This is a genomic window from Amycolatopsis sp. NPDC104587, from assembly GCF_055583645.1.
The window spans coordinates 552,359-662,515 of sequence record NZ_JBVJNO010000005.1; the positions used below are offsets into that span (position 1 = coordinate 552,359).

Consider the following 110,157-nt stretch of genomic DNA (forward strand, 5'->3'; position numbering starts at 1 on the left):
ACGGGCAAGGTCAAGCGCATCCGCAACAGCGGCCGCGTCGAGGTCCAGGCGTGCGACCTGCGCGGCAAGAAGACGCACGGCGCCGTCGCGAGCGGGCAGGCGCGGCTGCTGGACCTCGACGAGACCCGGCGGATCCAGCAGGTGATCGGGCGCAAGTACGGCGTTTTCGGGCGGGTGTCGATGTTCTTCTCGAAGCTGCGCGGCCCGGCCGACCGGACGGTCGGGATCGCCGTCAAGCTGGACGGCTGAAGCCGCGGAAGCCGCGGCGCAGGTAGTTCGGCAGCGCGTTCGGGTGATCGAGGGTCGAGGTGTGCAGCCAGACGCGCCGCGCACCCGGCACCGCCCACGCGTCGGCGACGACGAGGGTGAGCGCGTACCCGCCGAGGCCTTTCCCGACGAACTCGGGCAGCAGGCCGAAGGTGGTGATCTCGACGTCCTCGTGGCGCCGCTCGAAGTCCGCGACCCCCGCGACCTCACCGCGGTACTCGATCAGCCGGTAGCAGCGGTCCGGTTCGGCGAACCAGGCTTCCCACGCCTCATCGCTTCGCGAGACGCTCGGCCACTGGTAGGGCGTGCCGATCCGGACGTGCAGCTCCCGGATGTCCGGCCCCGGCCCGGCGGCCCGCAGCGCGACGCCGTCGACGGGCGGCGCCGGGTTGAGCCGGTCGGCCGCGGTCATTTCGAGCTGGGTGACGATCTCCTCCACCGCGGCAACCTACGGGCTGAGGGTGCCGCTGTCAGCCGCTTTTCGGTCGCTTCGGCCCGCCGCGTCGTCACGCCGCCGCGCGCATCGCGGCCGCCATCGCCGCCGAGTCGTGGTCCGGTCCACAGCCCTCGACGATGACCAGGTCACCCGGGATGTGGTCGGCCCGCAACCGCAGGATCGCCTGGTAGGCAGGCGAGTCGTACCACTCGTGCGCGGCGGCGGCGCTCGGGAACTCGATGATCACGAGCGCGCCCGGCCACTCCCCTTCCTTCACCACCACCGGCGCGCCGTGCACGACGAACCGGCCGCCGAAGGGGTCGAGCGTCGCCTGGATGCGTTCGAGGTACTGGAAGACCTCCTCCGCGAGCACGGCGGGCGGGCGCAGGTGGGCGAGTCCGTAGGCAGTCATGACATTCCTTTCGCTGGCTACGAAAGAATCCTGCCGCGGGGATCGCGCAGCGTCGATTACGCCGGAGGTAATGCCGCGGCCGCGCGGAAGTCGCTCGGGGTCACCCCGCGGACCCGCTTGAAGGCCGCGCTGAAGCCGAACGCGTCGGCGTACCCGACGGCGCGGGCGGCGTCGGTGACCGTCGACGAGCCGGCCAGCAGGTCGGCCGCCAGCGTCATGCGCCAGCGCGTCAGGTACGTCAACGGCGGTTCGCCGACCAGCTCGGCGAACCGCTTGGCCAGCGTCGAGCGGGACACCCCGGCGCGCCCGGCCAGCGTCCCGACCGTCCACGGCGCCGCCGGTTCCGCGTGCAGCAGGCGCAGTGCGTGGCCGACCACCGGGTCGTGCTGGGCCGCCCACCACGCCGGCGGCTCGCCGCCGGGCCGGTCGAACCAGTCGCGCAGCGTGCAGACCAGCATCCAGTCCAGCAGCCGGTCGAGCACCACCTGCTGGCCCGGCGTGTCGACGGCGACCTCGGCGGCGAGGTGGTCGAGCACGGCGTCGCCCGTGCCGCCGCCGGGCACGCGCAGCACCACCGGCAACGCCTCCAGCAGCCGACGGCTCAGCTCGCCGCGAACCGGGTACGCGCCGACGATCAGCGTGGTCGGGCCGCCGGTGCTGTCGTGCCAGCCCAGCCGGTGCCGGGTGCCGCCCTCCTCCGGCGTCGCGCAGAACTCGCCGCACGCGACCGGCTCGGCGCGGGTGCCGGGCTCGTCGACGAACGTGAACGTCGACGGCCCGCGCACGATGATCGTGTCACCGGCCCGCAGCGGCTCGGGCGGCTCGCCCTCGGCCACGATCCAGCCCGACCCGCCGAGAACCGTGCACAGGGTCAGCGGCGCGCCGTCGACGAAGTGCAACGCCCAGGGCGGCGAGAGGGCCGAGCTGCCGAACAGCGAGCCGTGAGCCCGCACCCCGCGGATCAGGTCACTGAACGCGTCCACGTTTTCGAGGTTAGACGAACGGACAGGCGATCCGGCTTCTCACCCATGGCATCGTCCGAGCCGGCCCGGTTGAATCGGGGCATGCTCACCCCAGACGACCTCGAGTTCCTCCACCGCCCACTGCATGGCTTCCTCACGGTGGCCGGCGGCGAGCCCCGGCCGGTGTGGTTCGAAGCCACCGACGGCGGCACGATCCAGCTGTTCACGGAACCGGACGCCCTCAAGGTGCGGCGCGTGCGCCGCGACCCGCGCGCTTCGCTCGTCGTCGCCGCGCCGGTGGGCGAGCGCGAGCGCTGGGTGTCGGCGGCGGGCAGCGTCACCCTCGAACCGGACGGCGCCCACGACCTCGCGTCCCGGCTGGCGGCCCGCTACTGGGATCTCGAGGACCCGGCGCGCGCGAAGGACCTCGCCGAAATCCTCGCGACGGACCAGCTCCGGCTGGTCATCCACCCGGAGCGGGTCCGCCGCTACACGTACTAGACCTTCGCGACCGCGGCCAGCGCCTCGGGCAGCGTGAACGCTCCGGCGTACAACGCCTTCCCGACGATCGAGCCCTCGACACCGTCCGAGGCCAGGCCGGCCAGGGCGACCAGGTCGGCCACGCTGGACACCCCGCCGGAGGCGATCACCGGGGAGTCGGTGCGGGCGACGACCTCGCGCAGCAGGTCGAGGTTCGGGCCCTGCAGGGTGCCGTCCTTGCTCACGTCGGTGACGACGAACCGGGACGCGCCGTCGCGGTCCAGGCGCTCCAGGACCTCCCAGAGGTCACCGCCGTCGGAGGTCCAGCCGCGGGCCGAAAGGCGGTGGCCGGCCTCGGTGATCCGCACGTCGAGGCCGATCGCGACGCGGTCGCCGTACTCGCCGATCACCCGCGCCGTCCACTCCGGGTCCTCGAGGGCGGCGGTGCCGAGGTTGACGCGGCGGGCGCCGGTGGCCAGCGCGGCCGTCAGCGACGCGTCGTCGCGGATGCCCCCGGAGAGCTCGACCTGGACGTCGAGCTTGCCGACGACCTCGGCGAGCAGCTCGCGGTTGCTGCCCTTGCCGAACGCGGCGTCGAGGTCGACCAGGTGGATCCACTCGGCGCCGTCGCGCTGCCAGGCGAGCGCCGCGTCGAGCGGGCTGCCGTAGGAGGTCTCGGTGCCGGCCTCGCCCTGGACGAGTCGCACGGCCTGGCCATCGGCCACATCAACAGCGGGAAGCAGCGTGAAAGTCACGTGGTAACTGTAAGGCGGAGACGCCCGTCACCCGGTCAGAGGGTCGCGAGCCAGTTGCGCAGCAGCTGTGCGCCGGCGTCGCCGGACTTCTCCGGGTGGAACTGGGTGGCCCACAGCGGCCCGTTCTCGACCGCGGCGACGAAGTCCTCACCGTGGTTCGCCCAGGTCACCTTCGGCTCCTGACCGGCCAGGCCCGACTCCAGCTCCCACGTGCGGGCGGCGTAGGAGTGCACGAAGTAGAAGCGCTCTTCGGCGTTGAGACCCGCGAAGAGCTGCGAGTCCGCCGGCGCGCGCACGGTGTTCCAGCCCATGTGCGGCAGCACGTCGGCCTTCAGCCGGTCGACGGTGCCGGGCCACTCCGCCGTGCCTTCGGTCTCTTCGCCGTGCTCGACACCGCGGGAGAAGAGGATCTGCATGCCGACGCAGATGCCGAGCACCGGACGGCCGCCGGCGAGGCGCTTGCCGATGATCCGGTCGCCCTTCACCGCCAGCAGCCCCGCCATGCAGGCGGAGTAGGCGCCGACCCCGGGCACGACCAGGCCGTCGGCCTCGACCGCCGCATGCGGGTCGGCGGTGACCTCGACTTCGGCCCCGGCGCGCGCCACGGCGCGTTCGGCGGAGCGGAGGTTGCCGGAACCGTAGTCGAGGATCACCACACGAGACACGCACCCAGCGTAGCCGTCGCCCTCAGCGGCGTTCGAACGAATAGACGTCCGTCACGGTGTTGCACGGCGCGGGCGGCACGACCTCGACGCGCAGCACGCCGGCGTCGTAGTCGACGCCTTCCGGCGTGAAGGTGCCGGTGCAGGTGCTGACCAGCGGGACCTGGCTGATTTCGTGCACCTTGGCGGTGACGTCCCGGCCGTTCAGGGGCCGCGCGAGGTCGACCTGCAGCAGCTGCAGGTTCGTCGGGTAGAGGTCGTTGTTCGGGTCGGACGTCGCGCAGACCAAGCGGGTCGCGCTGACGAAGTCGCAGCCCTGGGCGCTGCGGATGTGGTGGTCGAGGTGGATCCGGGCGGCGACGGGGAGGTCACCCGCGGTCTTCGGGCCGCGCGGGTTGAGGAACGGCGTCGCGGAGACGAAGAAGCGGTCGGTCTCGCCGAGCGGGCCGGAGACCAGCCACTGGCCGTCGGGGGTGGCCGCGACCTGGGCGTTCGCGTTGGCGGCGGGCTCGTCGGCCTGCAGCGGGTGGACGAACTCCGTCGTGGTGCCGTCCGGCTTCGTGACCAGGTACATCTTCTTGGTCGGCGTCGGGGTGACGGTGTCCTGGTAGACGTCGAAGACGTACCCGCGCAGGGAGTCGGGGTCGCCGACGTGGCCCCAGCCCTCGTCCTTGAGCGGCTGCGGGATGGTCGCGCCGTTGCGGTAGACGATCTCGGGCGGCTGCCCGGGCAGCCGGAGCGTGGTGATGCCCTCGCCGCTGACCCGGTTTTCGGCGGTGGTGTGCCCGGCCTGGCGCCAGCGGGCGTCGTGGGCGGACGCGACACCGGTGGCGGTGAGCAGGGCGGCGGTGGTGAGAGCGAGCAGACTGGCCGCGCGCATGTGCGCTCCTCGGAAGTAGAGGCCATGGCGGCGGCGACGCGATTCTGCCATGGGTGGGTGACGGCGCGGAAGAATCTTGAAGAGACACGTTTCGCCGTCCCGGCAGCTGGGTATCCAGTCACTCGATCGTGTGAGGTCAGCCTCCACGACCGGACGCCAGGGAGGCGTACATGGCTGAGGACGACGTACTGTCCCAGATGTTCCACGCCTGGCGCGAAGACATCGAGAGCGTGCCGTTCCCGCAGTTCAGCGAGCTGCTGATCCCGCGCCAGCAGACCCGGCCGCGGCATTCGGCGACGGCGTCTGTCGTTCGCGTGACGAACGCCACGCGGGGAACAGACGCCTGACTGTGGTTTCCTGCGAGGGCCGCACCGACGCGTCCCCTTGGAGCCCTCATGAGCCGCACTCCGGACCCGCACGACTTCCTGGACCTCGACGCGGGGCTCGCCGAGGAGGAACGCGCCATCCGCGACGCCGTGCGCGCGTACGCGAAGGACAACCTGCTGGACGCCGTCGCCGACTGGTACGAGACGGGCGTGCTCCCGGCCGCCGAGCTCGCGAAGGGCTTCGGCTCGCTGGGGCTGCTGGGCATGCACCTGGAGGGCTACGGCTGCGCCGGCACCAGCGCGGTCGCGTACGGCATCGCGTGCCGTGAGCTCGAAGCCGTCGACTCGGGGCTGCGGAGCTTCGTCTCGGTGCAGGGTTCGCTGGCGATGTACGCGATCCACAAGTGGGGCAGCGAAGAGCAGCGCAAGGAGTGGCTGCCACGCATGGCCACCGGCGACGCGCTCGGCTGCTTCGGGCTGACCGAGCCGGACGCGGGCAGCGACCCGGGCTCGATGCGCACGCGCGCGGTGCGCGACGGGTCCGACTGGGTGCTGTCGGGCACGAAGATGTGGATCACCAACGGAACGGTCGCCGAGGTCGCGGTCGTCTGGGCCCAGACCGACGACGGCATCCGCGGGTTCGTCGTCCCGACGTCGACGCCGGGTTTCACGGCGAACGAGGTCAAGCACAAGCTGTCCCTGCGAGCTTCGCTGACGGCGGAACTGGTCCTCGACGGCGTCCGGCTGCCTGCTTCGGCGGCGTTCCCCGAGGTCAGGGGGTTGCGCGGGCCGCTGTCGTGCTTGAACGAGGCTCGCTACGGAATCCTGTTCGGCGTCGTCGGCGCGGCGCGGGCGTGTTACGAATCGGCGTTGGAGTACACGCTGGCGCGCTCGCAGTTCGGCAAGCCGCTGGCCGGGTTCCAGCTGACCCAGCGCAAGCTCGCCGACCTGCTGGTCGAGGTCAACCGCGCCGACCTGGTGGCGCTGCAGATCGGCCGGCTGAAGGACGCGGGCTCGTTGCACCACAACCACGTGAGCTTCGGGAAGCTGGCGAACGTGCGCTCGGCGCTGGAGGTCGCCCGGACCGCGCGGACCATGCTCGGCGCGAACGGGATCTCGCTGGAGTACCCGGTGATGCGGCACATGGCGAACCTCGAGACTGTGTTGACGTACGAAGGCACCGAGGAGATGCACGCGCTGTCGCTCGGCCAGGCGGTGACGGGGCTGGCAGCGTTCCGCTGATCGGTTTTTTGTCGGTGGTGGCCGGTAGCTTGCGGTCCGTGGACTTTTCTTCATTCGAGACGGTGCTGGAGCTGCGCCGCTACACCCTGCACCCAGGGCGGCGCGACGAGCTGATCGAGCTGTTCGAGCGGGAGTTCGTCGAACCGCAGGAGGAGGCGGGAGCGCACCTGTTCGGGCTGTTCCGGTCGCCGGCGTCCCCGGACCAGTTCGTGTGGCTGCGGGGTTTTTCCTCGCTCGCTGCCCGGAAGTCGGCGCTGGAGGCGTTCTACACCGGCCCGGTGTGGCGTCGTCACCGAGACGCGGCGAACGCGACGATGGTGGACTCGGACGACGTGCTGCTGCTCCGTCCGGTCCGGCGTGGTCTTGCTTCGCCGCCGCCGGGTTCCGGTCTGTGTTTGACGGTCGGTGCTGCGGCTCCGTCGGCGTTCGCGGTGTTCGAGACGGAGCCGTCGCCGAACAACTTCCCGCAGCTGCCGGTGCGGGAGGACGGGCCGTTCACGGTGTCGTTCAGCCGGTCGGGTCCGGGGGAAGCCTTGGAGCCGACGACGCGGTCACTGCTCCGGTGAGAGCAGTTCGGTGAGCCCGTCGGGAAAGAGGAGCTTGCTGCCGTCGCGGAAGTCCTCGGCGTCGACCCACCGAGCGGTGGCGGGGTCGTCGAGGATCTTCATTTCGTCTTTGGCGTAGAAGCCGGGATCGGTGAACTCGGCGTCGTAGAGGAAGGCGATCTCGTGGCCGGGCCTGCCGCGCCAGGTGAAGACGTTCTCGAGGACGCCGAGCCGTCCGTGGACTTCGATCCCGGCGTCGAGCTCCTCTCGGAACTCACGTTTGAGAGCTTCCTCGCCCCGCTCACCGAACTCGATGCCCCCACCGAGCGGCCGGTAGAAGGTCCGGCCGTCATCGTGGCCTTCGAAGACGAGCAAGGCGTCTCCCCGCCGAATGATCCCGAGCGCGATCGGCCGGATGCTGGACCCCATGGGGGCAACGCTATCGGCTCGCCGCTCCCGAAGCACGACCCAAACCAGCCACCCACCCCCCGAGACGGCAAGGCCCCCGACGGCCACCCAGGCCCCACCACCGCCCCCGAACCCCCCGGCAACCGCGACCACGACGATGCCCACAGCAGGCACCACCCAGGGCGAGAAGCCCATCCCCACCTCGTCCCACGTTGTCGACTGCACCTGAATGCTGGCCTAACATGGTCGAATCCTGGAGGGCGGGGTGAGGCCGATGCGCAGACTGCGGCTGACCCTCGGTCTGGTGATGCTCGGCACCAACAGGCCCTACGACGGGTTGCCCGGGTACGGCGAAGACGAGGGCGCCGGTCGCTGCCCGTACCACCCCGTCGTCTACCTCGTGGAGGAAGACGACGGACTCTACTGCGAAGAGTGTGACGACTACATCGACGAAGAAGACCGCCTTCCGTCATGACGGCGCCGTCGATCGCCGATGCCGCCCTGGGGGCCGGAGCGCGGATCGGCCGCTACTTCAGCCTCGTCAGCGTGCTCCCAGCGCTGTTCCTGACCGGCTGGACGGTCGTTCTCATCAGCAGCGGCGCCTGGTCGGGAACGCCGAACCCGACGCAGGTCGGCACGAAGCTCAGCGGTATCACTTTCGGTGGCTACGCCTGGATCCTGCTGGCGACCGTGATCGTCGCGCTCTTCCTTCACCCGCTTCAGCTGGGTATGACGCGGGTGCTCGAGGGGTACTGGGGCAGTTCGCGGCTCGCCACGATCCTGCTCCGCCTGCGCATCACCCATTACCGCAAGAAAAGATCACGGCTGAACCGGCGGCGAACCCGGCTCGACCGCCGACGTCGAAGAGTGCTCGCGAAGGCCATCGCCAACAGGTACCTGGCCGATCTGGGAACGGAACGGGAAAAACCGAACCCGTTCGGGCTTCCCGACGCTGAATTGACGAATGCGCTTCTCAAGCTCATTCCCAGCCCGAAGGCGCACGCGGCGAGCGGTGTCCACGCCGCGCTGGCCCTCGTCCCGCACCAGATGCAGCGCTACCCGGTCACGCACCGCATGATGCCGACCCGGCTGGGCAACGCGCTCCGGTCGGCCGAAGACCGGATCGGCACGCAATACGGTCTGGACGCCATCCGCGCCGCGCCGTACATCGCACTCGTCGCTCCGGACAAACACGTGGAGTCCCTGCACGATGCCCGGCAGCAGATGGACACCTCGATCCGGCTGTGTGTCGTCGCTCTGGTCGCCACGCTGGAGACGGTGGCGGCGATGCTGACCGACCACTGGTGGCTGCTCACCGCGCTGGTGCCGTACGTGTTCGCCTGGATCGCCTACCGCGCGGCGGTCGCCGGCGCGGACGAATACATGGGCACGGTGCGCACCGTCGTCGACCTCAACCGGTTCCGGTTGTACGAAGAACTTCACGTGAAGCACCCCGACAGCAGCGACGAAGAACGCGCGACCAACATCGCGCTGATGAAACTGCTCGGCGGCGCGAAGACTTCCTTCCCTTACGAAAAGCCCGCCGCCGGTACCCCCAGCACCGGCGGCACTGCCCCTACTCCTCCAGGAACTCCCTGATCGACAAAGCCAACGACCCGGCATCCAGCCCATGCGCCAGATCGTGGTCCGCAACATCCCCGTAAGTCCGCACCTCCGCATCCCGCCGCACCCCCAGCGACCGCAGCCGGTGCGGCACGTCCGCCAACGCCTCCGCCGCCCAATGCGCCGACGTCCCCGCCAGATAAGGCTCCACCAGCACCACGGAAGCAGCAGAATCCACGGCCGCACGCAAACCCGCCCCGTCGAACGGCCGGATCGTCGACGCGTACAGCACCGTCACATCAAGACCCGCCGTCGCCCGCAGCACCCGATCAAGCATCGGACCCACCGCCACCACGACCCCACGCGAACCGGACCGCAACCGCGTGAAACCCACTCCCAGGTGCGGCGAAGTGTTCTCCTGCGCCGACAGCCGCAGGTAGACGCGGCCGTCGCCGGGGATGGACTCCAGGAGGAGGCGGCGGGCCTCGTCCGGGTGGCCCGGCACGTGGACCGTCCAGCCCGGCAACGAGTCGATCAGCGCCACATCTCCCGGCGACTGGTGCGTGCGCCCCGCCGTCGGCATGTCGTACGACGCGCCGTACGACACCAGGACGCCGCCGACGTCCTGGTGGGAAAAATCCAGCTTGATCTGCTCGAACCCGCGCTCCACCAGGAACGACGGGAACGTGTGCACAATCGGCCGCAGCCCCGCCAGCGCCAGCCCGGCGCCCGCGCTGACCAGCAGCTGCTCGCGGATCCCGACGTTGATCACCCGGTCCGGGTGCCGCCGCGCGGCGCCGGCCAGCTGCGCGGCGGAGATGTCGGCGAGCACGATCGCGACGTCCGGGTCGGCGTCGAGGATCTGCTCGGTGGTGGCCAGGAAGGTGTCCCGCATCGAAAGCATGTCAGCCCTTCGGTTCGACGACGGCGACCACGGCGAGCGGCCGGCCGGGGTGGGCGGTGGTGAAGGCGTCGTAGAGCGCGTCGTGGTCGCGGCCGGACACCGTGCGGGTCTCCCAGCCCTCGACCTCGAAGCGGCGGGCGATGCCGCCCGGCCAGCCGCGCGTCGAGGACTGGTTGTCGACCACCACGGTGGTCAGGTTCTCCAGCCCGAACCGCGCGGCGACGACGATCGCCTCGTGGTTGGAGCCCTCGTCGAGCTCGGCGTCGCCGACCAGGGTCACGACCTTCGACGTCAGCCCGCGGGCGCGCAGGCCCAGCGCCGAGCCGAGCGCGATCGGCAGCCCGTGGCCGAGTGAGCCGCTGGAGATCTCGACGCCGGGGATCCGCCGCCGGTCGGGGTGGTGGCCGAGCCGCGACACCGGGTCGGACCACGTTTCCAGCTCGGCTTCGTCGATGAAGCCCTTCGCGGTCAGCACGGCGTAGTAAGCCATCGGACCGTGCCCTTTGGACAGCAGGAACCGGTCGCGGTCGGGCTCGCGGAAATTTTCGGGCGTGATGTCGAGCACGCGGTCGTAGAGCACCCACAGGACGTCCACAGTGGACTCGGCGGCGGCGAGGTGCTTGTCGTCGCCGGTCATCAGGGAGATCAGGCGGGGCAGCTCCGCGTGGCCCGGTTCGGTCGCAGTGGTCATGCCTCCGACGATGCAACCTCGACTAAACTCGAAGTCAAGGCTAGCCTGAGCTGGTGACGAGGCTCGCTGAACATCTCAGCATCGGACAGGTGGCGGACCGCAGCGGGGTTCCGCACACGGCACTGCGGTTCTACGAGGAGAAAGGCCTGATCAGCTCGGAGCGTTCGGCGGGCAACCAGCGCCGCTATTCGCGCTCGGTGCTGCGGCGGATCGCGTTCATCCGCGCCGCGCAACGGGTCGGGCTCTCCCTGGAGGACATCAGCTCCGCGCTGGCGACGCTACCCGCCGACCACGCCCCGACGAAAGCCGACTGGGCGCGCCTGTCCCGCGATTGGCAGCACGAACTCGACGCGCGCATCGACGCTCTCCAACGCCTTCGTGACCGGCTCACCGGCTGCGTCGGCTGCGGGTGCCTGTCGCTGCGCAGCTGCTCGCTCTACAACAACGACGACGAGCTGGCGCGCTTCGGCCCGGGGGCCGGCAAACTGCGGCCTGCCGTCGAGGGTGGCATCTAAATCGGTTGCCCCGGGCGGGATCCTGGGGAGGAAATGAACGAGAAAGAAATGATCCGCATCTCGAAGCGGCTGGCGCTGCACCTGCGTCACGATCCCGCCGCGATCGGGCTCACCCTCACCCCGGACGGCTGGGCGCCGGTCGACGCGCTGCTGCGCGCGCTGAGGATCACCCGCGAGCAGCTCGACGAAGTCGTCGAGACGAACAACAAGCGCCGCTTCGCCTTCGACGAGACCGGCACGCTGATCCGCGCGAGCCAGGGCCACAGCGTCGCCGTCGAGCTCGGCCTGCCGGACGCGCCGCCGCCGGACGTGCTCTACCACGGCACGGTGGCGAAGTTCCTCGCCCCGATCCTGCGCGAGGGCCTGCGCCCGATGAAGCGCCACGCGGTCCACCTGTCGGCAACGATCGACACGGCGCGTGTTGTCGCGGCCCGGCGCGGAAAGCCGGTGATCCTGCGGGTGGACGCGGCCGACATGGCCGCCGCGGGCCACGCGTTCCAGGTGAGCGCCAACGGAGTCTGGCTGACGGCCACAGTCCCCCCGACCTACCTCCACCCACTCACCTAACCCGCACCCATCCGGACGACACGTCGTGTCGACCCCACAGTCACGCGTGTCGACCGCCTGATCACGCGTGTCGACCCGCCAGTCACACGAGTTCCGCCCCCAGTCACACGGGTTCCGCCTCCAGTCACGCGAGTTCCGCCCCGAATCACACGAGATCCGGCTCGGGTCACGTGTGTCGTCCGGCCGAGGACGCGTGTCGTCCAGTCAGGTAAGCGTGTCGTCCGCCGGGGTCCGCGGAACCCGCGTGACTGGGCCCGGGACTGGCGTGCTCAGAGACGGAACTCGCGTGATTGGGTGCGGAACTCGCGTGCTTGAGCCCGAAACTCGCGTGATTGGGTGCGGGACACGCGTGATTGGGCGGGCATCTCGCGTGATTGAGCGGGCATCTCGCGTGATCGGAAGGGTATCTCGTGATTGAGCGGGCATCACGCGTGATTGGAGGGGCATCGCGCGTGGCTGGGGTCGAGACGGGCGGGAGGGGCGAAGGGGGGTTAGGGGGTTGAGAGGGGGGTTAGGGTTCGGCGGCGGGGGCGGCCCAGGAGGCGGCGGCCCACGTCGAGCAGTTCCGTGCGGAGCTCTTCGTCGCCGAGACGGGCCAGGTCGGGGGAACCGCCGGCCATCGCGATGCCCGTCAGGGTCACCATCGCGTTGACGCGGGCCGCCGCGTCCGGGTCCGGGCCCGCCAGGATGCCGAGCAGCGCCTGGCCGAACCCCTCCATCCCACCGTGCGCGGACTTCTCGATCGCGCGGATCAGCCCCGGGTCGCTCGAAAACAGCGCCACCAGCGCCCGGTGGCGGATCACCAGGTCGATGAACCCCTCCAGCAGCAGGTCCACCTGCGCACCCCGGCGCTTCTGCGCGGCCGCGCGCAGCACCAGCTCGTCCAGGTCGCGGACACCGGGCTCGGCCACCGCCTCGGTGATCTCCGCCTTCGTCTTGAAGTGGTAGTACACCGCCGCCTTCGTGATCCCCAGCGCGTCGGCGATCATCTGCAGCGACGTGCCCTCGACCCCGTGTTCGGTGAACAGCCGCAGCGCGGTGTGCAGCAGTCGGGTCCGGGTGTCCTCGGCCGGGCCGGCGGTCATTCTTCCTCCTCAGCGAGCGGTCGGAGCGTACGTCACTCCCTGTCGATCGGCAAACCGCTTACTTGCCGATCGGCTGGGATAAACCTTGCTGTTCGGCAAGTCACATACTTGCCGATCGGCTTGGACGTCTCCTTGCCGATCGGCTAGCGTGGGTTGCAACCAGATGGAGTGAACCGACCCCTTTCGGGGGAAACGGAGCTGACGCGTGGCGACCTTCCTGTACCGGCTCGGCCGGTTGTCCTTCCGACGGCGAGCGCTGGTCGCCGCCGTCTGGGCGGCCGTCCTCGTGGCGCTCGGGCTGGGCGCCCTCACGCTTTCGGGCCAGCTGTCGAACTCGGTGACGATCCCCGGCACCGAGTCGCAGCGGGCCATCGACCAGCTGACCGAGAAGTTCCCGCAGGCCAACGCCGGGGGCGCGACCGCGCGCGTCGTGATCGAGGCCCCGGCCGGCACCTCGGTGACCGACACGAAGGGCAAGGCAGCCGTCGAGGCCCTGGTCGGGCAGCTGAAGACCGCGCCCAAGGTCGCCGGCGTCGTCGACCCGTTCCAGGCGCAGTCGATCTCCCCCGACAAGCGCGTCGCGCTCGCCCAGGTCAGCTACGGCGCGAAGGCCTTCGAGCTCACCGACGGTGACCGCGAAGCCCTCCTGAACACCGCCAACGCGGCCCGCGACGCCGGGTTCACCGTCGAGTTCGGCGGTGACGCCGTGCAGGGCGTCCCGGCCACCGGCGCCACCGAAGGCCTCGGGGTCGCGGTCGCCGCCATCGTGCTGATCATCACCTTCGGCTCGCTGATCGCGGCCGGGATCCCGCTGCTCACGGCCCTCGTCGGCGTCGGCATCGGGATGGCGGGCATCCTGCTCGCCTCCGGCGTCACCGAGCTGAACTCGAACACGCCGATCCTGGCGCTGATGATCGGCCTGGCCGTCGGCATCGACTACGCGCTGTTCATCGTCTCGCGCTACCGGCACGAGCTCAGCATCGGCCGCGAACCCGAGGAGGCCGCCGGACGCGCCGCGGGCACCGCCGGCTCGGCCGTCGTCTTCGCCGGGCTCACGGTCATCATCGCGCTGGCCGGGCTCACCATCATCGGCATCCCGTTCCTCGGCCAGATGGGCGTCGCGGCCGCGGTCACCGTCGCGATCGCCGTGCTCATCGCGTTGACGCTGCTGCCCGCGATCCTCGGTTTCGCCGGCGCAAAGGTCGCCGGGAACCGCATCCGGCTGCGCCGCAAGCCGGTCGAACCGACGCACGGCGAGCGTTGGGCGCGGTTCGTCGCGCGCCACCGGATCCCGGTGCTGCTCGTCGCGCTGGCCGGGATGGCCGTGGTCGCGCTGCCCGCGCTCGGCATGCAGCTCGGCCTGCCCAACGACAGCACCGCCGCGCCGGAGTCCACGCAGCACAAGGCGTACGAGATCGCGAGCGGCAGCTTCGGCGAGGGCTCGAACGGGCCGCTGCTGGTCGTCGTCGACGTCGGCTCGAGCACGAACCGCCAGGCCGCGCTCGGCCAGGCCGCGGCCGACATCCAGAAGCTGCCCGACGTCGCCGCCGTCACCCCGCCGAAGGTCAACCAGACCGGTGACACGGCGTTGCTCACGGTGATCCCGAAGAGCGGCCCGAGCAGCACCCAGACCGAGGACCTGGTCGCGGCGATCCGCACCGAGTCGGGCACGCTGGAGAACGCGACGGGCGCGAAGCTGGCCGTCACCGGGCAGACCGCGGCGAACATCGACGTCTCCGCGAAGCTCTCGGACGCGATGCTGCCGTACCTCGCGCTGATCGTCGGGCTGGCGTTCGTGCTGCTGATGCTGGTGTTCCGCTCGGTCGTCGTCCCGCTGAAGGCGACGATCGGGTTCCTCGGCTCGGTCGCGGCGACGTTCGGCGCGGTGGTCGCGGTGTTCCAGTGGGGCTGGCTGACCGACCTGCTCGGTGTCGAGTCGACCGGGCCGATCATGAGCATGCTGCCGATCCTGCTGATCGGTGTCCTCTTCGGACTCGCGATGGACTACCAGGTGTTCCTGGTGACGCGGATGCGCGAGGAGCACGTCCACGGCGCGGAGCCGCAGGAGGCGATGGTCACCGGCTTCCGCCACGGCGCGCGGGTGGTCGTCGCGGCGGCGCTGATCATGATCAGCGTGTTCGCCGGGTTCGTGCTGGCGGAGTCGTCGCTGATCCAGTCGATCGGCTTCGCGCTGGCGTTCGGGGTGCTGGTGGACGCGTTCGTGGTCCGCATGACGCTGGTGCCGGCGGTGATGTCCCTGCTCGGCCGCGGCGCCTGGTGGCTGCCGAAGTGGCTCGACCGCATCCTGCCGGACGTCGACGTCGAGGGCGAGAAGCTCACGAAGCAGCTCGACGCCGCTCCGGACGACGACGAGCGCGAACTGGTGGGCGCGAACCGCTAGCCGAAGAAGGCCCCTCCTCACCCGGAGGGGCCTTCTTCGGTTGCCGGCCGGGGGAATTCCGCGAGGATGACGTAGATGACGGGTCACCGCCTCCTCGATCTCCTTCGCGAGCTCCGGGCCACCGGCGCCGGACCGAGATGGCAGCTCGCCGGACGGACGTGGCGGGCCACCGTGGTCGTCGACCCGCAACGCTGGCTGGGGTTGGAGTTCGAGGCGTGGGACCCGGTGTCCGGCCGGCGCACCACGTACGACATCGACACGGACCTCTACGACATCACGCGGGCCGATCAGCGCGAGTTCGCGGCGGAGATCGAGCGCGACATCGTCGAGTTCCTCGACAACCTGCGGAAGGGGCTCGTGCTGCGGGGAAACGGCGGGCGGAAGTTCGTGCTCGTCTTCCCGCTCGACGGGTCCTTCGTCCGGGTCGTCCAGGGCCGCTTCCTGACCAGCGCGTCGACGCACCCCGATCTCGCCACGGCTCGGGCCGGGGGCGACTACGTCCCGCTGGAGTGACCGGCCGGGGCGGGGACGCCGTCGAGGATGATCACCGGGAACACTCGGTCGGTGTTCTGTTCGTAGGGCGATGTGCCGTCGGAAACCGTGCCGTACAGGCGGTCTCGCTCCTCCCCCGTGGTCACGACGGCCTGCGCCTCGTACGTCCGGTCGCCGAGCTCGACCGTCACCGATGGGTGGGCGCGGAGGTTGTGGAACCAAGCCGGGTGCCGGGGCGCGCCCGCCTTGGACGCGACCGCAAAAAAGCGGCCGTCGTCGACCGCGAAGCCCAGCGGCACCGTCGTGCGACGGCCGGTGCGGGCGCCGGTCGTGGTCAGCAGCAGGATCGGGAACGGTGGTGGCTGAGTCTGGTTGTCCACAGCCGGGCCGGGCTGTGGACAACCAGACTCAGGCAGCGGGTTTTGTCAGCCGCCACCGGTAGACTGGACGTGGGACGCCCCCCGGGGAGGGTGGGGGCTGTTCGAGGCGGCCCGCTAGCTGGCAAACCAGAAGATCGCGCCGCCGATGGCCAGGAGGGCCGCGATGCCCAGGACCACCGCCATGAACTTGGCCGTCTTCCACGCCGAGTAGACCCCGCCCACCAGGAAACCACCCAGGGCCAGCAGCAGGACGCCGACGACTTCCTTGCTCACAGAACGCCCTTCGTGGAAGGAATGCCGCCCGCGCGCGGGTCTGGCTCCGTCGCGGCCCGCAACGCCCGGGCCACCGCCTTGTACTCCGCCTCCGCGATGTGGTGCGGGTCGCGGCCGTGGATCACCCGGACGTGCAGCGCGATCTGGGCGTGGAACGCCAGCGAGTCGAACACGTGCCGCGTCAGGACGAACGGGTAGTTGTTACCGATCGTGAACGTGTTGAACTGCTCCGGCTCCCCCACGTGCACGCAGTACGGCCGCCCGGAGACGTCGATTGCCGCGTGGGCCAGGGTTTCGTCCATCGGGATCCACGCGTCGCCGAAACGGCGGATGCCGCTCTTGTCGCCCAGGGCCTGGCGGATCGCCTGGCCGAGCACGATCGCCGTGTCCTCCACCGTGTGGTGCGCGTCGATGTGGACGTCGCCGGTGGCCTCGACCTTGAGGTCCAGCGAGCCGTGCACGCCGAACGCCGTCAGCATGTGGTCGTAGAACGGCACGCCGGTCGAGATGTCGACCTCGCCCGTGCCGTCGAGGTCCAGCTGCACGAAGATCGAGGACTCCTTGGTGGTCCGTTCGACCTTGCCGATGCGGCTCATCGGGCCACTTCCTTACTCGCCTCGAGAAAGGCGTCGTTCTCTTCCGGGGTGCCGATGCTCACGCGCAGATGTCCGGGAACACCCGGGTCGCGGATCAGCACGCCCTTGTCCAAATAGGATTTCCACGCCGTCGAGGGCGACGCGAACCGTCCGAAGAGGACGAAGTTCGAGTCGCTCGGCACCGGGTCGAACCCCAGGCCCGCCAACGCCTCCACGACGCGGTCGCGTTCGGCGGCCAGCTTGTGCACACTGTCCAAAGTGGCGTCCGCATGCCGCAGCGCCGCCCGCGCCGCGGCCTGCGTCAGCCGCGAGAGGTGGTACGGCAGGCGCACCAGCTGCAGCGCGTCGACGACCGCCGGGGCCGCCGCCAGGTAGCCCAGCCGGCCGCCCGCGAAGGCGAACGCCTTGCTCATCGTGCGCGACACGATCAACGAAGCCGGGTAGTCGGCCAGCAGCTCGACCGCGCTCGGCTGCGACGAAAACTCCGCGTACGCCTCGTCGACGACCACGATCCCGGTGGCCGCGTCCAAGATCGCGCGAAGCTCGGAAAGCGGGATCGAGCCGCCGGTCGGGTTGTTCGGGCTGGTGACGAACACGATGTCCGGACGCCGCTGGGAGATGACCGCCGCCGCCGCGGCCGTGTCCAGCGTGAAGTCGTCACGGCGCGGCGCCGGGACCCACTCGGTACGCGTGCCCGACGCGATGATCGGGTGCATCGAGTACGACGGCTCGAAACCGAGCGCGCTGCGCCCGGGACCGCCGAACGCCTGCAGGATCTGCTGCAGCACCTCGTTGGACCCGTTGGCGGCCCAGACGTTCCGCTCGGTCAGCACCACACGCGTCGACACGCTGAGGTAGTCGGCCAGGTCGTGCCGCAGGGCGAGCGCGTCGCGGTCCGGGTAGCGGTGCAGCTCGGCGGCCTCCGCGCGGACCGCCTCCGCGACGTCCGCCACCAGCGAAGGCGGCGGCGGGTACGGGTTTTCGTTGGTGTTGAGCCGGACCGGGACGTCCAGCTGCGGCGCGCCGTAGGGCGACTTGCCGCGCAGGTCGTCCCGCAGCGGCAGCTCGTCCAGGGTGACCTCTTCGCCGATGGTCATCAGACGGAACCTCCGAAACGCGCCGTCACGGCCTCGCCGTGCGCGGGCAGGTCCTCGGCGTCGGCCAGCGCGACCACGCGGCCGGCGACCTCGCGCAGCGCGTCCTCGCTGTAGTCCACGACGTGGATGCCCTTGAGGAAGCTCTGCACGGACAGGCCCGAGGAGTGGCGGGCGAACCCGCCGGTGGGCAGGACGTGGTTGGAGCCGGCGCAGTAGTCGCCCAGCGACACCGGGGCGTACGCGCCGACGAAGATCGCGCCCGCGTTGCGGACCCGGGCGGCGACCTCGCGCGCGTCCGCCGTCTGGATCTCCAGGTGCTCGGCGGCGTAGGCGTCCACCACCCGCAAGCCGTCGTCCACTGTGGACACCAGGATGACGCCGGACTGCTTGCCGCCCAGCGCTTCGGTGACGCGCTCGGTGTGCTTGGTCGCCGAGACGCGCCCGACCAGCTCCTTGTCGACGGCGTCGGCCAGCTCGACGGACGTCGTCACCAGGACGCTCGCGGCGAGCGGGTCGTGCTCGGCCTGGCTGATCAGGTCGGCGGCGACGTGCACCGGGTCGGCCGTCTCGTCGGCGAGGATGGCGATCTCGGTCGGGCCGGCCTCGGAGTCGATGCCGATCAGGCCGCGCAGCAGCCGCTTCGCCGCGGTCAGGTAGATGTTGCCCGGCCCGGTGACGACGTCGACCGGGGTGAGCTCGGTGCCGTCGGTGTCCGTGCCGCCGTACGCCAGCAGCGCGACGGCCTGCGCGCCGCCGACCGCCCACACCTCGTCGACGCCGAGCAGCTCGGCCGCGGCGAGGATCGTCGGGTGCGGCAGCCCGGCGAACCCGGCCTGCGGCGGCGAGCAGACGACCAGCGAGCCGACCCCGGCGAGCTGCGCCGGGACGACGTTCATCACCACGGTCGAGGGGTACACCGCGAGCCCGCCCGGCGCGTACAGCCCGACACGCTCGACCGGCACCCACTTCTCGGTGACCGTGCCGCCGTCGACGACCGTCGTGGTCACGTCGGTGCGGCGCTGCTCCGCGTGCACCTTGCGCGCGCGGGTGATCGACTCCTCCAGCGCGGCGCGCACGGCCGGGTCGAGCTGCGCGAGGGCCTGCGTGAGCCGCTCCCGCGGCACGCGCACGCTCATCGGGCGGACCTTGTCGAACTTCTCCGTGTACTCGAGGACGGCTTCGACACCGCGGTCACGGACCGCCTCGACCACCGGGCGCACGTGATGCAGCGCCGCGTCCACGTCGTATTCGGCACGCGGCAGCGTGGCGCGCAGTTCGGCGGCGGTCGGGACCTGCCCGCGCAGGTCGGTGCGGTTCAACATGCCCCCAGGGTACGAGGTCACGCCGAGCGGGTTTTCAGCGATACTCCCGGGTGACGGCGGATCCCAGCATGCAGGAGGCAGCGGTGGCGCGAATCGCGTTGTGCCAGGTCAACTCGGGTGACGAACCGGAGGCGAACCTGAAGCTGGTTCGCTCCGGGGTCGAGGCGGCCGCGGCCGAGGGCGCGCGGATCGTCGTCTTCCCCGAAGCGACCATGGCCCGCTTCGGCCGTCCGCTGGAGCCGGTCGCGGAGCCCCTCGACGGGCCGTGGGCGTCCGCGGTCGCCGCGGTGGCCGCCGAGCACGACGTCGTGGTCGTCGCCGGGATGTTCACCCCGGCCGACGCCGGGCGTGTGCACAACACGCTGCTGGTCACCGGCGGCGGGCACCACCGCGGCTACGACAAGATCCACCTCTACGACGCGTTCGGCTTCGCCGAGTCCGACACGGTGGCGCCCGGCTCCTCGGCCGTCACGTTCGAGCTGGACGACGTCGTCTACGGCGTCGCGACCTGCTACGACGTCCGGTTCCCGGAGCTGTTCCGCGCACTGGCCGACGACGGCGCCGACGTCGTGCTGCTCCCGACGTCGTGGGGTGCCGGCGAGGGCAAGCGCGAGCAGTGGGAGGTGCTGGTGCGGGCGCGGGCCCTGGACTCCGGCTGCTGGGTGCTGGGCTGCGGCCAGGCCGACCCGGCGGCGACAGGCGTCACGGTGAACCCGAAGGCGCCGACGGGCATCGGCCACTCGCTGGCCGCGGACGGCTTCGGCCGGGTGCACGCCGCCGCGGGCGCGGCCCCGGAGATGCTGCTGGTGGACGTCGACCAGGCTCTCGCTGCCCGAGCCCGCACCGCGACGGGCGCCCTGGCCAACCGCCGACTTTGAACCGCAAAGCCGCACTTTCACGTGAAAGTGATCCGGAGTGCGCACTCCGGGTCACTTTCACGTGAAAGTGCGGCTCGGGCTAGCGGAGCAGGCCTTCGCGGATCGCGACCCGGACGAAGCCCGCCCGGCGCCGCTCGCCCGTCTTGTCGCGGATGCGGTCCAGGTAGGACCGCACCGTGCGGACGCTGATGTTGAGGATCTCCGCGACGTCGACGTCCCGCTCGCCCGCCGCCACCAGCCGGAGCACCTGCTTCTCCCGCTCCGACAACACGATCTTCGGCCCCGCGTGCCGCTCTTCGCTGTCCTGGATGATCATCCCGGCCAGCGTCGGCGAGACGTACGCGTTGTCGTCGGCGATCGTGCGGATCGCGCGCAGCAGCTCGTCGCCGTCGACGTCCTTCGACAGGAACCCCTTCGCGCCCGCCTGCATCGCGCCGAGGACCTCCGGCTGCTCCGCGTGCGCGGACACCACCAGCACCTTGTGCCCCATGTGCCCCACCTCCAGGACCGCGGCCGCGTCCTGGACCCCGCGGAGCTTGAGGTCGAGCACGACCACGCTGCCCGCCGGCTGGTCCTGGACCGCGAACCGGGCCACCGAGTCGGCGACCGCGCCGAGCTCGATGTCCGGGGCCTCGGTCAGCACGCGGGTGAGCGCGTACCGGTAGAGCGGGTGGTCCTCGATCACGCCGACGCGGATCGACCGCGGCTGGCTCATTTGCGGCCGCCGCGCCGGGGACCCGAGCCGCCGATGAGGCCGCGCCGGATGGCCTCCTTGACCAGGCCCGGACGCCGCCGCTCGCCCGTCTTGTCGCGGATGCGGTCGAGGTAGCCGCGCACCGTGCGGACGCCGATGCCGAGGATCAGCGCGATGTCGACGTCGCGCTCCCCCGCCGCCACCAGCCGCAGCACCTGTTCCTCGCGCGGCGAGAGCTCGACCTCGGCCGACGGCGCCGGCCGGTCGGCGTTGTCCTTCATGATCATCCCGGCGACCACCGCCGAGACGTACGCGCCGCCGCCGGCGACCGTCTTGATCGCGATCAGCAGCTCGTCGGCGTCGACGTCCTTCGACAGGAAACCGCGCGCGCCGGCGGCGATCGCGCCGAGCACGACCTCCGGCTCGGCCTGCGCGGACACCACGAGCACGTGGTGGCCGAGCTCGCAGACCTCCAGCACCGCCGCCGCGCCCGCCACCCCGGGCAGGCCCAGGTCGAGCAGGACCACGCTGCCCGGCGGCTGCCGGTGCACGTGGAACCGGGCGACCGAGTCGACCACCGCGCCGAGCTCGACGAAGTCGGCTTCGGCCAGCACGCGCTCCACCGAAACGCGGTACAGCGGGTGGTCTTCGATGACGGCGACCCGGACGCGCCCCTGGCCCAGGTCGTCTTCGGTCGAACGCTCTTCTGTCATGTGCACGACTTTCACCCCGTTCCACCCGACGGAGCCGGCTGCCCGGCCGTGGCCGGGTCCAGCGCGGGGCCCGTCGGCACCAATGCCAGCAAACTACCTGTGACCGGTGACTTGGCCACGCTTCCGTAGCCGAGCGACGCCAACGCCTGGGCGTTCACCACCGGGTACTTCCGGCCTGAGTCGGTCACCAGGTAAGTGGTGGCCGAGCCGGACTCGACGACGACGGCGCCCCCCGACGGGGGCACGAACACCTCGTCCGCCACCCGTGCTTCGGTTCGCGTCGGGACCTGGATTGCCTTGGCGCCGGCGGGAAGCGGGAATTCGGCCGAAACGAGCAACCGGTTGCCCTGGATGCACAAAACCACCGAGTTCCCGGTGATCGGCGCCTTCCCGGGGATGCGGTCGGGGAAGGCCGCCGGGTCGGCGCCGCCCGCGCGAGGAGCTCCGGCCTTCGGCGCGGCGGCGACGTCGGCGGCGCGCACCTCGACCGGCGCCGGCGGACCCGGGTAAGCGGCGGCGTTGGCTTCGGTCGTCACCAGCAGGCTCGCCTCGGTCTGGCCGACCGGCTCGAGGCCGTCGCGGCGGACGACGTAGTACGAAGCCGCGGCGCCGGGCGCGGCCATGGCGTCCACGACGGCGAGCACCTGGCCGACGCGGGAGTCGTGGCCGCCGATCGACGGGCCGCGGTCGCCGGCGCCGTCGACCGGCAGCGCGGTGAGGTCACGCCCGGCCGGGACGGTGTCGATCCAGCGCGCGGACACCGCGATCGTCGGGTAGCTGTCGAACTGCAACGCCGTCGCGGCTTCGTCGGACAGCTTGTACCGGCGGCCGCCGTCGAGCAGGAACCGGTCGCCCTTCGGCAGCCGGACGATCACGCCCTGGTCCCGCGGCAGCTCGACCCCGGACGCGGGCGCGGCGAGCAGCACGGCGGTGCGCGGCTCGGCCGACGCGGGCGCGTCCTGCGTGGTGCGGCTGCAGCTCGTCCACGGCGTGGTGACCAGCGCGGCCGCCACCGGCACCGAGTCGGGCGCGCCCGGGATGCCGATCTGGGCGCCGCGGCCGGCCTTGCCGAGGTTCTCCGACGAGACGGACACGGTCGCGTCGCCGGCGCCGCCGGCCAGCAGCCGTGCGGAGGCGTAGTTGAGGACCGGGTGCAGCACGCCGTCGGCGCCGAGCACGAACCGCGCGCCGGTGCCCTCCTCGACGATCACCTTGCCGCCTTCCAGCCAGTCCTTGCCGCCGGAGGGGTTCAGCAGGCCGATGATGCCGAAGACGGCGGTGACCAGCAGCGCGGCCACGAGCCCCAGCACGGTGCCGAGCACGAGCCGGCGGCTGGGCGAGACGGGGTGGTTGGCGTCGGCGGCGACGAGCGCCGAAACGAGCCTGCGGCGGAGGAACTGGTACGCCTGGATCTGGTCCCGCTGCGTCCACACGCTGCTTAGCCCCCGGCTGTGTGCGTCGTCCCTGCTCGGCCCTCAGAGGCCTCGATGCTAGGCACCCGGTTGGCCGAAGGGGAGGGTAATTTTTACGCCCACGCGACATCTGGGGAGGCAGTAGCGTCGGAGACCCGGGGAAAGGGGAGCCCGTGTCCGTCCAAACCGCCGGCGCCGTCCGCCCGGCCCCGGCCCGGCCCGCGTCGGCGCCGCTGCCCTGGCTGCTGCCGGTCCGGCCGCTGCAGGCCGCGCTGTGGGAGATCGCCGCGATCGCCGTCCTGCTCGTGTGGACGGTCGGCGCCGCCGGCCAGCCGGTGCGGATCGGCGTGAGCGTCGCCGCCGGGCTGCTGGTGCTGCTGACGTCGGTGCGCTTCGCCGGGCGGCACCCGGCCGGCTGGGCGCTGACCTGGACCGCGTACCGGCTCCGGCGCCACGACACACGCCGCGAGAGCCCGGACCCGCTGATGTGCGTGGCCGGGCCGGTGAAGGTGCGCCAGCACGTCGACCGCGCGGGCAACCGCTTCGGCGTCGCGGAGGTCGATGGCGGCTGGAGCGCGCTGGTGCGCCTGACCCCCGGCACGGGCACGCCGACGGCGCTGGTGGACATCCTGCGCGAGGCGTACCGCCGCACGGACGTCCCGCTGGCGTCGGCCCAGCTGCTGACGTGGGCGATCCCGCGCGGCGAGCAGGTGCTGCGGGTCCGCTGGCTGGCCGTCCGCTACCGCCCGGACCAGGCCCCGATAGCGGCCCTCGCCCGCGGCGGCGGCGACCTGGGCGCGCTGCGGAGCACGGCGTCGGCGGCGTTGAGCTTGATGGGCTCGCTGGCCGAGGCGGGGTACCAGAGCACGGTGCTCGAAGCCGGCGAGCTGGCGCAGGAGCTGCGGGTGGCGCTCGGTGTCCAGGGCGCGGCTTCGGGTGCGCCGGACCGGTGGAAGTCGTGGACGTGGGGAGAAGCGGCGCAGATGTGCTTCACGCCGCGGTCGTCGCGGGTGCTGGACGCGTCGGTGGCGGGGGCCGCTTTCACGGCGACGTCTTACACGCTGACGCGGACTCCGGGCGGGCGGGAAAAGGCCGAAGTGACGATCCGGGTGGGGGGCCGGCCGGGGGCCGCGGTGCCGGTGCCGGGTGCGGCGGTTCCGCTGCACGGGCGGCATGGGGCCGCGGTGCGGAAGACGTTGCCGCTGGCGCTGGACTCCTGACGCACTCTTCCCGTTCGCCGATTCCGCCGCCGTCCGGCGTAACGCACGCGAACCGGGCCACGACTGGGGTGGCATGATTGCCGAGATATTGACGGCGACGGTGCCGACGCTGGTCACGCGCCTCACGGACGAATTCTTCGCCAAACGCCGTAACAGCATCGGCGTCCGCGAGCTGCAGGAAAAAGTCGCCCAGGTCGTGGCGGAAAACACCGCGATGAGCGCCGACCTCGAAGAAATCCGGCACGTCGTCCTGGTGCTGGCCCGCTACCTGGCGCTGACCCGCCAGGACGTCTTCGCACTCGGCCGGGACCACCTCGTGCTGACCGAACAATTCCGCGGCGACCGGGAACGCGTCGTCGCCCCCATCTTCACCGATTTCGGCACCCGCGTCGAACAAAGCGTGGAACGACGCCAGAACTTGGCGATCGCGGCATTCCGGCGCCGAGAGCTCGACGGCCCGCCGAATCCCGGCGAGCCACCGGTGCCGACGGAAAACGGGTCGCGCAAACCGGTGTTCACCGGCGACTTCCTGGACAGTTTCGCCGAAGAAGTCCTCGACATGCGGCTCGGCCGGGGAGGACACCGGTGACGGAGAACGTCTTCCTGTTGCCCCGCTTCTTCCAGCACGTCCGGCTGCACCTGTGGGCCAACTACCTGAACCTGCCGATCCAGGCCCCCATCCTCGGTTTCTTCGGCAGGCCCGGCGACGGCAAGTCGGCCCAGCTGGCGGCGGCACTGGAAAGGTGCCACGTGGAGGTGATGCGGCTGAACGCCTCCGATCTCGAGAGCAGCCTGGCCGGGGAGCCGGGGAAGCTGGTCGCCAGGACCTACTCCGCCGCGTCGCACGCCGTCCGCCAGCAGGTGCCCACCGCGCTGCTCGTCGACGACATCGACACGACGGTCGGCGAGTGGGAACGCAACACGGGCACGGTCAACCACCAGCAGATCCTCGCCGAACTCATGCACATCGCCGACAAGCCGGTCGACCCCGCCCGCAGCCGGCCTCACCGCGTCCCGATCTTCGTCACCGGGAACAACCTCCAGCGGCTCTACCCGCCCCTGCGGCGGCACGGCCGGATGACGGCCATCGACTGGCTGCCGACGCCCGGTGAAGTGCGAGACGTCGTGCGCTGGCTGTTCGGCACCATGGTCGACGAGAGCGCGGTCGAAGAACTCCTCGCCGAATTCCCGGCCGAGCCCCTCGCGTACTTCGCCGAAGTCCGCAACGCGCTGCTCCGGGCACATCTCGTCGGTCACCTGGAACAGGCGCCGGCCGATATGCGGACGATCCTCCGGGAGCGGGTGGCCCGCGGCAACGAGGTGACCGGCACGCCCCGCGTCTTCGGCGGGGGCGCGCTGCTGGACACCGCGCGTTCTGTCCACAAGCTACGGTCGGCCGCGCTACAGGACTTCCTGTACGAGCCGGTGGAGGAGATCGCGTGACCGGCACCTACACCCACACCTGGACCCAGACCCGGCTCGAGTCCATCCAGGACCAGTTCCGCTACCTGCTGATGTACGCGGAGATCGACGACTCCTACATCGACGAGGTCGTCGAGGCGATCGGCGAGAAGGCGATCAAGGCTGTCAAGATCTACGCCTGCGACGCGTCCGAGCTCAAGGTGATCGAAGTCGAGCTCCGGGTGGACTGGGCGGATCACCACCGGCTGACCGTGGAGATCCCGGTCATCATGGGCGACCTGCCCGGCTGGAAGGACAAGGAAGCGCCGGAGATGCGGGTGGCCGGGCGCCGGTTCGCGGACACCGCGAAGGCGCGCGACCTCACCATCGGCTGGTCGATCACCCTGGCCACGCGGATCACGAACGACGAGCGCCGGAGGGAGTACTGGAACCGGCGGCTGAGCATCAGCGGCAGTTCACCGGCGTGGAAGAGCGGCGGATTCGCCGAGCGCGGCGATCAGCTGCTCGACCTCGGCGAATCCCACGTCTACCTGCGCAAGAACCGCGACTGAACCCGGGCGTCAGCCGCGGACGGCCTCGTAAACCCCCGCGATCATCCCCACAAAAGGCACCAGCGACAGCAGCACCAAGAACTCCGAGACGTCCAAAAGCCGCGACCAGTACGGCGAACGCAGCCCGCGCGCCACCCGCGTCGCGTACACCAAACACACCGCCGCGGCCAAAACCACCGCGCAGCCGGCCGCGAAGATCGCCGTGCGCTGGCCCGAAGCCACCAGCCACACTCCCGCGGTCACCAGGCCGACGATCCCGAAACCGATGAGCACCAGCCGTTGCGCTCGGCGCGCGTACGAGCGGGACCGCAGGATCCACGCCACACCCAGCAGCGCCGCCAGGCCCGCTTCCCAAGGCCCACCCGTGGAAAGCACCACCGACGCCGCCAGGACGACCAGGCCCAGGCCCACCAGCAACCCCGTCAGGACGCCCTGCGCGTGCGACGTCCGGCCGAACATCTCCGTGCCGAGGGACGGCTGCTCGTCCGCGCGGAACGCCTCCATGTCGTCCGGGACGCGGGGCAGCGGCAAGCGGGCCAGGCGCAGGGCCAGCATCGGGGCCACCGCCGCCAGCGCCGTGGCCAGCACCGCCACCACCGACGCCGCCGCCGCCGGGCGGACGCCCGACAGGAGCACCACGCCCGTGGTCACCGCGCCGAAGCCCGCCGCGACCGTGATCGCAACGAACCACGGGAGCCGGTCGGCCACCGAGACCGCCGCCAGGACGCCGTACACCGTCACCGCCGCGAGCCCCGCCGCCAGCGGGCCCGCCGACAGCGAGAACAGCGGGTGCGGCGGCAGGATCGACATTCCCGCCAGCAGCGCCACGCCCACCCCGGCCAGCGACCCGGCCGCGCCCGCTTCGGCGTCGCCGTACGCGCGGCTCAGCGCGCCGCCGCCCAGGAGCAGCACCAGCGCCAGCAATCCCGTCCCCACCGGGGCCAGCACACTGCCGGACGCCGCCGACTGCACCAGCAGCCCGCCCGCCAGCAGCAGGACCACCGCCGCCACCAGGCCGGAACGCCGTGCCACCGAAGGACTCCAGCCCCCGGACGAATCGGCGACGCTGGCGATCGAGTCGACGACGTCGTCGAACAGCAGCGGACCCCGCGGGCGTTCCCGCGGGGTCAGGTGGAGGACTTCGCCGTCGCGGATCTGGGCCGCGGCGACGCTCAGGCCGAGCGCCAGTGGCGCGCCGCCGAGGCGGGACAGCACCCAGCCCGGATGCTCGGCCGACGCCTGCCCGGCGGCGCCGGCCAGCCGGACCAGCTGCGGCACCAGCTCGGCGAACGTCGACTGCTGGGGCAGCGCGACGTCGACGCGGGCCCGGGGCGTGACCACCGTGACCCGGCGCGTCGTCCCCGTGAGAGACGCGGTGGTCATCAGACGTTCTTCGCGGCCGAGATCACCGGAGCGAACTTCGCGTTCGAGGCTTCGGCAAGCTTCGAGAGCCCGGCGTTCACCGCCTCCAGCACGATCTCCGAGAGGTTGCGGGCGTCGTACTCGCGGATCGCGCGGGGGTCGATGTCGATGGCGGTGAACCGCCCGTCGCCGCGGAGGGTCACGGTGACCTCGTTCTGCCGCGAGTGCGCCTTGATCTCCATCGCCTCGACCGTGCGCTGGATGCGCTGGACCTCTTCGGTCTGCTTGCGCACCTGCGCCAGCAGTTCGTCCATGTCCGGCACCGCGTACGGATCGGTCATCGCGTCTTCCCTTCGTGCTGGCGGACGTGGACGCTGCCCACGAACCGCTGGAAACCGGGTGAGAGCGCCCGCGCGGTCGCGGGCGCGGCCGTGCAGGCGAGCTCGAGCACCAGCCGCTCTTCCGGCGTCGCGCCGGGGACCGTCAGGTGCACCTGGGTCTGGATCAGCTCGTCGCCTTCGCCGGTGCGCAGGTGCAGCAGCTGCATGACCCCGGGAGCGGCCGGGGCGCCGACGTCACGGCGGCTCAGCACGTCGAGCCCGGCCGTCGTGCGCGAAAGGCGTTCGACGGCTTCGGCGGCGATGGCGTCGATCGAGGCGTCGTCCGGCCGCTGCTGCACGCTCACCGTGATGTTCGGGACGAACTCGCCCGGCGAAGCGTCGTGCACGGCGACAAAAACCGCGCCGGAGTCACCCGGGTCGACGGCCGTCCAGCCGTCCGGGATGACGAAGTCGAGGGGAAGGGTCATCAAAGCCCCACGGAGGAAACGGCGTCGTCCCAAGCGGATCCGACGGCGTTCGCCGCGTCGGAAGCCGCGGTCCCGACGTAGTCGACGGCCGCGCCGCCGTACTCGCCGATGGTGTGGCCGAGCTTCGGCAGGTCGATGTCGATCTTCGCGCCGACCCCCGCGCCGAGACCGAGCGCCGCGCCCGCCTTGAAGTTCACCTTCAGGTGCCCGGCGTCGTAGACGGCCTGGGCGTCGAGCTGCGCGCCCACGCCGTACTGCAGCGTGCCGTTCGCGCCGACGCCGATGCCCGCGACGTCCGCCGCGACCTCGCCTTCGACCTTCCCGCCGACGAAGACGTTCGCGTGCGCGCCGACCCCGTGCGCGCCGACCGTGCCGGACGCGCTCGCCTCGCCGCCGGCGAAGACCGTGCCCTTGGCGTGCGCCGACGAGACACCCCAGTCGCCCTTGAGCTCGGCCTCTTCCTTCACCGCGGCCAGCTCGGTGTGCCCGGACGCGCCGACGTCCCAGCCCTTCGACGTGATCTTGCCGTCGTACTCCGGGGTGAGCCCGTCCTGCTCGTGCTTGAACTTGTAGTAGGTGATCTCGGTGTTGTTGCCCAGCTTGTCCTTGACGCTCTCCGGCTTCGGCTGCCCGAACGGCGTGTCCGCCTTCTTCGGCGCGCGCGTGCCTTCGAGGCCGTCCCAGGTGAGCTTCTTCCAGCCCGAGTTCTTGAACCACGACGGCGCGTCGCGCGGCCGCTTGCGCCCGTCGAGCGGGCTGCCGTTGAGCCAGCCCAGCGGGCCGCCGGTCTTCTTGCCCAGCTTGTGCTCCAGCCGCTGGGTGCCCTCGGGCGGGAACAGCTCGGCGAGCGCCTCGGAGAACTCGTCGACGACCTGGCGAGCGGCCTGCACGCTCTGTTCGCCGAGCTGGCGCGCGGCCTGGATGAACGCGCCGACCGAGCCCGAGTTCACCGCGCGGGCCTGCGCGGTCAGCTGCTGGGCGTACTGGTCGAACTGCGCGAGGACGGAGTCGACCGCGGCCTTCGCGGACTGCACCAGCTGGGACGCCGTCGCGAGCCGCTTCGCCTGGTCGTCGAGCTTCGTGGCGGCGTCGGTGAGCTCCTCGCCGAGCTTTTGGGCCGCTGTCGCGAACGCGGTGTAGGCGTCGCCGTCCCAGTCCGCGTGCAGGGTCTTCGCGGAGTCGCCGATTTCGCGGGCCTTGGCCGAGACCGTCGACGCCTGGGTGCCGACGCGCTGCGAGGCCGCGCTCAGGGCGCCGGGGTCACCGGTCACCCGTCTCTGGCATTCGACGAGCACCTGCCGGTACCCGGACAGCACCGAGCTGACCACCCCGGACGCGTCGACGACCCCCGAGCCCCACACGGGTCAGTTCCCGGCCGCGTCGTAGCCGACGTGCTGGCTGAAGTGCTTCCCGTTGTAGTCCAAGGCGATGTCGAGGTCGAAGTCCTGGCCGCCCGGAGCCTCCACAGTGGACTCACCGGTGGTCAGGTTCGTGTGGATGGTGACCTCGTTCGCGCCGCCGCCGACCGGAGCGGGCTGGGTGACCGGCTGCGTGACCGGCGCCGGCTGGGTCGGCACGGTGGCGCCGTGCTGCGCCGGGTCCACGGCGATCCAGCTGTTCGACGGGTCGAGCGGGGTGCCGTTGGCCGTCACCGGCGTGGTCGCGCCGCCGCTGGAACCGCCGCCGGTGGCGAGCGCGGGCGGGGTGTAGTCGGTGAATGAGGGCTGCTGCGGGATCCCCCCGCCGCTCCCGCCCGCCACCGCCTGCTGCCCGGCCGGGCTTGCCACCGACGGCGGGGCCTGGGGCGCCGTGACCGGGGTGTTCCCGATCGACGGCGTCGTCGCGCCCGCGCTGCCGGAGTCGTGGTGGAACAGCTTCTCGATCGCGCCGATCACCTGCGCCAGCTGGGTGACCTGCTGGGCGAGGTCGACCGCGCCGAGGGCCTTGAGCAGCGCGCCGATCGCGGTGATGAACGCCCGCAGTGACGCGCTCGTCGCGGTCGACAAAGCGACCGCCGCGCCGTAGGTCCACGGGTTCGACATCAGCGACGCGACCGTCGGGTTCACCGCGGCCACGACCGAGCGGTAGGCCTGCTGCGCCGTCTTGATCAGCGTGCCGGACACCCCGAGCAGCTCGGCGCCCTTCTGCACGACGGTGATGATCGTCTCGAGCTGCTTCAAGGAGTCGGAGATCTTCTTCAGCGCCGACTCGCTCGCCGCGCCCGACCAGATCTTGCCGAGCTGGTCGGCGGCCTTGGTGAGCTCGGTGTACATGCTCAGGAACTGCTCGGCCTTCTTCACCAGGTCGAGCACGTGCTGCGCGATCTGCTCCGGCTGGCCGGTGACGATCTGCGGCAGGATGGTGATCGGCCCGCCCGAGGACGCGGTCGCGTCCATCGCGCTGGAGTTCGGGAAAGTCAGCATCGGACCTCGCAAGTTCTCAAGGAGCGGACGATCAGACGACGGACGCGGGCCGGTAGACGCTGACCTTCGCCAGCCCGCTGATGCGGGCGTCGAGGAGCCCGTGGTTGTAGAGGCGGCCGCCGTCCCCGGCGACCCCGATGACCGGCTGGCGGTCGGAGAACAGCAGCGGCTCCACGACCACGACGTCACCGCTGTGCACGCCGCCGGGGACGTCGGAGAACGCGCGCGCGGTGCCGGCGTAGACCTCGATCAGCCCGACCCGCGCCTGGTTGCCGGCGTCCCCGGCGAGCCAGTCGTTGAAGTCGGCGACCCCGTGGAAACGGGCGTCGGTGATCGGGTGGTCGCCGAGCCTGCCGAAGCTCGCGTCGCCGAGGTAGCGCAGCACGTTGCCGACCGAGGACGGCTCGCCGTGGGCGCCCGCGCTGTCGTTGATGGCCACGGTGGCCAGCTCGGACGCGTGCGAGCTCCCCCAGATCGACGACGCGGGGGGCGTCGACCCGCTCCCCGTGCCCCCGCCGTACCCGGCGGCGGCGTCCTGGTCGGCCGCCTGGTAGGCGTCGGCACTGGCCTTGACGAGCCCGTTGACCTGCTGCAGCAGCTGCAGCAGCGTGCGGACGGCGGTCACCTGGCTGGAGTGCAGCGCGGCGTTGGCGGCCGCGACCGCCGTGCCGAAGCCGGCGAACGACGTCGGCTGCACGATGAGCCGTTCGAGGTCGGCCACGGCGTTGATGCCGTGGGCGATGATGCCGCCGACGTTGCCCACGGCGGAGCGCATCGCCTCGGGCTCAGCCCGGTACTCGCCGGCCATGGCTCTCCTTCCGCGGGTGGCTGCTCGGCAGAGCGTAAGTTCGCGCCAGGAAGCGGGCGGACGGCAAAAGTACCCACCGCGAGCGGGCGGTGAGTGGCCAAAATACCGGTCAGAGCATCCCCGAGTCCGGAGCATGTCCCGATGAGCCTGTCGCCCGAACGACCGAGCGAGATCGTGCTGCAGTCCCCGCCGATGCTCCCGAAGAGCTCGTCCGGCGGGATGATGCAGCTGATGATGTTCCTGCCGATGATGCTCGGCATGGGCGCGATGTCGTTCGTCTACATCGGACGCGACGGCGGCGTGATGACCTACATCTTCGGCGCGCTGTTCATCTGCGCCATGGGCGGCATGGTCGTGATGTCGCTGGGCCGCGGCGGCATGGCGAAGAAGGCGCAGATCAACGACGAGCGCCGCGACTACCAGCGGTACCTTTCCGGGCTGCGGGCCCAGGTCCGGGACATCGCCGACGGCCAGCGCGCGGCCATGGTCGCCGTCCAGCCCGACCCCGCGGACCTGTGGGCCTACGTCGAAACCGGGAAGCTGTGGGACCGCCGGCGCACCGACGCGCAGTTCGCGCAGGTGCGCGCGGGGTCCGGGCCGCAGCGGCTGGCGACCCCGCTGAAGGCGCCGCAGACCGTGCCCCTGGAGGACCTGGACCCGGTGTCCTCCACCAGCCTCAAGCACTTCATCCGCACCTACTCGACGGTCGACGGCCTGCCGGTGGCGTTGTCGCTGCGCTCGTTCGCCGCGGTCACCGTGGCCGGCCGGCGCCCGGCCGTGCTCGGCCTGGTGCGGGCGCTGGTGTGCCAGCTCGTCACGTTCCACTCCCCCGGCGACCTGCGTGTCGCGCTGTGCGTGCCGCCCGACCGGCAGCACGACTGGGAGTGGGCGAAGTGGCTGCCGCACGCGACCGCGGCCGGCGCCACGGACGCCGTCGGCTCGCGGCGGCTGGCGGCCGACTCGGCGGCGGGGCTGGCCGAGCTGCTCGGCCCGGACCTCGGCGAACGCCCCGCGTTCAGCCGCCGCGCCGCGGCCGAGCTGGACCTCCCGCACCTGGTGGTCGTCGTCGACGGCGGCAACGCGCACGGCGAACCGCGGCTGATCGGCGAGGACGGGCGGCTCGGCGTCACGGTGATCGAGATCGGGCAGGAGCACCCGCGGACGTACTCGACCGAGCGGCTGCTGAGCCTGCAGACGTCGGCCGACTCCCTCGGGATGGTCGTCGGCGACGCCAGTGAGCAGCGCCTCGGGTTCCTCGGCCGCCCGGACGTGCTCGACCGCGGCGCCGCCGAAGCGCTGGCCCGGATGCTGACGCCGTTGCACACGCCGGCCGCGATCGTCGGCGAGAAGCCGATGTCGGCGACCTTCGGCCTGTCCGGGCTGCTCGGCATCGGCGACCCGCGCGACACCGACACGACCGTGACGTGGGCGCCGCGCGCGGCCCGCGACCGGCTGCGGATCCCGCTCGGCATCAACCCGGAGGGCCGGCCGGTGGAGCTGGACCTCAAGGAGTCGGCCGAAGGCGGGATGGGCCCGCACGGCCTGGTCATCGGCGCGACCGGGTCCGGCAAGTCCGAGCTGCTGCGGACGCTGGTGACCGCGCTGGCCGTGATGCACTCGTCGGAGACGCTGAACCTGGCGCTGATCGACTTCAAGGGCGGCGCGACCTTCGCCGGCATGACGGACCTGCCGCACACCTGCGCCGTGATCACGAACCTGTCCGACGACCTCGCGCTCGTCGACCGCATGGCGGACGCGCTCAACGGCGAGCTGCTGCGGCGGCAGGAGCTGCTGCACGCGGCCGGGAACTACGCGTCGGTGCGGGACTACGAGAAGGCGCGCGCGGACGGCGTCGCGCTCGAGCCGCTGCCCTCGCTGCTGGTGATCATCGACGAGTTCAGCGAGCTGCTGTCGGCGCGGCCGGAGTTCATCGACCTGTTCGTCGCGATCGGCCGGCTGGGACGCTCGCTCGGCATCCACCTCCTCCTGGCGTCGCAACGGCTCGAGGAAGGACGGCTGCGCGGGCTGGACTCCCACCTGTCGTACCGGATCGGCCTACGGACGTTCTCCGCGTCGGAAAGCCGGACCGTGCTGGGGGTCGCCGACGCCTACCACCTGCCGCCGGTGCCGGGGTCGGCGTACCTGAAGTCCGACACCGACACGCTGATCCGCCTCAAGGCCGCCTACGTCTCGGGTGAGCTGCCGCCGCGCAGCACGGTCGTGCGCGAGGACGGGCAGGAGCTCGGTGTGCTGCCGTTCTCCCTGGCCCCGGTGGAGATCCCGGTGACGACCGAGATCTCGGACGCCCCTGTCGCGCCCGACGGCACCGGCGAGACGATCATCCACGCGATGCTGTCCCGGCTGGAGGGCCGCGGGCCGTCCGCGCACCAGATCTGGCTGCCGCCGCTGAACGAGCCGCCGACCCTGGACCAGCTCCTGCCGCCGCTGGGCGAGGACGCCGCACGCGGCCTGTGCCCGCTCGGCTGGGGCGGCAACGGCAAGCTGACCGTGCCGGTCGCCCTGGTGGACAAGCCGTTCGAGCAGCGCCGCGACATGCTGTGGGCCGACTTCTCCGGCGCGGGCGGGCACGCGCTGATCGTCGGCGCCCCGCAGACCGGCAAGTCGACGCTGATGAAGGACATCGCGGGCATGCTCGCGCTGACCCACACCCCGGCCGAGGTGCAGTTCTTCGTGCTGGACATGGGTGGTGGCGCGCTGGCGCCGATCGCCGGCCTGCCGCACACGTCCGGCTACGCGACCCGCCGTGACGCGCAGCGCTGCCGCCGGGTCGTCGCCGAGCTGACGACGTTGCTCGAACAGCGTGAGGAGTTCTTCTCCGCCAACGGGATCGAGTCGGTGACGACGTTCCGCCAGCGCCGCGCGGAGTTCACCGAGAGCACCGACGGCCGCGAGTTCGGCGACGTCTTCCTGTTCGTGGACAACTGGACCACGATCCGGCAGGAGTACGAGCAGCTGGAGGAGCAGATCACCGGGCTGGCCGCGCGCGGGCTCGGGTTCGGCATCCACGTGATCGTCTCGCTCAACCAGTGGATCGGCGTCCGCGCGCAGCTGCGTGACGCCATCGGCACGCGCTTCGAGCTGCGGCTCGGCGACCCGATGGACTCCTCCATCGACCGCAAGGTCGCGGTGAACGTCCCGGCCGACCGGCCCGGGCGCGGCATCACCGCGGAGAAGCTCCACTTCCTGGCGGCGCTGCCGCGCATCGACGGTGACCAGCGCCCCGAGACGATCGGCGCCGGCGGTGTCGACCTGACGCGCCGGATCTCCGACGCGTGGAAGGGCCCGCGCGCGCCGAAGGTGCGGCTGCTGCCGCCGGAGGTCCCGCTGGACACGCTGCCCGCGGCCCCGTCCCGGCAGGTCACCCTGGGCATCGCGGAGTCGACGTTGCGCCCGGTGTGCCTGGACTTCGCGGCGGACCCGCACTTCGTGGCCTTCGGCGACGTCGAGTCGGGGAAGTCTTCGCTGCTGCGGGCGATCGCTCGCGGCATCACCTCGGCGTACACGCCGGAGGAGGCGGCGATCATCGTCGCGGACTACCGCCGCGGCCTGCTCGGCGCGGTCTCCGAAGACCACCTGCTGGGCTACGCGGGCGCGGAAGGCAAGCTGACCGACCTGATCACCGAGTGCGCCACGGCGATGCGCAACCGCCTGCCGGGCCCGTCGGTGACGCCGGAGCAGCTGCGCAACCGCTCGTGGTGGCGCGGCCCGGAGCTGTTCGTGCTGGTGGACGACTACGAGCTGGTGGCCACGGTCGGGCGCAACCCGCTGCAGCCGCTGCTGGAGTTCCTGCCGCAGGCGCGTGACATCGGCCTGCACGTGATCATCGTCCGCGGTTCCGGCGGCGCGGGGCGCGCGCTGTTCGAGCCGGTGCTGCAGCGGCTGCGGGAGCTGGGTTCGCCGGGGTTGATCATGTCGGGCACGAAGGACGAGGGGGCGTTGCTGGCGGACGTCAAGCCGTCCCCGCAGCCGCCGGGCCGCGGAACGCTGGTGTCGCGGCGGCACGGGACCGGGCTGGTCCAGGTGGCGTGGACCAAACCGGCGGAGTCCTGAGGGGTCAGCCCCGCACGAGGTCCCTCAGCCTGGCGACGAACCCCTGCGCGGCGGCGCTGTCCGGGAACGCGGCCGCCACGGTCGGCAGCAGCGGGCCGAGGATCAGGTCGAGCACTTCCTGCCGCCGATCGGGCGCGAGGGCGCCGAGGTCGAACGTGCGGAAGCCGTGCACCGAAACGGCACGCAGCTCCTCGGCCAGCTCCCGGTCGGTGACCGCGGCCGCGAGGTAGTCGACGACCCAGTAGTAGACGCCGCTGGAGGCGGACCACAGCCGTCCGTCCGGCAGCACGAGGTTCCCGGACACGGCTCAGCGCACGGGCGCGGTCAGCTCGGCCGCGAAGTGGTAGTAGCAGACCGCGCGGTGCTTGCCCTCGGCCCACCACTGCGATGTCGGCGTCACGACCTGGACGCGGACCTCGGGGACCGGCCGGGCGTCGGCCTGGCAGCGGGCCAGCGTGCGCTGGTAGACCTCGACGATGTCGGGCATCGGGCCGTCGCCGAGCGGGAGCACCTCGAACGCCTCCGCGGTGTGCCGCTCGGTGCAGGAGGCCCGCAGCACGTCGACGCCGCCCGAAGCCGCCGGGGACCAGAAGCAGTCGCCGGCCGCGAGGTCGCTGCCGTGGGCCATGCCCTCGGGCAGCCGCTCACCGGACGCCTGCGCGGCGCGTTGCTGCCACCACGTCGTCCCGGTCGAGATCTGGTAGGTGAGCACACCCATCCACCCGGCGAAGGCGACCAGCCCGCAGATCACCAGGGCGCGCCCGCGCTGCCGGTGCTTGCGGATCCGCACGAGCGCGACGACACCGAAGACCGGCGCGAGCAGCCCGCCGAGCAGCCCCGACACGAGCGTCGCGACGGCGTAACGGCTGATCGGCTGACGGCGCAGCTCGGTGCGCATCAGCTCGTCGAAGAGCACAGGGTCGTGCTCGGGTGCGGCCATGGTTCCCCCGGGATGAAGTCAGCGGGCAGCGTATACCCGCCGCGGTGCTTCGGGCTCAAGCGCGAGCCTGAACGTCGACATCGTGGCCGAGCTCACTGTCGTAGTACGTGACTCGCCAGCCGGGGCCGACTTGCGCGTGCACCTCTTCCGCCAGGTGGCGGCCCCGGGCCACGAAGTCCCGCTCCTCTGCTTCGGACGGAAAACCGGAGGCTGCCGGGTCGTCACGGTTCAAGGTCGCGGTGTACTCGTCCGCCCAGCGGTTCAGCTCTCCCACCAGGGCCGGGCTCAGCCCCAGCTCGGGATCCGCGGGATCGAGGTTCTCCATTCTCGGCGGAGCGAACGCCCACAACGCCCAGCAGTCGTAGTCCGCCAGCACCCTGAGTGTCTTCTCCACTGTCACCACCCCATCCTCGCCGAAGGCTTCGCGGAGGTGCCGCATGTCCGCGAGGTCGTGCGGCCGCGGTTCATACCCCTGATGGAAGAAGACCTGCTGCGCCACGGACACGCACGGCACCTCAGCGCCGTCGATCCGCCCGGTGACAAAACAGTCCGCGGGATAGGGGAAAGTCGCGCCGTTGGCGTCGGCTTTCTGCGTGGCGGAACCGTCGTGCTCAAAGACGAGCGGGTGCAGGTCCAGCTCGGTGCCGCCGTCGGAGAGGACGAACCGGACCGGGCGCAGGTCGAGGGTTTCGCGGTAGCCCAGCGCGCCGAGCCGTGCCAGCACGTCGGGCTCTTCCTCGAGGCGGTGCAGCAGGTCAGGTCGCGGTGTTCGCGCGTCTGACGGCCCAGCAGGGCGTCGACACCCCAGCCGCCGGCCAGCCACACCCGGGCCGGGGCCAGTGCCGCGAGCACCCGCCGGACCGTGCGGGCGTCCATCACTTCCCGGCGCGCAGGTCCGTGATCACCTTGGCGACCCGGCGCTGCCGCGTCTCCTCGGTCTTCGCCTGGCCGATCGGCAGCACGAACCGCTGTTTCCCGCTGTAGGACAGGCTTTCGAACCGGGCCTGGGCGGCCGGGTCGGCGGCCAGCGCGACCGCCAGGTCCGGCGGGATCTCCAGCTCGCGCGGCGCGGTGTCGAGGACGATCGCCACGTCGACGTCGTCACCCGCGGAGACCCCGGCCTTCTCGCGGTTCTCCGCGCTCAAGGGGACGAGGTACTGCCCGCCGCGGCTCGCGACCGTCGTGCGGTAGCTGTGGCCGCCGAGCGTCACCGTGACGGCGGGCTTCTTGCCGGCCCCGAGCGCCTCGACGACGTCGTCGGGCACCGGCAGGCCGGTCGCCGTCTTGCCGCCGAGCAGGACCGTCGTGCGGAACTCCATGGGGCGAGTATGCCCCGTGCCGGCCTCCCGGGCGGTGAGGCCGGCACGGGACGCGCGTCAGACGCCCGCGGTCGTGCGGATCCAGCTGCGGCTCGACGCGACACTCGCGTAGTTCTGCGTGCCCTGCGGGTTCGAACCGGAGTTGCTGCCGGTCGAGCAGACGCCGACCTGGACGCCGCCCGAGAGCTGCGGGCCGCCCGAGTCGCCGTGCCACGCCGAGCCGTTGACACCCTGGCTGGCGATGGCCGTGCCGCCGAACGCGTCCGTGCTGGTGCCGGTGACGCGGACGTCGGCGGTCTTGAGGGTGCTCGACGGCGGGCTGGTGCCCTGCGTGCGGCCCCAGCCGTAGATCTGGTTGGTGGACCCGGCCGGCGGGTTGCCGGTGCCGAGCTTCATGTAGGTCGTGTTCACCGCCGTGGTCAGGTGCAGCAGCGCGATGTCGCCGTTGGGCGAGGCCTTCTGCTGGTCGACGGCGGCGTTCGTACCCTGCTGGAGGGCCACGTTGCCGACCTTGACGTGCATGCCCGGCGAGTTCAGGCAGTGCTGGGCGGTGAGCACCCACTGCGGGGCGATGATCGTCCCGGAGCACTCGAACCCGCCGTAGGTGGTGACGTTGTTCCAGTAGATCTGGGCGCCCCACGGAGCGGAGGAGACGGTGCTCCCGCCGATGATGTCCTCCTGGGCGTCCGCAACCCCCACCGAGACCATGCTCAGTACCGCGGCGGCGGCGCCGACCGCGGTGACAGCCCTCGACATTCGCATGAAAATGCCCTTCGGCCAGGTGATCCGGATGTCCGTCCCGAATTCGGGCGACGAGCCCAAAGTAGGTTCGTGAGAGGTTTGTCGGAACCTACCGAAGTCGGTAACTTGCCGACCGTCACCGGCGGTACCTCTAGTCCGGCAGGGACGCCCGCAGCGCCGCCTTGTCCGGCTTCCCCGACGGCGCGACCGGAACCGACGCCACCACGGCGAACCGCGCGGGCACCGCGGCCTCCCCCAGCTCGGCCGCCACGCCCTTGCGGACCTCGTCGAGGTCCGGCGAGCGCCCCGGCGCCGGGACGACGAACGCGACCGCGGCCTCGCCGGTCCGCGCGTCCGGCACCGCCACGACGTAGGCCTGGTCGACGTCCGGGTGCGCCGCGATCGCCCGCTCGATCGGGCCGGTGTAGTGGATGATCGCGTTGACGATCACCACGTCCCGCGCCCGTCCGGACAGGTGCAGGTACCCCGCGTCGTCGAGGTGCCCGAGATCCTGGGTGCGCACCCAGCCGCCGTCGAGCACCTCGGCCGTCGTCACCTCGTCGCGCCAGTAGCCCGCGAAGGCCGACGGCGTCCGCACCCAGATCTCGCCTTCGGCCCCCGCCGGCAGCGGCGAGCCCGAATCGTCGCGAACCTCGATCTCGACCGTGTCGCAGGCCTTCCCGACGGAACCGGGCCCCTCGGCCGCGCCGGAGATCGTCAGCATCCCGGTCTCGGTCTGGCCGTAGGCGTGGTGCATCGCCGGCCCGACCAGCTCGGCCGCCTCGGCCAGCTTGTGCGGCGGCACCGGCGAGCCGGCCACGATCAGCGTCCGCAGGTCGCTCAGGTCGACGTCCTCGGCGCGCAGCACGTCCAGGACCTGGTGCAGCCGCGGGACGGTCATCAGCGCCGCGCTCACCCGCAGCCGCGGCAGCACCCACGGGAAGTCCGGCAGCTCTTCGGGGATCACCGCGGTGCCGCCGGCGAACAGGCACAGGGCCAGCTGTTCGAGCATCACCGCGCTGGTGAGCGTGCCGAACAGCAGGAACCGGCCGAACCCCGCGCCGAGCCGCTCGTGCGCCGAGCCGGGCACCGGGGCCTGCCAGACGCGGCCTTCGGTCAGGGCGCGGTAGCTGAAGGCGACGCCCTTGGGGACGCCGGTGCTGCCGCTGGTGAACACGACCGTCGCGGTGTCGTCCGGCCGCCCGCACGGCTCCGGTTCTTCGTACGCCGCGAGCAGCTCCGGCCCGATCCGCAGGATCACCGCCCCGGCGACGGTGCCGAGCAGCTCCGGCGACTCGGAAGCCTCGTCGACGACCAGCGCCCGGACGTCCCCGACGACGTGCCGCAGCTGCGGCACCGGCAGGCCCGGCCGCACCCCGACGACCCGGCAGCCGAGCACCTGCGCGGCGATGATCGCGGCGAACCCCTCGGCGGTGACGGCGGTGGCGATCCCGACGCCGTCCCCCGGCGACAGCCCGGCCGCCCGCAGGCCCGCGGTGAACCGGCCGACCAGCTCCCGCAGCTCGCGGCGCGACGTGACGCGCGAGCCGTGTTCGAACGCGGGAGCGTCGGGGGCGCGCCCCAGCTCGTCCAGCAGAGCCTGCGGGTGGACCATCTCGACCGCCTTTCGCCCGGGGCTCCCGGTCTACCGGGCGGATCTCAGAATTTCGGCAGAGGTGTGTCGGCCGGGGTGCGATCATCAACCGGCAGCGACCCGGCGGCGCGACCTGGCCGGTGCGTGAACAGCGGCTTTCCGTTGTCCGCCAGGGCATGCCCCGGGCCGGAACCGCGACCGCGGACACTGCCGCGCGCCCCCGTCCGGCGGCCTGGTGTCCTCTGTGGGTATAAAAGCCGTCACCGCGACCGGCAGTTGTGCCGTTTGACCACACCGTCCTTCTTTCTAGCGTGACTTTCACACCGCGCGGACCACCGCGCCAGGGGAACTCGCTTGAGGAAGGGAGGTGGCCCGTCGATGTCCAGTCCGGGATTCCAGGCAGATTCCGCTGCCATGACGCGCGCCGTCCAGGGTTTCGAGGAAACCGCGACGAACGCCAAGTCCACGATGGCCAGCTTGGAGTCCGAGCTGACCGAGGCGCTCCGCAACTACAAGGGTGACCAGGCCGTCGCGTTCTGGGACCTGCAGCGCCGGCTCCAGGAGAAGATGACGGTCGCGGTGAAGGAGCTCGACACCATGTCGCAGCTCGTCCACACCAGCCACCAGAACTACGGCCGCGGCGACGCCGACGTCCACCAGAGCTTCCAGGGGGTCGGCAACACCCTCGAGGGCTCGGGCGTGATCCCCCGCCTCAACCCCTGACCCGAGAGGACGCCCACCATGGCCGACGTCGTCGAAATCAACTTCGCCGCGCTGCAGCACAGCTCGGCTTCCCTGGCCGCCAAGGCCAAGGCGCTCACCTCGCAGCTGGAGCAGCTGCACCAGAACCTCCAGCCCATCACCGCGACCTGGTACGCCTCCGGCAGCTCCGCCGGTGACGCCGCTCGCCAGTCGGAGACCCGGCTGCGCCAGGCCACCGCGGACATCGTCGCCATCATCGCGCAGTTCGGCGGCAAGGTCGGCGAGGCCCACGACCTCCAGCAGAGCCTGGAGAACCGCAACCAGGGGCTGTTCGCGGGCTGATCCGCGCCCAGACGTCGGTCGGCCGGTGCGGGAAACCCCCCGCTCGCACCGGCCGACCGGCTTGCCTTCTTCACGTGCGACGAGAGAGCCGGGACCCGATGCACGACCAGTCGTACTACGTCCACCTGGAATCGCTGAAGGACTTCGTGCGGGAGCTGGAGACCCAGATCCACGCGATGGCCAAACCGAACGACTTCCTGCTCACGCTCGGCGAAGAGCCGCTGCTGTTCGGCGAGTTCGGCGAGGCCGGGTCGCTGGCCGACGCCCACCGCGCCGCCGTCGCGGAGATGCAGGGCCTGCTCGACCAGGTCCGCAGCGCGATCGGGTTCGCCCAGGACGTCACCACCACGGTCGCCGACGGATACCAGAACGCCGACCAGACGGTGGCCGGGGACCTGCACAGCTCGGGTGCGGTCACCGGGCTGCTCGACCCCGTGCTCGGCCTGCTGGGCCTCGGTGACTCGAACGGGAGCCGCAAGGGATGACGAACACCGCGCACACCAACTTCGCCGCGTACAGCCACCAGCAGCTCTACGCGATGCTGCAGGCGGGCGACCCGAACAGCGCGCGGCACGCCGCCGACAAGTGGAAGTCCGCCGCGCTGCACCTGCACGAGCAGGCCCACAACCTCAACTCCGAGCTCACCGAGTTCAAGGGCGAGTGGACCGGCGGCGCGGCCGACCAGTACCAGCACATGATCGTCGACCTGGCGAACGGCATCTCCAAGGTGGCGCAGACCGCCGAGGCGATGAACGTGATGCTCGACGACGCCGCCGACGCACTGGTCAAGGCCAAGAAGGAGATGCCGCCGCCGGTTTCGGTGCCGGACGTCTCCCCCGCCGACGTCGCGCTCGCGGTGAACCCGCCGCTGCTGCCGCCGGACGCCTCGCCCGCCGTCGTCCAGGCCGCCGCGCAGCAGCGGCAGCAGGCCATCTCGAACGTCGAGGCGCAGCAGTCCGCGGCCAACGCCGCCGGGTCCGCGCACGGCAAGGCGATCGTCGTGATGACCCAGCTGGCCGGCGACTACACCACCGCCGAGGACTCGATCCCGGCGTCCCCCAACGCCGTGCAGACGCCGACCGGCCCGCCCGCCGGCGGTGGCGCCGGCACCGTGGGCTCGCCCGGCCTGGTCGGCAACGGCGTCACCGATCCCGGCGTCGTCGTCACCCCGGCCGACGGGCACCCGCTGCCCGGCGGCGGTACGACGCAGCAGCCGGGGACGACCGTGCCGACGTCCAACCCGCTCTTCGGCGACATGTTCACCGCCGGGCTCGCCGCGGCCTCGGCCGCCGCGTTCGGGCGGTTCGGCTCGATCATGCCGAAGGTGCCGTCGTGGGCCAGCGGCAAGGATCCCAAGGACGGCAAGGAAGAAGCCCCCGGCACGAAGCTCGGTGGCGGCGCGGGTGTCGAAGGCGGCGCCGGCGGCGGCATCCCGATCGGCGGGGGTGACGCGCCGTCGATCGGCGGCGGCGTTCCCGGCGGGACCGGGATCGGCGGGGGCGGCGACGGCCCCGCGGCGCACTCCGGCCTGGCCGGCGACGGCGGCGCGGGCAACGCGCTGTCCGGGCTCGCCGGCGGCGCGGCGGGGGCCGTGGGCGCGGCGGCCGCCAAGGGCGCGATGCCGATGATGCCCATGATGCCGATGGGCATGGGCGGCGGCGGGGACATGGGGTCCGGGCGCCGGATCCCGGCCTGGCTGGTGGAGACGGAGAACGTCTGGGGCCAGTCGGCCCCGGTCGCGCCGCCGGTGATCGGCGAAGAGCCGGAAGCGTACTGAGCAACTTCTGACCATGGAGGCGGGCCGTGACGGCTGCTGGATACCGCGTCGCCCCGGCCCGCCTCGACACCGTGGCGGGCGAGTTCGGCACGAGAGCGGACGCACTCGCTTCGGCGCAGTCGGCGGTGGCGGGTGAGAAGGTGCCGGCGGCCGCGTTCGGCAAGGTCGACGCGTCGGCCGCCGCCGCGAAGACGTTCGAGAAGACCATGACGGAGCTGGGATCGAAGCTCTCTTCCGAGGTCTCCCGGCTGCGGACGCTCCAAAGTGGACTGACGTCGTCCGCCGCCGGGTACCGCCGGGCCGATGCCCAGGTGGCGGCGATGTACCGCTCGCTGCTCCCCGAGGATCCGTTGCCGCCGGCCGGAAACCCCGCGGGGATCGGCGGCGCGGCCGACACCGGCGCGTGGGGCCAGGCGATCGCGGCCAACCGCACGAAGGTCTCCGACGCGCTGACGGCCGAGCGTTCCCGGCTGGCTTCGTTGACCGACGCCGACGAGATCAAACGCTCCCAGGCGCGGATTTCGCTGTACGAAGACATTCTCGCGAACAACCGGCAGATCCTGAAGTTCGACCCGGCGGGCAACGGCCGGATCGCCGAGCTCGTCGGGCACGTCGAACCGGGGACGCGCAACGTCGGCCTGTTCGTCCCCGGCGTCAACACGCAGATGTCCAACTTCGACTCCTACGCCGGCCTCGGGCGCAGCCTGGTGGCCGCGGACCCGACCGGGCGCACCGCGATGGTCGTCTGGGCCGACGGGGTGTTCCCGCAGAACCCGGTGGTGCAGGGGCCGTCCGCGAGCTACGCGGAGGCGATGGCGCCCGACCTCAAGCACTTCACCGACGACCTGCGCGGCGAGATCGGGAGCCACGCCGGCTCCGACGTCACGCTGACCGCGATCGGGCACAGCTACGGCGGCGCGACGGTCGGGCTGGCCGAGACGCAGGGCCTCGACGTCGACCGAGTCCTGCACGTCGAGTCGGCGGGCATGGGCCACGGCGTGTGGTCGCCGGCGGACCTGCCGGCGAGCCAGGCGGGCGTCCAGCGGTTCTCGATGACGGCGCCGCTCGACCCGATCGAGATCGCGCAGGGCAACGCGTGGGGTCTCGAGTGGACCGGCATCGGCCACGGCGCGGACCCGGACACCTTCCCCGGCGTCACCGAGCTGGAGACGGGCCGCTCCGCGTCCGGGGACCAGCTGTGGGGGCTCTCGTCGCACAGTGACGTGCTCAAGCCGGGTTCGGAGTCCTGGACGAACATGTACCGCGTCATCACCTCCGGGCCGACCACGCCCAACGGCTCCTTCCAGCCGGATGGCATCCTGGAGCACGGCGTCGAGTTCCTCAACGACGGAGGCGTGCTGCGGTGACTTCTTCGGACCTGGACCGCTTGGCGGCCGAGCTGACGGACGTGATCAACAGCGTCGCGGCGGTGTTCGGCCCTTCGGCGGACCCCACGGTGAACGGCGAGCTGGACTGCGACCCCACTCAGCCCGGCAACCTGCTCTGCTGGCAGTACGGCGTCCGGCTCGACCACCCCGGCGAGCCGGAACGCCGTCTCACCGAGGTCGTCCTCCCGACGTTGGAGCAGCGCGGCTGGCAGGCCCACGACCGCAGCACCCCACGTGAGCTGATCGCCCGGTTCAGCCGGGAAGGCGCGGACTTCACGGTGCACGTCGCCCGGGCGAGCCACGCGGTGGCGATCATCGGCTCCACCCGCCCCGTCCCCGCCTGACCCCTCCCTCCCGCGAGATACCCCTCCAGTCACGCGTGATGCCCCTCCAATCACGCGAGATCGCTCCCCAATCACGCGAGTTCCGCGCCCAATCACGCGAGTTCCGCCTCCAGTCACGCGAATCCCGCGTCTGATCACGCGTGTCGTCCGGTCCGGTACTCCGAACTCGCGTGATCAGAGACGTAACTCGCGTGATTGGGCGCGTATCTCGCGTGATTGAGCGCGTATCTCGCGTGATTGGAGGGGCATCACTCGTGATTGAAGGGACGACACGGGGTCAGGGGGTGAAGCGGGAGGGGCGCCAGTTGCGGCGGCGGGCTCGGCGGACCGCGGCGACCGTCAGGCCGGCGGCGGCCGCGAGAGCCACGCCGGCCAGCGCGATCGTGCCCGCCGCGATGTCTGACGGCGCGGGGGCCGGGGCTGCGGCCGGGACCACCGCGGGTCCCGCCGCCGGCGCGACGACCGAGCCCGGCGGGGCCGCGTCGGCCGGCAGGGTCGAGGACACCGCCGCGTAGGCGTCCAGGACTCCCCAGCCCAGACGCGGGTCGTGGCCGCCCGAAGCCGGGCGGTGCGCGGTGAGCGTGAGGCGCGTGAGGACCTGGTCGCCGGTGAGGTCCGGGTGGTACGCGCGGACCAGCGCCGCGACGCCGGCGACGTACGCCGCCGCCAGTCCCGGGTCGGTCACCGGGAAGCGGTGCGCGACCGCGCCGCCCGCGCCCGCCGACGTGCTGACCAGCTCCGCGCCCGGCGCGGCGATCCCGACGTGGTCCCCGGCTTCGGTCTGCACCGGCTCGCCCGCGGGGTTCACCGACCCGACGGCCAGCACTCCGGGCGTCGCCGTCGGGTACGTCCGAGCGCCCTGCTGCGTCGCCGACGCCGCCGAGACGACCACCGCGCCTGCCGACCGCGCCCGCGCGACCGCCCCGGACAGCGCCGGGTTGTCGAACGCCGCGGGCACCGCCACGAGGATGACGCCCGCCCGCCGGTCGAGCGCCGTGTCGATCGCGCCGGCCAGCGCGCCCGGGTCTCCGCCGTCCTTCGCCGAGCTGTCGGTGTACCGGATCGGCAGGAGACGCGCGCCCGGCGCGACACCGGCGAACGTCGTCGACGGATCCGGTTGCGCCGCGACGATCCCGGCCGCGATCGTGCCGCGGCCGTCGCAGTCGGAGGATTCCGTGCCGGCGCCGCCTTCGAGCTGCCCGGGCGCGAACTGGCCGTTGAGCCCGTCGACGCCGGTGCCGATGACGGCGACCAGCTGGCCGTCACCCCGGGTCAGCGGCCAGAGCCGCGCCGGGTCGACCAGGCGCTGCCCCCAGGGGACCGCGCCGGTGTAGGTGCCGGACGGGTTCGCGCACTGCGCTTCGGGCGCCGCGTCGGCCACTGCGGGCAAAGCGGCGAGCACGAGGCCCGCGACCGCCAGCGCTGCCGGAAACCGCACCCGATCCCTCCCGAAAGACGGTGGCGGGAAAGAACTTCCCACCACCGCCAGTCTAGCTCGGAAAGCCCGTTCAGCGAAGGTCCATGCCCAGATCCAACGCCGGCGAAGAATGCGTCAACCCGCCCACCGACAGATAGTCCACACCGGACTCCGCGTAGGCCCTACCACGGTCGAGGGTGAGCCCACCAGAGGATTCCAGCCGCGTCTTCGGGGAGACGTCGTCGCGGCGCGCCACCGCCTGCCGGCACTGCTCGGGCGTGAAGTTGTCCAGCAGCACCTCGTCGGCGGCCGCGGCCAGCGCCTCCTCCAGCTGGGAAAGCGTGTCGACCTCCACCTCGCACGGCAGCTCCGGCGCGTGCGCCCGGGCCGCGGCCAGCGCGGCCGTCACCGACCCCGCCGCGACGACGTGGTTGTCCTTGATCAGCACCGCGTCACCCAGCCCCAGCCGGTGGTTCACCCCGCCGCCGCAGCGGACGGCGTACTTCTGCAGCAGCCGCAGCCCCGGCAACGTCTTGCGGGAGTCCCGGATCGCGCAGCCGGTTCCGTCCACTTCGGACACCCAGGCGGCGGTCGCGGTGGCGACGCCGGAGAGGTGGCACAGCAGGTTCAGCGCCGTGCGCTCGGCGGTGAGCAGGCCGCGGACCGGCCCGCGCAGCACCAGCGCGGGCTCGCCCGCCACCAGCCGCTCGCCGTCCTCGCGCCCGGCCAGCACCTCGACGGAAGAGCCGAGGACCATGTCGAACACGGCCAGCGCGACCGGCAGCCCGGCCACCACCCCGTCGACGCGCGGGGTCAGCTCGGCCACCGCGGACGCGGAAGCGGGCACCGTCGACGCGGTGGTCGCGTCCGGCCCGTACCGCAGGTCTTCGCCCAGCGCCGTGGTGACCACGCGCCGCACGTCTTCGACGTCGAGACCGGACGCCGCGACCAGGCGCAGGACCGGTTCGGAGATCGGGAACGTCATGCCACGCCCTCCAAGGGGATCGGGTCGGCCAGCACCGGCTGGCCGGACGGGCTGAGCCGGATGAGCTGGCTGCGCCGCCAGGTCTCCGACGGCGCCGGGAAGTCGGTGCGCACGTGGCAGCCGCGCGACTCGGTGCGCCGGACGGCCGCGGCGAGCAACGCCTGCGCCACCACGGTCAGCGCCGCGTCCTCCACCGCCGCGTGCGTCCACAAGGGACTGTCCTGGACGGACAGGTCGAGCACGGAACCGGCGGCCGCCAAGCCATCGGCGTCCCGGCCGATCGCCGCGTACCGGCTCATCACCCGCTGCAGCGAGTCGCGGTCGGCGGCCGGCGCGCTCGTCCACGAAGGCAGCCGCCCCCGCGACGGGTCCGCCAGCAGCCCGGCGGCGAGGTCCGCCGCGACAGCCTCGGCGACGCGCTGCCCGACGACCAGGCCTTCGAGCAAACTGTTGGACGCCAGCCGGTTCGCGCCGTGCAGGCCGGTCCGCGCGACCTCGCCGGCCGCGTAGAGCCCGGGCACCGACGAGCGTCCGTCCACAGTGGTCACCACGCCGCCGCACGAGAAGTGCGCCGCCGGGGTCACCGGGATCGGGTCGCGGGCCGGGTCCAGCCCCAGCACCCCGCAGGCCGCGAAGACCGTCGGGAACCGCTGGGCGAACCCGGCGATCGACGTCGCGTCGAGGAAGACGTGGTCGTCGACACCACCCGGCGCCGTCCCCATCCGGCGGGTGATCGCCGCGGAGACGACGTCGCGCGGCGCGAGGTCGCCGAGCGGGTGCACCCCCGCCATGACCGAAGCGCCGGCGCCGTCGACGAGGGTCGCCCCCTCGCCGCGCACCGCCTCGGTGACCAGCGGGCAGCGGCCGCGCGCGCCCGGGGTGTAGAGCACGGTCGGGTGGAACTGGACGAACTCGACGTCCGCCACCGTCGCCCCGGCCCGCAGCGCGAGCGCGAGCCCGTCGCCGGTGGCGATCTCCGGGTTCGACGTCGCCTGGTAGAGCTGCCCGATCCCGCCGCTGGCCAGCAGCACGGCCGAAGCGCGGACGACGCCGAGAACGCCGCCCGGGTCGAGCACGGTGACCCCCGCGACCCGCCCGCCCGGGGTGCGCAGCGCGTCGACGGCGATGTGGTGCTCCAGCACCGGCACCCGCGCCTGCCCGGCCTGCGCGACCAGGGCGCGTTCGACCTCGGCGCCGGTGGCGTCGCCGCCCGCGTGGATGACGCGGAACGCGCTGTGCCCGCCCTCGCGGGCCCGGGCCAGCAGGCCGTCTCCGGCCGAGTCGAACCGCGCGCCGTCCGCGCGGAGCTGGGCGATCGCGGCCGGGCCGCCCTCGAGGATCGACCGGGCGGCCGCCTCGTCGACCAGCCCGGCGCCCGCGGTGAAGGTGTCCTCCGCGTGCTTGGCGACCGAGTCGTCGAGGTCGTGCTGGTCTTCCAGGACCACGGCGACGCCGCCCTGGGCCCAGCGGGTGTTGCCGTCCGCGACCGTCGCCTTGGTGACCACCAGGACGTGCAGCCCGAGGGCCTGCGCGCGCAGTGCCGCCGTCAGCCCGGCGACGCCACTGCCGACCACGACCAGGTCCGCACGGGCTTCCCAAACCGGGGTTTTCGCCCGTAAGTCATTAACCGAGGTGGTCATTCTCCGCCGCCCGGCTGCCCGATTTCGATCATCCGCTGCACCGACGCCTTCGCGCGGGCGGCGGTTTCGAGGTCGACGTGGACCTCGTCGAGGCCCTCGCGCAGGCACCGCAGCAGCGCCGCCGGCGTGATCATCTTCATGTACCGGCAGGACGCGCGGTCGTTCACCGCGCGGAAGTCGATGCCCGGCGCGGCCTTGCGCAGCTGGTGGATCATGCCGATCTCGGTGGCCACCAGGACGGTCTTGGCCTTCGTGTCGCGGGCCTCGTGGACCATGTCTCCGGTCGAGAGGATCTTGACCCGCTCCGGCGCCACGGCACCCTCGCCGGCCAGGTAGAGCGCCGACGTCGCGCACCCGCACTCGGGGTGGATGAACAGGTCCGCGTCCGGGTTCGAAGCCGCGCGTTCGGCGAGCTCGGCGCCGTTGATCCCGGCGTGGACGTGGCACTCCCCGGCCCAGATGTGCATGTTCTCCCGGCCGGTGACGCGCTTGACGTGCGCGCCCAGGAACTGGTCCGGCAGGAAGAGAACCTCCTGGTCAGCAGGAATGGAGGCGACGACGTCGACCGCGTTGGACGAGGTGCAGCAGATGTCGGTCTCGGCCTTCACCTCGGCCGTGGTGTTGACGTAGGAGACGACGACGGCGCCCGGGTGCTCGGCCTTCCAGGCCCGCAGCTCGGCGCCGGTGATCGAGTCGGCGAGCGAGCAGCCGGCCCGCGCGTCCGGGATCAGGACGGTCTTCTCCGGGGCCAGGATCTTCGCAGTCTCGGCCATGAAGTGCACACCGCAGAAGACGATGGTGGACGCGTCACTGCTCGCCGCGATGCGGCTGAGCGCGAGCGAGTCGCCGGTGTGGTCGGCGATGTCCTGGATCTCCGGGACCTGGTAGTTGTGCGCGAGCAGGACCGCGTCGCGCTCCTTCGCCAGGCGCCGCACCTCCTCCGCCCAGGCCGCGTTCGCCTCGACCCCGCCGAACGGGGTGAGACCTTCCGGAACCAACGTGGTGGTCATGTGGCCCTCCTGGACCGTTCGCGGGTTTTCGCCTTATAATCGAAAACCGTGCGAAGTCATCTTAACACCCAGACCCCCTTGGCCCACGAGGTTTTGGGAGCGGTCCTTCAAGTGCACTCGGACACACTCCGGGTGCTCCTGTGGCGCCGCGCGCTCGACCCGCACCTCGGCCGCTGGTCGCTGCCGGGCGGCCGGCTGCGGCCCGACGAGGACGTCGAGACGTCGATCCGCCGCCAGCTCGCCGAGAAGGTCGACGTCGGGCGGCTCAAGCACGTCGAGCAGCTCGCGGTCTTCAGCGACCCGCACCGCGTCCCCGGCCCGCGGGTGGTCGCGACGGCGTTCCTCGCCCTGGTCCCCTCCGACGTCGACCCGGAGGTGCCCGAGGACACCGAATGGCACGACGTCGCGAAGCTGCCTCGCACGGCGTTCGACCACGAGGCGATCGTGCTGCGAGCGCGCGACCGGCTGCGCGCGAAGCTCTCCTACACCAACGTCGGGTTCGCCCTGGCCCCCGACGAGTTCACGATTTCCGCGTTGCGCGGGCTTTATTCGGCGGCACTGGGCTACCGCGTCTCGGCGACCAACCTGCAGCGGGTGCTTTCCCGGCGCGGGCTGCTGGTTCCCACTGGTCACACGGCCGCGCCGGGCCGCGCGGGCGGGCGTCCGGCGGCCCTGTTCTCCTTCGCCGGCAAGGGCATGCAGATCACCGATCCGTTCGCGGTGTTCAAGCCGCCGAACCGGTGACCATCCTGCGCCGAACCGGTTCTCCCCTTACGGTTGACCCGTGACCGAGCCGGAACCGGAAAGCAGCGCGACGACGACGATCCTGCCGTTGTTCCCGTTGCAGACGGTGCTGCTCCCGGGCACCCGGCTCCCGCTGCACATCTTCGAACCGCGGTACCGGCAGCTGACGGCGGACCTCGTCAGCGGCACGGTGCCGGGCCGCGAGTTCGGCGTGGTCGCGCTGCGGTCGTCCCTCACGCGGGAGGTCCGTGGTCTGGACCAGCTGTACGACATCGGCTGCAGCACGATCCTGCGCGAGGCCCAACGCCTGCCGGACGGCCGTTTCGACGTCGTGACGCAGGCCCAGCGCCGCTTCCGGCTGACCGACCTCGACTGCGTCTCGGCGCCGTACCTGATCGCGTCGGTGGAGTGGGTCGACGACGACCCGGTGGCCCCGGCCGGCGACATGGCCGAGCGCCTGGCGACGGTCGCGCGCGGAGCGCACGAGCGCTACTGCGAAACGGCGTGGCGCAGCGACGACTGGACCGCCCCGGCGGCCGACACCGAGCTGGCGGAGCTGGCCTACCAGCTGGCCGCGGACTGCCTGCTGCCCCTGGAGGACCGCCAGCGCCTGCTCGAGGAGCGCCACCCGTTACGCCGGCTGCGCATCGCCTGCCGCCTGCTGACGCGCGAGGCGGGGTTCCTGAACACGCTCGGCGCGGTGCCGCTGCCGCCGAGCGAGCTCACGGACATGAGCCGCCCGGCCAGCCTGAACTGACCCCGCGGTCAGGCGCCCTCCCCCGAGCCGAACTTGTTCCACACCTTGCCCGCCGCGCCGGAAACCGCCTCGCCGACGTCGCTGAACACCTTCGTCAGCGGGTCGGCCGAGCTGTTCCACGAGTCCTTGTACGACTTGGCCGCCGACTTCAGGTCGTCCTTCCAGTCCGACGACGGGGTGTCGTCGTCGCGGCGCGGGTAGTCGCCCGCGAGGATCGCGCGGTACTCCTCCGACGCCGCCCAGCGCTGCAGCTGCGCCGCGCGGACCACCGCGAACGGGTGGGTCTCGGTCTCGACGAACTTGAGCTTGAGGAAGCTGTCGCGGATGTCCTCGACCGACTCGTACTCGGTCGCCTGCTGCAGGAACGACGGGATGTCGATGCGGGACGGGTCGACGCCGCCGGCGATCTGGATCTGCGCGCGCAGGGCCGCCGTCGGGTCCTGGCCGCAGAGCAGCCCGGCGCGGTCGCACGACAGCTCGGCCTTGCGGTACCACTCGCGCAGCGCCGCGATGACCGCGCGGATGCCGAGCGCGCTCACCGGCGTCCACGACATCGACAGCTGCAGGCCGATCAGGCGCACCATGATCGTGCGGTAGACCGTGTGCCCGGACAGCACGTGCCCCATCTCGTGCCCGATCGCGAACCGCAGCGACTCGTGGCTCATCAGCTCGACGAGCCCGGTGCTGACCCGGATGAACGGCTCGTCCATGCCGACCGCCGACGCCTGGATCCGCGGGTCCTGGTAGACGAACAGGTTCGGCACGGCGGGCAGGTCGAGCGTCTCGGCGCACTCGTGGCGCAGCCGGTCGAGCTCCGGGTACTGCTTCGGCCCGACGCGGATCGACGACGCGAGCGCCATCAGCCGCTCGCCCCGCTCGTTGTAGAAGCCCGAGACGGCCTTGACGACCTGGGCGAACCCGGGCACCGCCCGCAGCGTGGCGAGCGCGCCGCGGTCCACCGGGTGCTCGTAGGCGCGCGGGCTGATGCCCGGGAAACGGACGGCGTTGTGCCGCGAAGCCTCGATGTCTTCAGTCACTGAACCCCCTGTGTCGAGGGCACCCAGAGTAGGGGAAAACGCTCAGCCGAGGCGGCGGCCCAGGTCGTCACGCCCGTTCCAGGTGGTCAGCATGGTGTAGGTGACCGACACGCCGAGCGGTCCCGTGAGCAGCACCCACCACGACTCCAGCCGCGGCGCCAGCTCGATCACCGAGCCGAGCGCGGGCGCGCTGTCGATGGCGTAGTGGGCGTTCGCCCAGCCGACGCCGAGCAGCATGGCCAGCGCGCTCGCGAGCGCGACCCCGAGCACCGCGCCGAGGAACACGACCGGCCCGCGGCGCTCGCGCAGCAGCCACACGACCACCCCGACCACGATCCCGACGCCCAGCGTCAGGAAGCCGAAGACGGCGAGGTCGTCGAAACGGTGCCAGCTCTCCAGCTCCAGGGGGCCCTGGGTGCCGTCGGTGGCGATGATCCGGACGCGCTCGGGCGGCGCGATCCGCGACCAGACGAACGCGAGGGGGAAGCTGAGCAGGCTCAGCACGCCGAACACGCTCACGGCGGGCAGGATGTCGCCCTTGACGACGACCCGGGGCCACCGCTCCCGGACCAGCACGGGCACCGACCACGGGCCGGCCACGGCCGACGGCCGGTGCGCGGGCCCCGACGACTCACTCACCCGGACTCCCTCCTGCGCCGCGCTCCTGCGACACGGTGCGACCGAGGGTAACCGGTCGGTGCGTGACGAGCGTCAGCCGCTCGCCGTGTCGCCGTGCCTGCTGCACTTGGCCGTCCACCCGAGCGGGCTCACCTGGACGACGAGCCGCCGCGCGCAGAACGTGCAGTACCGCGGTGGCTCCAGCGCCGTCCTCGGGTTGTGGCACGCCGGGTGGTCCGCCCCGCCGGCCGACTGCTGTCCACAGTGGACACAGAACGCGGGTGCGTCAGAGGCTGTCACTGAGGGCCTTGATGGGCATCTTGAGCTCGTCGAGCATCTCGAGGTCCGCCGAAGCCGGGCGGCCCAGGTTGGTCAGGTAGTTGCCGACGATGATCGCGTTGATCCCGCCGAGCATGCCCTGCTCCGCGCCGAGGTCACCGAGGGTCAGCTCCCGGCCGCCGGCGAAGCGCAGCATCGTGCGCGGCATCGCGAGCCGGAACGCGGCGACCGTGCGCAGCGCGTCCTTGCCCTCGACGATTTCGTAGTGCTCGTACGGCGTGCCCGGCTGCGGGATGAGGAAGTTCATCGGCACCTCGTGCGGGCTCAGCTCGGCCAGCTGCACGGCGAACTCCGCACGCTGCTCGACCGTCTCCCCCATGCCGATGATGCCGCCGCAGCAGACCTCCATGCCCGCGTCGGCGACCATCCGCAGCGTGTCCCAGCGCTCTTCCCACGTGTGGGTGGTGACGACCGCCGGGAAGTGCGAACGCGCCGTCTCGAGGTTGTGGTTGTAGCGGTGCACGCCCATCTCGACGAGCTCGTCGACCTGCTCCTGGGTGAGCATGCCGAGCGAGCAGGCGATCTGGATGTCGTTGCCGTCCTCGCGGATGGCCTTCACGCCCTCGCGGACCTGCGAAAGCAGCCGCTGGTCCGGCCCGCGGACGGCGGCGACGATGCAGAACTCCGTCGCTCCGGTCTCGGCGGTCTGCCGGGCGGCCTTGACCAGGTTCGGGATGTCGAGCCACGCCGAGCGCACCGGCGTCGGGAAGCGGCCGGACTGCGAGCAGAAGTGGCAGTCCTCCGGGCACCCGCCGGTCTTGAGGCTGATGATGCCCTCGACCTCGACCTCGGGGCCGCACCAGCGCATCCGCACCTCGTGGGCGAGCGCGAGCAGGTCGGGCAGCCGGTCGTCGGGCAGCCGCAGCACCTCGAGGACCCCGGCTTCGCCCAGGCCGACGCCGTTTTCGAGGACCTGCTCGCGCGCGTAGGCGAGGACATCGGTGTCCGGGACTGCGGTCACGGCGGTCTCCTTGATCGTGGGGGCAGCGTCCCTCATCGTGCACGAAGGCGCAGCGAGGGGACAGCGACGCAGGTCACTTCTCGGCGGAAGCGCACCCTGCGAACAGTTCGGGGTCGAACTCGCCGCCGAACCACGGCGAGAGCCCGGCCCGCGCGGCGGCCAGGAAGTCCGCCGGGGAGGCGGCGCCGAGGCCCGCGGGCAGCACGCCCAGCAGCGGCGCCCCGGCCGCGACCGGCAGGTCTTCGAGGTTGGACAGCGCGGCGAGGTCCGGCTCGGCCGGCCAGGAGCCGATGATCACCCCGGCGACGGTCAGGCCGCGCTTGGTGGCGACCTCGGCGGTGAGGGCGGTGGCGTTGAGCGTCCCGAGCCCGGCCTCGGCCACGACGATCACCAGCGACCCGAGCGACCAGGCGACGTCGGCGAGGCTGGAGCCGGTCTCGTCGAAGCGCACGAGCAGGCCACCGGCGCCTTCGATGAGGGTGAGGTCGTGCGCGGTGTCGAGCTCGGACGCGGCTTGCGCGATCTCCCCGGGGTGCAGGGAGGGAAGCCCGCTCCGCCGCGCGGCGGCCTCCGGCGACAGCGGGTCGGGGTAGCGCCGCAGCTCGCGGGTGGTGACGTCGCCGCCGGCGAGGCGGAGGACGTCCTGCAGGTCACCGGCCTCATCGGGGCGAACGCCGGTCTGGGCGGGTTTCAGCACGGCGACCCGCTGCCCCCCGGCCACCGCGAGCGCCGCGATGGCCGCCGTGGTGATCGTCTTGCCGACCCCGGTCCCGGTCCCCGTCATCACCAGCATGGTCACGGACCATGAACATAGTGACTGGGTGCACGGCTCCGCACCGCGGGCACCGGGTGACCAGGTCGGCGGCGGATTCGAGCCGACCGGCGGTAGTGGATGGTTGACGACGGGACCGCGTGGGGCGCCGGAACGCCCGCGGTCCTCGCCGCCGGTTCGGCGCAGCGGCCACCCGGCGGCACTAGGCGCGCCGGGGCCGACCGGCGGGACCATGAACCGGCACCACCACCGCAGGCCCGACCCACCCACGCCGGACAACAGCGCACGGGCCGACCGGCGGGACCGCGCCGCCACCGCTTCGGCCCGGCCGCGAGGCCCGCCGCGGCCACGCTGGACAACAGCGCACGGGCCGACCGGCGGGGACCGCGAACCGCACGCCCGTCACCACCGCGGACCGGGCCCAACCACGCCGGGCAGCAGCGCCCAGGCCGACCGGCGAGACCGCGCGGGCCACCAAAGCACCCGCGCGGCCCCCGACGTCAAGCCCCCGGAGCCACCGCCGCGGCCCCAGCGGGCCGGAAGGTGCGCTCCGCCGCGTCGAACAGGTACACCTGCGCCGTCCCGACCGCGAAGTACATTCCGGTCAGCTGCAACCTTCCTTCCCCCTCGGCCGCCGCCACCGAGGGGTAGTCGCGCAGGTGCTCCAGCTGCTGGAGCACGTTGTGCAGCGCAAGACGGTCGCCTTCGCGATCCGGGACCTTCCCGTCCAGCGTGGCCGAGCCGAGGCGGTGGGCGCTCGGCTCCGCGTGGCGCAGCCACACCGACAGCGGGCCCGGGGGCGGCCCGTCGGCGAGCGCCGCCATCGCGCCGCAGCCGGAGTGGCCGCACACCACGATCTCCTCCACCCCGAGGACCCCGACCGCGTACTCCACCGACGCGTTCATCGACGGGTCCGCCTGGCCGGCCGGCACCAGGTTGCCGATGTTGCGGATCGTGAACAGGTCACCCGGCCCGCTCGTGGTGATCAGGTTCGGCACGATGCGGGAGTCGCCGCAGGTGATGAACAGCGTGCGCGGGCGCTGGCCGTCGGCGAGGCCGGACAGCGTGTCGCGCAGCAGGGGCGCCGCGCGACGGTGGAACTCCGTCGCGCCGCGGCGGGTCTGCTGGGCGGGAATCCCTTCCACCGCCTGCCATTCCGACCACGGCGCGAGCCAGCGCGGCACGGCCCGGCTCGCCGCCAGCCGGGACCGCGTCGGGCGGCCCGCCTTGCCTTCGCCGAACCACGGGTGGCCGACCTCGTCGACGTCCACCGTGCCGCCGGCGCGTTCGTGCGCCTGCTGCCACGTCGTGAGGCTTTCGAACGCGGCGTGGTCGAGGTAGTCGACGACCAGCTCCAGCCGCACCGGCACCCCCGCGGGGATGGCGCCGAGGACCTTCGACAGCCGTGGCACCGACAGGAACGTCAGGACGCCTTCGACGACAACGCGCCAGTTGCCGCCTTCGGTCTCGACGTGGATGCCCGACCACAACGTGCGGCGCAACATCAGCACCAGCGCCAGCCCGATGCCCGCGAGCACGCCGGTGAGCAGGTCGAACACCACGACACCGGCGAGCGTGAGCAGGTAGACGGGCAGGTCGCCGTGGGCGAGCACCTGCTTCATGTGCCCGGGGTTGACCAGCTTCGCGCCGACGTGCACCAGCAGCCCGGCCAGCGCGGCCAGCGGGATATCCTGGATCACCCCGGCGAGCAGGACGACGAACACCAGCACCCAGACGCCGTGCAGCACCGCTGAAAGCCGGGTCTGGGCCCCGGCCGCGACGTTCGTGGAGCTGCGGACGATGACGCCGGTGACCGGCAGCCCGCCCAGGGCGCCGGAGACCATGTTGGCCGCGCCCTGGCCGACCAGCTCGCGGTCGAGGTTGGCGCGCGGGCCGGTGTGCATCTTGTCGACGGCGACCGCCGAGAGCAGGCTTTCGACGCTGGCGATCAGGGCGATGGTGACGACGGCGAGCGCGAACCCGCCCCAGCCGCCGTCGGGCAGCTGCGGGACCAGGTGGACGTTCAGCAGGTCACCGGGCAGTTCCACGCGCGGCAGCGTCATCCCGAACACCAGCGACACGACCGTGGCCAGCGCGATCGCGGCCAGCGGGCCCGGCACCTTGCGGACCGCCGCCGGCAGCCTCGGCCAGACCAGCAGGATCACGATGGTGAGCAGGCCGATGACGGTGGCGGAGTCGTGGTGGGCGACGATCTGGCCGGGCAGCTCGGCGACGTTCTCCACCGCCGAGCTCTGGGCCTTGCCGCCGAGGATGACGTGCAGCTGGCCGAGCACGATCGTGACGCCGATGCCGGCGAGCATGCCGTGCACGATCGCCGGCGAGATGGCCAGCGCGGCGCGCGCGATGCGGCTCAGGCCGAGCAGGATCTGGCAGGCGCCGGCGGCGACGGTGATCGCGCAGGTGACGACCCAGCCGAACGTCTGGATGGTTTCGGCCATGACGACGGTCAGGCCGGCGGCGGGCCCGCTCACCTGGAGCGCGGAGCCGCCGAGCGCGCCGGCGACGACACCGCCGACGACGGCGGCCACCAGGCCGGCGGCGACCGGCGCGCCCGAGGCGAGGGCGATGCCGAGGGACAGGGGGACAGCTACGAGGAAGACGACCAGTGAGGCCGGCAGGTCGTGGCGGAGCACGGCGAGGGGTCTCATGATCACCATGCAACCGGAAATCGTGTGAAATGTCCGCTATGCACCACCCGATCGAGTGAACAACTGGCCATATTTAGCACTAATGCCACAAATCGGACGGGTTGTTAACGTCCCGTTCACAAGATCAAGTACCTGTCACGCGATAGTTGAATCCCGTACCACCAAAGGGGTTCACTCACCGAGGCAAGCGCCCCAATGTGGCCTTGGGTGCGTTGAACGCACCCAATGTGGCCTTCGGTGCGTCTGACGCACCGAAGGCCACATTGGGGCGCTCCGGTCAGTGCTCCAGCGCGCCGGCCGGGACGAACCCGCGGCCCGCATCGTCCAAAAGGGACACTTGCGCGGCGCCGACGTCGAAGTACATCCCGGTGAGCCGGAGGCCGCCGCGCGCCAGGGCCGCGGCGACCACCGGGTAGCCGCGCAGGGTTTCCAGCTGCTGCACCACGTTCTGCAGCGCGAGCTGGTCGGCCTCCGCGGCCGGCCGGTCACCGCCGAGCAGCAACGGCGCTTCGCGGGCCCGGCGCCGCACCGTCGCCTCACCGTGCCGCAGCCAGCTGCCGAGCTGCTCCAGCCCGTCCGGCGCCCGGCCGAGCAGCGCCTTCATCGCACCGCAGCCGGAATGCCCGCACACCACGATCTCGGCGACCCCGAGCACCCCGACGGCGTACTCGATCGCCGCGCCGACCGACGAGTCGTCGCCGTCGGCCGGCGGCACGAGGTTGCCGATGTTCCGCACCGTGAACAGGTCCCCCGGCCCGCTGGTGGTGATCAGGTTGGGCACGATCCGCGCGTCGCCGCAGGTGATGAACAGCGTGTGCGGCTGCTGCCCGTGCGCCAGCCCGCTCCACGTGTCCCGCAGCAGCGGCGCGGTGCGGCGCTGGAACTCCGAAGCGCCGCGGCACAGCAGCGAGCTAGCCGTGCGCTGGGCGGGCAGCACCACGTGCTCGGCCTGCCACTGCGACCACGGCGCGAGCCACCGCGGCACCACCCGCGCGGCCACGCTGCGGCGGACGGTCGGCGCGCTCGAGCCGCCGCGCTCGTACCAGGGGGTGCCCGATCTCGTCGACCGTCACCGGCCCGGCGTGTGCCTGCTGCCAGCCGCGCAGGCAGTCGAACGCGGCGTGGTCGAGGTAGTCGACGAGCAGCTCGAGCCGGACGTCGGCGTGCGGGGGCACGTCGGCGAGCACACGGGTCAGCCGCGGCACGGACAGGAACGTCAGCGCGCCTTCGATGACGACGCGGTGGCGGTCGCCGTCTCGTTCGATGTGAATCCCGGAGAAGATCATCCGCCGCAGCATCAGCGCGAGCGCCAGCAGGATCCCCGCGGCGACACCGGTGAGCAGGTTGACGGCGACCGCGCCGGCCAGCGTGACGACGTACACGGGCAGGTCACCGTGGCGGCGGACCTCCTTGAGCCCGTGGAGGTTCACGAGCTTCGCCCCGACGTACACCAGCAACGCGGCCAGCGCGGCGAGCGGGATCAGCCGCAGCACGCCGGTGAGCAGCAGGCACGCGACGAGGATCCAGACGCAGTGCAGGATCGCCGACATCCGGGTGCGCGCGCCCGCCTCGTAGTTGGTCATGCTGCGCACGATGACGCCGGTGACCGGGAACCCGCCGAGCGCGCCGGCGGCGACGTTCGCCGCGCCCTGGCCGATCAGCTCGCGGTCGAGGTCGGTGCGCGGGCCGCCGCGGAGCTTGTCCACCGAGACCGCCGAAAGCAGGCTCTCCAGGCCGGCGATCAGCGCGATGGTGAGCGCGGCGGCGGCGAACCCGGCCCAGCCGCCGTCCGGCAGCCGCGGGACGACGTGCAGGGCCGGCAGCCCGGCGGGGAGGTCGACCCGCGGCAGGGTCAGGCCGGCCGCGACGGCCAGGCCGGTGCCGAGCGCGACCGCGGCCAGCGGCGCGGGCACCCGGCGGACGACACGCGGAAGCCGTGGCCACACCAGCAGCACCGCGAGGGTCACGACGCCGACGAGCACCGCCTGGTCGTGGTGCGCGGCGATCTGCCGGGGCAGTGCGAGGACGTTGGCCAGCGCGGAGCCCTGCGCCGACCCGCCGAGCACGACGTGGAGCTGGCCGAGCACCAGCGTCACGCCGATGCCCGCGAGCAGGCCGTGCACGATCGCGGGGGACACCGCGAGCGCGGCGCGGGCGAGGCGGGTGAGCCCGAAGAGGATCTGGAGCAGGCCGGCGGCGACCGTGATCGCGCAGGTGACCGGCCAGCCGTGGGTGGCGATCGTGTCGGCCAGCACCACGGTGAGGGCGGCGGACGGCCCGCTGACCTGCAGCGGCGATCCGCCGAAGAGACTCGCGACCAGCCCGCCGACGACGGCGGAGATCAGGCCCGAGAGCAACGGCGCCCCGGCGGCGAAGGCCACGCCGAGGGACAGGGGGACGGCGACGAGGAAGACGACCACGGAGGCCGGGAGGTCGTGCTTGAGGTTCTCCAGGAGGTTCGAGGGCTTCGGCGGTCCGGTGTCGTGTTCACCACGAACGATCTCGATCATGGGGGCAGGATCGCCGAAACGCCGCAAAAAGTCCGCTACGCAAGCATTTCTCGCGTTTGCCGCGGTACGGATCGGTGGGGACCGGCGGGCATTTCAGGTGAAAGCCGCGCGACGCGGCTCCGCCTATCGCGTGGTGTGGATCTTGCTCCGGCACGGACAGCGACGATGAGGGACCTTCGGGTCTCGCTGTGCCCGTGGTCACACCCGATGTGCTGAATTCACGCCTTTTCCGCCACGGCAAGCATCGCGCGGGTGATCACCACGAGGTCGTCGTCGGTCGCGACGTACGGCGGCATCGTGTAGACGAGGTCGCGGAACGGGCGCAGCCACGCGCCGTGCTCCGTGACGACCTCCGTCGCCACCGCCATGTCCACCGGGTGGTCGAGCTGCAGGACGCCGATCCCGCCGAGCACCCGGACGTCGGCCACCGGACCCAGGTCGCGCGCCGGCGCGAGGCCGTCCAGCAGGGCCTTCTCGATGCGCGTGACGTCGTGTTGCCAGCTGCCGTCGGCGAGCAGGCCCAGCGACGCGTTGGCGATCGCCGAGGCGAGCGGGTTGCCCATGAACGTCGGGCCGTGCGCGAGCACCGGCAGCTCCCCGCGGGAGATCCCGGCCGCGACCTCCGGGGTGCACAGCGTCGCGGCCATGCTCAGGTAGCCGCCGGTGAGGGCCTTGCCGAGGCAGAGCACGTCCGGCGTGACGCCCGCGTGCTCCGCGGCGAACAGCGCGCCGGTGCGGCCGAACCCGGTGGCGATCTCGTCGAAGATCAGCAGCACGCCGTGCGCCTCGGTCAGCTCCCGCAGCGCGCGCAGGTACGCCGGGTGGTGGAAGCGCATGCCGCCGGCGCCCTGCACGACCGGCTCGACGATCACCGCGGCCAGCTCCCCGGCGTGCCGGGCGATCGCCTCGGCGAGAGTGTCCACATAGGACGGATCCGGCGGCGTGTCGAAGCCGGCCGGCGGCATCGGCACGAAAACCTGCTCCGGCAGCACACCGCGCCACAGCGAGTGCATGCCGCCCTCGGGGTCGCACACGCTCATCGGCGTGAACGTGTCGCCGTGGTAACCGCCGCGCCAGGTCAGCAGCCGACGCTTCTCCGGCAGCCCGCGGGAACGCTGGTACTGCAGGCACATCTTCGCGGCGACCTCGACCGACACCGAGCCGGAGTCGCAGAGGAACACGTGCTCCAGCCCGTCCGGGGTCAGGTCGACGAGCGTCTTCGCCAGCGTGATCGCCGGTTCGTGGGTCAGGCCACCGAACATGACGTGGCTCATCCGGCCGGCCTGGGCGGTGAGCGCGGCGTCGAGGACCGGGTGCCGGTACCCGTGGATCGCCGACCACCACGACGACATCCCGTCGACCAGCTCCCGGCCGTCGGCGAGCTTCAGCCGCACCCCGCTCGCCTCGGTCACCAGCAGCGAAGGCACCTTCGCCGGCATCGGCGCGTAGGGGTGCCACACGTGCTGGGCGTCGAGCGCGAGGAGGTCGGCGGAGTCCATCCGCCGACCCTAACCCGCTCAGACCGGCTGTCTCGTGAACACCCAGCCGTTCTGGTTCATGGCCTCCGAAGCCACGTACACCTTCCGGTCCCCCACCAGCACCCACGGGCCGGCCACCGACAGCCGGTAGCGGCCGGTGGGCCCGGCGATCGTGAGGGTCCCGCCGGCGCCGGTCGTCGCGGTGAGCGCCCGGCCGGTGTCGATGTCGGTGGCCGTCACGGGCTCCCCGGCCAGGCCTTCGCCGGTCTCGGTGACGATCCGGCCGGAGCTGGTGCCGTCCAGGCCGGGGATCTTCGCGGTGTCCCGCGCGGTGGGCGTGCCGTCGAGGTAGGCCTCGTCGCGGGTGAAGTCGCAGATCTGCTCGAGGACGCCCCCGGCCACGTAGGCGGTCTCGCCGGCGTTCGTGACCGCGTACTCGACGGTGACCCGGTCCCCGGCAGGAACTGCCCGCCTTCGACGACGGCGGTGCCCCGGAAGTCGTAGCCGGCCGCCGTCGCCGGGACCGCGATGCCCACGACCGCCAGGAGCACAGCGGCCAGGACCGGTCAACGGAGCCTCCCGGCCGCTACCGGGTGAGGCACGTCACAGCCGGACGGGCAGCGCCTCCAGTCCGTGCACCAGCGAGCTCTTCCGGTAGACCAGCTCGTCCGGTTTCGCGTCCAGCGCCAGGCCCGGGAACCGGGCCAGCAGCCCGCCCAGCGCGATCTCCGCCTCCAGCCGGGCCAGCGGCGCGCCGACGCAGTAGTGGATGCCGTGCCCGAAGGCCAGGTGCCCGCCCGCCGCGCGCGTGATGTCCAGGCGATCCGGCTCCGGGTAGCGCTCGGCGTCCCGGTTCGCGCCCAGCAGCGAGACGAGCACGAACTCGCCTTCCGGGATCGTCAGGCCGCCGACCTCGACCGGCTCGGCCGTGAACCGCAGCGTGGCCAGGTGGATCGGGCCGTCGAAGCGGAGGAGCTCCTCGACGGCGTTGGGCAGCAGCGCCGGCTCGGCGCGCAGCCGGGCCAGCTGCTCCGGCTCGCGCAGCAGCGCGAGCACGCCGTTGGCGATCAGGTTGACCGTGGTCTCGTGGCCGGCGACCAGCAGCAGGAACGCCATCGAGACCAGCTCCGGCTCGGACAGCGAGTCACCGTCGTCGGTCGCGTGCACCAGGTCCGACAGCAGGTCGCCGGCCGGCTCGGCGCGCTTCTGCGCGATGAGGTCCGTGAGGTAGGCGAACATGCTCTGCGCCGCGTGCTGCGCGTCCTGTGGCGTGGACGAGCTCAGAAGCGTCTTCGACCAGGCCGAGAAGTCGTTCCGGTCCTCCGCGCGCACGCCCAGCAGTTCGCAGATCACCGTGATCGGCAACGGCGCGGCGAACGAGGGCAGCAGGTCGGCCCGCTCCCGCCCGGCCAGCCCGTCGAGCAGCTGCGCGGTGATCTCTTCGACCCGCGGCCGCAGCCGGGCGACGGTGCGCGCCGTGAACGCCTTGTTCACCAGCTTGCGCAGCCGCGTGTGGTCCGGCGGGTCGGAGTTGAGCATGTGGGCGCTGAGGTCCGACGCCAGCCCGCCCTGCTCCAGCTCGCCGGGCGGCAGCTTGGCCAAGAACAGCTCGCGGGCCCGCGCGCTGTTCTTCTGCAGCCGGGGATCCGCGAGCAGGGCCCGCGCCTGCGCGAAGTCCGTGACGATGAAGCAGTCCAGGCCGCGGGGCATCCGGGCCCGGCGCACCGGGCCGCCCGCGCGCAGCAGCTCCGCGAACAAGTGCGCGTCCTGTGCGAAGTCCTCCGCGATTTCGAAGCTCGTCATCCCGCCCCCATGAAGTCCGCCTCAGCGCTCGGCGAGTGCCGCCACCACGCGCTCGGTCACGTCCTGCCAGTATGCCCGTTGTTCCTCGCGCTCTTCCGCGTCCGCAAGCCATTCCTGGTGGAAGACGAGCTTGGTCTTGACGCCCGACGCGCTCAGCCGCACCTGCACGGTCGAGTCGTGGTCCCAGTCGCTCGGCCGCCAGGTGAGCCGCACCCGGTCACCCTCGACGAAGCTGCGGATCTCGCCGACCGTGCCGTTCGCCGTCTCGTACTCCGCGCCCTTCTCCCGCGGCAGCTCGACCCCGGGACCGAGCCAGATCGCGACCCCCTCGCGGCTGACCAGGAAGTCCCAGACGTCCGCGCCCGGGTACGGCACGGTGCGTGAAACGCCTATCTCCCAACCGACATCGGCCGTCTTCCCCACTGAAGAAGTCATGCCGCCATCCTCCCACCGGGGTACGACGGAAACCGTCCCCGGTCCGGGTGCAGGATCGGGAACCGTGCGCTACCGCCCGATCTCCCCCGCCGTCCTGGCCGAAGAACTGACCGAACGCGTCGACGCGCTCACCGGGCGGCGCCGGATCGCGGTCGCCGTCGACGGCGCGGCGGGTGCGACGGAAACCACAGAGCTCGCGAACGCCCTGGTCGACCCGCTGCGCCTGCGCGGCCACGCGACCCTGCGGGTCTCCGCCGGCGACTTCCTGCGCCCCGCGTCCCTGCGTTTCGAGCACGGCCGCACCAACCCCGACGCCCGCTACACCGACTGGCTCGACCTCGGCGCCCTCCGCCGCGAAGTGCTCGAACCGCTGGCCGACGGCGGTTCCGGCGAGGTCCTGCCCTCGCTGTGGGACGCCGGGCGCGACCGCGCGACCCGGGCCGAGCGCGTGCCGGTCCCCGAAGGCGGCGTCGTGCTCCTCGACGGTGAGCTGCTGCTGGGCGCCGGCCTGGCCTTCGACCTGGCCGTGCACCTGTGGCTCTCCCCCGCCGCCCTGCGCCGCCGCGTGCCGGACGCCTGGGCGCTCCCGGCGTACGAGCGCTACGAGGAGGAGGTGGACCCGAGCTCGCTCGCCGACGTCGTCGTCCGCGTCGACGATCCGCGGCACCCGGCGCTGTACACGCCTTAGCGGACGACGGCCACCGGGTCGCCGTCCAGCAGCCCGGACAGCCGCCCGGCCATGACGTCCCACCGCCAGTTCGCGGTCACCCACTCCCGGCCCGCCGCGCCCATCCGGCGCGCGCGCACCGGGTCCGCGAGCAGGCTCGCGACGGTTTCGCCGAGCTGGCCGACGTCCCGGCCCTCGACCACGTGCCCGGTGACCTCGTCGAGCACCGCCTCGGGCGCGCCGCCGGAGTTGCCCGCCACCACCGGCAGGCCGGTCGCCGAGGCCTCCAGGTAGACGATGCCGAGCCCCTCGACGTCGAGGCCCTTGCCACGGGTGCGGGCCGGCATCGCGAAGACGTCCCCCGCGGCGTAGTGCGCCGGCAGCTCGGCCCACGGGACCGATCCGGTGAGCACGACGTCGCGCTCCAGGCCCAGCTCGGTGACCAGCCCGGCGAGCGTCTTGCGGTACGGGCCGCCGCCGACGATGAGCAGCGCCGCGTCCGGGACCCGGCGGCGGATGGCCGGCAGCGCCCGGATCAGCTGGTCCTGACCCTTGCGCGGGACCAGCCGGGACACGCACACGACGGTCGGGCGGTCCCCGAGGCCGTGGCGGGCGCGGATCTCCGCGCGGCCGGCGGGGTCCGGTTTGTACATCTCGGGGTCCACTCCGGACGGCAGCAGCTCCAGGCCCGCCATCGGGCCGAACGCGGCGGCGAACCGGCCGCGGGTGTAGCGGCTGACGTAGGTGACCACGTCCACGGTGTCGCCGATGCGCCGCAAGGCCTGGCGCGAGCCCGGGAGCATCGACCAGCCGACTTCGTGGCCGTGCGTGGACGCCACGACGCGGCGCGCGCCCGCCTGGCGCAAGGAGTGCCCCAGCAGCGCCAGCGGCGCGGCAGCGCCGAACCAGACGGCTTCGCAGTCCCGCGCGCGCATGATCTGCTTCGCCCGGCGAAGCACGTCCGGCGTCGGCAGCATCAGCGACGTCGGGTGCCGGACGACCTCGAACGGCGCCTCGGCGTCGAACTCCTCGTGCGACCCCGTCCGCGACTCCCACGACGGCGCGTAGACGACCAGGTCGTCCGCCGGCAGCCGGGTGGCGAGGGAGTTCAGGTAGTTCTGGATCCCCCCGGGCCGCGGCGGGAAGTCGTTGGTCACGAGGAGGGTCTTGAGCACGCCCCAGAGGCTAGCTGCCCCCACCAACGCCGCAGGGGCGGCACCGCGTGTGCGGTGCCGCCCCTGCGAAACGCTGCGAGGGTCACGAAGTCGGGCGACGTGCTCCCGCGTACTGGCTCTGCAGCGGCGAAATCTTCACGACGTCACCGGTGTCGGGCGCGTGCACCATCTTGCCGTTGCCGACGTACATGCCGACGTGCGAAACGGGCGAGTAGTAGAACACGAGGTCGCCCGGCTGCAGCTGGTCCCGCGGCACCGCGGCGCCGAAGGTGGACTGCTCGCGGCTCGACCGCGGCAGGGTGAGCCCGGCCTGCTTGTAGGCCCACAGCATCAGGCCCGAGCAGTCGAACGAGCTGGGCCCGGTGTCGCCCCAGCCGTACGGGCTGCCGAGCTTGCTCAGCGCCGCGTCGAGGGCCTTCTGGGCGGCCGCGGTGGGAGCCGCGAGCCCGGGAGGAGCCGAGCCGGTGTCGCGCTGCGACGCCTTGTCGAGGGCGCTCAGGCTCTTGTTGGCCGCCTTGAGCTGGTCGATCTGGTCGTTGAGCGTCTTCTGCTTGGCCTTGATGTCTTCGGTCAGCTTCGCCGCCGCGTCACGGGCGTCGGTCGCCCGCTTCGCCGCGTCGGTGGCCTTGTTCGTGGCATCGGTGGCCTGGCGGACGGCGCCGGTGAGGTTGCCCATCGCGCCGTTCTTCTCGGTCGCGATGACCTCGAGCGCCGAAGAGCGGTCCAGGAAGTCCTGCGTGGACGTGCCGGCCAGCAGGGCCGAGAGCTTGTTCAGCTGGACGCCGCTGGTGAACGACGCGCCGGCGAACTTGTCGACCTCGGTCTGGTACTTCTTCTGGTTCTCACTCGCCTGGGTGGCCAGGCCCTTCGCCGCGTTGACGTCGTTGGTGGCCTTGTCGAGCTCACCCTGCTTGGCCTTCAGGTCGTCCTGGGCCTTGAGCAGGTCTTCGTTGAGCTTCTCGGCCTGCGCCGCGAGGTCGCGGTACTGGGCAAGGGCGTCCGAGCCGGTGGGCGGGGCCTGGAGGACGGGGACTGGGGCGGCGGTGGCCGTCGGCTGGGCGAGGGTGACGAGGGTGATCACCGAAGCCGCCGCGAGGGCACCTGACACCACGCGCCTGACTGGATGCGACTGCACGGTCGCGCGGGTCTCCTTTGCGTCTCGGCCGCCGTCGGGGACCGGGGCTCGAAGAGGTCGGGGGTTCCTCTTCGCCGCTTGTCCCGCCGACCGCACGCGTTCTCCCGCAACAGGTGAAGCGCGCGATGGGTGGTTCCGGTTCCCAGCTTCCCGACAAAGCTGAGTCCGGCGGCGATCTCGCGTCGCCGCCTGGTTCGACGGCCGGGGGCCACGAGATCTCGGACAGGTTACGAAAAGACCGCCACCGCGTCCACCACCCCCCGGCCAAAAACTCTGCGTAGCGCCCCGAAACACCATCGGACCAGCGAGGGAGAAATGCTGTGACGGGCGTTACACGCTGGGGTTTCTCCGGAGGCCGTTTCGACTACCTACCGTTCACCCGATCCGATCGACCATTCGGCGCGCCGACACGAAACGGGCGTGTCAGGCGGTCCAGCCGACCGGTCCCTCGACCAGGCGCAGCCGCGGCACCATCCCCGCCTCGGCCAGCGCGTCCACGGCGCGGCGCTCGTCGGCGTCCCACACGACGGCGGGCGGCGCGCCGAGCAGCACGCTCACGACGCAGTCGTGGCAGGAGATGCCGCGCACGACGCAGCGGTCGCAGTCGACCACGACGTTCTCGATGTCGGAAACCGAAATGTGCGAGACGTCCACTTCGGACAGCTCGGGGGTGTCGGCCATGTGGTCCTCCTCACGTCGGAACTGCGTCGGGGAGGACGGTAGGCGCCACCACCGACAGTTTCCGGCGGTCAGACCCGGCTGAGGCGGTTGACCAGCACCGCGGACGGCGTCGGGTGGGCCCCGCCGCCGCGGACCGAGTCCGCCACGGCACGGTCCGAAGTGGCCACCACCATGGGCCGGCCGGCGGGCTCGGCCGCGACGAGGTTGCGGATCACGTCGTCGGCGAGGACCCCGCGGTCGGAGAACAGCACCCGCACGCCGCGGGGCACCGAAGCCGGGACCGAAAGCACACCCGCGCCGTCGAAGACCACCGTCACCTCGGCCGAGGTGCGGGCGGCCAGCGCGGACAGCTGGTGGATCAGCCGGTCGCGCTGGTCGGCCAGCGCGAGCTCGGGGTAGCCGGTCTTCGTGACGTTGTAGCCGTCGACGATCAGGTGCACGTTGGGCAGCGCGAGGTAACGGTCCAGGGTGGACACGTCGGCGATCTTGCCGCCCTGGCCGGTGCCGGCGCTGGCGCCGCGGACCATGTCCGCCGGCCGGGCTCCACGGGCGCCGAGCGCGAGCTCGCGGCGAAGGCCGGTGACCGCGCCGTCGATCGTGTCGACCAGCAGGGCGAGGCGGACTTCGTCGGCTTCGCGGGCTTCGCGGGCGGACTGCCGGGCGATCTCGGCGTCGGCGACGGCGCGTTCGGCGCGGGCGCGTTCGTTCGCGACACGCTGGCGTTCGCGGCCGAGCTGCGCGGTGAGGGCCGCGATTTCCTCGACGTGGGCGGCGCTGCCGCGGTCGGCCTCGGTGGCGGCCGCCTGGGCCGCGTCCTTGGCCTGGCGGAGCTGGACGCCCTGTTCGCGGAGTCGCTTCAAAAGTTTATCGACTTCACCTTCGCGCTCGCCCCGCGCGCTCTCGGCGACCTGCTTGGCCTCGGTGAGCTCGGCGCGGACCTGGGCGAGCTCGGCTTCGAGGCGCTGGGTGCGGGCGAGCGCGGCGTCACGCTCGGCGCGCAGCGCGTTCTCCTCGGCGTTCTTCGCGACCAGCCGGACGCGCCCGGCGGCGCCGGACTCCCCGAGCAGGACTGCGGCGGCCGCGGCGGCGACGGAGTCACCGGCGTTCGGGTCGAGGGCGTCCGTGCGGTGCTCGCGCAGCCACTCGATCACGGCGGTCCGGAACTGCGAAGACTCGCCGAGCGAGGTGAGCAGGGCGCCGCCGCCGAGCTTGGCCCGCTTGGCCGGGGCGAACTTGGCGACCGGCCGCAGCTGGCGCGGGACGTCGGTGGCGGGCAGCTTCGCGACGGCGGCCGCGGCCAGCTCGGCGATGCGGTCGCGGACGGGTTCGGGCAGGGCCGGCCAGGTGGCGGGCTCGGGGTGCCCGCCCTCGCCGTCGAGGACCGGGCCCTCGGCCGGCTCCGGGCGCGGCGCGACACCCGAGGGACCCACGGGGTCCCCGGGCGGCTCCGGCACGAGCGGCTGCGGGTGCATTGGTCCAGGGTAGGCCCCGCCCCCGCATCCCGCCCCGCGCGCCACTCGTAGCGCGTGCCCGGCCCGAAACTGTCGGTGGTCGCCTCTACTGTCTCGCACATGCGTTCGGTCCAGGCACAGCTCGCGTTCGACGAGCTCGGAACTCCCTTGCGGGACACCACTTTCGTCGTGTTCGACCTGGAGACGACCGGGGCCCCGCCCGGGCCGAGCGGCATCACGGAGATCGGCGCGGTGAAGGTCCGCGGCGGTGAGGTGCTGGGCGAGTTCGCGACCCTGGTGAACCCGGGGATGCCGATCCCGCCGCAGATCGTGTCGCTGACGGGCATCACCCAGCTGATGGTCTACGACGCGCCGCCGATCGAGGAGGTGCTGCCGGCGTTCCTCGAGTTCATCGGCGGTGCGGTGCTGGTGGCGCACAACTCGGGGTTCGACACGTCCCACATGCGGGCGGCGTGCGAAGGACACGGTTACGCCTGGCCGAAGGCGACGGTGGTGTGCACGGTCCGGCTGGCCCGGCGGGTCGTCCCGCGCGACGAGGTGGGCCGCTACAACCTGACGGCGCTGGCGATGCTGTTCGGCGCGCGGACCCGCCCGACCCACCGGGCCCTCGACGACGCGCGCGCGACCGTCGACGTGCTCCACGGCCTGTTGGAGCGCGTCGGCAACCTCGGGGTGCATTCGCTCGAGGAGCTGATGAGCTACCTGCCGGAGGTGACGGTCGCCCAGCGGGCGAAGCGGCACCTGGCGGCGGACCTGCCGTCGGCCCCGGGCGTCTACCTGTTCAAGGGGCCGAAGGAGGAGGTCCTGTACGTCGGCACGGCGAAGGACCTCCGGCGGCGCGTGCGCACGTACTTCACCGGCTCGGAGGGGCGCAGCCGGATCCGGGAGATGGTCGCGCTGGCCGAGCGCGTCGACCACGTGGAGTGCGCACATTCGCTGGAGGCGGAGGTCCGCGAGCTGCGGCTGATCGCGGCGCACCGGCCCGCGTACAACCGCCGGTCGAAGAACCGGCACCAGGGCTGGTGGATCGGGCTGACGGAGGAGGCGTTCCCCCGCCTGTCGGTGGTCCGGCTGCCGCGGCCGGGGGTGCTGGGCCCGTTCCGCAACCAGGCCGACGCCCGCGCGACCGCCGACACGCTGGCGGGCGCGTCGGGGCTGCGGACGTGCACCCAGCGGATCTCCCCCCGCACGGCGAACGGGACCCCGTGCGTACTGGCGGAGCTGGGGCGCTGTGGAGCGCCGTGCGCGGGGCGGCAGAGCGTGGAGGCGTACGTCCCGGCGGTGGAGTCGGTGTCAGGGCTCATCGCGGGCTCGGACGGCCGTCCGCTGCACACGGCGGCCGCGCTGGTGGAGCGTCTGGCGGAGGGCCGCCACTTCGAGCAGGCGGCCCGGCACCGGGACGAGCTGGCGGGGTTGATCCGCGCGTTGGGGAGGGCGCACCGGCAGGGGTCGCTGGCATCGATCGGCGAGCTGATCGCGGCGAGCCCGGACGGCGGGGGTGGCTGGGAGCTGGCGGTGATCCGGTACGGGCGGCTGGCTTCGGCGGGGGTGGCGCGTCGCGGGGTGCCGCCGATGCCGGTGGTGGAGGCGTTGGTGGCTTCGGCGGAGACGGTGCTGCCGGAGCCGGGGCCGCTGCACGGGGCGCCCCCGGAGGAGGTGGGGGTGCTGCTGCGCTGGCTGGCTCGGCCGGGGGTGCGGCTGGTGCGCACCACACGGCCGTGGGCGGAGCCGACCGCGGTGGCCGGGTGGCGGGGGTGGCTGGACCTGGTGGCCCAGGCGCATTCCCTGGAACACGTGAGTTGAGAAGGCGATGGTGCCGCGCGCTCATTGGGGCATGCCGAGGTCGGCCGGCGCGGAGGTGCGCGGATCCGGGCGCGCTCGCCGAAGCACACGAGGGGCGGCCCGCGCGATCGACACCGCGGGTGGCGGAGTTCCCCAGCCGATCCCCGGAACGCGGGATGCGAGAAGTTCAATCCGGCCGAGGCGCGGTCACCGCGGGAGAGTCCGCCGATGCGCGCGGGCCATTCGCGACGCGGGGGCGACAACAGGCCCTCGGGCGGCCCTCCTCCCGCAAGCGTCGAACTCCCGCTCACGAAGCGGTCACCGCGGGTGGCGAGCGCGGGGCCGCGACCGGCGAACCTCAGCTCACCGAGCGGTCCAAGGCATCCAGCAACCAGGTATGCGTAACCCCCATCGGAGCCGCCTCCCCGGTGACCTCACCCGCCAAACTCCAATACCGCCGCAACCGCGGCGTCCGATCCGCCGCGGTCCGGCGGTTCAGCGCCCGCCGGAACTCCACCGAGTCCCCCGCCCCCAGCGAAGCCGCGTGAGCCGCCACAAAGCGGTCCAAAGCCACCCCCGGTGACGGCCTCACCCCCGCCGCCACCAGGGGGAACGCCAGCTCGCACGCCGCTGCGACCTCCGCATGGAGCTCGGCCAGGTCCGGGATCCGGTCGCCGTCCACCAGGGTGCTGGCCCGCAGGCCCGTCGCCAGCCCGTCGTCCGCCGCCGACAACACCAGCTCCGCGTACGCCACCACCTGCGCCGTTGTCGGCCGCTCGGGCGGCAGGGGCGCGCTGATGTCCAGGAACATCCGGACCGTCTCGGCCGGGACGCCGCCGGCCGCCATCGGGTGCCACAGGCGGACGAGCGTCTCGTGCGCGGAAAACCCGTCCTCCACCGCCGACAACAGCTCGAGCCGGGCCGCGCGGTCGGCCGGCGCCGCCTCTTCGACCGCGCGAAGCACCGAGCGTCGCCAGGCCAGCGTCGCCACTTCGCGGTCCAACGCCGCCCGCTCGAGGGCCACCGCGTCGGCCAAGGACCGGGCGCCCGTGAGGACCTCCGTGATCGAGCGGAGGCCCAACCCCAGGCCACGCAGACGCCGGACCAACGTGAGCCGGTCGATCGCCGTGGGCTCGAAGCGGCGGTGGCCGCCCACGCTGCGGGCCGGCTCCAGCAACCCCTCGTCGCAGTAGAACCGGATCGTGCGGACGGGCACGCCCGTGCGCCGCGCCAGGTCGCCGATGCCGAGTGTGTCTCCGGTCACCTTCGGTCGAACCTCCAGCCGGGTGGAGTTCCTACGGTACGGCCATGAACAGCGCACGACTCGCCGAGGCACTGCTCGGCCGCACCGCCGCGTTCGCGGACACCGTCACCGGCGCCGACCCGGACGCCCGCGTCCCCACCTGCCCGGACTGGCCGCTGCGGGTGCTCGTCGGCCACATCGGCCAGGCCCACCGCTGGGCCGCGAGCATCGTCCGCTCCGGCCCGTCGCCCGTCCCCGACCCGTTCGACGCCGACCCCGGCACCCCGGACGCCTGGGCCGGCTGGCTCCGCCACGGCGCCGGCGACCTCGCCGAAGCGGCCCTGACCGCCGGGGACACCCCGGTCTGGACGTTCTTCGGCGAGCAGCCGGCGAGGTTCTGGCTGCGCCGGATGCTCCACGACACCACGATCCACCACGCCGACGCGGCGCTCACCACCGGAACCGCCGTCGAAGTGGCCCCGGACCTGGCGGCCGACGCGATCAGCGAGTGGCTGGAGGTGCTGTCCGACCCGGTCACCGCCGGCCTCCGGCCGGGCTTCACCGAGCTGCACGGCGACGGCCAGACCCTCCAGCTCGCCCCGGAGCACGGCACCGGCTGGCTGATCACCCGCGAACCCGGCGGGGTCCGGTGGACGCACGAGACGAGCCCCGCCGACGTCACCGTGACCGGGCCCGTCCAGGACCTGCTGCTGGTCCTCACCCGCCGGCTACCGGCGGAGCGCGTCACGATCACCGGTGACCGCGCCCTGGCTGACCACTGGCTGGCGAACACCGCCGCCTAGGATCGCCTGCGACACCCGCAGACGAGTCTTGGAGGACCCAGGTGATCACCGCGATCGTGTTGATCCAGGTAGAGGCGGAGTCGATCCCGGACGCGGCGCAGGCGATCGCCGACATCGACGGGGTCGGCGAGGTCTACTCGTGCGCCGGGGACGTCGACCTCATCGCCACGGTGAAGGTGTCCGCGCACGAGGACCTCGCCGACCTGATCCCCGGCCGGATCGGGAAGGTGCCGGGGGTGCTCGACACCGTCACGCACATCGCGTTCCGGTCGTACTCGAGCGCCGACACCGAGCAGGCCTTCGCGATCGGCGCCGAAGACTGACCGAGGCCCTCAGGTGCCCCCAGACGGCCGGGACACGCCGATGGGGCCGCCGGGGCCGACGCCAGGTCGTCGCACGCGCAGCGGCCGAACCGGACCACGACGAAGGCCACCCCCGGAGACTTCCGGAGGTGGCCTTCGTCGTGTGCGGGAACTAGTGGTCCGAGCCCTTGGCGGTCTCGACGCTCTCGATCTCGCCGTGCTGCCCGTTGCCGTTCGAGTGGCCGTTGCCGTGCCCGTTGCCGTGGGCCCGCTGCAGCGCGGCGGTCTCCTCGGCCGGGTCCGGCGACCAGAACGTGCCCGGGACGGCCTGACCGGCCGAGCCCAGCTTGTTCATCTTCTTCGGCACGGACGCGCCCTGGTACTCGAGCGGGATCGCGTGGCCGTGGCTGTCGACGCCGGCGAGCGGCTGGTGGATCTCGATGAACTCACCGTGCGGCAGCCGCTTGATGATGCCCGTCTCGACGCCGTGCTCCAGCACCTCGCGGTCGGCCCGCTGCAGGCCCAGGCAGAGCCGGTAGGTGAGGTAGTAGGCGATCGGCGGCACGAGCAGGACGCCGATGCGGCCCGCCCACGTCGTCGCGTTCAGCGAGATGTCGAACTGGTCGGCGATGATGTCGTTGAAGCCCGACAGTTCGATGACCATGAAGAAGCCCAGCGCCATCGCGCCCAGCGCCGTGCGGACCGGGACGTCCCGGGGCCGCTGGAGCAGGTTGTGGTGCGCGGTGTCCTTGGACAGCTTCCGCTCGAGGAACGGGTAGGTCAGGAACAGGCCGAACAGGATCGGCATGCCGACCGCGCCGGGGAAGAACACCGCCGGGATCGTGTAGTTCCCGAGGTAGACCTCCCACGCCGGCCAGATCCGGAGCATCCCGTCCGCCCAGGCCATGTACCAGTCGGGCTGGGAGCCCGCCGAAACCTGCGCCGGGTTGTACGGGCCGAAGTTCCACACCGGGTTGATCTGGAACAGGCCCGACATCAGCGCCAGCACGCCGATCACCAGGGTGAAGAACGCCCCGCCCTTGAGCGCGAAGTACGGCATGATCCGCACGCCGACGACGTTGGTCTCCTTGCGGCGCACCCCCGGGAACTGGGTGTGCTTCTGGTACCACACCAGCGCCAGGTGCGCCCCGACCAGCGCGAGCATGATGCCCGGCAGCAGCAGGATGTGCAGGGTGTACAACCGCGGGATGATCTGGTCGCCCGGGAACTCCCCACCGAACAGCGCCCAGTGGATCCAGGTGCCGGCCACCGGCACCGACAGCACGATGCCCGACAGCGTCGCCCGGATACCGGTGCCCGAGAGCAGGTCGTCCGGCAGCGAATAACCGAAGAAGCCCTCGAAGCAGCCGAGGATCAGCAGCAGGCCACCGATCACCCAGTTGGCCTCACGCGGGCGCCGGAACGCGCCGGTGAAGAAGATGCGCAGCATGTGCACGGCCATCGAAGCGACGAAGATCAGCGCCGCCCAGTGGTGCAGCTGACGCATGAACAGGCCGCCGCGGACGTCGAAGGAGATGTCCAGCGTCGTGCGGAACGCCTGGGACATCTCCAGGCCCTGCATGTTCTTGAAGCTGCCGTGGTAGACGACCTCCTGCATGGAGGGGTCGAAGAACAGCGTCAGGTACACCCCGGTGAGCAGCAGGATGATGAAGCTGTAGAGCGCGATCTCGCCGAGCAGGAACGACCAGTGCGTCGGGAAGACCTTGTTCATCTGGTGCCGCAGGCCCTTGGCCGCGTGGTAGCGCTGGTCCGCGTCGTTCGCGGCGGTGCCCAGCGCCTTCTCGACCGGGCTCGACCCCTTGGTCGGCGTGGTGAGTGAACTCATGACTTACGCTCCCAAAAGGCCGGACCGATGGCCTCGTTGAAATCGCCTCGCGCGATCAAGTATCCCTCTTCGTCAACCGTGATCGGTAGTTGCGCCAGCGGACGGGTCGCCGGGCCGAAGATCGGCTTGGCGTAGTGGAGCGCGTCGAACTGCGACTGGTGGCACGGGCAGAGGATGCGGTTGGTCCGCTGCTCGTACAGGGAGGTCGGGCAACCGACGTGGCTGCAGATCTTCGTGTACGCGTAGTAGTCGCCGAAGTTGTAGTCCTCCTGGCCGGACCGCTTGACGACCTTGGCGGCGTCGGTCGGGCGGAGGCGGATCAGCATGACCGGGTTGTCGACCCTGGTCAGCGCCGCGGCGAGCAGCTCCGGCTTGTCCTTCTCGGAGTCGCGGTACGGGAACACCGTCTCCATCGCGCCGGCGTCGAGGTCCTCGGCCTTGACCAGGCTGACCTTCTCGCCCTCTTCCAGCGGCTTGCCGGTGTTGCGGCGCAGGTAGACCTTCTCGCCCGGGAAGTTCGGCTGCCAGCCCGTGTGCCAGAGCGAATCGCGGCCCTCGGTGTCCTTCCACGGGTTCTTGATGAAGGACGCCAGCGGCAAAGCGGCGGCCGCGAGGCCCAGCGTGCCGGCCCCGGCGATCGCCGAGCGCTTGATCAGCGACCGGCGGGCGATGGTGCTGCGGTTGCCGGCGTCGGCCAGGTGCGCGATGAACGTCTGGCGGTCGACCTCGGCCGACCCCTTGCCTTCGCCGTCACCGCGCTGCTGCACGGCGACCTCTGCGGGCACGAACTTCTTCGTGTACAGGATCACGCCGATGCCCAGGCCGAGGATGGCCAGGCCGAGCGTGATGCCGAGCATCGGGGTGTAGAGGCTGTACCAGAAGTGGCCGCTCTCGTTGTCCGGCGCCTCGTACTGCCACGGCCACCAGATGAGCGAGACGACGAAGCCGAGCCCGGCCAGCGCGGACAGGCCGAACCAGAACGCCACCAGGCGCTCGGCGCGCTTCTCCGCGCGGGTGCCCTCCACGGGCCACGGCGTCGGGTACTCGACGATCTCGACACCGTCGAGCGCGCCGCCCAGCTTGACCAGCTGGTCCCGGTCCATCTCAGCCAGCTCCGCCTCGGACGGCGGCTTAGGCCCCTCGGCACTCATGCCTTCGATCCAATCCACAACGTCACGCCGATCAGCGCGGCGATCCCGACGATAAAGGCGATGACGCCCTCCGAAGCGGGGCCGACCCCGCCGAGGCCGTTACCACCCGGGTCATTGTTGCCGTCGGACACCGACTTCACGTAGGCGACGATGTCCTTCTTCTCCTCCGGCGACAGCTGCCGGTCGGAGAACTTCGGCATGTTCTGGGGGCCGGTGAGCATGGCCGTGTAGATCTGCTCTTCGCTGGCCGGGTCCAGGTTCGGCGCGTACTTGCCCGCCGACAGCGCGCCGCCGCGGCCGGTGAAGTTGTGGCACGACGCGCAGTTGAGGCGGAACAGCTCGCCACCGCGGGCCGGGTCGGACCCGCGCAGGGCCTCACCCTTCTCCGCGGGACGCTGCACGCCGCCGCCGTGCGCCTGGATGTAGGCGCCGACCGCGTCGATCTGGGCCTCGGTCAGCTTCGGCGGCTTCCGCTCGACCTGCGCCTCCTGGCGCGCGGCGGGCATGCGGCCCGAAGAGGTCTGGAAGTACACCGCGGCGTCGCCGATGCCGATCAGGCTCGGGCCGCGGTCCTGCACGCCTTCGAGGTTCGCGCCGTGGCACGCGATGCAGGTGTTGTTGTAGGTCTGCTCGCCGAGGCGCAGCTGCGCCGGCGTGCCCTGGGCCTGCGCGGTCTGCGGCTCGGGGGCGAACACGGCGTACAGGGCGCCGGCGCCCACCAGCGCGATACCGAGCGCGAGCAGGCCGGCGAACCGCCTCCGCAGCTTCGACCGCGCGCGGTAGCGGCGCTCCGAGGACTTGGTGCTGGTGGTCATCTTGCGGCAACCCTTGCTGTCAGTTCAGGCCGATGGTGAAGGTGGTGGCGGCTGGGCGGACCTACGGAAGGAGGTAGATCACACCGAAGAGGCCGACCCACACGATGTCGACGAAGTGCCAGTAGTAGGACACGACGATCGCCGACGTGGCCTGGGCGGGCGTGAACTTGCTCAGTTTCGTGCGGATGAGCAGGTACACGAAGGCGATGAGCCCGCCGATGACGTGCAGGCCGTGGAACCCGGTGGCGAGGTAGAAGACCGTGCCGAACGGGCCGGACGGGATCGTCAACCCCTCTTCGACCAGGTTGTGGTACTCGTTGGCCTGGCCGCCGACGAAGATGGCGCCCATGATCAACGTGATGATGTACCAGCGGCGCAGGCCGTAGACGTCGCCGCGTTCGGCGGCGAACACCCCGAACTGGCAGGTCAGCGAGGACAGCACGAGGATCACCGTGAACGGGATCGCGTACGCCACGTTGAGGTGGAACTCTTCGCCGTGCAGACGCGGCGGCCAAGTCTCGCCGACGGCGTTCTGCGCTTTGACGGTGAAGAACATCGCGAACAGTCCGGCGAAGAACATCAGCTCGCTGGACAGCCACACGATGGTGCCGACACTGACCATGTTCGGCCGGTTCAGCGAGTGGACCCGCTGACTGATGGTGGGAGCTGCCGTTGTCACGCGTCGCATTATGTCCTCCCGCACCGCCGTCCCGCCGGGTGGGTCCACGGCAAGTCGCGTGCGGAGCCGATCACACTCCCCGAAACCGGCACCGCGGAAAGGTGAGAGCTACTCATGGGTTTACTCGACCGGCTGCGTGACCTGGTCAAGAAGGGCGAAACCGCCGGTCTGACGCCTGGAACGCCCGGGTTGAAGATCGTCGCCGAAGCCTTTGACCCGGTGGTCGCGGACTCCGCGGTGCTCGCCGGTTCACCTGACTGGGTCAGCTCGGCGCCGGCCGTCCTGCGGCACCACCTGCTGCTCCCGCCGGGCCGGCTGGCCGAGGCGGTGTCGATCCTCGCCCAGGACGGCTACGAGCTGCGAGAAGAGTCACCCGACGGGGAGCTGACGCGGGTGCTCGCGGTGCGCGTCCAGGTGCTCGACGCGCTCCACTGCGCCCAGGAACGGTCCCGGATGGCCGGCCTCGCGCAGCGGCTGGGCGGCGACGCGCTCGGCTGGGACGCGCTCCAACCGGAGCCGACCGCGTGATGTCGGTCTCGGCCGATACGATCGAGCCGGCAAGCTGGTGACGAAGACGGAGGCGCGCTCAATGGCCGAGCAGTCGATGCGGGTTCTGGTGTTCAGCCACAAGGCGGAGGTCCGCGAGGCGATCGTGAACGCGGTCGGCCGGCGGCCCGCCGCCGATCTCGGCCGAGTGACCTACATCGAGGCGGCCGGGATCGCCGACGTGCTGTCCGAGGTGGACGCGGGCAACGTCGACCTCGCGATCTTCGACGGCGAAGCGCAGCCGACCGGCGGGATCGGCCTCTGCCGGCAGCTGAAGGCCGAGATCGCCGAATGTCCCCCGATCGTGGTTTCCGTGCGGCGGAAGGACGACCGGTGGCTGGCCACCTGGTCGCAGGCGGACGCCGTGCTGGTGCACCCGCTCGACCCGCTGACCGCCGCGGAGACCGTCGCCGACGTGCTGCGACGGGTCCCCGTCGTGAACGGCTGAGCCCGGTGGCCACCCCGGTCCCCCGCACCTGGCCGCCGCTGCTCAAGCAGCTCATCGCCCGCGTCGACCTGTCCGAGGACGACACGGCGTGGGCGATGGACCAGATCATGGGTGGCGCGGCGAGCCCGGCCCGGATCGCCGGGTTCGCGGTCGCGCTGCGCGCCAAGGGCGAGACGCCCGCGGAGATCGCCGGCATGGCCGCGACGATGCTGGCGCACGCGCGCCGCGTCGAACTGGACCGCCCGGCCGTCGACATCGTCGGCACCGGCGGCGACGGCTCGAACTCGGTCAACATCTCGACCATGGCGACGATCGTCACGGCCGCGGCGGGCGCGCCGGTGGCCAAGCACGGCAACCGCAGCGCGTCGTCGAAGTCCGGCGCGGCCGACGTGCTGGAGACGCTCGGGGTGCAGATCTCGCTGCCGCCGGAAGACGTCCAGCGCAGCCTCACCGAGGTCGGCGTCGGGTTCTTCCTGGCCTCGGCGTTCCACCCGGCACTGCGCCACGCCGGCCCGGTGCGCAGCGAGCTCGGCGTGCCGACGACGTTCAACCTGCTCGGCCCGCTGACCAACCCGGCCCAGCCGGGAAGCGCGCTGATCGGCTGCGCGTACCCGGACAAGACCCGCGTGCTGGCCGAGGTGTTCGCCCGGCGCGGCACGACGGCCCTGGTCGTGCGCGGCGACGACGGCCTCGACGAGATCACCACGACCACCACGACGTCGGTCTGGCAGGTCTCGGGCGGCACGGTCACCGAGCGCACCTTCGACCCCGCCGACGTGGGCGTCCCCCGGGCGACGGCCGACGACCTGCGCGGCGGCGACGCGGTGGCGAACGCCGAGGTCGTCCGCGCGCTGGTGGCCGGCAAGGCGGGCCCGGTCCGCGACGCCGTGCTGATCAACGCGGCGGCGGCGCTGGCGGCGTTCACGGGCTTCTCGGGGTCCCTGGAGGACGATCTGCGCGCGGGCCTCACCCGGGCCGCGGAGGCGATCGACTCGGGCGCCGCGGCGGCGCTGCTGGACCGCTGGATCGCCTTCCGCTGATCAACCCTGGCGAACCGGCGCCGGCTCGGCCACGGGTGCCGGCCGCCGCTGGGGCGCCAGGGCGGCGGCCAGCACCGCGAGCATGCCCAGCGCCTCCGGCCAGGTGGGGCGGTGGCCGTAGAACGCGATGTCCACGAGCACCGCGACCACCGGGTAGACGTAGGACAGCAAGGCCACGGTCGTGGTGGGCAGCTTGCCGATGCTGGCGTAGATGAGCACGTACATCAGGGCCGTGTGCACGGTGCCGAGCAGGACCAGCCACAGCAGCCCCGACGTCGTCGACGGCAGCGGCGTCACCAGCAGCACCGGCGCGAGCAGGACCGCGCCGACCGTCGTCTGGACGGCCGCGAGCAGGTGCGGGCGGATGTGCTTCAGCTGCTTCGCGACGAAGGACGCTCCGGCGTAGAGCAGCGCCGCGCCGAGGGCCAGGCCGATCCCGGCGAGCTGCACGGGCTTGCCGTCCTCGCCGTGCGCCGACAGCGAGATCAAGGCGACCCCGCCGAACGCGATCCCGGCCCGGACCAGGTGGCTCTTGGCGAACTTCTCGCCGAGGAACGCGGCCGCCAGGCCGACCAGGATCAGCGGCTGCGTGTGGTAGACGACCGTGCTGACCGAGATCGATGAGAGCGCGTAGGACGCGAACAGCAGCACCCAGTTGCCGACGAGGAACAGCCCGCCCAGCACCGCCAGCCCGAGGTCGCGGCGCGACGGCCGCCAGGCCTGCAGCCAGCCGCGGGAGAGGCACCAGAGCACCAGCAGCGTCCCGCCGACGAAGCAGCGCGCGAACGCGACGGCCGGGGCGGCCGCGCCGCTCTCGAGGACAACCGCGCCGATCGTGCCGGACATCGCCATCGCCGCCGACCACTGCAGCAGCGGGCGGGTTTCGGAGTTCATCATGCCGACCAGGTTCGTCCGGCCCGCCGATGTCGACCAGTGTCAGAGATGACAATGACCGCAAAACTTGTGACATGCTGGCGGCCATGGACGTCAACCGGGTCGCGGTGGTGCTCGCCGACCGCGTTTCGCCGTTCGAGCTGGGGGTCGCGTGCGAGGTGTTCGGCACCGACCGCGCCGCCGACGGCATCGAGGGCTGGGACTTCGGCGTCTGCTCACCGGACGGCTCCGCGGTGAGCAGCTGGTCGGGGTTCGGGCTGTCCGGGCTGCGGAGCCTCGACTTCGCGGCTTCGGCCGACCTGCTGATCGTGCCGACGTGCGCGCCCAGGACGGCGCCCCCGCCCGAGCCGGTGCTGGACGTCCTGCGGGACGCGGCGGGCCGCGGGGCGTGGGTCGCGGGGTTCTGCGCGGGGGTGTTCACCCTCGGCTACGCCGGGCTGCTCGACGGCCGGCGCTGCACGGTCCACTGGGTCTACGAGGCGGAGTTCCGCGCCCGCTTCCCGGCCGCTTCGGTCGATCCGCAGGCGTTGTACGCCGACGACGGCGGCATCCTGACCAGCGCGGGCACGGTGGCGGCGGTCGACCTGTGCCTGCACCTCGTGCGCCGGCTGCGCGGGGTCGCGGCGGCCACGACGCTCGCCCGGCGGATGGTCGCGGCCCCGCACCGGGCCGGCGGTCAGGCCCAGTTCGTCCAGGCCCCGGTCCCGGCCACGGCGGCGGCCGACGACGCGATCGTGGCGGAGGCCCTGGAGTGGGTCGAACGACGGCTGGACCAGCCGTTCACGGTGGCGGAGCTGGCCCGCCGCAGCGGGCTGGGCGAGCGGACGTTCCTCCGCCGGTTCTCGGCGGCGACGGGCACGACCCCGCACCGCTGGCTGACCGAGCGACGGCTGGACCGCGCCCAGTCGCTGCTGGAGGAGGGCAGGCTGTCGGTGGAGGACATCGCGACGGCGTGCGGGTACGCGTCGGCGGCGGCGCTGCGGCACCAGTTCACCCGGCTTCGCGGAACGAGCCCGTCGTCCTACCGGACGGCGTTCCGGGGCTGAACGCGGAACCGGCCGCCACGCGTGCGCGCGGCGGCCGGTCCGGTCTGCGGATCAGTCCTGGTGCGACGGTCCGGTGTGGTACTCGAACACCAGGCCGCCGATCGTGATCAGCAGCGCGACCAGCGCGATGACCAGCAGCCAGATGTGGAAGAACGCCAGCGCCAGGGCAGCGAGCGCGGCGGTGGCCGCCATGCTGACCGGCCAGTAGCTGCCCGGGCTGAAGAAGCCGACCTCACCGGCGCCGTCGCTGATCTCGGCGTCCTCGTGGTCTTCCGGGCGCGGTTCGATGCGCCGGGAGACGAACTGCATGTAGCTGCCGGCGAGGAACGCCAGACCGCCGGTCAGGATCAGCGCGACGATGCCGACCGGCTCCGGCCTGCCGCCGAAGTCCTTGTCCCACACGGCCCACACCCAGTACACGCCCGCCATGAGCACGGCGAAGACCGCCACGATGAAGAAGATGCGCGCTTCGACCTTCATGGGTCTTTCCTACTCCCTGTCATGCTCTTCGGGGGGTCCGGGTGGCGGAGCCCCCGGCTCGGGGCGCAGCTCCGATTGTCACAGTTGCGTGTCAGTTGGACGCGGTCCGCGCCGTGCGGTCGGTGTTGAACGGCTGGGTGGTGACCGCGTGCGGGGTGCACAGCTCGCCGCAGTTCATCTTCGTGAGGGCTTCGGACGCGGTGAACGTCTGGCCGGTGGCCGGGTTCACCTGCTTGCGCAGCGCGATGTACGCGTCGTACTTGTCCGGGGACAGCGCGCGGACCTCGAAGTTCATCACCGAGTGGTAGGTGCCGCACAGTTCCGCGCACCGGCCGACGAAGGAGCCCTCGCGGTCGATCTTGTTCTGGAAGGAACTGTTCTGGTTGTTCTTGTCCGGGTTCGGGAAGACGTCCCGCTTGAAGTGGAACTCGGGCACCCAGAAGGAGTGGATGACGTCGGTCGAGAGCAGGTCGTACTGGATCGTCTTGCCGACCGGCAGCACCAGCAGCGGGATCTCGCCGGACGAGCCGACCGTGCTGACCTGGCCGCTGCCGTCGGGCTTCGCGGCGCTGGGGTCCTCGTACTTGAACTCCCAGTTCCACTGGAACGCCACGACCTGGACCTTGACGTCCGGGTTCGCGACCTTCGCCAGGACCTTGTTCTCCGTCATCGAGGTGAAGACGAACAGGACGCAGACCATGATCGTCGGGACGACGACCGTGAAGATCTCCAGCGGGATGTTGTACTGGAACTGCCGGGGCAGCTCCTCCGGCTCGCCGTCGGCCGTCTTCTTCTTGCGGTGGAACGTCGCGGTCCAGAAGATCAGCGCCCAGACGATGACGCCGACGACCAGCGCCGCGACCACGGTCCAGGTCCACAGGTTGCGCATGTCGTTCGCCTGCTCGGTGACACCGACCGGCCAGCCGAACCGCAGGATCTCGTCGCCGGAGCAGCCCGTCGCGGTCAACGCGACCAGCACGGCCAGTGCGGCTACGCGCAGAGTCCGCTTCCCCAGGGTGCGCTCGGGTTTTCCCACTGCGCCTCGCCCTTTCACCCAGAGCCTCCTACGACAGATCTTTGTGACAGGCCGGAGCCTAGCCGAGTTGGCGGAGTCCGCTGACCAAGGGGTAACCGTCGACGCGCGTGGTCCTCGCCACGGCCCGCCCGGCATACTGGGCGCTCCCCAGCCCCGCGAAGACCCGTGAAGGTGTGTGAGTACCCGTGTGCGGCCTGCTTGGACTGATCTGCGCGACCGAGACCGGTGCGGCGAACGCGCGTGACGCCGTCGGCGCGGCCATGCGCTGCCAGCGCCACCGCGGCCCCGACGAGCAGGACACCTGGGCCGACGCCGAGGTCGTCTACGGCTTCAACCGGCTCGCCTTCATCGACGTCGAGCACGCGCACCAGCCGCTGGTGTGGGGCCCGCCGGAGGCGCCGGGCCGGTACACGATGAACTTCAACGGCGAGATCTACAACTACCTGGAGCTGCGCGCCGAGCTCGCGGAGAAGCACGGCGCGAAGTTCGAGACCGAGGGTGACGGCGAAGCGATCGTCGCCGGCTTCCACTACCTGGGCGCCGACTGGGTCAAGCGGCTGCGCGGCATGTTCGCCTTCATGATCTGGGACTCCCAGGAGAAGCGGGTTTTCGGCGCCCGCGACCCGTTCGGGATCAAGCCGCTGTTCTACTCGGCCGGCCCCGGCGGGGTGGCGTTCTCCAGCGAGAAGAAGAGCCTGCTGGAGCTGTCGGACACCCTCGGCGTCGCGCAGGAGCTGGACCGCAAGGCCCTGCAGCACTACCTGGTCCTGCAGTACGTGCCCGAGCCGGAGTCGCTGCACACCGCGATCCGCCGCGTCGAGTCCGGGACGTCGTTCGAGGTCGTCCCGGCCGGTGAGGTGAAGTTCACCCGCTACTTCCACCCGGAGTTCGCGACGAAGCCGGTCAACGGGCCGGCCGAGGCCGAGGCGCTGTACGAGCGCATCGCCGATGTGATGCGCGACTCGGTCGGCAAGCACATGATCTCGGACCCGGACGTCACCGTCGGCGCCTTCCTCTCCGGCGGCATCGACTCCACGGCCACCGCCACGCTGGCCAAGGAGCACAACCCGAACCTCATCGCGTTCACCACCGGGTTCGAGCGCGAGGGCTACTCCGAGGTCGACGTCGCCGCCGAGTCGGCCGCCGCGATCGGCGTGAAGCACGTGGTCCGCACGGTGTCGGCGGACGAGATGATGGAGGTCCTGCCGCTCATCGTCTGGTACCTCGACGACCCGGTCGCCGACCCGGCGCTCGTGCCGCTGTGGTTCATCGCGCGCGAGGCCCGCAAGCACGTCAAGGCGGTGCTGTCCGGCGAGGGCGCGGACGAGCTTTTCGGCGGCTACACGATCTACAACGAGCCGATCTCGCTGGCGCCGTTCGAGAAGATCCCGGGCGGGATGCGGAAGCTGATCGGCAAGGTGTCGACCAAGATCCCCGAGGGCACCCGCGGCAAGGACCTGCTGCGCCGCGGCGCGCTGCCGCTGGAGGACCGCTACTACGGCAACGCCCGCAACTTCCGCGACGACCAGCTGCGGAACGTGCTGAAGACGTACCAGGAAGGCATCGGCTTCAAGGACGTCACGGCGCCCTGGTACGACGTCTCGCGCGGCTGGGACCCGGTGGCCCGCATGCAGCACGTCGACCTCTACACGTGGCTGCGCGGCGACATCCTGGTCAAGGCCGACAAGGTGACGATGGCGAACTCGCTGGAGCTGCGGGTGCCGTTCCTGGACGCCGAGGTGTTCAAGGTCGCGGCGTCGATCCCGCTGGACCAGAAGCTCGCGCACGGCACCACGAAGTACGCGCTGCGCCAGGCCCTGGCCAAGATCATCCCGGCGCACGTGCTGAACCGCCGCAAGCTCGGCTTCCCGGTGCCGATCCGGCTGTGGCTGCGCAACGAGATGTACGACTGGGCGCGCGGGATCATCAGTGACTCGCGCACCGAGGAGCTGCTGGACAAGAAGGCGATCCTGGCGCTGCTGGAAGAGCACAAGGCGGGCCAGCTGGACCGCAGCCGCCAGCTGTGGGCGCTGATCGTGTTCATGCTGTGGCACGGCATCTTCGTCGAGCACCGGATCAAGCCGGAGATCCCCGAGCCGGTGTACCCGGTCAAGCTCTGAGCCCTGCCGCAGCCGGTCGTGAGTGGTAATTAGGGTTCTAACCCGAATTACCACTCACGACGGCGGCGGTCAGGCGGGCAGGACCGCCGAGATCTCGGTGGCCGCCTCCGGGCCGAAGGCCTCGCCGATGCGGGCCAGGGCGTCGGCGCGGTCGAGCGTCCACTCCTGCGTGCCGATTGTCTCCAGCACCAGCACCGCGATCAGCGAACCGAGCTGGGCGGCGCGTTCGACGTTCAGGCCGCCGTCGAGCCCGGCCAGGAAGCCCGCGCGGAAGCCGTCGCCGACGCCGGTCGGGTCGGCCTTGGCGCGCTCGGGGACCGCGCCGATCTGCAGGGCGACGCCGTCCTTGCCGACGATCTCGACGCCCTTCTCCCCCAGCGTCGTGATCCGCACGCCGACCTGGTCGAGGACGTCGGCCTCGGTCCAGCCGGTCTTCTGGAGCAGCAGCTCCCACTCGTAGTCGTTGCTGAACAGGTACTTCGCGCCGGCGACGAAGTCACGCGCCTGCTCACCGCTCATCCGGGCCAGCTGCTGCGACGGGTCGACGGCGAAGGAGTACCCGCGCTGGCGGCACTCCTCGGCGTGGCGGACCATGCCCTCCGGGTCGTCCGGGCTGATCAGCACGAGGCTCAGCTCGCCGGCGCGCTCGGCGATCGGCTGCAGCTCGATGTTGCGGGACTCCGCCATCGCGCCCGCGTAGAACGTCGCGATCTGGCAGAGGTCCTCGTCGGTGGTGCACACGAAGCGCGCGGTGTGCGCCACCTCGGACACGTGGACCCCGGACGTGTCGACGCCGTGCCGCTCCAGCCAGGAGCGGTAGTCGGCGAAGTCCGCGCCGACGGCGCCCACGAGGACCGGCCGCACGCCGAGCACCCCGAGACCGAACGCGATGTTCGCGCCGATGCCGCCGCGCCGGACCACGAGGTCGTCGGCGAGGAAGCTCAGCGACACCCGGTGCAGCTGCTCCGCGACCAGCTGCTCCGCGAACCTGCCCGGGAAATGCATGAGGTGGTCGGTTGCGATACTGCCGGACACCGCGATCCTGGCCCTGTCTGCCACCGGCTGCTCCTTTGTGGTTGACCTCACGGCAAAAGGCGCGAAGTTACCCCCGGGTCATGACCCATCCGGGTAGTTCGCGCACGCCCACCCGACACTACCGGCTGGTACCGCTTCTCCAGTCGCGGACGGATCAATAGCGTTACGAATCGTGAACGCCGTCACCGAACCCGAGACCCTGTCCGAGCTGATCGCCGACTGCGCGCTGATCCCGGCCACGCTGCAGGCCAGGAGCCTGCCGCTGCCCCGCGTCACGGCCGAGCCGTGGGAAGTCGACGAGGCGTGCCACGCGCAGGTCGCGGAGCTCGACGCCTACGTGTGAGACCCCCGGAACGAAGAAGGCCCCGCCCTCCGAACGGAGGCGGGGCCTTCTCTCGTCGTGCTGCCGATCAGCGGAGACTCAGTGGAACGAGTCGCCGCAGGCGCAGGAGCCGGTGGCGTTCGGGTTGTCGATCGTGAAGCCCTGCTTCTCGATCGTGTCCACGAAGTCGATGACGGCTTCCGACACGTACGGCGAGCTCATCCGGTCGACGGCGACCTTGAGGCCGTCGAAGTCGCGGAACAGGTCACCGTCGAGCGTGCGCTCGTCGAAGAACAGCTGGTAGCGCAGGCCCGCGCAGCCACCGGGCTGGACGGCGATGCGCAGGTGCATGTCGTCGCGGCCCTCCTGCTCGAGCAGGGCCTTCGCCTTGGCGGCCGCGGCGTCGGTCAACGTGACGCCGTGGGTCTCCTCGGCGGTCTCGGCCTGCGTCGCGCCGGCGTGCTCAGCGGTCGTCATGGCACTCCCTCTAAGTTCGAACTCACTGCGGATACTCCTCGTGCTCAACCTTCAACACCCGGAGCGTCCGTTCTGTTCCCCCACCATGGTCGCACATCGATCGACCTGGTGAACGGCGGCGTGACGCCTGCAATACCCTGGTGAGGTGAGGTTCCTGCGCCGAAGCACCACAGACACCGCCGCCGACGAGCCGGAGGCGGGCGAAGCCGTCGACGTCGGCGGCAAGTCGTTCACGCCCGGTAAGGGCAAGGCTACGCCGAAGCGCCGTGACGCGGAGGCGAAGCGGCGCGGCCCGGTGGCGCCGCCGCCGACCACCATGCGCGAGGCGATGAAGCGCAACAAGGAACTGCGCAAGGCCAACCCCGAGAGCAAGGAAGACCGCCGCGCGGCGGCCAAGGTCCGCCGCGACCGCATGATGGCGGGCGACGACAAGTACCTGCTCCCGCGCGACCGCGGGCCGGTCAAGGCGTACGTCCGCGACCTGGTCGACACCCGGCGCAACCTGCTCGGCCTGTTCATGCCGCTCGCGATCCTGGTCTTCCTGGCGCTGCTGGTGCCGCTGCCCCAGGTGCAGTCGTACATCACGCTGCTGTGCACGGCGCTGCTGCTGGTGATGGCGATCGAGGGGTTCGTGAACGGCCGCAAGATCGCGAAGCTGGCCCGGGAGAAGTTCCCGAAGGAGGCGATCAGCGGGCGGTCGATCGGGTGGTACGCGTTCGTCCGGGCGTCCCAGATCCGGAAGCTGCGGGTGCCGAAGCCGCGGCTGAAGCCGGGCGAGCCGATCCCGAACTGAGCTGGTTTCGAGAAGCCGGGTGGGCCGAGTGGCCTACCCGGCTTCTTGCTGTCCGGGCTCAGCACCCGCCGCTCGCTCGCCCACAGCCCGCCTGCTCGCCCGACGCTCGCCCACTGCCGCCGCTCGCCAGCCCGCCGCCCGCTCGTCGCCCGCCGCTCGTCCGGACGTCGGACAAGGCTGGAGTCACTCCAGGGTCGTTAGCAAAGCAAACGATTACCGCCTACGCTGACCCCATGGAGTTTCGTCGTCTCGGCCGTAGCGGCCTCAACGTCAGTGAGATCTCGTACGGGAACTGGCTCACCCACGGTTCCCAGGTCGAGGAAGACCAGGCGCACGCCTGCATCAAAGCCGCCCTCGACGCCGGCATCACCACCTTCGACACCGCCGACGTCTACGCCAACACCGCCGCCGAATCCGTGCTCGGGCGGGGCCTCAAGGGGCAGCGGCGGGAGAGCCTGGAGATCTTCACCAAGGTCTTCTGGCCCACCGGTCCCAAGGGCCCCAACGACAAGGGCCTCTCGCGCAAGCACATCATGGAGTCGGCGAACGCCAGCCTCACCCGGCTCGGCACGGACTACCTCGACCTCTACCAGGCGCACCGGTTCGACCGGAGCGTCCCGCTCGAAGAGACCATGCTCGCCTTCGCCGACCTCGTGCGCCAAGGCAAGGTGCTCTACGTCGGCGTCTCGGAGTGGACCGCCGAGCAGATCAGCCGCGGCGCCGCCCTCGCGCGCGAGCTGAAGATCCCCTTCGTCTCCAACCAGCCGCAGTACAACATGCTCTGGCGGGTCATCGAAGACCAGGTCATCCCGGCTTCCGAGCGCGAGGGCCTCAGCCAGATCGTCTGGTCGCCGATCGCGCAGGGCGTGCTCACCGGCAAGTACAAGCCCGGCCAGGACTACCCCGCCGGTTCGCGGGCCACCGACGAGAAGGGCGGCGCCAACATGGTCGCCCGCTTCCTCGGCGACGACGTCCTCAAGCGCGTTGCCGAGCTCGAGCCGCTGGCCAAGCAGGCCGACCTGAGCCTCGCCCAGCTGGCCGTCGCGTGGGTGCTGCAGAACCCGAACGTCGCCTCGGCGATCATCGGGGCCTCGCGGCCGGAGCAGGTGCACGAGAACGTCAAGGCCGCCGGCAAGAAGCTCGACGCCGACCTGCTCCAGGCCATCGACGACGCTCTGGGTGACGTCGTCGAGCGCGACGCGAGCCTGACCAAGAGCCCCTGACCCGAAGCCGTGGATGTCGCCGCGCGGCGACATCCACGGTGGTCAGGACCGCGTCCAGGTCTTCCCGGTGATCCGCTCGTACACCTCGGTGTAGCGCTGCCGGGTCTGCTCGACGACGTCGGCCGGGATCTCGGGGCCGGGCGGGGTCTTGTCCCAGCCGGTCGTGAGCGACCAGTCGCGGACGTACTGCTTGTCGAACGCGTGCTGCGGACGGCCCGGCTCCCACTGGTCGGCGGGCCAGAACCGCGACGAGTCGGACGTCAGGACCTCGTCGCCCAGGGTCAGCGTGCCGTCGGCGTCGAAGCCGAACTCCAGCTTGGTGTCCGCGATGATGACCCCTTGGGCGGCCGCGTGTTCGGCGCCCTTCGTGTAGATCTCCAGGGTCAGCTCGCGAAGCCGCTTCGCGGTGTCCTCGCCGATCTCGTTCATCACCTCGTCGAAGGTCATGAACTCGTCGTGGCCGGTGTCGGAGATCTTCGTGGTCGGCGTGAAGATCGGCTCCGGCAGCTTGTCGCCCTCCAGCAGCCCCGGCGGCAGCGCGACGCCCGAAATCTTGCCGTCACGCTGGTACTCGCGCAGGCCCAGGCCCGCGAGGTGGCCCCGCGCGATGCACTCGACCTGGATCATCTTCAGCGGCTTGCAGCGCATCGCCCGGCCGGCGAACTCCGCGGGCACGTCGGTGGTCGACACGACGTGGTTCGGGACGACGTCGGCCATCCGGTCGAACCACCACGCGGACAGCTGGTTGAGCAGCGCGCCCTTGTCCGGGACCGGCGTCGGCAGCGACACGTCGTAGACCGAGACGCGGTCGGACGCGACGAGCAGGATGTCCCCGCCGTCGAGCTCGTACAGGTCACGGACCTTGCCCGCGTGGATGTGCTTCATTCGCCGTCCTCAGTCGTGTACTCGTAGAAAACCCAGTGGTCGGGCAAGGCGGCGGACTCACCGTACTCGACGACCGTGCCGTCGGCCCCCAGGAAGGTGCTCCGGCCGAGCAGCACCGGCGACCCGGGTGGCAGCTCGAGCTCCGCGGCCTCCGCCTCGCTCGCCCGGCCCGCCGCGTGCCGTTCCTGCGTGGTCACGATCGTCGTGCCCAGCCGGGCGGCCGCGTGGGCCGGCGTGCCTTCGACGATCCGCTCCGCCACCAGCAGCGACGGCGCCTTGGCCGACAGCGCGCCGTCGAACCACGAGATCGACGTCGACAGCGGGCGGGAGTCCGGGCCGTAGGTGGTACGGCGGCGGCGGATCGCCGGGGCGCCTTCCTCCAGGCCCAGCGCGGCCGCGGCACGCTCGGACGCCGGCTCCAGCCCGGCCGAGCGGATCACGGCGTAGTGACCGGGCGGGTAGATCCGGCCGGTCCGCGCGGAAGCGGCGCTGCGGTCGCGGGCCGTGCGGTGCAGGCCACCGCGGTCGACGACCGTGCCGACCCCGCGCACCGGCCGGACCAGCCCCTGCGAACGCAGCGTGGCCAGCACCTTGGTCGCCGTCGCCATGGCGACGGCCCACGTGCGCGCGATCTCGCGGGCCGACGGCACCGCGTCGCCCTCCTGCAGCCGGCCGGACAGGATGTCGTCACGGATCCGGCCCGCGATCTGCAGGTACGGCGGCTCAGGACGGTCGAGGGTGGGCAAGGCGGCTCCTCACGGGGACGTGTCGCACGCACAAGTGTTCTAGCACGCCGGAGTGTCTCCCACAAAGCCCTGTTCAGAACCACCCAGGTGTACTAGTGCACACTCTGGACCGCGCACTAGTGCGCGAGTTAACCTCGAAAGTGTGTCCCCGCCCACACCGCACATCGGTTCGAGCGGCCCGGGCCTCGACGAACTGCTCGAGGAGCTCCGGCGCCGCAAATGGGTGCTGCACCTGTTCGGCGGCCGGGAGGCGCCGGAGCTCTACGCGGCGGTGCACCGGTGGCCGACCTGCGCGGACGTCATCGTCCTGCGGGACGAGCACCGGGCCAGCGCCTACCGGGTCCCGACGTTCCCGGGCACCGACGTGTTCAGCCCGCGGGTGGTCACCTGGCAGTACCACGCCACCCCGGTCTGGACGCTGCGGGCGGTGCTCACCCTGGCGGAGCCCGGCACCCCGGGCGCGCCGCTGCAGGCGCTCCGGCCACAGCCGGAGTGCCACATCCCGCTCGAGCTGCGGCGGGAAGTGACCATCCGGCCGACCGGCACGGGCCTCGACATCGACCTCACGGAAACCGACGACGACGGCGGCCCGCCGGCGTGCGCCTGAAGGCCGTCACGCCCGGCGGGCGAGCAACCGCTCCGCGACCACCAGGTCGTGGGGGTAGGTGATCTTCAGGTTCTCGGGAGCCCCCGGGACCCAGCGGATCGGCAGGGAGGAGAACCGCTCCATGCAGGACGAGGTGTCCGTTCCCAGAAAGCCTTCTCGCTCGGCCTTCTCGTAGGCCTCGAGCAGCGGTCCCGCCCGGAAGCCCTGAGGCGTCTGGACGCGGATCGCGCCGGGCACCTGGGCGACCAGGTGCCCGGCATCCACCCCGACGACGTCGTCCGCGGCCAGGCCCGGCACAGCCCCCCCGTCCTCGCGTGTCCGGGCCAGCACCGCGCCGACCAGATCGGAGTGGACCAGCGGCCGGGCCGCGTCGTGCAGCAGCACGGCGTCGACCCGGCCGCCGGCAATTCTGGGAGCGAGGTGGCGCAGCGCGTTGAGCTCGGACGCCTGGCGCGTGTCCCCGCCGGGCACGATCTCGACGTCCCCGTCGGCCACCTCTTCGGCGAGCTCGCGGTCCTGCGGCCGGATCACCAGCACCAGCACCCCGATCCCGGGCACGCGCTTGAAGGCGTCGAGCGACCACGCCACGACCCGCCGCCCGGCCAGGGGCAGGTAGACCTTGTTCAGCTTCGCGCCGACGCGGGTGCCCGCGCCGCTGGCCAGCACCACCGCGGCCGCCGTCGTCTCCACGAGCCGCGAGACTACCCGGACCGCCCGCCCGGTAGGTTGGCCACAGCGCTGCCGTGCAAGAGAAAGGGCCTGGTGTGGAGCCGGAAGACATCGAGTTCCCCGAGATCACCCCGCCCGACGACCACGCCCGGTCCGCGGCGATCGCCCTGCACGACAAGCTGGTGAAGCCGGCCGGGTCGCTGGGCCGGCTCGAGGAGCTGGGCGTCTGGATCGCGGCCTGCCAGGGCCAGTCGCCGCCGCGGCCGTTCACCCGGCCGCGCGTGATCGTGTTCGCCGGGGACCACGGCATCGCCGCGAAGGGCGTTTCCGCCTATCCCGCCGAGGTGACCGGGCAGCTGCTGGGCACGATGCTCACCGGCGGCGCCGCGATCAACGTGCTGGCCGCGGCCGCGGGCGCGAGTGTCCGCGTGGTCGACATGGCCGTGGACACCGAGGCGCCGGCGACCCGTTCGATCGGCGAGTTCAAGGTCCGCCGCGGCTCCGGCTCGATCGACGTCGAGGACGCGCTGAGCGACGCCGAGGTGCAGGCCGCGGTCCGCGCCGGGATCACGATCGCCGACGCCGAGGTCGACGGCGGCGCGGACCTGCTCATCCCGGGTGACCTGGGGATCGGCAACAGCACGCCGGCGTCGGTGCTCGTCGCGGCCCTGACCGGCAGCGAGCCGGTGGCCGTGGTCGGGCGCGGCTCCGGCATCAACGACGACGCCTGGATGCGCAAGGCCACCGCGGTGCGCGACGCCCTGCGCCGGGCCCGCGGGGTGCTGGCCGACCCGCTCGACCTGCTGCGCACCACGGCGGGCGCGGACATCGCGGCGATGGCGGGCTTCCTCGCCCAGGCCGCGGTCCGGCGGACGCCGGTGGTGCTCGACGGGCTCGTCGCGTGCGCCGCGGCGCTCGTCGCCGAAGACCTCGCCCCGGGCGCGCGCCGCTGGTGGGTGGCCGGGCAGCGCACGGCCGAGCCGGCGCACGCACTGGCGCTGGAACACCTGGACCTGGGCCCGCTGCTGGAGCTGGACGTCCGGCTCGGCGAAGGCACCGGCGCGGTGACGGCGTTGCCGCTGCTGATGATGGCCGCGCGTGTGCTCGCCGAAACGGCGACGCACGAGCAGGCCGGGGTCGCCGGCCCGCTCATCCCGGCCACCGCCACCTGACCCCGGACGCGGTGAAGGCCACCTCGATGTCCTCGAGGTGGCCTTCACGCTTTTCAGGCGAGCGGGACCATCCAGTGGTCGGTGTCGGGGCGGGTGCCCTCCTGGATGCCGGTCAGCTCTTCGCGCAGCTTCATCGTCAGCGCGCCCGGCTGCCCGTCGGCGATGGTGAACTCGCCACCGGCGTGCTTGACGTGCCCGACCGGCGTGATCACCGCCGCGGTGCCGCAGGCGAACGTCTCGGTCAGCTCCCCGGAGGCCGACGCCTTCTCCCACTCCTCGGTGGAGATCCGGCGCTCCTCGACCTTGTGCCCGAGCCGCTGCGCGAGCTGCAGCAGCGACTTGCGGGTGACGCCGGGCAGCAGCGAGCCGGACAGCTCGGGCGTGACGACCCGGGCGTTCTCGCCGGAGCCGAAGACGAAGAACAGGTTCATCCCGCCCATCTCCTCGACCCAGCGCCGCTCCACCGCGTCGAGCCAGACCACCTGGTCACAGCCCTTTTCGACGGCCTGCGCCTGCGCCACGAACGACGCCGCGTAGTTGCCGGCGCACTTCGCGGCCCCGGTCCCGCCCGGCGCCGCGCGCACGTACTCGGTCGACAGCCAGACGCTCACCGGCTTCACACCACCGGCGAAGTACGACCCGGCGGGCGAGGCGATGACCGTGTACACGTAGTCGGCGGCCGGGCTGTTGACCCCGAGCCCGGTCGACGTCGAGATCATGAACGGCCGCAGGTAGAGGGAATCACCCTGCCGGGTGGGCACCCACCGGCTGTCGACGGCGACGAGCTCGCGCAGCGACTCGATGAACACGTCCTCGGGCAGCTGCGGCATGGCGAGCCGCTCGGCCGACTGCCGGAACCGCCGCGCGTTGGCGTCCGGGCGGAACGACGCGATCGAGCCGTCCGGCTGGCGGTAGGCCTTCAGACCCTCGAAGATGGCCTGGCCGTAGTGCAGCACCGAGGTCGCGGGGTCGAGCGTGAACGGGGCGTACGGGCCGACCTGGGCTTCGTGCCAGCCCTCGGCCTTCGACCACTTCACGGTGACCATGTGGTCGGTGAAGTACGTGCCGAAACCAGGAGCGCCGAGTACCTCCGCGACACGGTCCGCGCTCGCAGGACTCGGGTGCGGGACGTGGGCGAACTGCGTCGTGGTCGTCATGGCTAGACGATACCGCTTGGTCGGAGGCGCGTTAGTCGGATGTCCCACTGTTCCGGGTGCCCCGCGCCCGCGGCGTGCTGACCCTAAGATGAAGGCGTGACCTACTCCACGGAGCCGGTGCCCCGGCCCAAGACCGGCGGGACCGACGTCAAGACGTTCGTCACCGCGGTGCTGCTGACCTTCGGCGTCGGCCTGCTCGGCATGGTCGGCTGGGCCGTGCTCAGCAGCGGCTTCGGCGGCTTCCTCGGCCTCGTCGCGGGTGTCTTCGGCATCGTGTGGTGGCGCAGCATCCACGACAAGACCGTGTTCCCGAAGGTGATCCCGACGAAGTCGGTGGTCATCCTCGCGGTGGTCAACGCCGTGCTGGCGCTGATCCTGCTGCTCACCGCGGGCTGAGCTCGGCCAGCAGTCCCGCGGGCAGCTCCGGCGCCGGCCAGCCCGGGTCCGGGCGGAAGTCGGTGTCGGTGCCGTCGAACGGGTAGGCGCCGCGCTCGGCCAGCGCGCCGATCCGCTCGCCTTCCGCGCGCAGCCGGTCCAGCTGGTCCCGCGTCAGGCGGCCGACTTCCAGAGCGGCCTCGGCTTCGTCTTCGTCGTCCCAGCGCCAGGCGCCGTCCCGTTCGACGACGACGTCGAGCACCCCGTCGATCCGGTCGAGGGCGCCCGGCGAGCGGCCGAGCGGGATCTCGAGGTTGACGTACCAGTTCTTGAACCGGCCTTCGAGGTCGAAGAACCACCAGACCGACGACCACTCGTCGTCGGCGATCCGCCGCAGGGTCGACGTGCCGTGCCAGGAGTCCGCGACCGCCACCCGCGGGATGCGGAACCGCTGGTCCAGCGGGGCGTCGCGCATCAGGCGGCCGTCGGCGAGCCGGCTGCCGACGATCGGGGTGCCCGCCGGGATCCAGCCCCGCAGGACACGGCCGTCGTCGTCGAGCACCCGCAGCGGGTGCACCTGGCCGATCGAGCCGTCCGGGCGGTGGAAGCGTTCGAGCACGGTCTCCCCCGGCCGCCCGCGTCGATCACTCACGCGACTCACTGTACCGGCGCGCGCGCACGCCCAGTAGCAGCTCGATCACGGTCACCAGCCCCGCGAGCACCAGAACGGGCAGCGCGGGCAGGAAGTACGCGGCCACCGCGGCGACAACAAGCCCGACGAGCCCGACGAGCCCCGGCGTCCCGGCCCGCTCGCGGACCTCGGCGCCGGCGGCGAGCGCGGGCACCACGGTCGCGACCACGGCCACGACGGTGAGCAGCGGCTGCAGCGCGTCCGCGTCGGCGGCCGAGAGCAGGTCACGCAACGACGTCAGCGACAACCCGAGCCGGACGGCGCCGAGCTGGTAGAGGGCGGCGAAGGCGGTCAGCACGGCGACCGCGCCGAGCAGCAGCACACGCAGGCCGGCGTTCTCGCGTTTCGCCGGCCGCAGGAACGGCAGCGCCAGCACGGCGGCGACGAGCACCCCCGCGAAGTCCGGCGGCTGGAGTCCGCCCCCGGCCGTCGCCACCGGCGGCACCACGACGCACAAAGCGACCAGCACGAGCCCCGCCGCGAGCAGCACCCCGGCCGCGACGCGCCCGACGATCGTCGGGATCTTCAGCCCGGCGAACCCCGCGCCGGCGACCACGACGACGAACCCCGCGGCGGCGAGCTCACGGTGCGCGGGGAAGACGTAGGCGCCGAACGCGATGGCGTAGACCGTCACCTCCGCCAGCCGCGCGACGGCCACCACGACCCGGTCGACCAGGGCGTCCCCCGGTTCCGGCACCCGCGCCGACACCCCGGCGGCGACCGCCGCGAGCACCAGCCCGGCGAGCAGGAACCAGCCCGCGCCCGCCGCCCCGGCGGCCAGCGCCACCAGCAGCCCACCGCCCAGCCGCACGCGGCCCTCCCTCTCCCTGTGTTCACCCGTGGTCCGGTCGTCATTAGCATGGCTCACGATCCTGTCCGGGCCGGCGCCCGGTACCACCGAGAACGCGCGAGGAGCCAGAAGTGACCGTGCCTAAGCTCGCCCTGTCCGACAACACCGGGGAGGCACTGGCCAAGACGCGCGCCGACGTGGTCGTCATCGGCACCCTGCAGGGCGACGACGGCCCGGTGCTCGCGGCCGGCGCCGCCGCCGTGGACGCCGCCTTCGACGGCCGCCTCGCCGGCCTGCTCGCCACCCTCGGCGCCAGTGGCAAGGCCGAAGAGGTCGTCAAGATCCCGACGCTGGGCAAGCTCCCGGCGGGGGTCGTGCTCGCCGTCGGCCTCGGCAAGGAGGGTGACGGCGTCACCCCCGAGCAGGTCCGCCGCGCCGCCGGCGCCGCCGGCCGCGCGCTCGCCGGCACCGACCGCGCGTTCGTGACGCTGTCGGGGATCGACCTGCAGGCTGCGGTCGAGGGCTCGGTCCTCGGCTCGTACGTCTTCACCGCGTACCGCTCGGAGAAGGGCGACGCCCCGGTCGCGAAGCTCGACTTCGCGAGCCCGTCGGACGGCACCGCGCGGGAGCACAAGGCGACGCTGAAGGCGGCGACCGCGATCGCCGAGGCCGTCCTCACCGCCCGCGACCTGATCAACACCCCGCCGAACGACCTCTTCCCGGCCTCCTTCGCCGACCGCGCGAAGAAGCTGGCCGAGGACAACGGCCTCGAGTTCGAGGTCCTCGACGAGAAGGCCCTCAAGCGCAAGGGCTTCGGCGGCATCCTCGGGGTCGGCGGCGGCTCGGCCCGCCAGCCCCGCCTGGTGCGTCTCGCCTACAAGCCGGCCAAGGCCGCCAAGAAGGTCGCGCTGGTCGGCAAGGGCATCACGTTCGACTCGGGCGGCATCTCGCTCAAGCCCGCCGCCAACATGGACCACATGACCTCGGACATGTCCGGCGCCGCCGGCGTGCTCGCGTCGGTCGTGCTGGCCGCGAAGCTGAAGTACCCGCTGGAGGTCGTCGCGCACATCCCGCTGGCTGAGAACCTGCCGTCCGGGACGTCGTACCGCCCGGGTGACGTCCTCACCATGTACGGCGGCAAGACCGTCGAGGTCCTCAACACCGACGCCGAAGGCCGGCTCGTCCTGGTCGACGCGATGGTGCGCGCGGCCGAGGAGAACCCGGACTACCTGATCGAGACCTCGACGCTGACCGGCGCCCAGGTCGTCGCGCTCGGCAACCGCACCGCCGGCGTGATGGGCTCGGAGGACTTCCGCGACCGCGTCGCCGGGATCATGCGGGCCACCGGGGAGAACGGCTGGGCGATGCCGCTGCCGGAGGAGCTGCGCGCCGACCTCGACTCCCGCCTGGCCGACCTGGCCAACGTGACCGGCCACCGCTGGGGCGGCATGCTCGCGGCCGGGATCTTCCTGCGCGAGTTCGTCGCCGACGGCCTCGACTGGGTCCACATCGACATCGCGGGCCCGTCGTTCAACACCGGCTCGCCGTGGGGCTACACCGGCAAGGGCGGCACCGGCGTCCCGGTCCGCACGATCGCCGCGGTGCTCGCGGACATCGCCGCGAACGGCTGACCCGACAGCGCCCCAATGTGGCCTTGGTTGCGTTCAACGCACCCAATGTGGCCTTCGGTGCGTTGAACGCACCGAAGGCCACATTGGGGCGCTTGCCGGTTTCGAGGTAATCCGCGGCACCGCATCGTGGCCGGCCCCGGGTTAAGCGCTCTGCTGGAGCAGCCGCAGGTGCTGCTCCAGCACCGCCCGGAACGATTCGTGCACGGACGTCCCGAGCACCGGGTCGACCTCCACGACGTGGCCGCCGGCGAACAGCAGCACCGCGGGGTCCGACAGCACGACCACACCGTCGACCGCGCGCAGCTCGGCGGTGCCCAGCAGCCGCGGGAAGACGACGTCCGCGGGCAGGCCGTCGCAGGTCAGCAGGAACTCGCGGTGCGGCAGCCGGGTGCCGAGGCGCGCCTCGACGGCGTCGACCGCCCGGGGTGACGCCGGCGGCGGCGCCGAGCGGCTCCCCCGCAGCCGCAGGATTTCGCCGACCAGGTCGGACCACGACCCCGTCTCGGGCGGGTACCGCTCGTAGAGCGCGGCCACCAGCGCGTCCGCGCACACGCCGGTCCACTCGCCCAGGCCGAGCGGGTCGGCGCCGGCGGCCAGCTGTCGCGCCAGAGGCCGTGACGCGGCGAGCGCGGCGACATCCGGACGCGCCTGGTCCGCCGCGAGCGACGCCCATTCGCCCAGGTCACCGGCGGCGATCGCGGCCCGCAGCCGGTGCGGCCGCGACGGCGAGAGGTGTGTGACGACCGGCGCCAGCGGTGTCCCGTCGAGGAGGTCGGCGGCCGGCCGGGCGAGGTGGGTCTCGTGGGCGCGCTCCTCGGCGTCGAGGTCGAGGGGCGGCAGCGCCGCGGCCCACTCCGGCCGCGCGCCGCGGGCTTCGAAGAGCATCTCCCAGGCCCGGGCCACCACCGCGGACGGCACGAGCGCGGTCACCGGCCGTTCGGCGCGAGCGGCCCACTGGGTGACCAGGTGGTCGGCGTCGCCGAACGCCCCGGCCGAAGCGAGCAGCAGGGCGGCGTGCCCGACCCGGTCGTCGACGTCGCCGACCAGGACGTCACGGACCGCGGCTTCCAGGTACCGATCCGGGCAAAAGCAGGCCGACGCTGGAGCAGCAGGTGACCGTTCACACGAAGTCATTCGGCCGTGACTGTGGCCGGATCGGTGGCCGTCGGCACAGTAGGCGTCGCGGTCCACCTAGACCTGACCGCGCTTCTTCCGCTCGGTGTACTCGCGCATCCGCTTCGGGTAGCCGACGCGCGCGACCTCGTAGACCGGGATCGACCGGCGGTGGCCGAACTGCTGCGCGGACTCCAGGCTGCCGATGCGGCGGCGGGTCCACTCACCGTCGTGGGCGATCAACACCACAGTGGTCTCGGTGACGTTCGTCCTGGGCTCGACGAACGCCTCGACCCCCCGGCGCGTGGCCGCCCACTCCTCGAGGTGCCGGGTGTCCTCGGAACTGGCTTTCCGCAGCGTGCCGGCCTTCTGCCCGCCCTTGGCGCGCCTGCGCAGCGAGTCGAACAGCCCCACCGCGACCACCTTCCCTCCCGAGACTTCTGCCCCTCATTATCCCGATGTCCACGTGTGGTCGGTGTCGCACACCCGGCTAGGTCGCAGCCCCGTCCGGCGTAGTGACAAGATGGCGGGTGTCGCGCGCGCGGTTATACCGGGCACAGGCGACGACAGAGCACCACCCCACTGCTTGCCGAGGAGTTATTGAAGTGACCGACACCTCCGCCGACCTCGTGATCCTGGGAGGCGGATCGGGCGGCTACGCCGCGGCGTTCCGCGCGGCCGAGCTGGGCCTTTCCGTCACGTTGATCGAGAAGGACAAGCTCGGCGGGACGTGCCTCCACCGGGGCTGCATCCCGACCAAGGCCCTGCTGCACGCAGCCGAGGTCGCCGACGAAACCCGCGAAGCCGAGGCGGTCGGCGTCAAGGCCGTCTTCGAGGGCATCGACATCGCCGGGGTCAACAAGTACAAGGACGGGATCGTCTCCCGGCTGTACAAGGGCCTGCAGGGCCTGGCCAAGGCGCACAAGGTGAACCTCGTCGAGGGCAGCGGCACGTTCGTCGGCGGCACGACCGTCGAGGTGGACGGCACCCGCTACACCGGCAAGAACGTCATCCTCGCGACCGGCTCGTACTCGCGCACGCTGCCCGGGCTTGAGCTCGGCGGCCGCGTCATCGCCAGCGAGCAGGCCCTCGCCCTCGACTACGTCCCCAAGAAGGTCGTCGTCCTCGGTGGTGGCGTGATCGGCGTCGAGTTCGCCAGCGTCTGGGCCTCCTTCGGCGTGGACGTCACCATCGTCGAGGCGCTGCCCCGGCTGGTCCCGAACGAGGACGAGTTCGCCTCCAAGCAGCTCGAGCGCGCCTTCCGCCGCCGCAAGATCGCCTTCAAGACCGGTGTGCGGTTCACCGGCGCGAAGCAGGACGACAACGGCGTGAGCGTTTCGCTGGAGTCCGGCGAGACCCTCGAAGCCGACCTGCTGCTGGTCGCCGTGGGCCGCGGGCCGAACTCGGCCGGCCACGGTTACGAGGAGGCCGGCGTCAAGATCGACCGCGGGTTCGTCCTCACCGACGAGCGGCTGCGCACCAACCTGCCGAACGTCTACGCCGTCGGCGACATCGTCCCCGGCCTGCAGCTCGCGCACCGCGGCTTCCAGCAGGGCATCTTCGTCGCCGAGGAGATCGCCGGGCTCGCCCCGCGCGAGATCGACGAGAGCGGCATCCCGCGGGTGACCTACTCGCACCCGGAGGTCGCGTCGGTCGGGCTGACCGAGTCGCAGGCCAAGGAGAAGTACGGCGCCGACGTCACGACGTTCACCTACGACCTCGGCGGCAACGGCAAGAGCCAGATCCTCAAGACCTCCGGCGGGGTCAAGCTCGTCAAGGCTCCGGACGGGCCCGTCGTGGGTGTACACATGGTGGGCGACCGCGTCGGCGAGCTGATCGGCGAAGCGCAGCTCATCTACAGCTGGGAGGCCTTCCCCGAGGACGTCGCCCCGCTCATCCACGCGCACCCCACCCAGACCGAGGCCCTCGGTGAAGCGTTCCTTGCCCTGGCCGGCAAGCCGCTGCACGTGCACAGCTGACGTCTCACCAGCAGAATCCAGACCACGCAGAATCTTGAAAGAGGAGTCAGCGAACGATGGCCTACTCCGTCACACTGCCGGAGCTCGGGGAGAGCGTCACCGAAGGCACCGTCACCCGGTGGCTTAAGCAGGAGGGCGACACCGTCGAGGTCGACGAGCCGTTGCTCGAGATCTCGACCGACAAGGTCGACACCGAGGTTCCGTCCCCGGTGGCGGGCACGGTCGTGAAGATCAGCGCCGCCGAGGACGAGACCGTCGAGGTCGGCGCCGAGCTCGCCGTCATTGACGACGGTTCGGGCGGCGCGCCCGAGTCGTCCGCCCCGGCGCAGGAAGAGCCCGCGCAGGAGGAGTCCGCGCCCGAGCCGTCGTCCGAGCCCGAGCCGCAGGCCCAGGACAGCGCCCCGGAGAGCGCGCCGAGCAAGCCGGACACCGCGCCGGCCGCCGGGGGTGAAGGCACCGAGGTGAAGCTGCCCGAGCTGGGCGAGAGCGTCACCGAGGGCACCGTCACCCGGTGGCTGAAGCAGGTCGGCGACTCGGTCGAGGTCGACGAGCCGCTGCTCGAGATCTCCACCGACAAGGTCGACACCGAGGTGCCGTCGCCGGTCGCCGGCACGGTGCTGGAGATCCGCGCGGGCGAGGACGAGACCGTCGAGGTCGGCGGGGTCCTGGCCGTGATCGGGGACGCGAACGCGGCGCCGAAGGCCGAGTCGAAGCCGGAGCCGGTCCAGGAGGCCAAGCCCGAGCCGAAGCCGGAACCCAAGCCGGAGCCGAAGCCCGAGCCGGTCCAGGAGGCCAAGCCGGAACCGAAGCCCGAGCCCAAGGCCGAGCCGGCCGCGGCGAAGGAGAGCTCGGCGGACGGCCCGTACGTCACGCCGCTGGTCCGCAAGCTGGCCACCGAGCACGGCATCGACCTCGCGTCGCTGACCGGCAGCGGTGTCGGCGGCCGGATCCGCAAGCAGGACGTCCTGGCCGCGGCCGAAGAGAAGCAGAAGGCGGCCGCCCCGGCCCCGGCTGCCGCTGCTCCGGCGGCGCCGGCTCCCGCGGCCGCGGCCCCGGCGGCCCCGCGCCCGACGGCCACCGCGGTCTCCCCGGAGGTCCAGGCCCTGCGCGGCACCGTGCAGAAGGCCAGCCGGATCCGCCAGATCACGGCCACCAAGACCCGCGAGTCGCTGCAGATCGCCGCGCAGCTCACGCAGGTCCAGGAAGTGGACGTGACCAAGATCGCCAAGCTGCGCCAGCGGGCGAAGGCGGCCTTCAAGGAGCGCGAGGGCGTCAACCTGACGTTCCTGCCGTTCTTCGCGAAGGCCACGGTCGAGGCGCTGAAGCAGCACGCGAACGTCAACGCGTCCTACAACGAGGACACGAAGGAGATCACCTACCACGGCGCCGTGCACCTGGGCATCGCGGTGGACACCGAGCGCGGCCTGCTCTCGGTCGTGATCCACGACGCCGGCGAGCTGAGCCTGGCCGGTCTCGCGCACCGCATCGCCGACCTGGCGGGCCGCGCGCGGGCCAACCAGATCAAGCCCGACGAGCTGTCCGGCGGCACGTTCTCCATCACCAACATCGGCAGTGTCGGCGCCCTGTTCGACACGCCGATCATCGTGCAGCCGCAGTCCGGCATCCTCGGCACGGGCGCGGTCGTCAAGCGCCCGATCGTCGCGACGGACGCCGACGGCAACGACACCATCGCCATCCGGTCGATGGCGTACCTCCCGCTGACCTACGACCACCGCCTGGTGGACGGGGCCGACGCGGGCCGCTTCCTGATGACGATCAAGCAGCGGCTGGAAGAGGGCAACTTCGAGGACGAGCTCGGTCTCTGACTCACCCCGGTGATGGCCGCCACGGGAACTCCCGTGGCGGCCATCGCCGTTCCCGGACCCGGAGTGCGTGTCGGACTCCGATGGGCCACGATCGACTCATGCGAGTACTGATCGCCGGAGCGAGCGGCTTGATCGGGTCGGCGCTGGGCGAACGCCTGCGGCGCGACGGCCACGAGGTGCGCGCGCTGGTGCGCCGCGAGCCGCGTGGTGGTGAGTTCCGCTGGGACCCGCCGTCGGGCACCATCTCCAGCGGCGCCTTCGAAGGGGTCGACGCCGTCGTGAACCTCGGTGGCAAGCCGCTGTTCCCCGGCCGGTGGAGCGCGATGCGCAAGCAGGAGCTCATCGACAGCCGGGTCGAGCCGACCGAGGTGCTCGCCGAAGCCGTCGCCGAACACGGGGTCGGCGTCCTGCTCAACGCCTCCGCCGTGGGCTACTACGGCAACCCCGGACCGTCCACTGTGGACGAGAACTCCCCGCGCGGGCAAGGGTTCCTGGCCGAGCTCTGCGAAAGCTGGGAAGCGGCGACGGCGGCGGCCCGCGACGCGCGCGTGGTGAACATCCGGACCGGGCTGGTCCTGTCGTCGAAGGGCGGCCTGTACGGCTTGCTGCGCCCGCTCTTCCAGTTCTGCCTGGGCGCACGGCTCGGCGACGGCCGCCAGTACATGCCGTGGATCGCCCTCGAGGACGAAGTCGGCGCGATCGTCCACGCCCTGACGCACGACGACCTGTCCGGCCCGGTGAACCTGACCGGGCCCGCGCCGGTGACCAACGCCGAGTTCACCCGCGTGGTCGGCCGAGCGGTGCACCGGCCCGCGCCGTGGTTCGTGCCCGGGTTCGCGCTCAAGGCGGTGCTCGGCCAGGCGGGTGAGGAGATGGCGCTGTTCGGGCAGCGGGCCGTCCCGGCCGCGCTGGACCGCTCCGGGTACCGGTTCCGGCACCCGACGCTGGACAGCGCGCTCGCGGCCGCATGACCGTTCCGCGGGTGCGCTGGCTGGTCGTCGGCGGGGTGCTCGCCGCCGCGTTCGTCCTGCTCGGGCTGAGTGTCGCGCGGCAGCCGCTGACCCTCGACGTCGAAGTCGCGAACGCGCTGCACGGCGTCTACGCGCGGCCGCTCGGCCGGGTCGCGCAGGCGGTGAGCGACGTCCTCGGCCCGGTCCTCCCCTTCGTCCTCGGCGCGGCCCTGCTCGCGCTGGCGCTGCGCCGGCGCGAGCACCTCGGGCTGTGCGTGCGGCTGGCCGTCGTGCTCGTGCTGTGCCGGCTGACCAGCCTGGTGTTCAAGCCGGTCTTCCTGCGCGAACGCCCGCGCGACTACCCGGACCTGAGCTATCCGAGCGGGCACGTCGTGTCGGTGGCGAGCACCGGGTTCGTCGTGCTGCTGCTGTGCGCGTGGCTGTGGCCGCGGCTGGTCCGCCGGGTGGCGGTGGTGGTCGTCGTGGCGGTCGTGCTGATCGCCGTCTGCCGCGTGGTGCTGGGGGTGCACTGGGTCACCGACACGATCGGCGCGGTGCTGGCCGTGACCGGTGTCGGGCTGCTCTCAGCCGGTGCCTTGCGCCTGCTTCCGGCGGGTGACGGGCGTAGCCTCGACGGGTGAGTTCTTCCCGCACCACCTGCCGCGCCAGCACCGAGCCCGTCGACGTCCGGGAGCTCGGCACGATCGACTACACCGAGGCCTGGGAGCTCCAGCGGAGCAGTCTCACCGCCCGCGCCGACGGCACTTCGCCGGACACGATGCTCCTGCTGCAGCACCCGTCGGTGTACACCGCGGGCAAGCGCACCGAGCCGGCCGACCGCCCGACCGACGGCACGCCGGTGATCGACGTCGACCGCGGCGGCAAGATCACCTGGCACGGGCCCGGCCAGCTGGTCGGCTACCCGATCGTGAAGCTCGCCGACCCGATCGACGTCGTGCACTACGTGCGGCGGCTGGAAGAGGCGCTGATCCACGTGTGCGACCAGCTCGGGGTGCACAGCGGCCGCGTCGAGGGCCGCAGCGGCGTGTGGATCCCCGCCGACGACCGCGGCATCGAGCGCAAGATCGCCGCGATCGGCATCCGCGTCCAGCGCGGGGTGACGATGCACGGCTTCGAGCTCAACTGCAACGCCGACCTGGCCGCGTTCGACAGCATCGTCCCGTGCGGCATCCGCGACGCGGGCGTGACGTCGCTGTCCTACGAGCTGCAGCGGGACGTCAGTGTGGAAGCGGTGCTGCCGCTGGCCCGCGACGCCGTCCTCGCGGCCCTCGAAGGCGAGCTCCCGGTGAGCGAGGACCGCTGGCTCCCGCGGCCGGAAGCGCCGCAGGCCCCCGGCGTCACCTTCGCGCTGCAGAACTGAGCGGATTCACCACGGGACAACACCTTCGTCGTCGAAGAAGCCGCCGCGCGGGCCGTCGTCCGGGAGGGTGGCGAGCCGCAGCACGACCGCGGCTCCCTGCTCGGGCGTCCGGGGTGCGTTGAAGCCGGTGAAGTCGGTCGCGACGAACCCGGGGCAGGCGGCGTTCACGATGACCTTCGTGTCGGCGAGCCGCCGGGCGTACTGCGTCGTGACGCTGTTGAGCATCGCTTTCGAAGGCGCGTAGGCGGCCAGGACCGGGCCGGGCTGCAGCGCGAGCGAACCCATGCTGCTCGAGAGGTTCACCACGCGGGGCGCGTCGGCGCGCAGGAGCAGCGGCAGCAGCGCGTTCGTCACGCGGACAACGCCGAACACGTTGGTGTCGAGGACGGTCCGGACGACGTCGAGGTCGAGCGTGGCCGGGTCCTGGGCGCCGTCGTCGATACGGCCGGCGATCCCGGCGTTGTTGACCAGGACGTCGAGCCGTCCCGCCCGCTCTTCGACGGCCGCCGCGGCCGCGGTGACGCTCTCCTCGGAAGTGACGTCGAGGGCGACGCCGAACGCGTCGACGCCGGTGGCCTGGAGCTTCTCGACGGCTTCGTCGCGGCGGCCGGCGTCCCGCGCGCCGACCGCGACGGTGAAGCCGAGCGTGCCGAGGCCCTGCGCGATGGCAAAGCCGATTCCCTTGTTCGCGCCGGTGACCAGCGCGGTCTTCGTGGTGTTCACGTCGTCCATCGTCGGCGCGACGGCGGACGGCGTCCAAGATCGCTTCAGTACGTTGTGATACTTGCCGGGTATCAGTGATGGGTACGCTGGAACTCGTGCGAGACCTGGAGACGCGTGAGCTTCGGTATTTCATCGCCGTCGCCGAGGAGCTCCATTTCGGCCGCGCCGCCGACCGGCTCGGGATCGCCCAGCCGCCGCTCTCCCGCGCGATCCGGCTCCTCGAGCAGCGGCTCGACGTCCGGCTCTTCGACCGCGACCGCCGCGGGGTGACGCTGACCGACGCCGGCAGCGTGCTGCTGCGCGAGGCCGGCGTCGCCCTCGACGCGGTCACCGCCGCCGCGCGCCGCACGCGCCGGGCCGCGGACCCGAAGCGGCCGCTGGTGCTCGCGACGAAGGCCGGCGCGTCCCACGAACTCCTGCAGCGGCTGCTCGACACGGTCGCGGGAGATCCCGGCGCGCCGCCGGTGGAAGTCCTGCTGTGCGAGGTCAGCGAGCAGGCCGGGCTGCTGCGCGACGGGCAGGCCGACGTGGCGCTGATGCACCGCCCGTACGACGACCTCGCCGGGTTCGACACCGAGGACCTGCAGGTCGAGGGCCAGGTCGCGATCCTGCCCGCGAAGCACTCGCTCGCGGCCCGCGAGCACCTCACGCTCGCGGACGTCCAGAACGTGCCGGACCTGCCGATCGCGCGGTGGCCCCGGCTCGACGGCTCCTACCCCGACGGGCCCGGGCCCGAAGTGCGCACCCAGTCGAAGCTCGCCCAGCTGGTGGCCCTGGGCCAGACGCTGCTCGTCATCCCCGCGTCCAGCCGGGCCTGGCAGTGGCCGGAGCACGTCGCGGTGCCGGTCGTCGACGCCCCCGACGTCACCACGGTGCTGGCGTGGCCGGCGAGCACCCGCTCGCCGGCCGTCGCGGCGCTGGTGCGCGCGGCGGCCGGCGCCGGGCGTCAGTCCAGCTGAGGCGCGACTTCGGCCGCGATGAGCTCGAGCTGGTCGAGGTCCGAGAGGTCCAGCAGCTGCAGGTAGACGCGGGTGACCCCGGTCTTCTCCCGCCACTGCCCGAGCCGGTCGACGACCTCGGCGGGCGACCCGGCCAGGCCGCCGGCCCGCAGCTCGGTGACGTCCCGCCCGATCGCGGCCGCCCGCCGCTCGACCTCGGCGTCGTCCCGGCCGACCCCGGCGACCAGCGCCACCGAGCGCAGGATCTCCTTCGGGTCGCGGCCGATCTCGCGGGCCGCCGCCTCGACACGGGCGAACTGCGCGGTCGCGACGTCCTGGTCGGCGAACGGGAGGTTGAACTCGTCGGCGAAGCGCGCGGCCAGCGCCGGGGTGCGCTTCTTGCCCCCGCCGCCGATGATCACCGGCGGCGCCGGGTGCTGCGCGGGCTTCGGCAGCGCCGGCGAGTCGCTCAGCGTGTAGTAGTCACCCTTGAACGAGTACGTCTCGCCCGCCGGCGTCTTCCACAGGCCGGTGACGATCTCGAGCTGCTCGGCGTAGCGGTCGAAGCGCTCCTTCAGCGGCGGCAGTGTCAGGCCGTACGCCTCGTGTTCGGCGTCGTACCAGCCGGCGCCGAGGCCGAACTCGACCCGGCCGCCGGACATCCGGTCGACCTGCGCGACCGAGATCGCGAGCGGGCCGGGGTGCCGGAACGTCGCCGCGGTGACGAGCGTGCCGAGCCGGATCCGGCTGGTCTCGCGGGCCAGGCCGGCCAGGGTGATCCAGGCGTCGGTCGGGCCGGGCAGGCCGTCGGCCGAGCCCATCTTCAGGTAGTGGTCGCTGCGGAAGAAAGCGTCGTACCCGGCGTCTTCGGTCGCCTTGGCCACGCGCAGCAGGTCGTCGTAGCTGGCCCCTTGCTGGGGCTCGGTGAAGATCCTCAAGTCCACGGCGTCAGCCTATAGAGACGTCGGGCTCCGTGCGGCGCAGGCGGACCAGCATGCGGACGATCACGTCTTCGATCTCGGCGCCGACCTTCTTCGGGTCCGGCGAGCTGGCGATCTCGGTGGCCGCGCTCGACAGCGCGCCGAACAGCAGCCGCGCGGTGACCTCCACCGGCACCGGCTCGACCTCACCGGCGTCGATCAGCGACTGCAGGCCCGAGCGCACGAGCCCGAAGCTGCAGCGCTCCTCGGCTTCGCGCCAGCGCTCCCAGCCCATGACGACCGGGGCCTCGTGGATGGCGATCCGCTGGTAGGCGGGGTCGAGACAGGCGCGGATGAACGCGTTGAGGCCGCCGAGGGCCCGCTCCCAGGGGGAGCCGTCCCCGGACATGATCTTCTCGAGGCGGTCGTAGACGAGGCTTTCGACCTGGTCGAACGCGGCCTCGAACAGCGCCTGCTTGCCGCTGAAGTGGTGGTACAGCGCACCTTTGGTGACCCGCGCGCGTTTGGCGATCTCGTCGAGCGAGGTACCCGCGTAACCCCGTTTGGTGAACAGTTCCACCGCGCTGTCGACCAGCGCCGACCGCGTCGACTCCGAATAGTCGAGCCGTCTGGACCTCATTGTCGCCACCTTCACAACATTACGCCCGGAAGATCTCTCCATACCCATGGTATGTTCACCGGGTCAGGTCCGTACCGGGAGTATGCCGCAGACCCGCGGTATGACGCCCGCCACGGAAGGGGAGCCCCACGATGAGCTGGACCGACTTCTACCGACGTCAGGAAATCCTCGACGCGATCGTCCGCCTCGCCGCCCGGAACCCGGGCGCGCCGCTGCCGCTCGACGAGGTCCCGGGCGCCGAAGAGCACTTCGGCACCGAGGAAAACGTCCTGGCCGCCCTGCAGTACAAGTGGACGCAGGTGCTGAGCGGACGGCTGCGCGCCGAGGTCACCGACCCGGACGACGCCGACGGCCTCGGTGACCACGTCGACGCCGTCACGCGCGCCTGGCGTGCCACCGTCGAAGAGCACGAGACGCTGCGCGCGGTGCTCGACGGCGCTTTCGAGCGGCACGTGTCGCTGCGGCGGATGCACGAAGGCGAGCTGCGGATGCTCGCCGTCACGGCCGGGCTGGCCGACGCGCGTGAGCCGGGCGACGAGATCGTCCGGGTGGGTCACGCGCTCGAGGCGCTGCTGCGCACGAGCCACGACGAGCCCGTCCGCCGCCGTCCCGTCATGGGACACCTGCGGCGCCTGCTCGCGCCCAGTGCGTAACAGGAGTAAATAGAGCGCATGACGGAGCGCTGGACCGACGCCGACATCCCCGACCAGACCGGCCGGACCGCCCTGGTCACCGGGGCGAATTCGGGGCTCGGGCTGCGCACCGCCGAGGTGCTCGCGGGCAAGGGGGCCCGTGTGCTCCTCGCCTGCCGCTCCGCCGAACGCGGGGCGAAGGCACTGGACCTCGTCAAGGCGGCCGCCGCGGGCACCGAGCCCGAGCTCGTCCCACTGGACCTGAGCGAGCTCGCCTCGGTGCGCGCGGCCGCCGCGTCGGCCCGGGAGCTGACCGGCGACCGGCTGGACATCCTGGTGAACAACGCGGGCGTGATGGCGACCGCCCGCGGTCGCACCGCCGACGGCTTCGAGCTGCAGTTCGGCACCAACTACCTCGGCCACGCGGCGCTGACCTGGCTGCTGATGCCCGCCCTGCGCGGCGGTCGGCACGCCCGCGTCGTCACGCTGTCAAGCCTTGCCGCCACCGGCGCCCGCATCCACCTCGACGACCCGAACGGCGACCACCGGCGTTACAACCCGGCCACCGCGTACGGCCAGTCGAAGCTCGCCGACCAGGTGTTCGCGGTCGAGCTGGACCGGCGCCTGCGCGCGTCGGGCTCGGACATCCTGAGCGTCGCCGCGCACCCCGGGTACACCGCGACCGGGCTCGGCAGCGGCATGGCGCGCTCGTACTCGAACCCGGTGGTCCGGTCGGTGATCGCCGGCGGGCACCGCCTCGGCGAGGTCCTGTTCGCCCAGGGCCCCCGTCTCGGCGCCCTCCCCCAGCTGTACGCGGCCACCGCGGACGGCGTCGAAGGCGGTTCGTACTTCGCCCCGCGTGGTCTCGGAAACCTCCGCGGTTACCCGGTCCGCGTGCCGACGCTGGCCACCGCGCGCATCGAGCCGCTGGGGTCCGCGTTGTGGGAGCTCACGGCGAAGTTGACCGACGTCACCCCCGATCCCGCGTAGCCCGGACGGGCGTACGGTTGAGGGCGTGAGTGCTGCACCTGAAGGCCGGAAGCTGCTGCGCCTGGAAGTCCGCAACAGCGAGACGCCGATCGAGAAGAAGCCGCCGTGGATCAAGACGCGGGTGCGGATGGGGCCGGAGTTCACCGAACTCAAGGGCCTGGTGCGCCGCGAAGGTCTCCACACCGT

Annotated in this window: 118 protein-coding genes and 2 pseudogenes (2 of these 120 only partly in view); 50 read left to right on the forward strand and 70 right to left on the reverse strand. The window is 72.0% G+C overall.

Going from position 1 to position 110,157, the window contains the following annotated elements:
- Positions 1-249: the 3' portion of a PPOX class F420-dependent oxidoreductase gene (locus tag ACZ61C_RS18060; protein ID WP_465308000.1), read on the forward strand. 138 nt of this gene lie to the left of the window's left edge; only the last 249 of its 387 coding nucleotides appear in the window; its start codon lies beyond the left edge, outside the window; its stop codon occupies positions 247-249.
- Here the strand turns inward: ACZ61C_RS18060 and ACZ61C_RS18065 are convergent.
- The 3 genes from ACZ61C_RS18065 to ACZ61C_RS18075 form a co-directional block, all read right to left on the reverse strand.
- Positions 233-706 carry a GNAT family N-acetyltransferase gene (locus ACZ61C_RS18065; RefSeq protein WP_465308002.1) on the reverse strand — a complete coding sequence of 158 codons (474 nt, stop codon included), beginning with the start codon at positions 704-706 and terminating at the stop codon, positions 233-235. The two genes, ACZ61C_RS18060 and ACZ61C_RS18065, sit on opposite strands and share 17 nt — an antisense overlap.
- Before the next feature lie 67 nt (positions 707-773).
- On the reverse strand, positions 774-1,115 hold the full coding sequence (locus ACZ61C_RS18070; RefSeq protein WP_465308004.1) for a DUF1330 domain-containing protein: 342 nt from the start codon (positions 1,113-1,115) through the stop codon (positions 774-776).
- Between the two features lie 56 nt (positions 1,116-1,171).
- A complete protein-coding gene (locus ACZ61C_RS18075; RefSeq protein ID WP_465308006.1) occupies positions 1,172-2,098 on the reverse strand; it encodes an AraC family transcriptional regulator in 927 nt (308 codons plus the stop codon).
- 81 nt (positions 2,099-2,179) lie between these two features.
- Between ACZ61C_RS18075 and ACZ61C_RS18080 the strand changes: the two genes are divergently transcribed.
- Positions 2,180-2,578, forward strand: coding sequence for a pyridoxamine 5'-phosphate oxidase family protein (locus ACZ61C_RS18080; RefSeq protein ID WP_465308008.1), 399 nt, complete (start codon positions 2,180-2,182; stop codon positions 2,576-2,578).
- Here ACZ61C_RS18080 and priA read toward each other — a convergent pair.
- From priA to ACZ61C_RS18095, 3 genes are read right to left on the reverse strand one after another with little or no spacing between them, the layout of a single operon-like run.
- Positions 2,575-3,312, reverse strand: coding sequence for a bifunctional 1-(5-phosphoribosyl)-5-((5-phosphoribosylamino)methylideneamino)imidazole-4-carboxamide isomerase/phosphoribosylanthranilate isomerase PriA (priA, locus tag ACZ61C_RS18085; protein WP_465308010.1), 738 nt, complete (start codon positions 3,310-3,312; stop codon positions 2,575-2,577). The two genes, ACZ61C_RS18080 and priA, sit on opposite strands and share 4 nt — an antisense overlap.
- Positions 3,313-3,347: 35 nt before the next feature.
- Positions 3,348-3,968: an imidazole glycerol phosphate synthase subunit HisH gene (gene hisH, locus ACZ61C_RS18090; protein WP_465308284.1), complete on the reverse strand. Its 621-nt coding sequence runs from the start codon at positions 3,966-3,968 to the stop codon at positions 3,348-3,350.
- Between the two features lie 31 nt (positions 3,969-3,999).
- Positions 4,000-4,854 (reverse strand): hypothetical protein, encoded by an 855-nt coding sequence (locus ACZ61C_RS18095; protein ID WP_465308012.1) that lies wholly within the window; start codon positions 4,852-4,854, stop codon positions 4,000-4,002.
- A gap of 170 nt (positions 4,855-5,024) precedes the next feature.
- On the opposite strand from ACZ61C_RS18095, the gene ACZ61C_RS18100 reads away from it, so the two are divergent.
- Genes ACZ61C_RS18100 through ACZ61C_RS18110 form a run of 3 tightly spaced genes read left to right on the forward strand, consistent with a single transcriptional unit; the run spans position 5,025 to position 6,988 of the window.
- Complete coding sequence (locus tag ACZ61C_RS18100) at positions 5,025-5,201, forward strand: hypothetical protein (RefSeq protein ID WP_465308014.1); 177 nt, start codon at positions 5,025-5,027, stop codon at positions 5,199-5,201.
- A gap of 48 nt (positions 5,202-5,249) precedes the next feature.
- Positions 5,250-6,422, forward strand: coding sequence for an acyl-CoA dehydrogenase family protein (locus ACZ61C_RS18105; RefSeq protein WP_465308016.1), 1,173 nt, complete (start codon positions 5,250-5,252; stop codon positions 6,420-6,422).
- 38 nt (positions 6,423-6,460) lie between these two features.
- The gene (locus tag ACZ61C_RS18110) at positions 6,461-6,988 is read left to right on the forward strand and encodes an NIPSNAP family protein (RefSeq protein ID WP_465308018.1); all 528 of its coding nucleotides are present in this window, start codon (positions 6,461-6,463) and stop codon (positions 6,986-6,988) included.
- On the opposite strand, the gene ACZ61C_RS18115 is transcribed toward ACZ61C_RS18110, so the two are convergent.
- Complete coding sequence (locus ACZ61C_RS18115) at positions 6,974-7,540, reverse strand: NUDIX hydrolase (protein WP_465308020.1); 567 nt, start codon at positions 7,538-7,540, stop codon at positions 6,974-6,976. The two genes, ACZ61C_RS18110 and ACZ61C_RS18115, sit on opposite strands and share 15 nt — an antisense overlap.
- Before the next feature lie 109 nt (positions 7,541-7,649).
- On the opposite strand from ACZ61C_RS18115, the gene ACZ61C_RS18120 reads away from it, so the two are divergent.
- A complete protein-coding gene (locus tag ACZ61C_RS18120; protein WP_465308022.1) occupies positions 7,650-7,850 on the forward strand; it encodes a hypothetical protein in 201 nt (66 codons plus the stop codon).
- On the forward strand, positions 7,847-8,974 hold the full coding sequence (locus tag ACZ61C_RS18125; RefSeq protein WP_465308024.1) for a hypothetical protein: 1,128 nt from the start codon (positions 7,847-7,849) through the stop codon (positions 8,972-8,974). Before ACZ61C_RS18120 ends, ACZ61C_RS18125 begins: the two co-directional genes overlap by 4 nt.
- Here ACZ61C_RS18125 and ACZ61C_RS18130 read toward each other — a convergent pair.
- Positions 8,952-9,842: a transketolase family protein gene (locus ACZ61C_RS18130; protein ID WP_465308026.1), complete on the reverse strand. Its 891-nt coding sequence runs from the start codon at positions 9,840-9,842 to the stop codon at positions 8,952-8,954. The two genes, ACZ61C_RS18125 and ACZ61C_RS18130, sit on opposite strands and share 23 nt — an antisense overlap.
- Position 9,843: 1 nt before the next feature.
- Positions 9,844-10,533, reverse strand: a complete 690-nt coding sequence (locus tag ACZ61C_RS18135) for a thiamine pyrophosphate-dependent enzyme (RefSeq protein WP_465308028.1) — start codon at positions 10,531-10,533, stop codon at positions 9,844-9,846.
- A 53-nt stretch (positions 10,534-10,586) separates the two neighbouring features.
- Here ACZ61C_RS18135 and soxR point away from each other — a divergent pair, with 53 nt between their 5' ends.
- Together soxR and ACZ61C_RS18145 are read left to right on the forward strand one after the other, a co-directional pair.
- Entirely contained in the window at positions 10,587-11,048 is a 462-nt protein-coding gene (soxR, locus tag ACZ61C_RS18140) for a redox-sensitive transcriptional activator SoxR (protein WP_465308030.1), read from the forward strand.
- Positions 11,049-11,081: 33 nt separating this feature from the next.
- A complete protein-coding gene (locus ACZ61C_RS18145; RefSeq protein WP_465308032.1) occupies positions 11,082-11,615 on the forward strand; it encodes an RNA 2'-phosphotransferase in 534 nt (177 codons plus the stop codon).
- A gap of 491 nt (positions 11,616-12,106) precedes the next feature.
- Here ACZ61C_RS18145 and ACZ61C_RS18150 read toward each other — a convergent pair whose 3' ends face one another.
- On the reverse strand, positions 12,107-12,700 hold the full coding sequence (locus tag ACZ61C_RS18150) for a TetR/AcrR family transcriptional regulator (protein WP_465308034.1): 594 nt from the start codon (positions 12,698-12,700) through the stop codon (positions 12,107-12,109).
- A 205-nt stretch (positions 12,701-12,905) separates the two neighbouring features.
- Between ACZ61C_RS18150 and ACZ61C_RS18155 the strand changes: the two genes are divergently transcribed.
- Positions 12,906-15,101: an MMPL family transporter gene (locus ACZ61C_RS18155; protein WP_465308036.1), complete on the forward strand. Its 2,196-nt coding sequence runs from the start codon at positions 12,906-12,908 to the stop codon at positions 15,099-15,101.
- Positions 15,102-15,176: 75 nt separating this feature from the next.
- Positions 15,177-15,614: a hypothetical protein gene (locus tag ACZ61C_RS18160; protein ID WP_465308038.1), complete on the forward strand. Its 438-nt coding sequence runs from the start codon at positions 15,177-15,179 to the stop codon at positions 15,612-15,614.
- Here the strand turns inward: ACZ61C_RS18160 and ACZ61C_RS18165 are convergent.
- From ACZ61C_RS18165 to hisD, 5 genes are all read right to left on the reverse strand, one after another.
- Complete coding sequence (locus ACZ61C_RS18165; protein ID WP_465308040.1) at positions 15,596-15,973, reverse strand: nitroreductase/quinone reductase family protein; 378 nt, start codon at positions 15,971-15,973, stop codon at positions 15,596-15,598. The two genes, ACZ61C_RS18160 and ACZ61C_RS18165, sit on opposite strands and share 19 nt — an antisense overlap.
- Positions 15,974-16,087: 114 nt before the next feature.
- Positions 16,088-16,246, reverse strand: a complete 159-nt coding sequence (locus tag ACZ61C_RS18170; protein WP_465308042.1) for a hypothetical protein — start codon at positions 16,244-16,246, stop codon at positions 16,088-16,090.
- On the reverse strand, positions 16,243-16,842 hold the full coding sequence (gene hisB, locus ACZ61C_RS18175) for an imidazoleglycerol-phosphate dehydratase HisB (protein ID WP_465308044.1): 600 nt from the start codon (positions 16,840-16,842) through the stop codon (positions 16,243-16,245). Before hisB ends, ACZ61C_RS18170 begins: the two co-directional genes overlap by 4 nt.
- Positions 16,839-17,939 (reverse strand): histidinol-phosphate transaminase, encoded by a 1,101-nt coding sequence (locus ACZ61C_RS18180; RefSeq protein WP_465308046.1) that lies wholly within the window; start codon positions 17,937-17,939, stop codon positions 16,839-16,841. The genes hisB and ACZ61C_RS18180 overlap by 4 nt, the downstream gene beginning before the upstream one ends.
- Positions 17,939-19,261, reverse strand: a complete 1,323-nt coding sequence (gene hisD / locus ACZ61C_RS18185; protein WP_465308048.1) for a histidinol dehydrogenase — start codon at positions 19,259-19,261, stop codon at positions 17,939-17,941. The genes ACZ61C_RS18180 and hisD overlap by 1 nt, the downstream gene beginning before the upstream one ends.
- Positions 19,262-19,344: 83 nt before the next feature.
- On the opposite strand from hisD, the gene ACZ61C_RS18190 reads away from it, so the two are divergent.
- Positions 19,345-20,139, forward strand: a complete 795-nt coding sequence (locus ACZ61C_RS18190) for a carbon-nitrogen hydrolase family protein (RefSeq protein WP_465308286.1) — start codon at positions 19,345-19,347, stop codon at positions 20,137-20,139.
- Between the two features lie 79 nt (positions 20,140-20,218).
- On the opposite strand, the gene ACZ61C_RS18195 is transcribed toward ACZ61C_RS18190, so the two are convergent.
- Genes ACZ61C_RS18195 through eccB form a run of 3 tightly spaced genes read right to left on the reverse strand, consistent with a single transcriptional unit; the run spans position 20,219 to position 22,979 of the window.
- Entirely contained in the window at positions 20,219-20,854 is a 636-nt protein-coding gene (locus ACZ61C_RS18195; RefSeq protein ID WP_465308050.1) for a response regulator, read from the reverse strand.
- Positions 20,851-21,546, reverse strand: a complete 696-nt coding sequence (locus ACZ61C_RS18200; RefSeq protein WP_465308052.1) for a response regulator — start codon at positions 21,544-21,546, stop codon at positions 20,851-20,853. The genes ACZ61C_RS18195 and ACZ61C_RS18200 overlap by 4 nt, the downstream gene beginning before the upstream one ends.
- A gap of 11 nt (positions 21,547-21,557) precedes the next feature.
- The gene (gene eccB, locus ACZ61C_RS18205; protein ID WP_465308054.1) at positions 21,558-22,979 is read right to left on the reverse strand and encodes a type VII secretion protein EccB; all 1,422 of its coding nucleotides are present in this window, start codon (positions 22,977-22,979) and stop codon (positions 21,558-21,560) included.
- Positions 22,980-23,131: 152 nt separating this feature from the next.
- Here eccB and ACZ61C_RS18210 point away from each other — a divergent pair, with 152 nt between their 5' ends.
- From ACZ61C_RS18210 to ACZ61C_RS18225, 4 genes are read left to right on the forward strand one after another with little or no spacing between them, the layout of a single operon-like run.
- Positions 23,132-24,178 (forward strand): type VII secretion protein EccE, encoded by a 1,047-nt coding sequence (locus tag ACZ61C_RS18210; protein WP_465308056.1) that lies wholly within the window; start codon positions 23,132-23,134, stop codon positions 24,176-24,178.
- The gene (locus ACZ61C_RS18215) at positions 24,105-24,767 is read left to right on the forward strand and encodes a hypothetical protein (protein ID WP_465308058.1); all 663 of its coding nucleotides are present in this window, start codon (positions 24,105-24,107) and stop codon (positions 24,765-24,767) included. The genes ACZ61C_RS18210 and ACZ61C_RS18215 overlap by 74 nt, the downstream gene beginning before the upstream one ends.
- Complete coding sequence (locus ACZ61C_RS18220; RefSeq protein WP_465308060.1) at positions 24,764-25,621, forward strand: AAA family ATPase; 858 nt, start codon at positions 24,764-24,766, stop codon at positions 25,619-25,621. Before ACZ61C_RS18215 ends, ACZ61C_RS18220 begins: the two co-directional genes overlap by 4 nt.
- Positions 25,618-26,151 carry a hypothetical protein gene (locus ACZ61C_RS18225; RefSeq protein ID WP_465308062.1) on the forward strand — a complete coding sequence of 178 codons (534 nt, stop codon included), beginning with the start codon at positions 25,618-25,620 and terminating at the stop codon, positions 26,149-26,151. The genes ACZ61C_RS18220 and ACZ61C_RS18225 overlap by 4 nt, the downstream gene beginning before the upstream one ends.
- Positions 26,152-26,160: 9 nt before the next feature.
- Here ACZ61C_RS18225 and eccD read toward each other — a convergent pair whose 3' ends face one another.
- Genes eccD through ACZ61C_RS18255 form a run of 6 tightly spaced genes read right to left on the reverse strand, consistent with a single transcriptional unit; the run spans position 26,161 to position 31,552 of the window.
- The gene (gene eccD / locus ACZ61C_RS18230; protein WP_465308064.1) at positions 26,161-27,534 is read right to left on the reverse strand and encodes a type VII secretion integral membrane protein EccD; all 1,374 of its coding nucleotides are present in this window, start codon (positions 27,532-27,534) and stop codon (positions 26,161-26,163) included.
- Positions 27,534-27,854, reverse strand: coding sequence for a YbaB/EbfC family nucleoid-associated protein (locus tag ACZ61C_RS18235; RefSeq protein ID WP_465308066.1), 321 nt, complete (start codon positions 27,852-27,854; stop codon positions 27,534-27,536). Before ACZ61C_RS18235 ends, eccD begins: the two co-directional genes overlap by 1 nt.
- On the reverse strand, positions 27,851-28,321 hold the full coding sequence (locus ACZ61C_RS18240; RefSeq protein WP_465308068.1) for a hypothetical protein: 471 nt from the start codon (positions 28,319-28,321) through the stop codon (positions 27,851-27,853). Before ACZ61C_RS18240 ends, ACZ61C_RS18235 begins: the two co-directional genes overlap by 4 nt.
- Entirely contained in the window at positions 28,321-29,682 is a 1,362-nt protein-coding gene (locus ACZ61C_RS18245; protein WP_465308070.1) for a WXG100 family type VII secretion target, read from the reverse strand. Before ACZ61C_RS18245 ends, ACZ61C_RS18240 begins: the two co-directional genes overlap by 1 nt.
- A 3-nt stretch (positions 29,683-29,685) precedes the next feature.
- Positions 29,686-30,744: a WXG100 family type VII secretion target gene (locus ACZ61C_RS18250; protein ID WP_465308072.1), complete on the reverse strand. Its 1,059-nt coding sequence runs from the start codon at positions 30,742-30,744 to the stop codon at positions 29,686-29,688.
- Between the two features lie 31 nt (positions 30,745-30,775).
- Positions 30,776-31,552 (reverse strand): WXG100 family type VII secretion target, encoded by a 777-nt coding sequence (locus tag ACZ61C_RS18255; protein WP_465308074.1) that lies wholly within the window; start codon positions 31,550-31,552, stop codon positions 30,776-30,778.
- A gap of 141 nt (positions 31,553-31,693) precedes the next feature.
- On the opposite strand from ACZ61C_RS18255, the gene eccCa reads away from it, so the two are divergent.
- Positions 31,694-35,623 carry a type VII secretion protein EccCa gene (gene eccCa, locus ACZ61C_RS18260; RefSeq protein WP_465308076.1) on the forward strand — a complete coding sequence of 1,310 codons (3,930 nt, stop codon included), beginning with the start codon at positions 31,694-31,696 and terminating at the stop codon, positions 35,621-35,623.
- 4 nt (positions 35,624-35,627) lie between these two features.
- Here eccCa and ACZ61C_RS18265 read toward each other — a convergent pair whose 3' ends face one another.
- The 6 genes and pseudogenes from ACZ61C_RS18265 to ACZ61C_RS18290 all read right to left on the reverse strand — a co-directional run bounded on the left by ACZ61C_RS18265 (position 35,628) and on the right by ACZ61C_RS18290 (position 40,238).
- Positions 35,628-35,927 (reverse strand): hypothetical protein, encoded by a 300-nt coding sequence (locus ACZ61C_RS18265; protein WP_465308078.1) that lies wholly within the window; start codon positions 35,925-35,927, stop codon positions 35,628-35,630.
- Positions 35,928-35,930: 3 nt separating this feature from the next.
- On the reverse strand, positions 35,931-36,563 hold the full coding sequence (locus ACZ61C_RS18270) for a DUF4190 domain-containing protein (RefSeq protein ID WP_465308080.1): 633 nt from the start codon (positions 36,561-36,563) through the stop codon (positions 35,931-35,933).
- Between the two features lie 55 nt (positions 36,564-36,618).
- Positions 36,619-37,439 (reverse strand): annotated as a pseudogene (locus tag ACZ61C_RS18275) (nucleotidyltransferase domain-containing protein).
- Positions 37,439-37,882: a YdeI/OmpD-associated family protein gene (locus ACZ61C_RS18280; RefSeq protein ID WP_465308082.1), complete on the reverse strand. Its 444-nt coding sequence runs from the start codon at positions 37,880-37,882 to the stop codon at positions 37,439-37,441. The pseudogene ACZ61C_RS18275 and the gene ACZ61C_RS18280 overlap by 1 nt, the downstream one beginning before the upstream one ends.
- Before the next feature lie 57 nt (positions 37,883-37,939).
- A complete protein-coding gene (locus tag ACZ61C_RS18285; RefSeq protein WP_465308084.1) occupies positions 37,940-38,644 on the reverse strand; it encodes a S1 family peptidase in 705 nt (234 codons plus the stop codon).
- 130 nt (positions 38,645-38,774) lie between these two features.
- Positions 38,775-40,238, reverse strand: a complete 1,464-nt coding sequence (locus ACZ61C_RS18290; RefSeq protein ID WP_465308086.1) for a class I adenylate-forming enzyme family protein — start codon at positions 40,236-40,238, stop codon at positions 38,775-38,777.
- A gap of 357 nt (positions 40,239-40,595) precedes the next feature.
- On the opposite strand from ACZ61C_RS18290, the gene ACZ61C_RS18295 reads away from it, so the two are divergent.
- The 6 genes from ACZ61C_RS18295 (at position 40,596) to ACZ61C_RS18320 (ending at position 44,770) form a co-directional block, all read left to right on the forward strand.
- On the forward strand, positions 40,596-40,940 hold the full coding sequence (locus ACZ61C_RS18295; RefSeq protein WP_155541946.1) for a WXG100 family type VII secretion target: 345 nt from the start codon (positions 40,596-40,598) through the stop codon (positions 40,938-40,940).
- Between the two features lie 18 nt (positions 40,941-40,958).
- A complete protein-coding gene (locus ACZ61C_RS18300) occupies positions 40,959-41,261 on the forward strand; it encodes a hypothetical protein (RefSeq protein WP_020644701.1) in 303 nt (100 codons plus the stop codon).
- A 98-nt stretch (positions 41,262-41,359) separates the two neighbouring features.
- On the forward strand, positions 41,360-41,746 hold the full coding sequence (locus tag ACZ61C_RS18305; protein ID WP_465308288.1) for a hypothetical protein: 387 nt from the start codon (positions 41,360-41,362) through the stop codon (positions 41,744-41,746).
- Positions 41,743-43,038: a WXG100 family type VII secretion target gene (locus ACZ61C_RS18310; protein ID WP_465308089.1), complete on the forward strand. Its 1,296-nt coding sequence runs from the start codon at positions 41,743-41,745 to the stop codon at positions 43,036-43,038. The genes ACZ61C_RS18305 and ACZ61C_RS18310 overlap by 4 nt, the downstream gene beginning before the upstream one ends.
- 26 nt (positions 43,039-43,064) lie before the next feature.
- A complete protein-coding gene (locus ACZ61C_RS18315; protein WP_465308091.1) occupies positions 43,065-44,405 on the forward strand; it encodes an alpha/beta hydrolase in 1,341 nt (446 codons plus the stop codon).
- Positions 44,402-44,770: a hypothetical protein gene (locus ACZ61C_RS18320; protein WP_465308093.1), complete on the forward strand. Its 369-nt coding sequence runs from the start codon at positions 44,402-44,404 to the stop codon at positions 44,768-44,770. The genes ACZ61C_RS18315 and ACZ61C_RS18320 overlap by 4 nt, the downstream gene beginning before the upstream one ends.
- A 277-nt stretch (positions 44,771-45,047) precedes the next feature.
- Here the strand turns inward: ACZ61C_RS18320 and ACZ61C_RS18325 are convergent, their stop codons facing one another.
- The 4 genes from ACZ61C_RS18325 to nadA form a co-directional block, all read right to left on the reverse strand.
- The gene (locus ACZ61C_RS18325) at positions 45,048-46,208 is read right to left on the reverse strand and encodes a S8 family serine peptidase (protein ID WP_465308095.1); all 1,161 of its coding nucleotides are present in this window, start codon (positions 46,206-46,208) and stop codon (positions 45,048-45,050) included.
- 70 nt (positions 46,209-46,278) lie between these two features.
- Positions 46,279-47,172 carry a carboxylating nicotinate-nucleotide diphosphorylase gene (gene nadC, locus ACZ61C_RS18330; RefSeq protein WP_465308097.1) on the reverse strand — a complete coding sequence of 298 codons (894 nt, stop codon included), beginning with the start codon at positions 47,170-47,172 and terminating at the stop codon, positions 46,279-46,281.
- The gene (locus tag ACZ61C_RS18335) at positions 47,169-48,812 is read right to left on the reverse strand and encodes an L-aspartate oxidase (protein ID WP_465308099.1); all 1,644 of its coding nucleotides are present in this window, start codon (positions 48,810-48,812) and stop codon (positions 47,169-47,171) included. The genes nadC and ACZ61C_RS18335 overlap by 4 nt, the downstream gene beginning before the upstream one ends.
- Positions 48,809-49,822 (reverse strand): quinolinate synthase NadA, encoded by a 1,014-nt coding sequence (gene nadA / locus ACZ61C_RS18340; protein ID WP_465308101.1) that lies wholly within the window; start codon positions 49,820-49,822, stop codon positions 48,809-48,811. Before nadA ends, ACZ61C_RS18335 begins: the two co-directional genes overlap by 4 nt.
- Before the next feature lie 111 nt (positions 49,823-49,933).
- Here nadA and ACZ61C_RS18345 point away from each other — a divergent pair, with 111 nt between their 5' ends.
- Together ACZ61C_RS18345 and ACZ61C_RS18350 are read left to right on the forward strand one after the other, a co-directional pair.
- Positions 49,934-50,566, forward strand: a complete 633-nt coding sequence (locus tag ACZ61C_RS18345) for an NUDIX hydrolase (protein WP_465308103.1) — start codon at positions 49,934-49,936, stop codon at positions 50,564-50,566.
- 40 nt (positions 50,567-50,606) lie between these two features.
- Positions 50,607-51,323 carry an LON peptidase substrate-binding domain-containing protein gene (locus ACZ61C_RS18350; protein WP_465308105.1) on the forward strand — a complete coding sequence of 239 codons (717 nt, stop codon included), beginning with the start codon at positions 50,607-50,609 and terminating at the stop codon, positions 51,321-51,323.
- Positions 51,324-51,331: 8 nt separating this feature from the next.
- Here the strand turns inward: ACZ61C_RS18350 and ACZ61C_RS18355 are convergent, their stop codons facing one another.
- The 11 genes and pseudogenes from ACZ61C_RS18355 to ACZ61C_RS18405 all read right to left on the reverse strand — a co-directional run bounded on the left by ACZ61C_RS18355 (position 51,332) and on the right by ACZ61C_RS18405 (position 63,945).
- A complete protein-coding gene (locus ACZ61C_RS18355; RefSeq protein ID WP_465308107.1) occupies positions 51,332-52,360 on the reverse strand; it encodes a M48 family metallopeptidase in 1,029 nt (342 codons plus the stop codon).
- Between the two features lie 42 nt (positions 52,361-52,402).
- Positions 52,403-52,999: a DUF2567 domain-containing protein gene (locus ACZ61C_RS18360; protein WP_465308109.1), complete on the reverse strand. Its 597-nt coding sequence runs from the start codon at positions 52,997-52,999 to the stop codon at positions 52,403-52,405.
- Positions 53,000-53,071: 72 nt separating this feature from the next.
- Positions 53,072-53,278 (reverse strand): biotin synthase auxiliary protein BsaP, encoded by a 207-nt coding sequence (gene bsaP / locus ACZ61C_RS18365; RefSeq protein WP_465308111.1) that lies wholly within the window; start codon positions 53,276-53,278, stop codon positions 53,072-53,074.
- The gene (bioB, locus tag ACZ61C_RS18370; RefSeq protein WP_465308113.1) at positions 53,265-54,278 is read right to left on the reverse strand and encodes a biotin synthase BioB; all 1,014 of its coding nucleotides are present in this window, start codon (positions 54,276-54,278) and stop codon (positions 53,265-53,267) included. The genes bsaP and bioB overlap by 14 nt, the downstream gene beginning before the upstream one ends.
- 73 nt (positions 54,279-54,351) lie before the next feature.
- Positions 54,352-55,071 carry a dethiobiotin synthase gene (gene bioD / locus ACZ61C_RS18375; protein WP_465308290.1) on the reverse strand — a complete coding sequence of 240 codons (720 nt, stop codon included), beginning with the start codon at positions 55,069-55,071 and terminating at the stop codon, positions 54,352-54,354.
- Between the two features lie 479 nt (positions 55,072-55,550).
- On the reverse strand, positions 55,551-57,728 hold the full coding sequence (locus ACZ61C_RS18380; protein WP_465308115.1) for a SulP family inorganic anion transporter: 2,178 nt from the start codon (positions 57,726-57,728) through the stop codon (positions 55,551-55,553).
- A gap of 268 nt (positions 57,729-57,996) precedes the next feature.
- Positions 57,997-60,229 (reverse strand): annotated as a pseudogene (locus ACZ61C_RS18385) (bifunctional SulP family inorganic anion transporter/carbonic anhydrase).
- Positions 60,230-60,447: 218 nt separating this feature from the next.
- Positions 60,448-61,728, reverse strand: coding sequence for an adenosylmethionine--8-amino-7-oxononanoate transaminase (locus tag ACZ61C_RS18390; protein ID WP_465308117.1), 1,281 nt, complete (start codon positions 61,726-61,728; stop codon positions 60,448-60,450).
- A gap of 18 nt (positions 61,729-61,746) precedes the next feature.
- The gene (locus tag ACZ61C_RS18395; protein ID WP_465308119.1) at positions 61,747-62,109 is read right to left on the reverse strand and encodes a carboxypeptidase-like regulatory domain-containing protein; all 363 of its coding nucleotides are present in this window, start codon (positions 62,107-62,109) and stop codon (positions 61,747-61,749) included.
- Between the two features lie 201 nt (positions 62,110-62,310).
- The gene (locus ACZ61C_RS18400; protein WP_465308121.1) at positions 62,311-63,510 is read right to left on the reverse strand and encodes a cytochrome P450 family protein; all 1,200 of its coding nucleotides are present in this window, start codon (positions 63,508-63,510) and stop codon (positions 62,311-62,313) included.
- A 21-nt stretch (positions 63,511-63,531) separates the two neighbouring features.
- Complete coding sequence (locus ACZ61C_RS18405) at positions 63,532-63,945, reverse strand: SRPBCC family protein (RefSeq protein ID WP_465308123.1); 414 nt, start codon at positions 63,943-63,945, stop codon at positions 63,532-63,534.
- A gap of 64 nt (positions 63,946-64,009) precedes the next feature.
- Between ACZ61C_RS18405 and ACZ61C_RS18410 the strand changes: the two genes are divergently transcribed.
- Complete coding sequence (locus tag ACZ61C_RS18410) at positions 64,010-64,633, forward strand: nucleoside/nucleotide kinase family protein (protein ID WP_465308124.1); 624 nt, start codon at positions 64,010-64,012, stop codon at positions 64,631-64,633.
- Here ACZ61C_RS18410 and ACZ61C_RS18415 read toward each other — a convergent pair.
- The 4 genes from ACZ61C_RS18415 to ACZ61C_RS18430 all read right to left on the reverse strand — a co-directional run bounded on the left by ACZ61C_RS18415 (position 64,630) and on the right by ACZ61C_RS18430 (position 69,075).
- Positions 64,630-65,787 (reverse strand): glycosyltransferase family 4 protein, encoded by a 1,158-nt coding sequence (locus ACZ61C_RS18415; protein WP_465308126.1) that lies wholly within the window; start codon positions 65,785-65,787, stop codon positions 64,630-64,632. The genes ACZ61C_RS18410 and ACZ61C_RS18415 overlap by 4 nt on opposite strands.
- An 82-nt stretch (positions 65,788-65,869) precedes the next feature.
- Entirely contained in the window at positions 65,870-66,922 is a 1,053-nt protein-coding gene (locus ACZ61C_RS18420; RefSeq protein WP_465308128.1) for a C40 family peptidase, read from the reverse strand.
- Positions 66,923-67,345: 423 nt separating this feature from the next.
- Positions 67,346-67,603 carry a hypothetical protein gene (locus tag ACZ61C_RS18425; RefSeq protein WP_465308130.1) on the reverse strand — a complete coding sequence of 86 codons (258 nt, stop codon included), beginning with the start codon at positions 67,601-67,603 and terminating at the stop codon, positions 67,346-67,348.
- A gap of 68 nt (positions 67,604-67,671) precedes the next feature.
- Entirely contained in the window at positions 67,672-69,075 is a 1,404-nt protein-coding gene (locus tag ACZ61C_RS18430) for an NYN domain-containing protein (RefSeq protein WP_465308132.1), read from the reverse strand.
- A 99-nt stretch (positions 69,076-69,174) separates the two neighbouring features.
- On the opposite strand from ACZ61C_RS18430, the gene ACZ61C_RS18435 reads away from it, so the two are divergent.
- On the forward strand, positions 69,175-70,878 hold the full coding sequence (locus tag ACZ61C_RS18435; protein ID WP_465308134.1) for a DEDD exonuclease domain-containing protein: 1,704 nt from the start codon (positions 69,175-69,177) through the stop codon (positions 70,876-70,878).
- Positions 70,879-71,215: 337 nt separating this feature from the next.
- Here the strand turns inward: ACZ61C_RS18435 and ACZ61C_RS18440 are convergent, their stop codons facing one another.
- Positions 71,216-72,121, reverse strand: a complete 906-nt coding sequence (locus ACZ61C_RS18440) for a MerR family transcriptional regulator (protein ID WP_465308136.1) — start codon at positions 72,119-72,121, stop codon at positions 71,216-71,218.
- Positions 72,122-72,165: 44 nt separating this feature from the next.
- On the opposite strand from ACZ61C_RS18440, the gene ACZ61C_RS18445 reads away from it, so the two are divergent.
- Positions 72,166-72,903: a maleylpyruvate isomerase family mycothiol-dependent enzyme gene (locus tag ACZ61C_RS18445; protein WP_465308138.1), complete on the forward strand. Its 738-nt coding sequence runs from the start codon at positions 72,166-72,168 to the stop codon at positions 72,901-72,903.
- Positions 72,904-72,944: 41 nt separating this feature from the next.
- A complete protein-coding gene (locus ACZ61C_RS18450; RefSeq protein WP_465308140.1) occupies positions 72,945-73,226 on the forward strand; it encodes an Lrp/AsnC family transcriptional regulator in 282 nt (93 codons plus the stop codon).
- Between the two features lie 151 nt (positions 73,227-73,377).
- On the opposite strand, the gene qcrB is transcribed toward ACZ61C_RS18450, so the two are convergent.
- The 4 genes from qcrB to ctaE form a co-directional block, all read right to left on the reverse strand.
- The gene (gene qcrB / locus ACZ61C_RS18455; RefSeq protein ID WP_465308142.1) at positions 73,378-75,051 is read right to left on the reverse strand and encodes a cytochrome bc1 complex cytochrome b subunit; all 1,674 of its coding nucleotides are present in this window, start codon (positions 75,049-75,051) and stop codon (positions 73,378-73,380) included.
- Entirely contained in the window at positions 75,048-76,202 is a 1,155-nt protein-coding gene (gene qcrA / locus ACZ61C_RS18460) for a cytochrome bc1 complex Rieske iron-sulfur subunit (protein ID WP_465308144.1), read from the reverse strand. Before qcrA ends, qcrB begins: the two co-directional genes overlap by 4 nt.
- Positions 76,199-77,017, reverse strand: coding sequence for a cytochrome bc1 complex diheme cytochrome c subunit (gene qcrC / locus ACZ61C_RS18465; protein WP_465308146.1), 819 nt, complete (start codon positions 77,015-77,017; stop codon positions 76,199-76,201). Before qcrC ends, qcrA begins: the two co-directional genes overlap by 4 nt.
- A 61-nt stretch (positions 77,018-77,078) precedes the next feature.
- Positions 77,079-77,705: an aa3-type cytochrome oxidase subunit III gene (gene ctaE / locus ACZ61C_RS18470; RefSeq protein ID WP_465308148.1), complete on the reverse strand. Its 627-nt coding sequence runs from the start codon at positions 77,703-77,705 to the stop codon at positions 77,079-77,081.
- Positions 77,706-77,810: 105 nt separating this feature from the next.
- Here ctaE and ACZ61C_RS18475 point away from each other — a divergent pair, with 105 nt between their 5' ends.
- The 3 genes from ACZ61C_RS18475 (at position 77,811) to trpD (ending at position 79,730) form a co-directional block, all read left to right on the forward strand.
- Positions 77,811-78,224 carry a hypothetical protein gene (locus tag ACZ61C_RS18475; RefSeq protein ID WP_465308150.1) on the forward strand — a complete coding sequence of 138 codons (414 nt, stop codon included), beginning with the start codon at positions 77,811-77,813 and terminating at the stop codon, positions 78,222-78,224.
- A 61-nt stretch (positions 78,225-78,285) separates the two neighbouring features.
- Positions 78,286-78,690 (forward strand): hypothetical protein, encoded by a 405-nt coding sequence (locus ACZ61C_RS18480; RefSeq protein ID WP_465308292.1) that lies wholly within the window; start codon positions 78,286-78,288, stop codon positions 78,688-78,690.
- 5 nt (positions 78,691-78,695) lie between these two features.
- Complete coding sequence (gene trpD / locus ACZ61C_RS18485; protein WP_465308152.1) at positions 78,696-79,730, forward strand: anthranilate phosphoribosyltransferase; 1,035 nt, start codon at positions 78,696-78,698, stop codon at positions 79,728-79,730.
- Here trpD and ACZ61C_RS18490 read toward each other — a convergent pair whose 3' ends face one another.
- Positions 79,731-80,627, reverse strand: coding sequence for a DMT family transporter (locus ACZ61C_RS18490; protein WP_465308154.1), 897 nt, complete (start codon positions 80,625-80,627; stop codon positions 79,731-79,733). It abuts the gene before it with no gap.
- 83 nt (positions 80,628-80,710) lie between these two features.
- Here ACZ61C_RS18490 and ACZ61C_RS18495 point away from each other — a divergent pair, with 83 nt between their 5' ends.
- Positions 80,711-81,670, forward strand: a complete 960-nt coding sequence (locus tag ACZ61C_RS18495) for a GlxA family transcriptional regulator (RefSeq protein WP_465308294.1) — start codon at positions 80,711-80,713, stop codon at positions 81,668-81,670.
- 51 nt (positions 81,671-81,721) lie between these two features.
- On the opposite strand, the gene ACZ61C_RS18500 is transcribed toward ACZ61C_RS18495, so the two are convergent.
- Both ACZ61C_RS18500 and ctaC read right to left on the reverse strand, forming a co-directional pair.
- Positions 81,722-82,150: a cytochrome c oxidase subunit 4 gene (locus ACZ61C_RS18500; RefSeq protein ID WP_465308156.1), complete on the reverse strand. Its 429-nt coding sequence runs from the start codon at positions 82,148-82,150 to the stop codon at positions 81,722-81,724.
- Between the two features lie 91 nt (positions 82,151-82,241).
- Positions 82,242-83,186 (reverse strand): aa3-type cytochrome oxidase subunit II, encoded by a 945-nt coding sequence (gene ctaC, locus ACZ61C_RS18505; RefSeq protein WP_465308158.1) that lies wholly within the window; start codon positions 83,184-83,186, stop codon positions 82,242-82,244.
- Positions 83,187-83,371: 185 nt separating this feature from the next.
- On the opposite strand from ctaC, the gene asnB reads away from it, so the two are divergent.
- On the forward strand, positions 83,372-85,306 hold the full coding sequence (gene asnB, locus ACZ61C_RS18510; protein ID WP_465308160.1) for an asparagine synthase (glutamine-hydrolyzing): 1,935 nt from the start codon (positions 83,372-83,374) through the stop codon (positions 85,304-85,306).
- A 69-nt stretch (positions 85,307-85,375) separates the two neighbouring features.
- On the opposite strand, the gene ACZ61C_RS18515 is transcribed toward asnB, so the two are convergent.
- Positions 85,376-86,365, reverse strand: coding sequence for a carbohydrate kinase family protein (locus ACZ61C_RS18515; RefSeq protein WP_465308162.1), 990 nt, complete (start codon positions 86,363-86,365; stop codon positions 85,376-85,378).
- Positions 86,366-86,513: 148 nt separating this feature from the next.
- Here ACZ61C_RS18515 and ACZ61C_RS18520 point away from each other — a divergent pair, with 148 nt between their 5' ends.
- Positions 86,514-86,684, forward strand: a complete 171-nt coding sequence (locus ACZ61C_RS18520; protein ID WP_465308164.1) for a hypothetical protein — start codon at positions 86,514-86,516, stop codon at positions 86,682-86,684.
- 78 nt (positions 86,685-86,762) lie between these two features.
- Here the strand turns inward: ACZ61C_RS18520 and ACZ61C_RS18525 are convergent, their stop codons facing one another.
- A complete protein-coding gene (locus ACZ61C_RS18525) occupies positions 86,763-87,140 on the reverse strand; it encodes a HesB/IscA family protein (protein WP_465308166.1) in 378 nt (125 codons plus the stop codon).
- A 145-nt stretch (positions 87,141-87,285) separates the two neighbouring features.
- Here ACZ61C_RS18525 and ACZ61C_RS18530 point away from each other — a divergent pair, with 145 nt between their 5' ends.
- Both ACZ61C_RS18530 and ACZ61C_RS18535 read left to right on the forward strand, forming a co-directional pair.
- Positions 87,286-87,933, forward strand: coding sequence for a DUF3043 domain-containing protein (locus ACZ61C_RS18530; protein WP_465308168.1), 648 nt, complete (start codon positions 87,286-87,288; stop codon positions 87,931-87,933).
- 233 nt (positions 87,934-88,166) lie between these two features.
- A complete protein-coding gene (locus ACZ61C_RS18535; protein ID WP_465308170.1) occupies positions 88,167-89,156 on the forward strand; it encodes an aldo/keto reductase family protein in 990 nt (329 codons plus the stop codon).
- 42 nt (positions 89,157-89,198) lie between these two features.
- Here ACZ61C_RS18535 and ACZ61C_RS18540 read toward each other — a convergent pair whose 3' ends face one another.
- Both ACZ61C_RS18540 and ACZ61C_RS18545 read right to left on the reverse strand, forming a co-directional pair.
- A complete protein-coding gene (locus ACZ61C_RS18540) occupies positions 89,199-90,041 on the reverse strand; it encodes a phosphoribosylaminoimidazolesuccinocarboxamide synthase (RefSeq protein ID WP_465308172.1) in 843 nt (280 codons plus the stop codon).
- Entirely contained in the window at positions 90,038-90,787 is a 750-nt protein-coding gene (locus ACZ61C_RS18545; protein ID WP_465308174.1) for a GntR family transcriptional regulator, read from the reverse strand. The genes ACZ61C_RS18540 and ACZ61C_RS18545 overlap by 4 nt, the downstream gene beginning before the upstream one ends.
- Before the next feature lie 142 nt (positions 90,788-90,929).
- On the opposite strand from ACZ61C_RS18545, the gene ACZ61C_RS18550 reads away from it, so the two are divergent.
- Entirely contained in the window at positions 90,930-91,394 is a 465-nt protein-coding gene (locus ACZ61C_RS18550; protein WP_465308176.1) for a hypothetical protein, read from the forward strand.
- A gap of 6 nt (positions 91,395-91,400) precedes the next feature.
- On the opposite strand, the gene ACZ61C_RS18555 is transcribed toward ACZ61C_RS18550, so the two are convergent.
- Positions 91,401-92,084, reverse strand: a complete 684-nt coding sequence (locus tag ACZ61C_RS18555; RefSeq protein WP_465308178.1) for an IspD/TarI family cytidylyltransferase — start codon at positions 92,082-92,084, stop codon at positions 91,401-91,403.
- A 74-nt stretch (positions 92,085-92,158) separates the two neighbouring features.
- Between ACZ61C_RS18555 and cobT the strand changes: the two genes are divergently transcribed.
- Positions 92,159-93,235: a nicotinate-nucleotide--dimethylbenzimidazole phosphoribosyltransferase gene (gene cobT / locus ACZ61C_RS18560; RefSeq protein ID WP_465308180.1), complete on the forward strand. Its 1,077-nt coding sequence runs from the start codon at positions 92,159-92,161 to the stop codon at positions 93,233-93,235.
- Positions 93,236-93,288: 53 nt separating this feature from the next.
- On the opposite strand, the gene ACZ61C_RS18565 is transcribed toward cobT, so the two are convergent.
- On the reverse strand, positions 93,289-94,392 hold the full coding sequence (locus tag ACZ61C_RS18565; protein ID WP_465308182.1) for a branched-chain amino acid aminotransferase: 1,104 nt from the start codon (positions 94,390-94,392) through the stop codon (positions 93,289-93,291).
- Positions 94,393-94,488: 96 nt separating this feature from the next.
- Here ACZ61C_RS18565 and ACZ61C_RS18570 point away from each other — a divergent pair, with 96 nt between their 5' ends.
- On the forward strand, positions 94,489-94,788 hold the full coding sequence (locus tag ACZ61C_RS18570) for a hypothetical protein (protein ID WP_465308184.1): 300 nt from the start codon (positions 94,489-94,491) through the stop codon (positions 94,786-94,788).
- Here ACZ61C_RS18570 and ACZ61C_RS18575 read toward each other — a convergent pair.
- Complete coding sequence (locus ACZ61C_RS18575) at positions 94,775-95,419, reverse strand: DUF402 domain-containing protein (RefSeq protein WP_465308186.1); 645 nt, start codon at positions 95,417-95,419, stop codon at positions 94,775-94,777. The two genes, ACZ61C_RS18570 and ACZ61C_RS18575, sit on opposite strands and share 14 nt — an antisense overlap.
- Positions 95,412-96,269, reverse strand: coding sequence for a hypothetical protein (locus ACZ61C_RS18580; protein ID WP_465308188.1), 858 nt, complete (start codon positions 96,267-96,269; stop codon positions 95,412-95,414). Before ACZ61C_RS18580 ends, ACZ61C_RS18575 begins: the two co-directional genes overlap by 8 nt.
- A gap of 110 nt (positions 96,270-96,379) precedes the next feature.
- Here ACZ61C_RS18580 and ACZ61C_RS18585 point away from each other — a divergent pair, with 110 nt between their 5' ends.
- Positions 96,380-97,879 (forward strand): leucyl aminopeptidase, encoded by a 1,500-nt coding sequence (locus tag ACZ61C_RS18585; RefSeq protein WP_465308190.1) that lies wholly within the window; start codon positions 96,380-96,382, stop codon positions 97,877-97,879.
- A gap of 141 nt (positions 97,880-98,020) precedes the next feature.
- Here ACZ61C_RS18585 and ACZ61C_RS18590 read toward each other — a convergent pair whose 3' ends face one another.
- Positions 98,021-99,013 carry an SMI1/KNR4 family protein gene (locus ACZ61C_RS18590; protein ID WP_465308192.1) on the reverse strand — a complete coding sequence of 331 codons (993 nt, stop codon included), beginning with the start codon at positions 99,011-99,013 and terminating at the stop codon, positions 98,021-98,023.
- A 57-nt stretch (positions 99,014-99,070) separates the two neighbouring features.
- The gene (locus ACZ61C_RS18595; RefSeq protein WP_465308194.1) at positions 99,071-99,415 is read right to left on the reverse strand and encodes an oxidoreductase; all 345 of its coding nucleotides are present in this window, start codon (positions 99,413-99,415) and stop codon (positions 99,071-99,073) included.
- 182 nt (positions 99,416-99,597) lie between these two features.
- Here ACZ61C_RS18595 and lpdA point away from each other — a divergent pair, with 182 nt between their 5' ends.
- From lpdA to lipB, 5 genes are all read left to right on the forward strand, one after another.
- Entirely contained in the window at positions 99,598-100,971 is a 1,374-nt protein-coding gene (gene lpdA, locus ACZ61C_RS18600) for a dihydrolipoyl dehydrogenase (protein WP_465308196.1), read from the forward strand.
- A 56-nt stretch (positions 100,972-101,027) separates the two neighbouring features.
- Entirely contained in the window at positions 101,028-102,797 is a 1,770-nt protein-coding gene (sucB, locus tag ACZ61C_RS18605) for a 2-oxoglutarate dehydrogenase, E2 component, dihydrolipoamide succinyltransferase (RefSeq protein WP_465308198.1), read from the forward strand.
- A gap of 98 nt (positions 102,798-102,895) precedes the next feature.
- Entirely contained in the window at positions 102,896-103,768 is an 873-nt protein-coding gene (locus ACZ61C_RS18610; RefSeq protein ID WP_465308200.1) for a TIGR01777 family oxidoreductase, read from the forward strand.
- Positions 103,765-104,388, forward strand: a complete 624-nt coding sequence (locus ACZ61C_RS18615; protein WP_465308202.1) for a phosphatase PAP2 family protein — start codon at positions 103,765-103,767, stop codon at positions 104,386-104,388. Before ACZ61C_RS18610 ends, ACZ61C_RS18615 begins: the two co-directional genes overlap by 4 nt.
- A complete protein-coding gene (gene lipB / locus ACZ61C_RS18620; protein WP_465308204.1) occupies positions 104,385-105,128 on the forward strand; it encodes a lipoyl(octanoyl) transferase LipB in 744 nt (247 codons plus the stop codon). Before ACZ61C_RS18615 ends, lipB begins: the two co-directional genes overlap by 4 nt.
- Before the next feature lie 6 nt (positions 105,129-105,134).
- Here lipB and ACZ61C_RS18625 read toward each other — a convergent pair whose 3' ends face one another.
- Positions 105,135-105,860 (reverse strand): SDR family oxidoreductase, encoded by a 726-nt coding sequence (locus tag ACZ61C_RS18625; RefSeq protein ID WP_465308206.1) that lies wholly within the window; start codon positions 105,858-105,860, stop codon positions 105,135-105,137.
- Between the two features lie 86 nt (positions 105,861-105,946).
- Here ACZ61C_RS18625 and ACZ61C_RS18630 point away from each other — a divergent pair, with 86 nt between their 5' ends.
- Positions 105,947-106,810: a LysR family transcriptional regulator gene (locus tag ACZ61C_RS18630; protein WP_465308208.1), complete on the forward strand. Its 864-nt coding sequence runs from the start codon at positions 105,947-105,949 to the stop codon at positions 106,808-106,810.
- Here the strand turns inward: ACZ61C_RS18630 and ACZ61C_RS18635 are convergent.
- Entirely contained in the window at positions 106,798-107,733 is a 936-nt protein-coding gene (locus ACZ61C_RS18635) for an LLM class F420-dependent oxidoreductase (RefSeq protein WP_465308210.1), read from the reverse strand. The two genes, ACZ61C_RS18630 and ACZ61C_RS18635, sit on opposite strands and share 13 nt — an antisense overlap.
- A gap of 4 nt (positions 107,734-107,737) precedes the next feature.
- Entirely contained in the window at positions 107,738-108,349 is a 612-nt protein-coding gene (locus ACZ61C_RS18640; RefSeq protein WP_465308212.1) for a TetR/AcrR family transcriptional regulator, read from the reverse strand.
- 131 nt (positions 108,350-108,480) lie between these two features.
- Here ACZ61C_RS18640 and ACZ61C_RS18645 point away from each other — a divergent pair, with 131 nt between their 5' ends.
- The 3 genes in view from ACZ61C_RS18645 to lipA are tightly spaced (at most 25 nt apart) and all read left to right on the forward strand, a layout consistent with a single transcriptional unit that may run on beyond the window.
- A complete protein-coding gene (locus ACZ61C_RS18645) occupies positions 108,481-109,002 on the forward strand; it encodes a hypothetical protein (RefSeq protein WP_465308214.1) in 522 nt (173 codons plus the stop codon).
- Positions 109,003-109,020: 18 nt separating this feature from the next.
- On the forward strand, positions 109,021-109,971 hold the full coding sequence (locus tag ACZ61C_RS18650) for an oxidoreductase (protein WP_465308216.1): 951 nt from the start codon (positions 109,021-109,023) through the stop codon (positions 109,969-109,971).
- Positions 109,972-109,996: 25 nt separating this feature from the next.
- A protein-coding gene (gene lipA / locus ACZ61C_RS18655) for a lipoyl synthase (protein ID WP_465308218.1) crosses the window boundary here: on the forward strand, positions 109,997-110,157 show its 5' portion. The gene runs 841 nt beyond the window's last position; 161 of the gene's 1,002 nt are visible here — the first part of the coding sequence; the start codon lies at positions 109,997-109,999; its stop codon lies beyond the right edge, outside the window.

What these genes read in the sequence shown, in the direction of transcription:
- ACZ61C_RS18070 (WP_465308004.1), bottom strand. Translation starts at nt 1,115, where the DNA reads ATGACTGCCTACGGACTCGCCCACCTGCGCCCGCCCGCCGTGCTCGCG.
- ACZ61C_RS18080 (WP_465308008.1), top strand. Translation starts at nt 2,180, where the DNA reads ATGCTCACCCCAGACGACCTCGAGTTCCTCCACCGCCCACTGCATGGC.
- ACZ61C_RS18095 (WP_465308012.1), bottom strand. Translation starts at nt 4,854, where the DNA reads ATGCGCGCGGCCAGTCTGCTCGCTCTCACCACCGCCGCCCTGCTCACC.
- ACZ61C_RS18100 (WP_465308014.1), top strand. Translation starts at nt 5,025, where the DNA reads ATGGCTGAGGACGACGTACTGTCCCAGATGTTCCACGCCTGGCGCGAA.
- ACZ61C_RS18105 (WP_465308016.1), top strand. Translation starts at nt 5,250, where the DNA reads ATGAGCCGCACTCCGGACCCGCACGACTTCCTGGACCTCGACGCGGGG.
- ACZ61C_RS18120 (WP_465308022.1), top strand. Translation starts at nt 7,650, where the DNA reads ATGCGCAGACTGCGGCTGACCCTCGGTCTGGTGATGCTCGGCACCAAC.
- ACZ61C_RS18125 (WP_465308024.1), top strand. Translation starts at nt 7,847, where the DNA reads ATGACGGCGCCGTCGATCGCCGATGCCGCCCTGGGGGCCGGAGCGCGG.
- ACZ61C_RS18130 (WP_465308026.1), bottom strand. Translation starts at nt 9,842, where the DNA reads ATGCTTTCGATGCGGGACACCTTCCTGGCCACCACCGAGCAGATCCTC.
- ACZ61C_RS18135 (WP_465308028.1), bottom strand. Translation starts at nt 10,533, where the DNA reads ATGACCACTGCGACCGAACCGGGCCACGCGGAGCTGCCCCGCCTGATC.
- ACZ61C_RS18145 (WP_465308032.1), top strand. Translation starts at nt 11,082, where the DNA reads ATGAACGAGAAAGAAATGATCCGCATCTCGAAGCGGCTGGCGCTGCAC.
- ACZ61C_RS18150 (WP_465308034.1), bottom strand. Translation starts at nt 12,700, where the DNA reads ATGACCGCCGGCCCGGCCGAGGACACCCGGACCCGACTGCTGCACACC.
- ACZ61C_RS18160 (WP_465308038.1), top strand. Translation starts at nt 15,177, where the DNA reads ATGACGGGTCACCGCCTCCTCGATCTCCTTCGCGAGCTCCGGGCCACC.
- hisB (WP_465308044.1), bottom strand. Translation starts at nt 16,842, where the DNA reads ATGAGCCGCATCGGCAAGGTCGAACGGACCACCAAGGAGTCCTCGATC.
- ACZ61C_RS18180 (WP_465308046.1), bottom strand. Translation starts at nt 17,939, where the DNA reads ATGACCATCGGCGAAGAGGTCACCCTGGACGAGCTGCCGCTGCGGGAC.
- hisD (WP_465308048.1), bottom strand. Translation starts at nt 19,261, where the DNA reads ATGTTGAACCGCACCGACCTGCGCGGGCAGGTCCCGACCGCCGCCGAA.
- ACZ61C_RS18195 (WP_465308050.1), bottom strand. Translation starts at nt 20,854, where the DNA reads ATGAGCCAGCCGCGGTCGATCCGCGTCGGCGTGATCGAGGACCACCCG.
- ACZ61C_RS18200 (WP_465308052.1), bottom strand. Translation starts at nt 21,546, where the DNA reads ATGACAGAAGAGCGTTCGACCGAAGACGACCTGGGCCAGGGGCGCGTC.
- eccD (WP_465308064.1), bottom strand. Translation starts at nt 27,534, where the DNA reads ATGACCACCGCGTCTCTCACGGGGACGACGCGCCGGGTCACGGTGGTC.
- ACZ61C_RS18235 (WP_465308066.1), bottom strand. Translation starts at nt 27,854, where the DNA reads ATGACCGATCCGTACGCGGTGCCGGACATGGACGAACTGCTGGCGCAG.
- ACZ61C_RS18240 (WP_465308068.1), bottom strand. Translation starts at nt 28,321, where the DNA reads ATGACCCTTCCCCTCGACTTCGTCATCCCGGACGGCTGGACGGCCGTC.
- ACZ61C_RS18250 (WP_465308072.1), bottom strand. Translation starts at nt 30,744, where the DNA reads ATGCTGACTTTCCCGAACTCCAGCGCGATGGACGCGACCGCGTCCTCG.
- ACZ61C_RS18255 (WP_465308074.1), bottom strand. Translation starts at nt 31,552, where the DNA reads ATGGCCGGCGAGTACCGGGCTGAGCCCGAGGCGATGCGCTCCGCCGTG.
- eccCa (WP_465308076.1), top strand. Translation starts at nt 31,694, where the DNA reads ATGAGCCTGTCGCCCGAACGACCGAGCGAGATCGTGCTGCAGTCCCCG.
- ACZ61C_RS18270 (WP_465308080.1), bottom strand. Translation starts at nt 36,563, where the DNA reads ATGGCCGCACCCGAGCACGACCCTGTGCTCTTCGACGAGCTGATGCGC.
- ACZ61C_RS18280 (WP_465308082.1), bottom strand. Translation starts at nt 37,882, where the DNA reads ATGGAGTTCCGCACGACGGTCCTGCTCGGCGGCAAGACGGCGACCGGC.
- ACZ61C_RS18285 (WP_465308084.1), bottom strand. Translation starts at nt 38,644, where the DNA reads ATGCGAATGTCGAGGGCTGTCACCGCGGTCGGCGCCGCCGCCGCGGTA.
- ACZ61C_RS18290 (WP_465308086.1), bottom strand. Translation starts at nt 40,238, where the DNA reads ATGGTCCACCCGCAGGCTCTGCTGGACGAGCTGGGGCGCGCCCCCGAC.
- ACZ61C_RS18295 (WP_155541946.1), top strand. Translation starts at nt 40,596, where the DNA reads ATGTCCAGTCCGGGATTCCAGGCAGATTCCGCTGCCATGACGCGCGCC.
- ACZ61C_RS18300 (WP_020644701.1), top strand. Translation starts at nt 40,959, where the DNA reads ATGGCCGACGTCGTCGAAATCAACTTCGCCGCGCTGCAGCACAGCTCG.
- ACZ61C_RS18305 (WP_465308288.1), top strand. Translation starts at nt 41,360, where the DNA reads ATGCACGACCAGTCGTACTACGTCCACCTGGAATCGCTGAAGGACTTC.
- ACZ61C_RS18310 (WP_465308089.1), top strand. Translation starts at nt 41,743, where the DNA reads ATGACGAACACCGCGCACACCAACTTCGCCGCGTACAGCCACCAGCAG.
- nadC (WP_465308097.1), bottom strand. Translation starts at nt 47,172, where the DNA reads ATGACGTTCCCGATCTCCGAACCGGTCCTGCGCCTGGTCGCGGCGTCC.
- ACZ61C_RS18335 (WP_465308099.1), bottom strand. Translation starts at nt 48,812, where the DNA reads ATGACCACCTCGGTTAATGACTTACGGGCGAAAACCCCGGTTTGGGAA.
- nadA (WP_465308101.1), bottom strand. Translation starts at nt 49,822, where the DNA reads ATGACCACCACGTTGGTTCCGGAAGGTCTCACCCCGTTCGGCGGGGTC.
- bioD (WP_465308290.1), bottom strand. Translation starts at nt 55,071, where the DNA reads ATGCTGGTGATGACGGGGACCGGGACCGGGGTCGGCAAGACGATCACC.
- ACZ61C_RS18380 (WP_465308115.1), bottom strand. Translation starts at nt 57,728, where the DNA reads ATGGTGATCATGAGACCCCTCGCCGTGCTCCGCCACGACCTGCCGGCC.
- ACZ61C_RS18390 (WP_465308117.1), bottom strand. Translation starts at nt 61,728, where the DNA reads ATGGACTCCGCCGACCTCCTCGCGCTCGACGCCCAGCACGTGTGGCAC.
- ACZ61C_RS18400 (WP_465308121.1), bottom strand. Translation starts at nt 63,510, where the DNA reads ATGACGAGCTTCGAAATCGCGGAGGACTTCGCACAGGACGCGCACTTG.
- ACZ61C_RS18405 (WP_465308123.1), bottom strand. Translation starts at nt 63,945, where the DNA reads ATGACTTCTTCAGTGGGGAAGACGGCCGATGTCGGTTGGGAGATAGGC.
- ACZ61C_RS18425 (WP_465308130.1), bottom strand. Translation starts at nt 67,603, where the DNA reads ATGGCCGACACCCCCGAGCTGTCCGAAGTGGACGTCTCGCACATTTCG.
- ACZ61C_RS18430 (WP_465308132.1), bottom strand. Translation starts at nt 69,075, where the DNA reads ATGCACCCGCAGCCGCTCGTGCCGGAGCCGCCCGGGGACCCCGTGGGT.
- ACZ61C_RS18435 (WP_465308134.1), top strand. Translation starts at nt 69,175, where the DNA reads ATGCGTTCGGTCCAGGCACAGCTCGCGTTCGACGAGCTCGGAACTCCC.
- ACZ61C_RS18445 (WP_465308138.1), top strand. Translation starts at nt 72,166, where the DNA reads ATGAACAGCGCACGACTCGCCGAGGCACTGCTCGGCCGCACCGCCGCG.
- qcrB (WP_465308142.1), bottom strand. Translation starts at nt 75,051, where the DNA reads ATGAGTTCACTCACCACGCCGACCAAGGGGTCGAGCCCGGTCGAGAAG.
- qcrA (WP_465308144.1), bottom strand. Translation starts at nt 76,202, where the DNA reads ATGAGTGCCGAGGGGCCTAAGCCGCCGTCCGAGGCGGAGCTGGCTGAG.
- qcrC (WP_465308146.1), bottom strand. Translation starts at nt 77,017, where the DNA reads ATGACCACCAGCACCAAGTCCTCGGAGCGCCGCTACCGCGCGCGGTCG.
- ctaE (WP_465308148.1), bottom strand. Translation starts at nt 77,705, where the DNA reads ATGCGACGCGTGACAACGGCAGCTCCCACCATCAGTCAGCGGGTCCAC.
- ACZ61C_RS18475 (WP_465308150.1), top strand. Translation starts at nt 77,811, where the DNA reads ATGGGTTTACTCGACCGGCTGCGTGACCTGGTCAAGAAGGGCGAAACC.
- ACZ61C_RS18480 (WP_465308292.1), top strand. Translation starts at nt 78,286, where the DNA reads ATGGCCGAGCAGTCGATGCGGGTTCTGGTGTTCAGCCACAAGGCGGAG.
- ACZ61C_RS18490 (WP_465308154.1), bottom strand. Translation starts at nt 80,627, where the DNA reads ATGATGAACTCCGAAACCCGCCCGCTGCTGCAGTGGTCGGCGGCGATG.
- ACZ61C_RS18495 (WP_465308294.1), top strand. Translation starts at nt 80,711, where the DNA reads ATGGACGTCAACCGGGTCGCGGTGGTGCTCGCCGACCGCGTTTCGCCG.
- ACZ61C_RS18500 (WP_465308156.1), bottom strand. Translation starts at nt 82,150, where the DNA reads ATGAAGGTCGAAGCGCGCATCTTCTTCATCGTGGCGGTCTTCGCCGTG.
- ACZ61C_RS18525 (WP_465308166.1), bottom strand. Translation starts at nt 87,140, where the DNA reads ATGACGACCGCTGAGCACGCCGGCGCGACGCAGGCCGAGACCGCCGAG.
- ACZ61C_RS18535 (WP_465308170.1), top strand. Translation starts at nt 88,167, where the DNA reads ATGGAGTTTCGTCGTCTCGGCCGTAGCGGCCTCAACGTCAGTGAGATC.
- ACZ61C_RS18540 (WP_465308172.1), bottom strand. Translation starts at nt 90,041, where the DNA reads ATGAAGCACATCCACGCGGGCAAGGTCCGTGACCTGTACGAGCTCGAC.
- ACZ61C_RS18565 (WP_465308182.1), bottom strand. Translation starts at nt 94,392, where the DNA reads ATGACGACCACGACGCAGTTCGCCCACGTCCCGCACCCGAGTCCTGCG.
- ACZ61C_RS18590 (WP_465308192.1), bottom strand. Translation starts at nt 99,013, where the DNA reads ATGACTTCGTGTGAACGGTCACCTGCTGCTCCAGCGTCGGCCTGCTTT.
- sucB (WP_465308198.1), top strand. Translation starts at nt 101,028, where the DNA reads ATGGCCTACTCCGTCACACTGCCGGAGCTCGGGGAGAGCGTCACCGAA.
- ACZ61C_RS18610 (WP_465308200.1), top strand. Translation starts at nt 102,896, where the DNA reads ATGCGAGTACTGATCGCCGGAGCGAGCGGCTTGATCGGGTCGGCGCTG.
- ACZ61C_RS18615 (WP_465308202.1), top strand. Translation starts at nt 103,765, where the DNA reads ATGACCGTTCCGCGGGTGCGCTGGCTGGTCGTCGGCGGGGTGCTCGCC.
- ACZ61C_RS18625 (WP_465308206.1), bottom strand. Translation starts at nt 105,860, where the DNA reads ATGGACGACGTGAACACCACGAAGACCGCGCTGGTCACCGGCGCGAAC.
- ACZ61C_RS18640 (WP_465308212.1), bottom strand. Translation starts at nt 108,349, where the DNA reads ATGAGGTCCAGACGGCTCGACTATTCGGAGTCGACGCGGTCGGCGCTG.
- ACZ61C_RS18645 (WP_465308214.1), top strand. Translation starts at nt 108,481, where the DNA reads ATGAGCTGGACCGACTTCTACCGACGTCAGGAAATCCTCGACGCGATC.
- ACZ61C_RS18650 (WP_465308216.1), top strand. Translation starts at nt 109,021, where the DNA reads ATGACGGAGCGCTGGACCGACGCCGACATCCCCGACCAGACCGGCCGG.